This is a genomic window from Psychroserpens ponticola (assembly GCF_023556315.2).
GTDB classification, from domain to species: domain Bacteria; phylum Bacteroidota; class Bacteroidia; order Flavobacteriales; family Flavobacteriaceae; genus Psychroserpens; species Psychroserpens ponticola.
In genome coordinates this window covers 1,641,715-1,757,057 of sequence record NZ_CP116221.1, presented here as the reverse complement: position 1 = coordinate 1,757,057, position 115,343 = coordinate 1,641,715, and the positions used below count along the sequence as shown (strand labels likewise).

Below are 115,343 nucleotides of genomic sequence, written 5' to 3'. Positions count from 1 at the left end.
GAAACTAATACAAAAGCGATTATTAAAGGCGTTACTTCTGATGATATTAGGTACAATTTCATTGGAAGCAGATAGTCAGGCACTTGATGAAATTGTTATTGAAGGAGAAGTGTCTAAAACGGTATTTAAGCTTGATAAGCCTGTGTTTAATGTTGGAAAAGATATTAGTAGCACAGGAGTTAGTACGTTAGAAGTACTAAATAATGTGCCTTCAGTAAATGTTAATATTGAAGCAGAGGTTAGCTTACGCGGAAGTTCTGGTGTGCAAATTCTTATTAATAGAAAACCGTCTGTATTGGCAGATGAATCTAGTAATACACTAGAACAATTACTGCTGATATGATTGAAAGTATTGAAGTGATTTATAGTGATGAAACCTACAGTTTTGATCAACGTGGTCGTTTTATAACTTTAGGAATTAGTTATGGTTTCGGAAAAGGAGAAGCGATGACGTATTCTGGTGGTAGAAGACGATAATTTTTACTAGATAAAATCTTGCTTTTAGCAAAACAAGACTTTAGCTTGCACTAAAGTCTCGTATAAGTTTTAATTATATTTAAAATACACGTTACTTTTCATTTAAGTAATACTTTTTCCGCAGCCAAAACGACACTCGGACTAATAGAATTAAAGCTGGAACCTCTACTAAAGGCCCAATAACTCCAGCAAAAGCTTGCCCAGAATTCAATCCGAAAACAGCAATAGCAACAGCAATAGCGAGTTCAAAATTATTACCTGCAGCAGTAAATGCAACAGCAGTTGTTTTGTCATATTCGGCTCCTGTAGCTTTGGTAAAGAAAAAGCCAATGATAAACATTAACGTGAAATAGATCAATAACGGAATGGCAATAATGAGTACATCCATTGGAATCTCAACAATTAATTCACCTTTTAATGAAAACATAATTACAATTGTAAATAACAGCGCAATTAAGGTTAGTGGAGAAATGGTTGGAATGAATTTCTGAGTGTACCATTCTTCACCTTTCATTTTTACTAAAATGAGTCGACTTAAAATTCCTAGTAAAAAAGGAATTCCAAGATAAATGGCTACACTTTCTGCAATGGTTCCTATTGAAATATCAACAATAGCACCATCAAAACCAAAATAGGGTGGAAGTACTGTGATAAAAAGCCATGCGTAAAAACTGTATGCAAAGACTTGAAAAATACTATTTAAAGCGACTAAACCAGCTCCATATTCGCTGCTGCCTTCTGCGAGGTCATTCCATACCAAAACCATGGCTATACAACGTGCCAAACCAATTAAAATAAGTCCAACCATATATTCAGGATAGTCACTTAAAAATGTGATTGCTAAAATGAACATCAACACAGGACCAATGATCCAATTTAGGATCAAAGAAATAGATAATATTTTCGTGTTCTTAAATACTTTTGGTAAAAGCGCATAATTCACTTTAGCTAAAGGAGGATACATCATTAAGATCAATCCGATAGCAATAGGAATATTCGTTGTTCCACTATTAAATGAGTTAATAATATCAGGAAATGTTGGAATAAAATACCCAAGGCCTACGCCAATAGCCATAGCAACAAAGATCCAAAGTGTAAGATTTTTGTCCAGAAAACTTAATTTTTTTACTGCCATTTTTTAGGAGTTGATTTGTGAGAAAATGTAAAATAATTCAGTTGCAATTTGCAGACTTCTTTCATTATATTTTTCAGCCTGTAGAGGTGTATTGTCAAATGCTTTTGGATCTTCAAAAGTGATAGGAATACGTTTTTCTGCTCCAGCAATAAACGGACAACCACCATCTGCTTGAGAGCAGGTCATGATTGCTACAAATTCAGATTTCGGATTAAAATCATCATCTAGCTTTTTAGAAAACCCGATGATAGGATGTTCGTTATCAGCATATTTAATACTGTAAATCGGGTTCTTCCCTTCAGAAATTGTTCTGACTTCAAACCCAGAATTTTTTAGTGTTTCTGCCACCATTGGAAACAATGCAGTTGCTTCTGTTCCTCCTGAATAACAAAACACATTTTTTATATTAAAGTAATTTGCCATAGTTTGTGCCCAAACTTGAGACAAATGACTTCTACGAGAATTGTGTGTGCAAATGAAATTGATTCGAACCACTTGATTAGACGACACTTTCGTCTGTATAAAATTAGTTAGTGGTTGCAAAACAGCTTTGCGCTCTTCAGAAATAGACTGAGAATCTAATCCTTTAATTAGGTTTTCAATATCTGAAAAGAGCGTTGATTGTGTTGTGATCATTTATATTGATGTTTTAAAATTAGCAACAACCGTTTCCAGGTGCACAAGAGTTTTCGGCTTGTACTTCAGACAATTTTAATTTAGGTTTTTCAGCCGAAATTCCACAATTGTCTTTTGCTAAGCAGTCGGTTTGTTTGGTCGTTAGTAAGAAGTTTTTTCCATCAAAATCAAGTCCGAATTTTCCAATAGTTTCCGCTTGATATTCTACTTCAATTTCTAAATCTTCGATGCCTAAAACTTTTTCTGAAAGCTCAATAATATGCAATAGTTTCTCAGGATGTAATCTGTGGTCATAATCATTTGCATTCCAAAGCTGAAAGTTTACAACTTCTTCGTTTCTTATAGTTCCTCCACAATCGATAAAGTGTTTTGTTATTTTACCAACTTCTGTAACATGGAAGTGACTTGGAACTAATTCTCCGTTTGGCAATTGAAATGATATGGTTTCCAATTGGTTCAATTCGTTTTTAATCTCTGATAGTTTCATAAGTATATTTGTTTATTGCGATTATACGATTAATGTGATCAAATTTTTTTATTAGCAACAATTTCCTTTAGTTATGTCTTGGTCTAAAAATTGGAACATTATTTTTTTCATATTTGTCCAATTTTCTGCGTCGATGCAATAGCAAACACTTGTGCCTTCTACGTTTCCTTTTATTAAGCCTAATTGTTTGAGTTCTTTTAAATGCTGCGATATTGTAGGTTGTGCAAGTCCGATTTGATTGACTAAATCACCACAGACACAACTGTCAATATTAAATAGATGCTGTAAAATTGCTACTCTTGCTGGATGTCCAAAGACTTTAGCGAATAAAGAAATTTTGTTTTGTTCATCGGTAAACATTTCTGTTTTTGCTAATCCCATTTTGTTGCTTTATTTGTTTATTGCAATATTACGATTAATATTTGGATTACAATATTGTTTTTAGCATAATTTATCGTTATAGTAGAAAAACAACACTTAAGAAGTGGTCTTTTTTTGTGTTATATTTGTAGTTGCATTTGTTAATATTTTTATACATAATTTATGAATGACTAAATCAGTTACAGCAGCTAAATGAGTACAACAGAACAAGCATTACAAGAACGTATAAAGGAGTTGACTTGTCTTTACGAGGTGTCATCTTTTATTGTAAATGCTAATGTTGAACTTATTGAAGAGACTTTAAAAGCGATTGCATTTAGTGTAAAAAAAGCATTTCAGTTTCCTAAAAAAACAGAGGTTACTATAATTACTGCTACACATTCAATTACTACAAATGATAATCTAAAAAAAACAGTTATAATTGATTCTGAAATTCATTTGTTTAATGAATCTAAAGGAAACATTAGTGCGCATTTGAATGCTTCAGAATATACTGCCAGTGATTTTTTAGTAGAAGAGCAATCTTTATTAAATAATGTTGCATTGAAACTCGGAAGCCTATTAGAGCGTATTGAAATTCAGAAAAATGAAACCTCTTTAAAGCGTCAGATGGAACATGCTGATCGTTTGGGTATTTTAGGTGAAATTACTGCTGGTATTGCTCACGAGTTGAATACGCCTTTAGCCAATATTTTAGGTTTTGCTGAATTATTAAAAAGTGATCTAAAAGCAAATGATAAATCTTTAGAGGATGTCGATAAGATTATAAAAAACGCCATTTTTTCTAGAGAAGTTGTAAAGAAACTCATGTTTTTCGCTTGTGAAATGCCACAAGAAATGAAGCGTGTTAATCTCATTCCAAATATTAAAAATTCAATTAATTTATTAGATGCTACGTTTAGAAAAGAACAGGTGAAATATCTGGTTAAAGTTGAGGATGACGAATTATGGTTGCGTGCAGATCCAATTCAGTTAACGCAGATTATTTTCAATTTATTAATGAATGCCATCTATTTTTCACCTAAAAATGGTTTAGTTACAATTGAAGCTAAAACCACAGCAAAAGACGTAATTCTTAAAATTTCTGATGAAGGAAAAGGATTTACAACTGAAGATTTAGACAAAGTATTTCAGCCTTTTTATACAACAAAACCTTTAGGAGACGGTTCTGGCTTAGGCCTAAGTGTTGTGCATGGTATTGTCGCTTCTCATAAAGGAATTATTACAGCTAAAAACAACCCAAATAAAGGTGCTATATTTACAATAACACTTCCTAAAGAATAAATAATAACGATGCAATTACGTAAAGAAAATATACTTATTGTAGACGATGATGTTAATATATTAGAACTATTACAACGTCATTTACAGTCATGGAATTATCACGTATTTAAAGCAATTTCAGTAAAAGAAGCTGTCACAATTTTACGAGATACGTCTATAGATTTATTAATTACGGATTTAAAAATGCCTGAAGTTGACGGTTTTGAACTCATTAAATTTGTATCAGAACATTATCCGAAATTACCAAAATTGGTTGTCACTGGTTATCCTTCCGTTCAAGATTCATTAGCAGCTATAAAATCTGGTGTAGTCGATTATTTAACGAAGCCTTTTACGAAAGAAGAATTAAAATCGGCTTTAGGGAAATCTTTAGTTATTTCTGAAGTAAAAATGCAACAATCAAAAGTGCTTTCCCAAAGAAAAAATAAAACCTATGGAGACATTATTGGAAACTCTGAAAAAATTAATGATGTTATTCAGATCATTGAACGTGTAAAAGATAATAAAGCAACAGTTTTTATTAAAGGAGAAAGTGGTACAGGAAAGGAATTAGTGGCTCGAGCAATTCATTATCAAGGCCAGTTTTCTAGAGCACCTTTTATTGCGGTAAACTGTGGTGCAATTCCAGAAAATCTTTTAGAAGCAGAATTGTTTGGTTATGTGAAAGGTGCATTTACTGGAGCAGAAACTAATAGAGAAGGATTTTTTCAAGCAGCAAATGGAGGTACTATTTTTTTAGATGAAATTGGAAATGCGTCACTTGCAGTGCAATCTCGATTATTGCGTGTTTTACAAGAAAAGGAAGTCGTTAAAGTAGGTACAACTAAGTCTGAAAAAATTGATGTGCGTATTGTTGCTGCTACAAATAGTGATTTGAAAGCTATGATTCAAAAACAAAGCTTTAGAGAAGATTTGTTTTATCGCTTGACTGTTGTAGAAATTGACATTCCGCCTTTACGAGAACGTAAAGATGATATTCAATTATTAGTCGATAAATTCCTCTTTAAATATGGTGTAGAATACAAAGATCGATTTATAAAAATTACACCTGAAGCTTTGACTGTTTTAAATCGTTATGATTGGCCAGGAAATATCAGAGAATTAGAAAACATCATACAGCGTGCAGTTATTATGTGCGATAAAGAAATTAATGTTGAGCATTTACCTGAGCATATAAAATACAATTTAAATTTCTCTTCAGAAAGCTTACAACCGTTAAAGGTTATTGAAAAACAATACATTGAGAAAGTATTAAGAGCAACTGGAAACAATAAAACAAAAGCTGCTGAAATCCTTCAAATAGATCGAAAAACCATTCGTCAAAAACTTTCGGAATAATTGCATAAAAACTGATACTTTTTTACTCGACTGGGTGATTTTGTCTCAGTTAATACATCTTCAACTTTCATGTTAATATAAACAAATCCCTTTGTTTAAAAGGGCTTTCTCGTTTTGGGATAATTTCAAAAAATGTTTTGGCATAAGCATTGCCTTTTGGTATGCGTAAGTAATACTAATTTTTTGAATATGAATCAATTTAATATTTGTCCGAGTTGCATGCATCGCAACAATTGCGTGTTAACTGCTCAAAAAGATAAGGTATGGTCTTGTAGCGAGTTCGATGAAGCTATACCAAATACACGCGATTTAGAACCAATACAAGAACAAACTTTAGAATTAGTTTAATAATTTAAGATTAACAATTATGATTTTTAGCACATTAATAGCAACAGTTTCAAATCGAAATTCCTCAGGAATAAAAATTAAAAACAAAAGTCCTAGAAGTAAATACATTAGTGATAAGTATCATGAAAGATCGATCATTAATCGTTATTTCAAATAAGAATTTTAAATACATACAAAATGGCAATAGCAACAGCAAAATTGAAAAAAGTAACCAAAAAAGTACCTGTTAGAGGTATGATGGATAATGTAATGGAGCAGTTTAATACAGCTGCAGACCAAATTAATTTACACCCAAATATTAGAAAAATATTAAGTATAACAAATAATGAGATTATTATAAATTTCCCAGTAAAAATGGATAATGGAGATGTAGAGATATTTACAGGATATAGAGTGCAACATAATAATGCATTAGGACCTTATAAAGGTGGATTGCGTTACCATCCAACCGTAGATATTGATGCAGCAAGAGCTTTAGCAATGTGGATGACTTGGAAAACATCTTTGGCAGGCTTGCCTTATGGAGGAGGAAAAGGAGGTATTAAAATAGATCCTTCAAAATATTCACATTCAGAACTAGAACGTATTACCAGACGTTTCACATTCGCCTTAGCAGATAATATTGGACCAGAACACGATATTCCTGCTCCAGACGTCAACACGAATAGTCAGACTATGGCTTGGATTGCTGATACTTACATGAGTACGCGTCCACCAGCAGAACGTACTGCCAATCAACATGTCGTTACTGGCAAGCCTGATGGAAGTGGAGGGTTAGAAGGTCGTGATAGAGCAACAGGATATGGTGTGTATTTGTCGATTAAGTTTTGGGCAGAAAAAAAGAGCGTGAGTTTAAAAGGTAAAAAGTTTATTGTTCAAGGCTTTGGAAATGTTGGCTATTGGGCTGCACATTTTTTAGAAAAAGATGGTGCAAAATTAGTTGCTGTTCAGGATGCTTTTGGAAGTATTCAAAATCAAAAAGGAATCACTGTTGAAGACTTATTTAAATACAGTCAAATCAATGATGGTAGTATTGTTGATTTTCCAAATGCGATGTCTGTTAAAAAGGAAGAATTCTTCACTTTAGATTGTGATATCTGTATTCCAGCAGCTTTAGGAAATCAGATTACTAAAAAGAACGCTTCAAAAATTAAAGCAAAACTTATTGCTGAAGGCGCAAATGGACCAACAAACGTTGAAGGAGAGAAGATTCTTCTAGAAAGAGGAATAAGTATTATTCCAGACATTTTATGCAATTCAGGAGGCGTTGTAGCTAGCTATTTTGAATGGTTGCAAAACCGAAATGGAGAGCTTTGGCAATTAGATGAAGTCATGACAAAACTAGACAAGAAATTAAAAGAATCTTTTGATAAAGTCTATGCGTATTCTGAACGTGAAGCCATGGATATGCGAACTGCCGCTTTTTGTATTGCTATTGAGCGTATAGAAAAAGCCTATGTACAAAGAGGAATTTTTCCATAAATTTTAAAATCGATGCAAATGAAGTACGGAAGTTTAATATTAGAAAAAAAAGAATATGTGTATTTAAAACGCATATTAAATATTTCAGGTTATGCTGAAGATCATGAAGTTCAAAAATCACTTATGAAATTAGTTGAAGAGCTAAAAAGTGCTCATATAGTTGATGAAGAAGACATGCCAAGCGACATTATAAGATTTAATAGTGAAGTGACAATAACTTTTGAAAGTGGATTAGTTAAAACATTACAAGTCGTTATTCCATTAGATAAGGATTTAAACAAAAATAAAATTTCTGTTCTAACACCAATGGGTTCTGCATTAATTGGGTATTCAAAAGATGATACAATTATATGGGATTTCCCAGGAGGAAAACAGCAGTTAAAAATAACCAATGTTACTCAAGAAGAAACCTTAAGTGGAATAAATATATAGCATAAATGAAATGATTATGACAAATTTAAATACAGAAATATTTACTCATGATTCTGATGTTGATGTGACACATAAAATCAACACCATGGAACTTGATAATTGGACGAACCATTTAAAATACATCAAAAAAGAATTGATCAACCTTATAAGCATTTGTAATAAGGATTTAAAAAGCAAAATTGGTGATGATAGTGTCGCTGAACGTTTAAAGAAAAAAGAAGTTGAAAATGAAGCCTTATTAAATGCACTTCGTAAATATGCTAATTCTAGGTCTAATATTGTAGAGTGTGAAGATACACAATGCGATATGGCTTATATCACTGAGCATGAAAGCTATCGCAAAAGTTATTTATATCACTTAGATAAATATAGAAGACTTAAAGATGAATTTTTTAATAAAGTACAAGGGAAATTAACGCTTTTAAAAACAAATTAATTATGCCTTTTTAATCTTTTGAATACTCTTTCAATATATAAAATCGATATGCATAGGAGACTGTGTATACAAAAAGACTTGAGCGAATTATGCTTATGGATTGACATGCTAGAGTATGTTAATACCGAACTAAATCATTTTAATAGTGTTGAAAAACAACTGATTCATAATACTTCAATATCAACAGCAATTCAAGCCATACGTAGAAAGAATGTTTTAAACATGGCAACGTTATGTAAGTATGAACAAGAACTTAAAAAAGAGTATGAATACGGAAAAGTAGAATATGATTTGACAAGATCTAAAATACATGAACAAAAACGCGACAACTATTTGAAATATATAAAAGAATTTAACGCGTTTAAGAATCAATTCTATGCCATACTAAAAAAGTATCGAAGAAAATAATAAGTATCTTTCTATAAGTATTGCCCTAAACAAAGTATGAAGTAGCATAGAATTATTACTCTATCAAATAGCATTTTAAAATTATATTTGGAAGCTTTTTGCTTATATAATTTGAAGAAATCACTAACTATTATTGTATCATTTTTTTGTTCCTTTTACACTTACTCTCAAGTAGGTATAGGAACAGTTGCACCTGATGATTCTGCAATATTAGAAGTTTCATCAACAAACAAAGGACTTTTGCTACCACGTATGAATGAGGTACAACGCGATGCAATTTCTAACCCAGCCATCGGATTACTTATTTATCTGATAGAAGGAACTCAGCAATGTTTGCAAGTGTACAATGGAACCAGTTGGGAAAATATTTATTGTCCAACCACTAATACAGCTCCAACAGCTATAAATCTTGCCGTTAGCGGAACATTAAATGTAGCAGCAAATTTAACAGCGTCTTATACGTATCAAGATGCAGATTCAGATGCAGAAGACACTTCAATATATCAATGGTATCGTGCTGATGATGCTTCTGGAACAAATGAAATTGCTATTTCTGGAGCAACGAGTTTAAATTATACATTAACAACTACTGATGAAAGCAAATATATAAGTTTTGGTGTAACTCCTATAGCTGTAACAGGTGCTTTAACTGGATTAGAAGTTAAAAGTAATTATGTTGGAGCAATTGGACCCGAAAATACTAGTACTGTTCGAATTAACGAATTTCATTACGACAACATTAACACTGATGTTAATGAGTTTGTTGAAATTAGAATCACTGGAAATTCAGGAAGTCAACCAGTTGATTTAACACAATATACAGTGACGCTTTACAATGGTTCTAATGGAATGTCTTATGACACGGAAACTTTTGATAACCTTATACAAACTTGTGATGCCTCAAATTGTTATTATGTATGGGATGCTATAACAATTCAAAATGGAGATCCCGATGGAATAGCCATTAGTGGACCTTCTGGACTTATCGAGTTTTTAAGTTATGAAGGGGTTTTTACTGCAGTAGATGGTATTGCAACTGGTGTAACAAGTGTTAATATAGGTGTTAATGAAACAAATTCAACAGACGAAAATGCTGCGCTTGAAAGAGCAATAGATGGTACTTGGAGCCTAAGTGCTAGTTCAAACACAAAAGGAACAGTAAATAGTTTATGAGAAAAATATGCGTTTTACTTTTAGTACTATTATTATCTACTTCAGTTTTTTGTCAAGTAGGTATTGGAACAGAAACTCCTGACGATTCCGCAGCGCTTCATATGGAAAGTACAACGCAAGGCTTTCTTCCTCCACGAATGAATTCGGAAGAACGTGATGCAATTTTAGTAACCAGCACATCTAAAGGACTTATTATTTTTAATACAGACTCTAATGTGCTCAATATTTTTGATGGTGTAACTTGGCATGCTATTGTACAAACGGAACAGATTTGTAACACAGCTACTACATTTACTGAGTTTTTAACTTGTTTGCAAACTAATTTTACGCCAAATCAAACTATAGGATATAGTAATGCAAGAGATGTTTTGTACAGCGCAGTAGACATGGATCAAGCTACTCAAGAATTGAAAGGGATTTATTCAAATTATACCATTGTGATGGATTACTCTACAGATCCAGATCCTTCAATTCATGCGTTTAATTTAGGTATCAATGCTGAACATGTTTTTCCACAAAGTATGGGAGCAGGTGATGAGCCAGCTAGAAGTGATATGTTTAATATTTTTCCGTCAAGAATACAAGTGAATTCATCTCGAGGTAATTGTCCGTTTAATGAGATTATAGATAGCGACACAGAATCGTGGTTTTATTTAAATCAACAATTAAATACCATACCAACTTCCAATATAAATCTTCATACCGAAGTTGATCAAGATCATTCATATCCTTTGCTTTCTGGAACTCAACAATGCTCAATTGAACCACAAGAGAATAAAAAAGGTGATATAGCTAGAGTCATATTCTATTTTTATACAATTTACAACGCTACAAATGTAAATTCTTATACCTCATATGCTAATGAAGATTTTTTTAATTATATGAAAGATGTATTGTTAATTTGGAATATAAATGATCCAATTGATCAAATAGAAATTGATAGGAATACTAAAATTGAGACGTATCAAGGGAATAGTAACCCATTTGTTTTAGATAGTACATTAGCGCAACGAATGTTTAATTAGTTTGTATATCTGAAACGAATATATTTGTATGTGTCTATGTTTCATGTAAATTACCAGTTAAACAACTTTTAAAATGATTACACTTAAACAATTAGCAGAACAATTAAACGTATCAATTTCTACTGTTTCAAAAGCATTGCACAATAGTGAAGAAATAAGTCCAGATACTATTGTACGTGTTAAGGCACTTGCAAAACACCTTAATTATAAACCTAATAAGGTCGCTATTAGTCTTAAAAACAGTAAAACAAATACAATAGGAGTAATTATACCTGATATTCTGAATCACTTTTTTGCAAAAGCACTTTTAGCAATCGAAAAGGAAGCATCTAAACAAGGTTATAACATTATTACATGTTTGTCTAACGAAAAAAAGACTAAAGAAATTAATAGCCTTAATTTATTATCAAATGGAAGTGTAGATGGTTTTATAATGTCTATTGCTGAAGAAACTCAGGTTGCAAACAATGTAGACCATATTAATGCCATTCTTCTTCAAAATATACCAGTTGTTTTATTTGATCGCGTTTCAGATAATATTGCATGTGATAAAGTAATTATTGATGATTTCGGAGCCGCTTATGAAGCCACCAAACATTTACTTTCTGAAGGTAGAAAACATATTGTTTTAATTGGTGATATTCAAGATTTAAGCGTTGGTAAACTAAGGGTTAACGGTTATGCTGAAGCTTTAAAAGAAACATCAAATTATATAAACGAACCTGTTGTTGTTTCAATAAATAAAGACAATTTGATTGATGAAACGATTCAAGATGTCTTTAAAAAACACCCTTCAGTAGATGGCATTATTTCAATTGATAATACGTCTGGTGTTGTTGCACTTCAAAAGGCTCAAAAATTGAATTACAATATTCCTAAAGACCTATCTATAATTGGTTTTTCTGATGAGAATGTACTTCAGTTTACCGATCCAAAATTGACTACTATTTCTCAGCATACTTTAGATATTGGTAAAGCATCTGTAAAACTTCTTCTTGATCGATTAAATAATAAAAAACAAATAGCATCTAAAACTAAAACAATTAAAACCAAGTTGGTATTAAGAGGTACAACAAAATAAAGCTATTTTACGACCTTCAATTGTATTCTTTACTAATTACAATCAATAATAGACTTTTCTAAGCTTTTTAAATGCCTTATATTTAAGCATAAATTGATTTTATGTTAGAAGAATTAAAGACAAATTACGGCTATTTATTTGAAGATGAATTACTTAAAGAGATAAGCAATGTAGGTGCATATAAAGAAATACCTGAAGGATTTCAACTGATCTCAATTGGAGATTATATTAAATCTATGCCACTTTTACTAAGTGGAGCAATTAAAATTTTAAGAGAAGATTCTAAAGGAGAAGAACTTATTTTATATTTTATTGAGCAAGGAGACACGTGTGCCATGACCTTATCTTGTTGTTTAGGAAATTCTAAAAGTGAAATTATGGCTGTTGCTGAAACAGATGCCAAACTTATTATGATTCCTGTTCAAAAAATGGAGCAGTGGTTAGGTAAATATAAAAGCTGGCAAAAATTTATTTTGCAGAGTTATCATGATCGTATGACAGAATTACTTCAAGCTATCGATACCATTGCTTTTTTAAAACTAGATGAACGTTTATTTTTATATTTAAAAGATAAAGCAATGGTTAATCATAATGATGTCATACATGTAACTCATCAAGAAATTGCTCAAGATCTTCATACGTCACGTGTCGTAATATCGAGATTACTAAAAAAATTAGCGATTAATGGTAAAATCGAGCTACAGAGAAATAACATTAAAATTATAGATCTATAAAAGCTACTTTTGTTACTAAACACTATATAAATTCGGTTTAGCTTTGCAAGAAATGATTACTACATGGATATACAACAATTGTTAGGATATTTTGGAGCACTTTTAATTGGTGTTGTTTTAGGCCTTGTTGGAGGTGGAGGCTCTATTTTAACCGTTCCGATTTTAGTGTATTTAATGTTTATTAATCCAGTAACTGCTACTGCTTATTCTTTATTTATTGTTGGAGTTTCTGCTTTTGTTGGTGCCATTAGAAATATACAAAAAGGATTAGTAGATTTTAAAACGGCAATTGTATTTGCAATTCCTGCTTTTATCGCAGTTTATACTACACGTAGATATTTAATGCCAGCTATTCCCGAAGAATTGTTTTCAATTGATTCATTTATTATGACCAAAAACATTGCAATCATGCTGTTTTTCGCTTTAATAATGTTAGTCGCTTCTATTTCAATGATTAGAAACAAACGAAGCGATTTAGATGAAGAAACAGTAATTACATATAACTTTCCATTAATAATAATTGAAGGTATCGTTGTAGGTGTTTTAACTGGAATTGTTGGTGCTGGTGGCGGATTTTTAATTATTCCAGCTTTAGTATTACTAGCAAAATTACCAATGAAAAAAGCCGTTGCAACATCACTATTAATAATTGCAATTAAATCACTTATTGGCTTTATTGGTGACGTTGAGAATTTAGAAATCGATTGGTCGTTTTTATTAACTTTTACGGGTTTATCTATTATTGGTATTTTTCTAGGAATCTATTTATCAAAGTTTATAGAGGGAAAAAAATTAAAGAAAGGTTTCGGTTGGTTTGTTTTGTTAATGGCTGTTTACATTCTTTGGAAAGAACTATCATAAGATGAAAATATTCAATGAATCATATTGGGACAATCGCTATAAATCTCAAGATATAGGTTGGGATTTAGGCGAAATTTCAAAGCCATTAAAAGCTTACATAGATCAACTCAATAATAAGTCTATTAAGATCTTAATTCCTGGAGGTGGCAATTCTTATGAAGCTGAATACATATTCAAAAAAGGGTTTGAAAACGTTTTTGTGGTAGACCTCTCAAAAACGGCTTTAGATAACGTATTAAACAGAGTTCCAGAGTTTCCAAAACACCAATTAATTCAAGGTAACTTTTTTGATTTAGAACAGACTTTCGATTTAATTATAGAACAAACCTTTTTTTGTGCGTTACATCCTAGTTTGAGATTCAAATATGTGGCAAAAATGAACAATATATTGTCTGATAAGGGCAAACTAGTTGGTTTATTATTTAATATGCCATTATGCAATGATCATCCTCCATTTGGTGGTTCTAAACAAGAATATCTTGAATATTTTGTCAGTTGTTTTAACATACGATTAATGGATAAAGCTTTCAATTCACATAGGTCAAGAGCAAATAAAGAATTGTTTTTTATTTTGGAAAAAAAAACAAATGACAATTAATTCTATTTGTAGTTAGAATACAATATTTTTCTTATTTGCTGACATATATCATAGTAGATATCTATGAACTGATATATTTTTATAGCATAAAACAATAACCAAATTTTAATATTATGATATCACAAAGCATTGCATTATACAATTGGAATAACGGCGTTATAATGATCGCAATTTTCGGAATAGTGTGTCTGGTTCTTATTGGATTATTGGTGAAATTTATGACGACTAGCGATAGAGATAAGGAAGATCCTAAAGAAAGATGATTTGAGTTTTCTTATCTTACAATATGTATCTTATAATCGATTTTATTATCCATTCGAATAAATTATTTTCTAGATACAAATAATCAACTTATATTTAAGTTGATTATTAGCACATTTGATTCCAACCAACTAAAGTGTCAATTATGTTATGCTATAATCGTATTCTAAATTTTAAGATTCTCTTTTTTATTGGTCTTTTTTCACTTTCATTTTTAAATGCTTTTGGACAATTACCACTTGGATATACAGCTTCCGAAGTTCAAAATAATTACAACACTATTATGGGTGTTGTTTTTAATGAAGATGGTACAAAAATGTTTGTTTGGGAAAAAAGAGGTCACGTATATGTCTCCAATTGGAACGGAACTCAATATATAAAGCAAGCCACTCCTGTTCTTGATATTTCTGATGAAGTTGGAGATTGGAGAGATTTTGGATATCAAAGCTTTTGCCTTGATCCAGATTTTGAAACCAACGGTTTAGTTTATATGTATTATATGGTTGACAGAGAGCATCTAATGAATTTTGGAACTCCGAGTTATGATGCCAATGACAATGATTATTATGAAGCTACAATTAGCCGAGTTACACGCTACCAATTAAACATAGGTAGTAATCCATTGACTACAAATTACAATTCAAGAGCTGTTCTTTTAGGAGAATCTGTTTCAACAGGAGTGCCTTTAACTCACGAATCTCATGCTGGTGGAACTGTAATATTTGCCAATGATGGCACATTACTAGTGTCTACAGGTGATAATGCCAGTTACAATTCTGTCGATACAGGAAGTGCTAATGAAACGTATTGGCAACAAGCTATTAACGATGGCATTTTGCGACCTGAGGAAAATGTTGGTGCATTTAGAGCTCAAATGATTACATCGCTTTGTGGTAAAGTATTACGCTTAGATCCTAATACAGGTGATGGTGTACCTTCAAATCCGCATTATAATGTATCAGATCCGCGTTTACCAGAATCTAGAATGTGGGCAATGGGTTTACGTCATCCATTTAGAATGTCAATTCAACCTAATAGTGGAAGTACTAATCCTGCCGATGGAAATCCTGGTATTATTCAAGTGGCTGATGTAGGTTGGGGAACTTGGGAAGATTTACACATTTTTGATAAAGGTGGACTAAATGGTGGTTGGCCTTTGTATGAAGGTTTAACGAAACATAATGGCTATTATAATAGTGGAACAACAAATCCAGATGAAGGAAATATACTCTTTGTAAATAATTGTCCGCAGCCAACAAATTTTACCGATAATGCAAATCCTGCTTTAAGACGTTTTGTTCACGACAGACCAGAAGTCGCTTGGAAACATGGCGGAAGTAATGAAGCTCGTGTGCCTTGGTTTAATGGTACAGCACCAACAGATCCTCGAGTAGGTACTGCAAGCTCACCAACTACTGGAATTCAGTTTAGAGGAAATACTGCCATAGCAGGAATTTATATCGATGGAAATGCGTTAGGTAGTAGTATGAATGGGAAGTATTTATTTACAGATTATGTGCGTAATTGGATAAATGTGGCAACACTAACAGATGGAACACTCAATTGGATAAGTGATATTTCTGAATTGGCTCCAATAAACTTTGGTGATGGAATTGTGCATATGATGCAAAATCCGCTAGATGGGTTTATCTATTATGTTAATATTTTTAATGGAACTTTATATAAGATATCTTTTGAAGGACCAACATGGACAGTCGAACCTACTGATTTAACTTTAGAATGTGATACAGTTTCTAATCCTTCAGAGGAATTTAATAATTGGTTAGCTAGCTTTTCAGGTACTGTTTTATGTGGAAATGTATCGCTTACAAATGATAATTCAGGGCTAAATATTTTATGTGGTTCATCGGCTTCAGAAACTGTAACTTTTACTTTAGCTGATGACTGCGGAAATGAAATCACAAAACAAGCTACATTTACTATAGAAGACACTAGTAATCCAACGTTTATTGAAGCTTTACCATCAAACGTAACTGTAGAGTGTGATAACATTTCAACAGCTGTAATACTAACTGCAAGTGATACTTGTGGAACAGCCTCAGTGTCTTTTTCAGAAAGTACTGCAGAAGGAACATGTTCAGGAGCATATACAATCACAAGAACCTGGATAGCAACAGACGAATGTCTTAATGCAACTACTCACGTACAAACGTTAACGGTTGAAGATAATACAGATCCTATTTGGAATCAAATACCAACAGATATGACAGTGCTTTGTTCTGCTAATAATCAAATTGAATACGACAATTGGCTTAATAGTTTTTCAGGAACTGATAGTTGTGGAACTGTACTAGTATTTAGTGATGCACCAGCAATTATTTCATGTCCAGATTCTGTGTTGGTAACATTTGTGTTAACAGATAACTGCTCAAACACATCTATTGGTTCAGCAACATTTACAGTTGAAGACACACTAGACATTCCAATCATTGAGGATGCAAATATTATTATGTACCCTAATCCAACTGAAAAGTATGTTTTTATAACAGGGTTAAAAGGAGAGAGCATACTTGAGGTTTATAATATCACTGGTCAAAAGGTAATGACAAGTAAAATAATTAATGGAAGGCAAATTGAATTTGATTTGAATTCAGGCCTTTATTTGGTGAAAATAATATCGGGAACCAAAACAGATATAAAGAAATTAATTGTTAAATAAATTCTGCTGTAACATTTTATATGTTTTGACGTCAAATAGGTGTAATCAATCAAAAAAAATCATGAGACAAGATAATCAACTTATAGTTTTAACACATTTAAGCCAATTACTAACCTTTATTACAGGTTTTGGTGGATTGTTAGTACCATTAGTTATTTGGCTTACTCAAAAAGAAAATGTATACAAAATGGATGAACAAGGAAAACATATTTTAAACTTCCAGATTAGTATGCTAGTTTATAGCTTAATATGTATCCCATTAATATTGGCATTGGGATTAGGTATTGTAGGATTATTAATCTTATGCTTTTTGTCATTTATCTATCCAATTATAAATGCTATTAAAGCAAGCCATGGAGAAACACCAAAATATCCTTTATCTCTTAATTTTATTAGTTAGTTATATTTTATATAGAGATAAATTAAAACGCTCACTTATTAAAGTGAGCGTTTTTACATTATAAGATATAAGTTGATCTTAGTTATTTAACATTACTGGCATTACCAACATCGTTACTTGTTCACCTTCATCTAAACCGTCAACAGGAGTTAAAATCCCTGCTCTGTTTGGTAAACTCATTTCTAATTGTACTTGATCTGCATTTAAGTTGTTTAACATTTCAGTTAAGAAACGAGAGTTAAAACCAATCTGCATATCATCACCTTGATAATCACAAGTTAAACGTTCTTCTGCTTTGTTCGAGTAATCAATATCTTCAGCAGAAATATTTAATTCTGAACCAGCAATTTTTAAACGAATTTGATGCGTTGTTTTATTTGAAAAAATACTCACACGACGTACGGAATTTAAAAACTGAGTTCTATCAATAGTTAGCATATTTGGATTCTCCTTAGGAATGACCGCTTCATAATTTGGATACTTTCCATCAATTAAGCGACAAACCAATACCGAATTTTCAAAAGTGAATTTAGCATTAGAATCATTATACTCAATTGTTAAAGCGTCATCATTAGTTGCTAAAATTCCTTTTAAAAGATTTAAAGGTTTTTTAGGCATAATGAATTCTGCAACTTGATCTGCTTTTATATCTTCACGTGTATATTTGACAAGTTTATGTGCATCTGTGGCAACAAAAGTTAACCCTTCTGTAGAAAACTGAAAAAACACACCACTCATTACTGGACGTAAATCGTCGTTTCCTGCAGCAAAAATAGTTTTGCTTATAGCAGTTGCTAAAATGTCTCCTGCAATAGTCGTTGTACTAGGATTGTCAAGCTCAATAGCCTTTGGAAACTCATTTCCATCAGCATAAGCTAATGCATACTTACCATGATTTGAACTGATTTCAACAGTATTGTTGTCTTCAACAACAAAAGTTAAAGGTTGCTCAGGAAAGGTCTTTAATGTATCTAAAAGTAATCGGGCTGGCAATGCAATACTTCCATCTTGATCGCTTTCTACATCTAAAGTAGATGACATTGTGGTTTCAAGATCACTAGCAGATACTGTAAGTTTTGACTCTTTAAGTTCAAAAAGAAAGTTATCTAAAATAGGAAGTGTATTAGAATTATTAATAACACCACCTAATACTTGTAGTTGTTTTAGTAAATATGTACTGGATACAATAAATTTCATGAGCAAATTATATAATAGAATTGAACAACAAATATATTTTAATAAACTGATAATATTAAGTCTTATTTATACAATTTTATTAACACTTAGTCTTTAAGCATTTATATCGCATTTATTACCGTTTTGAATTTTAGATTTTATGAATAATTAACAGTTGTTAGTTTTTTACTTCTAAATGATTTATTTTTATAAAAAAATTTAATTTTATGAAAAAAAGTACATTAAAAATACATGTCGTACTTGCACTATGTTTGTGTATTTCTTCAAATTTATTTGCGCAAACACCTGTACAAAAAAAAGCAATTGCAGATTCTTATGATCAAGAATTATTAGCTGATCTTGCTATTAAATATTCAAGAACTTTTAAAGAAGATTTTGAAGCCGCTAAGGCATATGCTGCCGCAAATAATATTCCAGTTTATATTCATAAAGAAAATGGAGGAATATCAGTATTGCATAAAGTATTAGAAGATGGTACCTTGCTTTATACATCTACAACTAATCAAGGTGCTGCAAGAACAATAAAAACAAATAAGTTGTATCCTGGTCCAAGTCCTTTAGATTTAGAAATTGAAGGAGATGGTATTGTTATGGGAATTTGGGATGGTGGATTGGTATTATCTACTCACGAAATGCTTGAAGGTAGAGTCGTACAAATTGATGATGCAATTACACTTAGTGAGCATGCAACACATGTGTCTGGTACTATGATTAGTTCAGGAGTTCAACAATCGTCTGCAAAAGGTATGGCGCCTAAAGCAACGTTGCTTGCTAGTGATTTTGGGAATGCCTTTTCAGAAATGATAGATCAAGCTGCTGCAGGACTTATTTTATCTAATCATTCCTATGGTACAAATATTAATGCTGTTCCTGTACAACATTTAGGAGCTTATACTAATCAATCTAGAACTTTAGATCAGCTACTATTTAACACACCTTATTATACAACGGTTTGGTCTGCAGGTAATGATAGAAATGATGGTTTTAATCCAGGTGACAATGGGTATGATCTTTTAACCGATACTGCTAATTCAAAAAACAATATCGTTGTTGCTGCTGTTAATCAAGTTAATAATTATACTGGTCCAGAAAGTGTGGTGATGTCAAACTTTAGTAGTTGGGGACCAACAGATGATGGAAGAATTAAGCCAGATATTTCTGCAAAGGGAGTTGATACCTATTCTTCAATCTCTAGTGCAAATGATGCTTATGGTTTTTTAAGTGGTACCTCTATGGCTGCTCCAAGTGTTACTGGTACTTTAGCTTTATTACAAGAACTTTATAGTGATATTCATGGTGATTTTATGAAATCTGCGACAGTAAGAGCGTTAATTATTCAAACTGCTTTAGAAGCAGGTTTAGAGCCAGGACCAGATTTTAGATTTGGTTGGGGTTTATTAAATGCTGAAGCTGCTGCTCAAGCACTATTAGACGAAGGCTTTGAATCACTAATCAATGAACGTACATTGTCGAATTCTGATACTTACACTAAAACTGTTACATCTAATGGTGTTGATCCTTTAGTCGTAACAATTGCATGGACAGATCCTCCCGCAATTACTACAACTATTGAAGATGATCCAAATCCAAGATTAATAAACGATTTAAATCTAGAGTTAGAAGATGCAGGCGGAATCCTACATTATCCTTGGAAATTTGTTCCAGGTTTTACTTCAAGCCCACCTTTTAAAGGTGTTAATAATATTGATAATGTTGAAAAAGTTGAGATTGATGTTCCTGCTGGAGATTATATCATTAGAGTATCTCATGTTGGTACTTTACTTAATGGCTCTCAAGATTATTCTCTGATTGCTACTGGTATTTTAGAATCTGATTTCACATACACACCAGATAATATTAGTAAAGAAATATGTTCGGACCAAGTTGCACAATATGAATTTAACTATGAATCAAGTGATACTTATACTGGACCAACAACTTTAACTGCTAGTGGTTTACCTGCTGGAGCTGTTGCTACTTTTACACCTTCAGTAATTACTGCTGATGAAGATTTTATACTTGAAATTTCTGGTTTAGGTGCTGTAAGTGGTGGAAACTATCCTTTTACAGTAATAGCAACTGGACCATCATTTGTAAAAGAAACTGATTTGGAATTAGAAGTTTTAAGCGCTATTCCTTTAAATAATGCTGTTTTAGAATATCCAAATAATGGAGATACTAATGTTTATATTTATCCTACATTAACTTGGGATGGAGATGTGAATGCTACAGAATATTTCGTTGAAGTGTCTTCTGCATCTGATTTTTCTACAATTGTTTTTGAATCTACAACAACTGAAACTAATATAGCTGCTTCTGGATTAGTCGATAACACACAGTATTATTGGAGAGTTAAACCGGCATCTGAGTGTCTTGAAGGCAGCTATACTAATGCATCTTTTACTACTGAAAACTTAAGTTGTTCTTCTATAGTTTCTGCTCAAGATACACCATTAGCTATAACTCTTGTACCTAATGAAATTCAATCTGTTGTCACGATACCTCCAAGTGAGAATGTTTTAATAGGAGATATTAATGTTACTGTTCTTATGAACCATTCATATTTAGCAGATTTAACAATAAGTTTAATCAGTCCTGAAGGAACTGAAGTGATTTTAATGAATGGAGCTTGTGGTGAAGAACAAAATATAAATGTAATTTTTGACGATAGCGGAATTGAATTTGAATGTGCTGATGCAACTCCATCTATATCTGGTGTGATGAGAGGTCAAAATTTAATGTCACCTTTTATTAATGAAAATTCAGAAGGAGATTGGACTTTAAAAATTGTGGATAGCTATGATGGTGATGGTGGTGTTTTAGCCAATTTTGCAATTGAATTTTGCGAAACTGCAGGACCTCTAAGTATTGCAGATAACACATTAGAAGGATTTGAATTATTTCCAAATCCAGCAAAAGATTATTTCGAATTCTCGTTACAAAATCAATTTAGTAATGTAAGACTCGGTGTATATGATATTAATGGTAGAGCGTTAATTTCTAAATCGTTTAATAGTCAGGAAAGAAAAATTGTTGATACGACAAGTTTATCTGCTGGAATTTATTTAGTAGAAATCAATAGTGGTAATCAAAAAGGAGTAAAGAAGTTAATTATTAAATAATATTCAATCCATCTCATTTATAAAAAAGACCACATGTATTGTGGTCTTTTTTTATATGAGGTAAATTAATTAGTCGTAAATACTGAAAAGTTTAAATATAGATACCTAACGATTAGTTACGAGTAAGATTAGCATGACTAAAGGTTTAAAACACTTATATTGAATATAAAATTAAGAAGTATACTTTCTTTTTCTTATATAACTAAATACAAACCCAAATAGCGCTAGAATCATTAATGGCAAAGCAATATTAACAATTTGCCATTTGCTTTTTTCTTTTTCAATTTTTATTGGATCTAAAAACTGTAGAGCAACTTCCTTTGTTCTAATTTGTATCAATCCGTCGTTATTCAATAAATAATTGACTGCATTTTCAAGAAATTCAGAATTCCCAAAACGTCGACCAGTCATTCGATCAAAACCTAATTCTTGTGGTTTATTTTTAATGACTTCATTTTTAATAACATCACCATCAGCAATTACAATCATTTTTGTCGAAACACTATTCACCTTGTCATTATCTAATTGAAATGGTTTTACTCTATTTTTATAAACAGATGTAAAATTACCTTCTAACAAAACGGCTAATGATTGATACGGATTTATATAAGCTTTTGGGTCTGGTTCTTGAGTCACGATTTCTAAATCAACTTCACTAGGTACTCCAACTAGCCTAGTTAATTTAGAACTTCTTAATAAAATGGTTTTTTCTACCGAATTCTTCAAGGTGTCAATCTGACTCGAGAAATCAAAACGAACAGGATTGATATTCGTTGTAATTGGGTGATTTGGATTATTTGCTGCTAATGGAGAGTATGGCCATTGTACTGGTTGAAACTGTGCATTACTGCCTTCACCAATAGCCAGTGTAATTGGAGCAGAGTAGAGGTCGTTAACCATTACAGGATTCACACGAACACCATATTTAAAAAAGAAATCATTGAGGTTCAAATCTTTCATTATAGCGACTGCCTTTCCAGAATTATTATACAAACTATCTTGATCCATGATAACAGCTTCGGTCAGCCAAAGGCTTTTTCCGCCATTCATTGTATATTGATCTAATACATATTTCTCGGCTTCAGTAAAAGGCTCCATTGGTTTGGCCGAAATAATCAAATCATAAGTTTTGATATCGTTTAATGTCTTCTGCGGATTACTAGCAACACTATCTAATGTAAAAGGCGCCAAAAAATAATGCTCACCAAGTTTTCTAAGAAAGTCTGCAACATAAGCATCTTGTAATTGAGTATTACCTCTTAATATAGCTATTTTTTTATTTTTTGGAGTGACTAACTTTTTAAAAGCTTCTGCGAAAACATATTCTAAATTTTGAATAGAACCATTAACCAGTTCTTGATCTGTAGCTCCAATTTTGTTTTTTATTAAAGGAACTATAACCGTTTGCTCATTATAGCTTGCCAAAGCCCAAGGAATAACAACTTCTTGTGAGGTTTTACCATTTTCTTGAACCGAAATCTGAAAAGGTTGCATGCCACGTTGTGCTAACTGTTCAATTCTTTGCTGACGCGTAGATTCGTCATCTAAAGCGTTAATAAAATTGAACTTTAGATTGTCATTTGAAACAGCAAATTCTTCAAGAATCTGTTGTGTTTCATTTCTAAGTCGTCTAAACTCTGAAGGAAAATCACCTTCCAAAAACACATCAACAATGATTGGTGCATCTACGGATTCGATGGTTTTTTTAGCGGCTTCAGAAAGCGTATAACGCTTATCTTGAGTTAAATCAAAACGCTTATATACTTGACTAGAAATTAGATTAATCACAATAATTGCGACCAATGTAACTCCAATGATTATGATATGTTTCTTATTCTTTATCATTAAATTTTATAGGTTCTTTGAAAGTGTTTATCATATCAACTTTATCGTTTATAAAAACGATTTCAATGCATTCTTTTTCTGTATTAAAAGCTCCAGGTTCAATTCCTAAACTGTAATTCCATTTATTTGCATCATGATCTTTTGTTGCATCGTCCCAACTTAACCATTCATACATTCCTAAACGTGTACTTATTTCAGTTTTAGATTCACCAATTAAAGCTTTAGAATACATCATATCATCAAAAATCTCATAACGTAAAGCTGGTTTTTCAATCCATAATTCTGAAGTAAAATACTTCTGATGATGGTAATTACTAAATATATTAATCATTGGATACACCATGTAAAAATAGATAAAAGGTGTACTAATTAAACTGACCAAAAATGTTAACCATTTACGCTTGTCTATTGTGTTAACAAACAGAAAAACGAGTACAAATACAATGCACATTAAAATCACTAAGGATGCCGTAATTATCATTGATTGGCACGTTTAACATTCAATGTTGTTGCTACTACAAATAAAGCGGTTATACTTAAAAAGTATATGATGTCTCGTGTATCTAAAACACCTCTACTCATGCTTTTAAAGTGCGACTCCATTCCTAATCTTTCAATATAAAGAACATCTCCAAATATTTTATAATCTGATAAACCTTCAAATCCGAAATAGAAAAAAAAGCAAATAAATACAGCGATTATGAATGCCACAATTTGATTATCTGAAAGACTTGAAGCAAATACACCAATGGCAGTATATGCAGCAACTAAAAACAGCAATCCAAAATAAGAACCTAAAACACTTCCTATATCTAAGTTCCCTTCTGGATTACCCAATTTGGAAATGGTATACACATATAATAAGGTTGGAATTAACGCAATAATAATCAAGATCAATGCACCTAAGTATTTGCCAAGAACGATATTAAAATGACTAATAGGTTTAGTCAATAATAACTCTAGTGTACCTTGCTTTTTCTCATCTGCAAAACTTCTCATTGTAACTGCTGGAACTAAAAAAACAAGAATCCATGGCGCTAATAAAAAGAAGCTTGATAAATCGGCAAAACCATTATCAAGAATATTAAATTGGCCTTTAAACAACCAAAGAAACAAACCGTTTAGCAATAAAAAAACAGCAATAACTAAATAGCCAATTGGCGAAGCGAAAAATGTGTTGATTTCTTTTTTTAGGATGGCAAACATTTAATTGTCGTTTAACTGTTTTATATAGGTTCTTAATTTAATGATTTTAACACTATAAAAGAAAACAAGTGTTACACTATACACTGAGGCAATAAGACTAATTATTTGAGGAATTGGCTTTTTGCTTCCAAGTCGGTTATAAAGCACTGATATAATTAATAATACAATCCAAATCGCAAATGATCGTATTATTTTATTCCATGTATTTTTTAATTCGTTTTCAGTCATTTAATAATCAGTTTAAACTCACAACCTTATCCACACTCCAAGCTTCTGGTTTCATATTAAACAAAGGTTTTGTTTTAGCCCAAACGCCTTTAAACAAATCGGAATGTCTATAGTTTTCTAAATCAGCTTCAGTATTCCAATAACTATACGTAAAAAAAATGTTTGTATTGTGTTTGTCACGATAGAGTTCTAAAAACTCACAACCTTCAAAAGCTCTTATTTTATGTTTAACAACTTCAAAATCAGATAGAAATTCATCAATTTTTAAAGGGTCAAATCCCATTTTTACAATTCTAACAAACATAAGTTTATCGTTCTAATACTTCTTTTCCTTTATGAGTAACTGGAGTTGCAATAAAATTAATAGTTACTGTATCTCTTAGCTTTAAACCCATTAAACTAGAGGCACTTCCAACCGTGTTACAATCACTTTTATAAACTGCAATTTCTAAATATTCTGAAGAATTAAAAACCACTAAACCTTTACCTGCATCATAACGCTTTTCTTCAGGAATATCAAAATTGATAGCATCGCTATACTTATCATAAATCTTTTTAAACTTATAACTACGCGCCGAAATTTCATAATTGCGAGTCTTCTGAATAGATTCAAAAAAATTACGCTTAATATTGGTGACAACATTGCCATAGTTGTCAATATAAATCACACTACCAATAATTTGATTCTTTTCATCGTTAACAAACGGAATCAAATTCTTAATAGGCTTTATCGTTTCAATAACTTTTCCAATCACTTCTAGAGTTCCACCACGAGCAATATGACAAGCGACGTTAACAAAAACATCTAAAACAGGGAAACTAGTAGCAACGCGATCATGAATATTAATTTCAACAATTTTCTGCGGAGAAATGTCGCTGCATATCATACTCATAATGCCATTATTGGCGCAAATAAAATAGTGATCGTCTAATTGTACAGCAATGTGTTTGTTTTCAGGATTGAGTTCAGAATCGATCCCAATCATATGAATCGTTCCTCTAGGAAAACTGCTATAGGCGTTTTGAATGATATAAGCGGCTTCTGGAACATTAAATGGAGCGACCGAATGAGAGATATCAACAATTCTAACTTCAGGCAATTCACTATAAATAGCACCTTTTATAGCACCAGCAAAGTGGTCTTTTTCGCCAAAATCGGTTGTTAATGTGATGATTGCCATAGGTAAACTGCAAAAAATATTTAATAGCTTTAAGCTCTTATTTAACATGAATCAAAACTGTTAAAAACTAATACTATTTTAATCTTAGCATAACCTAATGAATAAAATAGTTTAATTATTTTTGGTAGAGATGTTATTAAATGAACTTCATTTTCTTTCATCACAAAACTAATAAAAGAAAACAGATTAATTAATAAATCGAATAGCTTTTGAACGAACTTATTTTAGAATTAGAAGAAATTACTCCTAAAGAATTTTTTGGAGCTCAAAATGCCAATATTAAAATACTAAAAGAATACTTTCCTAAACTTAAAATTGTTGCTAGAGGTAACAAAATAAAAGCCTATGGCGACGCAGATTTACTTGAAGAATTTGATCGTCGCATGAACATGCTAATGGAGCATTTTGGCAAATACAACAAACTTGACGAAAATGTTATTGAGCGTGTATTAACAAGTCAAAGTAGCGATGATTATACAACATCAAATAAAAGTGGAGAAGCTATTATACATGGTGTTAACGGAAAAATCATCAAAGCACAAACGGTAAACCAACGTAAATTGGTGGAGAGTGTGAATAAAAATGATATGGTGTTCGCCATTGGTCCTGCAGGAACTGGAAAAACCTATACTGGAGTTGCTTTGGCAGTAAGAGCGTTAAAAAACAAAGAAGTTAAACGAATAATTTTAACACGTCCTGCTGTTGAAGCTGGTGAGAATTTAGGATTCCTACCTGGTGATTTAAAAGAAAAATTAGATCCATACATGCAACCGTTATATGATGCGCTTCGAGATATGATTCCTGCAGAAAAATTAGCTAGTTTTATCGAAAATGGAACCATACAAATTGCACCTTTAGCGTTTATGCGTGGTCGAACATTAGACAATGCTTTTGTAATTTTAGATGAAGGCCAAAATACAACGCATGCTCAAATGAAGATGTTTTTAACGCGTATGGGTAAAAGTGCTAAATTTTTATTAACTGGTGATCCTGGTCAAGTAGATTTGCCTAGACGTTCCATTTCTGGACTGAAAGAAGCCTTGCTTGTGCTTAAAAATGTTGAAGGCATTGGCATGATTTATTTGGATGATAAAGATGTTATTCGTCACAAATTAGTCAAGAAAGTGATTGAAGCTTATAAAAGTATTGAAAATAGAGATTAATCTATAATTTTGATGTCACACTGAGCGCAGTCGAAGTGTCTTTTTAGTGAACATTATAATTTGAAGCTTTTTCCAGCTTTCCGCTATATCTTTTTTGCTTTTAATGGCAAAAAAGGATGCCGCTTCAATCTGGGCTAGGACTTAATCAATCATTATAAAGTAAATAGTTGGCAAGCCACTAAACGTAAACACAAATCAATACACAAACGTCTAAACCGTAATGAGTAACACAATAATCGATACCAATTTCAATTTTCCAAACCAAAAAAGCCTGTATAAAGGAAAAGTAAGAGCTGTTTATAATATTAATGATGAAGCATTAGTCATGATTGCTACAGATCGTTTGTCAGCTTTTGATGTCGTGATGCCAAAAGGAATTCCGTATAAAGGTCAGATTTTAAACCAGATTGCAACAAGCATGATGAAAGCTACTGAAGATTTAGTACCTAATTGGCTAACAGCAACTCCAGATCCAAATGTGGCTGTCGGACATTTATGTGAGCCGTTTAAAGTAGAAATGGTCATTCGTGGTTATATGTCTGGTCATGCTGCTCGAGAATATAAAGCTGGTCGTCGACTATTGTGTGGTGTTGAAATGCCTGAAGGAATGAAAGAAAACGATAAGTTTCCTAATCCAATTATTACACCAGCAACTAAAGCTGAAATGGGAGATCATGATGAGGATATTTCTAGAGAAGATATTTTAAAAAGAGGTGTTGTTTCTGAAGACGATTATATCGTTTTGGAAGATTATACACGTAAACTTTTCCAAAGAGGAACTGAAATAGCAGCCTCTAGAGGATTAATTTTAGTGGACACAAAGTATGAATTCGGAAAAACAAAAGAAGGCAAAATTGTATTGATTGATGAAATTCACACACCAGATTCGTCACGATATTTTTATGCTGATGGTTATCAAGAACGACAAGATAATAATGAAACTCAAAAGCAATTGTCGAAAGAGTTTGTGCGTCAGTGGTTAATCTCTAATAACTTTCAAGGTCTCGACGGACAAACAGTTCCCGAAATGAGTGATGCGTATATCAAAACCGTTAGTGAGCGTTATATCGAACTCTATGAGAATATTATGGGAGAACCCTTTGTAAAAGCTGATGTTTCAAATATTCAAAGTAGGATAGAGGCTAATGTTTTAAAATATTTAAATCAATAGTTTATTACAAAATTTCCGTTTGATACGTTCACAGGAGAAATATTATCAGGATTTGGAAGTATTTCTCCAAGAAAATTAAATACTCCTTTAATTTGTTGACCATTATCAGATTCTATTGTACAAGATCCTATGGGCTGCTGATTAGCAATACTGACAATATAGTATTGATCTTCACTTGAGTTATAGTATGAAGCAGACATAATGTATACTGATCCAAAGGCATATGTGTCAGCACCTTCATAATCTACTAAGGTCATATATATAGCATCTCCATTAGCACTCATTGCACTAATTACCATTTCATCTGAAACGTTGTACTCTGTCAATTCAGCAGAAAAACTCTCTACAACAAAATTCTCTTGGTTGACTTTTACAGTTAAAAATTCGGAAGAAATTTTGTCTTTAGAAGAACTATCATCACTTGATGAACATGAACATAATAATACGATGATTGCAAATTGAAGGTACTTAAATTTTAACTTCATAATAATGAATTTTAGTATTTGATATATAATACCATCACTAAAAAGTTAAATTGTCATCAATTTTTTTTGAAACAATAATAATTCTTCAATATTCAATAACATTATTAGCGTTCTTCAAAATTGAATTTATGAATGTATCCAAAGCTCATTTCTGTAAAATCGGCTTGACCAAAATTTGAATTTATAAAGGTACCAACATAAAAATCATAATTTGATTTTTTCTCTGAACCAATAAAATAGTACTTCAAACCAAATCGCGCAGAAACTAAACGTTTTAATTGATAATAAGCATCTAATTCACCTAAAGCAAATTCACCTCCATGATCTTCATTAATTGTTGTAGGAACAACACCATAGCCTTGGTTTAGCGTCCAATCAACTCTATAAGCAGGTTTATGAATGTTAAATCCAAATTGCACATCAATACCAATATGGTTTAATAGTATTTCACCATTTACTGTAAGTCCGAAATTTGTAGCATTCCAAAAAGGATTCTTTTTTAGGTAATCGTATTCACGACCTTCCTGAACTAAAGACTCATTGTTGTTAATATAATCGTAATAATTTTGATAAAATCTATAATAAAATCCGACTCCCAATTTAAAGGTATTATTTATAATTTTTCCGTATTCACCAGAAATAGTATACACTTCTGTTTTATCGCTAAAGGTTTCGGAAAGTGAGTTTATACCTGCTCCTAAATGTATCAAATAGTAATCAGAAATACTCTTTTTAAGCGCAATAGGTTCTAGATTGTTTATGTTTTTAATTTTTGAAGCTGATTTTATATCAGCAGAAAAACTAACTAAAAATGAATTATAACCTTGATTTGGTAAACGTGTATGACCATTTGAATGATGTGCATAACCAGCTCCAATTCTCCAATCTATAGTTTCAGAAGGAAATAAGTTATAATAGGCGAAAAGTCTGAATGACCAAGTTAAATCTGTTGACGTTGCTCGGTTAAAAAAATTGTCTGTAAAATCATATTTTTTATTAAAATAAGAAAGACCAGTACCAACATGAACTTTAAACCGTTCTTTTTTAAACCCATTAAATTCCATAAATGGTAATAACGAAAATGCATGTCCTAAAAACCGTTTATTTCCAAAATCTGTATAACCAATACTTAGTCCTGTTCTTGGATATTTAAGTCGCTTAGCCCATTCTTGAGTAGTGTTTAAATGGTTCCATCCAAAATTTATGAGATACTGTGTTTGCAAGGTTCTATAGGGAAAATCTGTATTTGACTCGCCAGTTATTCCAATCAATACTTCAGGAGTTAAAATAAACGCATTAGAAGGTTCTGATGTTGCATTAGGTTCTTGTCCGTAAATAATGATTGTAAAAAAAAGGAATATTAAAGTAGATGTTTTATTCATAAAAAGAAATATATAAAATTCAGTAATTTATCTTAATCGCTGAAAAACTTGTCTTAGTTTACTGTAAATAAAGGCATTGGTTTTAACGTAATGAAATGATATAATACAAACCAAAACCATAAAAATAATGGCACCAAAAAGGACTTCAATTGGTGTAAGTGATTTTGAAAAGAAATGTTTTAAACCCATTCCTGTAAAGCTTCCAAAAATAATAATGAAATGAATGACATATATCGACAATGTTTTTTGTCCAATTTTACCAATAATTGAACCTTTAAGTAACGGTTCCGAAGCATAAAAAATACCAAATAACAAAAGTACATTTCCGAATCTTGTAAACAAGTAATTGTAATAAGCTGAAGCCTTGAAAAGCTCAACGTCTGTCCAATAGTATAGCTTCATTAAAAACCAAGACGAATATTCAATGAGTAGGCTTCCGAAAATAAAAAAAGAAAAAATTGTAATTAATCTAAATCTATTTTTATGTGCATGTGAAAAGAAAACTGTTGCCAAAAATCCGCCAAAAGCAGTAAAGCCAAACCAAGGTAAAATAGTAAAAATCGAACCATTTTTTTTAGTCATATAATTTGCAAATACATCTGGAATATGACTTAAATTTAAGCTGCGATACAAAGGTTCTGTCAAAAAACATAAACATCCTAAAACTAAAAGCAAAACAGATAGCAAGCGCACGTACTTTCTAAGCAATACATAACAACCAATAAGAATTATTAGTGATAAGCCAATGCATTGTAATACATCAATAATTAATAGCGTATTACTAAGTTCTCCATTTAGCCAACTAAAAATATTAATACGCAATCCGTACCCAATAATAATCAGTAATAAACTTCTATAGAGTCCTTTTTTTATCCTTGGATAATCATCTCCTTTTTCTTTAGCTCTTAATAGCAGAAATAAAAATACCAATCCAGAAATTGTAAAAAATGTTGGTGCAGTAATACCTCGAAAATAGGACCAAATTTGAAATGCTAAATTAGATGTATTTCTGTAAATGGGATTTAAAAGTGTATCAATAAAATGACCTTGCAACATCATTAAAATTGCAAATGCACGTACTGCATCTATGAAGAAAAGTCGGTTGGATATCAATAAAATATTTTTAAAAAAATTAAAGATACTTTATTTTTTAAGGAATGCTAGATCTAAAATAATATCTTAGAGGAGTATTAATTTATTCATGGAACAACTTAATCTATTATCTGAAAAATTTTCTTCCCTTGCTTGGGGAATTCCCTTGATCGTTTTACTCATTGGAGGCGGACTTTATCTACTTTTAATTTCTAGGTTTTTGCCATTTCGCTTTTTTGGGCATGCTATTCAAGTATTGAGAGGACTATATGATGATCCAAATGATCCAGGAGAAATTAGTCATTTTAAAGCGTTAACAACCGCATTGTCTTCTACAATTGGTATGGGAAATATTGCTGGAGTTGCACTTGCAATTTCTGTTGGTGGACCAGGAGCAATGTTTTGGATGTGGATTAGCGCAATTGTAGGAATGAGTACCAAATTTTTTACTTCAACTTTAGCCATTATGTATCGAGGCAAAGATAGCAATGGTGATTTACAAGGTGGACCAATGTATTTTATTCGTGAAGGATTAGTGAAAAACTGGAAATTTTTGGCAATTATGTTTTCCGTTTTTGGAATGTTAGGAGCTTTACCTGTTGTAAATGTCAATCAGTTGAAACAAGCTATAAATGATATTATATTAATTCCCAATGGTGTAGAAGTAAGTACATCTACAAATTTGATAATTGCTGGTGTTTTAGTGATTATAACGTCTATTGTAATTTTAGGAGGACTAAAACGAATTAGTAATATCGCTTCTAAACTAGTACCATCAATGGTCATTTTATACTTTATCTTGGTATTAATAATTTTAGCCTTAAACTATACTGAAGTCCCAAAATATTTTCTAATGATTTTCACAGATGCTTTTGAAGCGAATAGTTTAGATACTGAAAGTCATAAAGATGTTATTGGAGGAGTTCTAGGCGCACTTATTCTATTAGGAATAAAACGTGGTGCTTTTTCAAATGAAGCAGGTATTGGTACAGCACCAATGGCACATGGAGCAGCAAAGACTAATGAACCTGTTCGAGAAGGTTTAGTCGCTATGTTAGGTCCTGTAATTGATACTCTTATTGTTTGTACTTTAACTGCTATGGCAATTTTAGTAACAGGTGTTTGGGAAACAACATCTGGAAATGGTGTGACATTAACAGCTTCAGCTTTTCAAGATGCAATGCCAGGATATGGACAGTATTTATTGATGATTTGTGTATTTATATTCAGTATTTCTTCTTTGTTTTCCTATGCATATTATGGCACAAAATGCATGTCATTTTTAATTGGAGCAGATAAAAAACACTATTATAATTACATCTATATTTTAAGTATTGTATTAGCAGCAACTGTTCCTTTTAATACAGTAATTAATTTTATTGATGGCATTTTTGCATTTATGGCAATTCCAACCATGTTAGCGACAATTTTACTTGCACCAAGAGTTGTGAAAGAAATAAAAGCATACAGAACACGTCTTAAAAACACTTAATATTTAGAGATTGAAGATTTAAATTGTTGAGGTGTCATAAGTTCCATTTTTTTGAATTGTCTATTGAAGTAACTCGTATTATTGAATCCAGATTTAAAAGCAATTTCAGACATTCTAAAATCTTTAGATTCTTTAATGAGCTTTTTAGAAAACTTTATTTTTTCAGAATTTATATAATCAATAGGTGAGACTCCTAAAGTGTTTTTAAATTGTTTGTGAAAATGAGACGTACTCATGTGAGCTTTTTTCGCTAAGAGATCAACAGAAATATCTTTATTAGTTAAATTATCTTTGATAAATTTAATAACAGAACCGATTCTAGTATCATTAAAAACCTGATTCGGATCGTTTAGAATTAAAGACTTCGCTTTGGTCTGCAATAATCTAACGACTAATTCTTGAATCATTAAATCTAATAAGACGTCTTTAGATTTGTTATTATTAGTAAAAGTATACGTTAGCCGTTCAATTAAATGATTTACATCTGTATTGTTAATTAAATGAGAAGCAGTTTGGTCTAAATTCCAATTATTGTTTTCGTTTTCAATAGCGACGTGATGGTTAAATTTTTCAACAACTTCATCAATTTTGAAAGCATCAATACCTAAGGCTAAACATTGGGTTGGACGATCTTTTGTGGCTATAGGAAAATCTATAACCATTTCCTTATTCGTTGGCATTACTACAGATTCACCAGGATAAAAATCAAAAGCTTCAAAACCATCAATGTGCATGATTTTCTTTCCTGTAAGCATACTTGCTATAATTGGAAAGTCAAAGGTTAGCGACACTTTTTCAGCAAGAGCATGAGTTTCATAAATATTAAGTTCTGCATAATCAGCATTATACGTTGTTCTATTTTCCACTAAAGTGGTCAGTTTTCTATTGTTTTTATGCTGATTTAATAAAGGTTTCATACTCAATATTACAAAATTTTAATGCATAAATAAGGCAAATAAGAGATATGTTCAAGAATATAATAAATATGTTCAAGATAATTAGAATATGATAAAATAACTTTATCAAAATTAAATATAAACCATTTTTTGGACTAAAATTTTTACTAATTACTAATTAAACAAGAAATTATATGAGTTATTCAAAACCAAAATTTAAAGAAAAATACGGCAATTTTATCAATGGAAAATTTGTAGATCCTATTGATGGTCAATATTTCGAAAACACATCTCCAATTGATAATAGTTTTATTGCAAAGTACCCTCGCTCACAAAAAGAAGATGTTGAGTTAGCTTTAGATGCAGCTAATGCCGCAAAAGAAGCTTGGGGAAATACATCTGCAACAGAAAGAGCAACCTTGCTAAATAAAGTAGCAGACATTATTGAAGCTAATTTGGAAGCGTTTGCATTAGTAGAAACTTGCGATAATGGAAAGCCAATTCGTGAAACCTTAAATGCAGATGTACCATTGGCAGTAGATCATTGGAGGTATTTTGCAGCTTGTATTCGTTCTGAAGAAGGCAGTGCAACTGAACTAGATCAGAATACCTTATCCATGAATATTAAAGAACCATTAGGTGTTGTTGGTCAAATTATCCCTTGGAATTTTCCACTTTTAATGCTATCCTGGAAATTACCTCCAGCTCTTGTAACTGGAAACTGCGTGGTTTTAAAACCTGCTGAACAAACACCTTCATCTGCAACCTTACTAATGGAGAAAATTGCTGAAGTGTTTCCGCCAGGTGTTGTAAACGTAGTACATGGCTTTGGTCCAGAAGCAGGAAAACCATTAGCGTCTAGTGCTAGAGTAGACAAAGTTGCTTTTACTGGAGAAACCACTACAGGACAACTAATTATGCAGTATGCATCTAAAAATCTAAATCCAGTAACTATGGAGTTAGGTGGAAAATCTCCTAACATTTTCTTTAATTCTGTAATGGATGCTGACGATGCCTATTTAGATAAAGCTATTGAAGGTGCAGTTTTATTTGCGTTCAATCAAGGTGAAGTATGTACATGTCCTTCCAGGATTTTAGTTCAAGAAGATATTTACGATGCGTTTATTGAACGTGTTATTGAACGTACAAATGCTATAATTCAAGATAATCCTTATGATGTAAAGACTATGGTTGGTGCTCAAGCATCTAATGATCAATATGAAAAAATCCAATCCTATTTTAAAATAGGAAAAGATGAAGGTGCAAAAGTATTAACAGGAGGAACAGCAAATAAATTAAGTGGTGATTTAGCAAACGGGTTTTACATTAAACCAACACTATTAGAAGGTCATAATAAAATGAGAGTTTTTCAGGAAGAAATTTTCGGACCTGTTGCTTGTGTGACAACCTTTAAAGATGAAGCTGAAGCTTTAGAGATAGCAAACGATACACTTTACGGATTAGGAGCAGGTGTTTGGACGCGAGATGCACATCAATTATATCAAATACCAAGAGCCATAAAAGCTGGTCGTGTTTGGGTAAACTGTTACCATGCTTACCCTGCGCATGCTCCTTTTGGAGGCTATAAAAAATCTGGGTTTGGTAGAGAAAATCATGTGATGATGCTTAATTATTATCGTCAAACTAAAAACATGTTAATCTCATACGATAAAAATAAATTAGGATTCTTTTAGTAGAATCGATTAATAGCTATAAAGGCTGATTTTTTTTTTTAAAATTCAGCCTTTTTAATATTATAAACTATGGAAAGAGTAGCAATTACAGAAAAAGCGTCAAAAACATTGGAGCTGTTAAAAACAAAACATGGTGAGTTAATTTTTCATCAAAGTGGTGGTTGTTGTGATGGTTCTGCACCAATGGTTTTTGAAAAAGGAGATTTGTATTTAGATGACAGTGATATTCTTTTAGGAATATTAAACGGTGTTAATTTTTATATGAACCAAGATCAGTTCGAATACTGGAAACACACACACTTAACAATTGACATTACTGAAGGTCGAGGCGCAAGTTTTTCTTTGGAAATACCTTTAGGTCTTCGTTTTTTTATTCATTCTAGATTGTTAACTAAAGAAGAAGACGCATTTTTTAATTTAAAATAGATACATTAACTTGCTAAAACAAAATACACTATAATGAGCAACTATCATATTAAGCATTTAGAAGAATATTATCAGGTGTACCGTAAATCGGTAAGAAATCCAGAAGTATTTTGGGAAGAAATTGCTGAAGAACATTTTATGTGGCGAAAAAAATGGAATAATGTCCTAAGTTGGGATTTCACGAAGCCAGAAATTAAATGGTTTGAAGGCGCACAACTTAATATAACTGAAAACTGTATCGATAGGCATTTACCAACTAGAGGTGATAAAACAGCCATTATTTTTGAGCCAAACAGTCCAGATGAAGCGGCTCAGCATATCACATACAATCAATTGCATGAGAAAGTTTGTCGATTTGCAAATGTTTTAAAAGATAAAGGGATTACTAAAGGTGATCGCGTTTGTATTTATTTACCAATGATTCCTGAACTAGCAATTTCAGTATTGGCTTGTGCGAGAATTGGTGCTATACACTCTGTAGTTTTTGCTGGGTTTTCATCAAATGCATTGGCTACTAGAATCAATGATTCAGATTGTAAAATGGTCATTACCAGTGATGGATCTTATAGAGGATCTAAAACCATTGATCTAAAAGGAATTGTAGATGAAGCGCTAGAAGATTGTGCTTGTGTTGAATCTGTATTAGTAGCAAAACGTATTAATTCTGATATTAAAATGAACGCTAATCGAGACCATTGGTTACAACCCTTATTGGATCATGCTGATGCAAATTGTCCTGCAGAAACGATGAATGCTGAAGACCCATTATTCATTTTATATACTTCAGGTTCAACAGGAAAACCTAAAGGTATGGTTCATACAACTGCTGGCTATATGGTATATACAGCATATACGTTTAAGAATGTTTTTCAATATAGAGAAGAAGATGTGTATTGGTGTACAGCTGATATTGGCTGGATTACTGGTCATAGTTATATTGTTTATGGTCCATTGTGTAATGGAGCAACTACAGTAATGTTTGAGGGTGTGCCAAGCTATCCAGATTTTGGAAGATTTTGGGACATTGTTGAAAAACATAAAATAAATCAATTTTATACTGCACCAACTGCCATTAGAGCTTTAGCCAAAGAAGGTGTTGAGCATTTAGAAAATCGAGACTTATCATCAATTAAAGTTTTAGGAACTGTTGGTGAACCAATCAACGAAGAAGCTTGGCATTGGTATGACGATAACGTCGGAAAGAAAAAAGCGCCTATTGTTGATACTTGGTGGCAAACAGAAACAGGAGGAATAATGATTACTCCAATTGCGTTTGCTACACCAACTAAACCAACGTATGCAACGTTGCCTTTTATAGGGATTCAACCTGCATTAATGGATGAGAATGGTCAAGAAATTAAAGGGAATCAGGTCGATGGTCGTTTGTGTGTTAAATTTCCTTGGCCAAGTATTGCACGTACCATTTGGGGAAATCATCAACGTTATAAAGACACGTATTTTTCGGCATATAAAAACATGTATTTTACAGGTGATGGCGCTTTACGTGATGAAGTTGGCTATTACAGAATCACTGGTAGAGTAGATGATGTGATTATTGTGTCTGGTCATAATTTAGGAACAGCACCAATTGAAGATGCCATAAATGAACATCCTGCTGTTGCAGAAAGTGCTATCGTAGGTTTTCCTCATGATATTAAAGGTAATGCTCTTTATGGTTATGTTACATTAAAAGAAACTGGCGAAACTCGTAATCATGATAATTTACGAAAAGAAATCAATCAAATCATTACTGAACAAATAGGTCCTATTGCGAAACTCGATAAGATTCAATTTACAAGTGCTTTGCCAAAAACACGAAGTGGTAAAATCATGCGTCGTATTTTACGTAAAATCGCTGGAAAAGACACAAGTAATTTAGGTGATACAAGTACACTCTTAAATCCTGAAGTCGTACAAGATATTATGGATAACGCTCTATAAGCATAGTGAAATGACAAAAAAACTCGGCTTAATAATTTTTGCATCGCTGTGTATTATAATTGGTTTATATCCATTATTGTATTTCATAATTGATTCAAATATTGGAATACTGACTTCAAAAAGCGCACACTTATTAAATGATGGTTTATGGAATATTGGGTTTTATATGCATATTTCACTTGGAGGACTTGCGCTATTAGTTGGTTGGACTCAGTTTAGAGAAAAACTTAGAAAAAAGAATAAAATCTTACACCGTAATTTAGGTAGAATCTATTTAATTTCTGTACTAATTAGTGGACTCTCTGCATTGTATATTGCTTACTTTGCTACTGGTGGAATTGTATCCATATTAGGTTTTTCTTGCCTAGCTATTGTTTGGTTGTATACTACTGTTAGAGCGTATTTAGAAATTATAAATAGAAGCATTAGCAAACACCAAAAATTTATGACTTATAGTTATGCTGCTTGCTTTGCTGCTGTTACTTTAAGAATTTGGTTGCCAATATTAATCGCTTTTTTAAATGATTTTATTATAGCGTATAGAATTGTAGCGTGGTTATGTTGGGTCCCAAATATTATTTTTGCTTATTATATGGTAAAGCAACAAAAAATGAAAAGACACAGATAAGCATTATAATTTTTTCAAAAGTACCTTTTCATTAGTAAATTGATTTGCTTCATCTAAGAAAACAATCATTTTTGACCAATCACTATTTAATTCATAGTAATTTTTATAACGCTTAGATGTTGTTATAATTAATTGATCGTCTTCAATTTTTGCAGTACTTATAAAAGCTCCAGTAGAATTGTCTACGTTTTTATTTAGTTTGTCTAAACCAGCAACCGTATAGCCTTCAGGGATATTTAATTTTATGGTATAATTAAACACTCTTGGATGTGGCAAATGCACATTTTCTGTACGCTGACGCTCTTTTTCATCTAAATCTATTTGGCCACCAATTAGTTTTCCAATTTCTACAATATAATTTGGACCAGCTTTCTTAATCAATGCATTTTTGGCTGTGAAATTTTCAGTAAATGTAAAATAACTGTCAAGAGCATAACGTCCATTATCATTTATGATAAAGTTATAATCTTCAATGTCTTCAATTCCATATTCACCTTGGGCACTGGCTTCAAATTTTTCCTTTTGATTATTTTTTAATTTCTCAATGAGAGCATCCATCTCTTTTTGAAATTTGATTTTATTTTTCTTTCCACGAGTAACTTCAATCCAAGACTCAGTATCATACTTCTTGTAATCTTCAAATACATAATCACTAAAAAGTAATCTATCATATTGTTGTTCTCCTTTATTATGGCCTTTAAAACTATTTACAGCTGTCATCGATAATCCAGAAAAATCATCATTAAAATTAAGTATCATCTCTTTTTTAGTTTCATTATCTTCATAACTTGATGTAGGTAAAGTTCCACGATCAATTTTATCAATAATACGCTTGTTTTTTTTAGATGACAACAATAGAACATCAGTACCTTCCATAAGAGGAGAGAACTCATTAATATTAGTATGTGGACTAAAAAACTCAGCGTACAATGGTTCGGCAGTATTAATTTTCACCATAACATTTACGTTACGTTCAATCAAGAGTTCATCTATAGAACCATCATATCGTTTCTTGCCAACTACAATACTATAATCTATTTTTTGTCGCTTAAGGAATTCTGTAAAATGTCTTATAAATTGTTTTTGATTTTGAATGAAGACCACATTATTTCCATACACCATAAATGGATATGCCGAAATACTAGCTTCTCGTGCATAAAACGCTTCTAAGTAACGTGTTAAATAAAAATGCCTCATGTAATAGTAAGCAGCAACTACTTTTTCAGAATCGTTTTTAAATTCTTTTCCTTTAAAAAAGGATTTTACGTCTCCTACATCGCCATCTGGCTTAAATCTATTGTCGTATAAGTCTAAAACTTCGTCTTGAGAAACTGTGGTTTTTATGATGGTTTCCTTTTCAGGAAGAAAGGCTAAAGCACGATCTTCAAACTTTCCCGAACGTGCAAAATAGACTTGAAATTTATAAGAAGGTAATTCAACTAAAGGATAAAACCAACGTGTATATTCACGTTTTGCAATATTAGTTTCAGTAAGTTCATAACGTCTCATGTTCTTTTTATCAGTAGCTATTTCTTGTAAATCTGGAGCACCATTAAACGACTTGAAATTGATAAAAAAATCATTTTCTGTTTCAAAGAATAATTTGAAATCCATAATTGGATATTCTTCATTCAAACTTGTTTCAACAGGTTCAAACCCGAAAGCATAAGTGCTTTTGAAAGGTTCATTTTTATAAGAATAGTAATCGATTATATCTCCAACTTCAAGGTTTGAGATCGCTAATTTTGTTTCGCCATCAACTTCAACAGCATCTTTTTCTACATCTATTTCTGTAATACTTCCATCTGGTTTAATTATTTTAACACCAACATAAGTGTCACCTTTTACTTTCCATGAATAACGCCCTTTAGAGGATCTAAATCGTCTTGTAAACGCAAATTCGGAAAACTCTTCAACAGCAGCTTTATCTAATAATTTAATACGTTTTCTAACTGAAGTTGTATACGTTACATTTTTACCATACTTATGGAAATCGTAGTTTTCATTTTTATAAATGATAACTGCAGATTCATTTGATAATTCAGCAGGAATATCATTTGCATTTTTGTATTGATCGTTATCTCCCCAAAAAAAATCTTTAGCAGCTAATTCTTCTTTTGATTGTGAAAACGCAGTAGAAGTAAGTGCGAATATGAATAATAGTAAATATTTAGATGTCATATGTTAGTCTTTATTTAATATAATTTGTTCGTTGTATAAGGCGTCAAGTTTTTTGATGAAACCGTTCCATTCTTCAAAATCGGTAGTTTCAATTTTAGCGTTTTTAATACGGAATTGTTTTTTGTAGACAATCACATTGTTTTCTTTTGAAAAGTTGACACTCATATCAAAATTATCACTTGTGATAGAAATGTTTTCTGGTAAATGCGAAATATTATAACCTTGAGGTATTTCTAATCGTGTGATTGATTCCATGTCTTTTTTAGAACTAAAAATATAATCTGTTTTACGTTCTTCCATCACAAAATTTGATAGTTGTTTGTCGAAATCAAGATCGATATAAACCTGATTATCAAAAGAAGATACAGCATTTTTTATATCAACATTGTAAGCGATATTGATGTTACTATCACGATTTTGCAAATTTGAAGTTTCAATATTTGAGACTTTAATATTGCTATTCCCTTTATTAAGATAATACTCTAAAAATTCATCCTTTTTATCATTTTTCAAGCTATTAAAATAATAGAGTAGTCCAGAACGACTTTCTCCATTATATGTTTTATCGACTTTACCAATCATATTATCTTCTGAAAGTTTTAAACTATAAGCGAATTGTTCTTTATTAAATTCAGCTTCAGAAGTTGGCACATATTCTAAAATAAATTCGTCTCCATTTTCTATTAATACTTGCTTGCCTTGAATGCGATCTGCATATTCGCCATAAGCGTTGAACTTTTCTGTTCCATCTAGAAATATGGTTTTTCCGTCTTTAAAAAGTGTACAAATCATATGATTATCTACAGAAAGATTAGGAGTAGAGTAGTCATAAGCAATTCGTTTTGTGCCAATCCAAGTTAATCGAGCATCAAAACCAGCTTCAATCAACATTTGTTTCGTTAGGTTAGCCATACCTTTACAATCACCATAGCGTTTTGTAAACACATTGGCAGCTTCATCTGGTTTGAAACCAGCAATACCATCTTCAAAAGCGATGTATCTAATATTGTCTTGAACCCAATAGTAGATGTTTTTTATTTTTTCTTCATCTGAAGTCGCATTTGCTGTCAGTTCTATTACCTTATCTGTAATTGGCGCATTATCATTTTCTAAACTATTAACTAACGATTTGTACCAATTATAAAGGTCCTGAGTTTCTTTAAAAATGTTAACTGTTTTTCCATTAAGTGTATACGATTTAGGCAAAACAAGCACATGAGGATAAATATAAGTTGGTCCTGGTGCTGAATTATCTTTATACATTCCTGGAGTATCTTTTAAAGTGTATGTATGAATTTTTCCGTTGCCTTTTTGATTGGGATGTACACTTTTTTCAATCGCATAACCATCAAAATTCAACTCTCTGAGTTCAATATCTAACCAATTTGGAATTTCAATACGAATTGTTTTCTTAACCGTTGGATATTCACCATTAAAATATAGCTTGGTAAAATATTTTATGTCTTTATATTCCTTTTTAATTGAAGTCAAGTAACGATACCCTTTTAAAGGAAAATCTATATTTGCATATTGTACGCGACTATCATTGTGAAATAAATCATCACTTGTATAGGCTTCGTCTTTTACAAAAAAGTTGGCTTCCTTTTTATTTTTATATCGAATTTGAAATTCTTCAATAGTAGATTCTCCATCATAAAAATTATAAACTTGAATATCTGCTCTAGAATCAATATTTATCATGTTCTCACTAACATGATGCATCACAGTTACTTTTCCATCGCGCTTATTTAAACCAAAAGTAACTTGATCTTTACTGCTAACTAATGCTACATTATCATCTGGATATTGCTCTTTTAAACTCGTTGCTAATGTGATATCTTGAGTCGCTGGTTCTATTCTTTTTTGTGAAAAAGCAGAACATGTTAGTGTTAAACAGATGATAACACTTAAAGTATATTTAATCATATATAAATGGTTAAGAATGCGAATATATTGTTTCAAAAGACAATGTAAAATTAAAAATAAGGCTTTTTTTATTATTAAACTGAAACTTTAAAAATTATGCGTGCATAGTATTTTTCATATCTTTACAAAAATGGTATAGAATGACATCTACAAAACTCACAAAGCTTTTAAATATTAAATATCCTATTATACAAGCACCAATGTTTTTGGTTTCTAATGTATCTATGGTCGTTGAAGCGATGAATGCTGGAATTGCTGGCTGTATTCCTGCACTAAATTATAGAACACTTGACGAATTACGTACTGCTATTAAAACGTTAAAAGCGGCTAAAGTTGAGGGTGGTTCTTTCGGATTTAATTTAATTGTTAATAAATCTAATATCAAGTATAAAGGGCAATTAGAAGTGTTGTGCGAAGAAGGTTGCGACTTTATAATTACATCTTTGGGTAGTCCTGAAGAGACCATAAATCAAGCTCGTAAAGCTGGTATTAAAGTATTTTGTGATGTAACCGATTTAAAATTTGCCAAAAAAGTGGAACAATTAGGAGCTGATGCAGCCATTGCAGTAAACAATGAAGCTGGTGGTCATAGAGGAAATCTCTCTCCTGAACAACTTACCAATTTATTAAGTAAAGAATTAACTATTCCTGTAATTTCTGCAGGTGGTGTTGGTTGCAAAACTGATATTGAAAACATGTTAAGTTATGGCGCTGAAGGCGTCTCAGTTGGAAGCCCGTTTATTGCTTCAATCGAAGCTGGTGTAACTGATGATTACAAACAAGCGTGTGTCGATTATGGAGCTGATGATATTATCATGACCGAACGTATTTCTGGAACGCCATGCACAGTGATTAATACTCCATATGTTCAAAAAATTGGCACGAAAGCCACTTGGATAGAGAACCTATTGAATAAGAACAAAAAACTCAAAAAATGGGTCAAAATGGTTCGATTTTCAATTGGTATGAAAGCGACTGAAAAAGCAGCTACAAAAGCCACATATAAAACCGTTTGGGTTGCTGGACCTAGTATTGAACATACTAAAGCTATTTTACCTGTTAAAACTATCGTTGCAAACTTGGTCAATTAGTAATAATAGCAAATGGTTTCTAAAACTGTAACATTCTTATAGATGCGTTATCTTTATCATAACCATCAATTTGAAATCTATGAAAACAAAATTAAGTTTACTCTTCACCTTATTGCTATTTTTAAATTGTAAAGACGATACTAAAGTTCTTCAAAACGAGACATTAAATCCCATTGAGTATTTAATGGTAAATAATGCAAACCTCATGCTTGAATATCCAGAAATTAATTCAATTTCAATAGGAGTTTATAAAGATGGTAAAACATATAATGGGTATTATGGTGAAATTGATAAAGGCAGAAACAACTTACCTAATGATAGTTCACTTTTTGAAATAGCTTCAGTTACTAAATCATTTACAGGAATAATAACTGCTCAAGCCGTTTTAGATGGAAAAATTAAACTTGAAGATGATATAAGAATTTATTTTGATGGTTCATTTCCTAATTTAGAATTCGAAAATCGACCAATTCAAATTCGAGATTTATTAACGCATACAAGTGGAATAAGAAGAGATTTTTCTGAAGTATTAGCAAAAATGTTTTCACCAAATGCCACTTGGAAAGATAAAAAAGAGATCCAAAACTACAATCGAGACACATTACTCAAAGATTTAATGACTTATAAATTAGATACAATTCCAGGTGTGAAATATGAGTATTCACCATTTATTGGTCCTGAGCTTTTAGTACTTATTCTTGAGAAAGTATATGATAAATCGTATATAGAATTAATAGATGAGCAAATTTTGTATAAAGCAAATATGTCTGAAACAACAATGTCATTAACATCTTTAGAAGGAGAAAGATTTATAAGAAGTTACACTGATGAAGGACAAATTGTTGAGCCTATGACTGTTATTATGTCTGGCGCTGGAGGAGGCTTAAAATCTACAATTCCGAATATGACTAATTACATAAAATACCTTCTTGAAACTGATAATCCTGTGATTAAAGAAATGCAAAAACCGTTATTTAAAGATGAAGAAGACGATATGTTTGGGTATTTCTGGCAAGTTAATACCGATGGCGAATTTATGCATAATGGAGGTACTAACGGAAGTACAAATTGGGTAATTGTTATGCCAGAACTAAATGCAGGATTTACAGTAGCGTTTAATTCAAATGGAGATACATCTGGAACATTAATTAATAGAATTGCTAATAACATTATAAATGATTTAGAAAGATTTCCTAAAAAGAATGTGTATTTCCTTTTACAAAATAAAATTTTTGAAAACACAGATAAAGGAATAGCATTTTATAAAACTTCAAAAGCAGAAAAAGCCAATGAGTTTGATTTTAAAGATTCTTCTGCACTTAATACAATTGGCTATGACCTTCTTGGATACAAACAAAATGAAGCAGCAATTAAAGTATTTCAACTGTTAGTTTCAGAATTTCCTAATGAAGGAAACCCTTACGATAGTCTTGGTGAAGCTTACTTTATAAATGAGCAATATGATTTATCTTTAGAAAATTATAAAAAAGCATTTGAACTAAACTCAAATAATGGCAATGCAAAAACAATGATTGATGAGATAAATACAATCATTTCTCAGAGTTAAAAATTCTACTATCTTTTACAAAATTCATATATTGAACAAAAACTTTATTTAAAATTGTCCCCTTTTTTAATTTAAGATACGTCTTAACTGTATAAACAATTAAATTTTAAAGATTATGAAAAATTTTATGATGATTTTTATCGGAGCAGATTATGCTGCTTTAGGACTTTCGCCTGAGGAACTTCAAACCAGAATGGGAAAATGGTTTGCTTGGGGAAACAAAATGGAACAGGCAGGAATCCTTAGAGGAGGAGAAGCTTTAACACCACAAGTAAGACGAATTGTTGGAGAAAACAGAACAGTTTCTGATTTAGCTTCTGCTGAGATTAAAGAAATTGTTGGAGGATATTATACTGTTGAGGCAAAAGATTTTGATGCTGTACAAGCTATTGCTCAGGATTTTCCTGATTATGATTTAGGCGGAACTGTAGAGATTCGTGAAATTATGGTATTTGATAGATAATGGATACTAAAAACATGGACCATCTTTTTCGCCATCACAGTGGAAAGATGGTCTCTGTTTTAACGCGTATTTTCGGATTAAAACATCTTGATATTATTGAAGATGCCGTTCAAGACACTTTTATAAAAGCCAGTATCAGCTGGAGAAAAGAACAGCCTCAAAATCCTGAAGCTTGGCTCACACAAGCAGCTAAGAATAGAGTCATTGATATTTTTAGAAAACTAAAGTCCCAACGAAATCACTTGCCAAGTCTTTCATTAGGAACAGATACAATTGCAATTAATGAATTGTTTTTGGATACCGAAATTGAAGATGCTCAGCTTCGTATGATTTTCACTGCATGTCATCCAAAACTTGACCCAAGAGATCGCATTTCATTTGCTCTAAAAACAGTTTCCGGATTTAGTATAAAAGAAATAGCTTCAGCATTATTAACCAAGGAAGACACAATTAAAAAGCGTTTATCTAGAGCACGAAAAGCAATTCAAAAAAACGATTTAAAATTTAGTATTCCTAACGGAAAGCTGTTACACAACCGTTTAGAGAGTGTTATGGAAGTGCTCTATCTTATTTTTAATGAAGGTTTTCATTCCAATACTAAAACTCAATTAATTCGTTCAGATTTATGTGGAGAAGCCATGCGTTTATGCCAGTTATTACTAAGGCGTGTCGCAATTCGAACTCCAGAAGTGTATGCTTTGTTTGCCTTGATGTGTTTTCACTCAGCTAGGCTAGAAGCAAAGATTAATTCTGATAATGAATTATTAGATTTAAAGAATCAGGATCGAAGTTTATGGCATTTCCCCTTAATTCAATTAGGAAATACAATGATGAATAAAGCTGTTGAGATTGATAGTTTATCATGTTATCATTATGAAGCTGCTATTGCTGCCGAACATTTAAGAGCAAAAACTTTTGAAGACACAAACTGGAAGAAACTATTATATTGGTACGAACAACTTAATCATTTGCAACCAATGCCAATACATCAACTAACAATGGCTGTTATTTCAATGCAAAATAATGAGTATTCAAAAGCACATGCTTTTTTTAATCTTCTCAAACCAAACGATTTTGAACAAAGAGCTTATTTGTTTTATGCCGCAAAAGCTGATTATTTTTTTGAAACAGATAATTTTAATAATGCACTCATATATATTGATAAAGCTCTAAAAACGGTCACTAATACTTTAGAAAAAAACTACCTTGAGAAAAAGAAATCAAATTGGTTGAGTTAAATAAATTTCATACAATAAGTGGTTGATTTATAGTTTGTTTGTAACAAAAAGAGGCGTTTTACGACGAATAAATTAAACAAGTCTAATTAAAAGAAAAAATATGATTCATAAAGGAGCAATTGTACTAGGAGTATTAATTGGAGCAGCAGCTGGAGTTTTACTAGCGCCAGAAAAAGGAAGTGCGACTAGAAGTCAACTAAAGAAAGAAGGGAAGGACATAAAAAACCAGTTGTCGAGTGATTTGATAGAAGTTAAAGACGATTTATCAAAAGTAGCTAGTTCTGGTAAAGAAACTCTAAAACAAGAAATTAAAGATATGGCCTCTAAAACAAGTTATAAAACGGAACAAGCCATTACATTTTTAGAAAAGCAGTTAGCTATTTTAAAAGAAAAAAATAAAACACTTCAGCAAACAAGCTAAACTGTTTTAAAAATAGAAGTTTTAATTGCTGGCCATTCGTCTTTTAAAATTCCATAACAACAGGTACTACGTCTAAATCCATCATTCATTAAGGTGTCTTTTATTAAGATGCCTTCTAATGAAGCACCCAATTTTTCAACAGCTTTTCTTGATTTTTGGTTGCGTTCATCTATTCTAAATTCTACCTTTTCAAATTCAAGAGTTTCAAAAGCATAACTAAGCATTACATCTTTCATGTGTTTGTTTAATCCTGTACCTTGAAACTCATGACCAATCCAAGTCCATCCAATATGCAAAACTTTATTTTTCCAATTTATTAAACCAAACCTAGAACTTCCTGCATATTGTTGTTTTACTTTGTCATAAATTATAAATGGCATGACAGTTTTATTCTGAATGCCTTCAAGTGCAACTTCGACATAGTTTCTAAGTTTTTCTGAAGTTGTAATATCACTTGGTGAATAATAAATCAATTTATCTTCTTGAGCAATTGTAATCAAATGGTGGTAATTATCAAGTGATAAAGGTGATAATCTAACGCGTTCGTTTTCTAAGGTTGGCATATTCATTCATATATTTTTTGTTATTCCATGAAAGTGGAATCTCTATTTTAAACCAATTTATTTATCAATTCTAGATTAACAACATGTTTGCCATCAAACGGTAGAATATTCAAATTATTGCCAAATAATGATGTCGCTCTTTCAGTTTCATAAGCAATACGTTCATCATTTAAATATTCATCTTGAGTACCATAAATAAGTGTCGTTTTAGTGTTTAAAAATTCAAAATCATGAGGCACTAATTCTTTAGGAATACCTCCAGAATGCAATACAAGTTGGCTACATTGTAATTTCCGTTTCACAAGATATCGCATGGCCACACTTACACCTTGAGAATAGCCAAATACAATCAATTTTTTATCTTTAGGAATGGACTCCTTTTCAAATATAGCATCAAAATAGGTCATGACATTTTCCGTTTCTACAAACGTATTTTCCTTTGTTAACCAACTTGCACCAACATGTCTAAATTTTGGAGCTTGGTAATATTTACTTTGTGCTTGAGGTGCTATTATATAATTATCATCTGGATCAAGTCCTTTAAAATACTGAATAAAATAACGACTCAAATACCCCATACCATGACAAACAAACCATACATTTTTTGTGTTTTTGGTGAGTTCATTTAACGTAGAATAACTGTTGTTAATGCTGTAATAAATTTCTTTTTCAGTAGAATTCATTTTGTACTTTTGTTATCGACTTTAAAAATACAGTAATTCTATGCAATTATCTAAAGAAGATATATTGGCCCAAGCCAAATTGGTAAGTAAAAATACTTTAATGGAAACACTTTCTATTGAAATGATAGATTATGGTGAAGATTTCTTGGTCGCTCGTATGCCAGTCACACCAAGAGTTCATCAGCCAGATGGTGTTTTACATGGAGGAGCTACAGCTGCTTTAGCTGAAAGCGTTGGTAGTTTTGCTGCTCATATTTTTATAGATATAGAACAATTTTTTGTTCGTGGAATTGAAATTACTGCGAATCATTTAAAAAGTGTAAAAGAGGGTTTTATTTATGCTAAAGCAACATTTATTCACAAAGGAAGAACAACACAATTGTTAGATATTAGGATAACAGATGAACATGATAATTTGGTGTCTGTTTGTAAATTAACGACCATTGCACTCCCAAAACAGAAATAATAAATGTTTCTAGAAGATTTCTTTTCACATATTAAAAATCAGTACACTAATAATTTACCTTTTGTAGCCTATAGAAAACCTAACGATTCAAGAGTTAAAGCTATGCTTCAGAATACTGATGCCTTATACTCAACTCAAGGTTTTGAGGACAAAGGGTTTGTATTTGCACCTTTTGAGGATTCAAGTCAAACGGTTTTAATTCCTTTAGAACATTCTGAAACTAAATGCTGTGATTTTAATAGTTTATTATTGAATAATTCATCACAAAATCAAATAAAAACTGATGAGACAGACAAACGCACACATGTCAATTTAGTACAAAAAGGAATCGAATCTATAGGAATGAAGCACTTGCAAAAAGTTGTGCTATCAAGATGTGAAGCTATTCCTTTTTCTGAAAATCAATTCCTTTCAGCTTTTAAAAAATTACTACAAAACTATCCAAATGCCTTTGTGTATTGTTGGTATCATCCAAAAGTTGGATTATGGTTGGGTGCAACTCCTGAAACATTAATTCACATGTCAGGAAATCGTTTTAAAACAATGGCTTTAGCAGGAACACAATCTTATAAGGATTCTTTAGAGGTGACTTGGAATACGAAAGAAAAAGATGAGCAACAATTTGTTACAGATTATATAGAATCTTGCTTAAAACCTTATGTGAATCATTTGTCTGTTACCGAAGCTAAAACTGTAAAAGCTGGTCATATTTTGCATTTGCAATCTAATGTTAGTGGAGTTTTGAATGCTAGTTTACACACCATTTTAAAAAAATTGCATCCAACTCCTGCGGTTTGTGGATTACCAGTAAACGAAGCCAAAGCGTTTATTCTAGAGAATGAATCTTATAATCGTGAATATTATACAGGATTTTTAGGTGAGTTAAATGTAATGGAAACAACCTCTAGAAACACAAACAGGCGAAATGTTGAGAATAATGCTTACCATTCTGTTAAAACAGTGACTAACTTATTCGTCAACCTACGTTGCATGCAAATTAAAAATAATCAAGCGCTTATTTATGTTGGAGGCGGAATTACTAAAGATTCTATTCCAGAACATGAATGGGATGAAACCGTTTCAAAAGCCGAAACCATGAAGCAGGTTTTGATGTCTTAAGCAAGCTATTTTTTTCTTAATTTTGTCGTTATGGTTTACTCAAAAATTCCTTTGGCACAAACTGTTGTTCAGTTATGCAAACTCAAAAATATTAAGCATATTGTTATTTCTCCTGGAAGCAGAAATGCACCTTTAACGATTGGCTTTACTAATGATGATTATTTTTCATGTTATAGCATTGTAGATGAGCGCTGTGCTGCTTTTTTTGCATTAGGAATGGCGCAACAAACTAAAGAAACAGTTGCTGTAGTTTGTACTTCTGGAAGTGCTTTGCTCAATTATTATCCTGCAATTGCTGAAGCATTTTATAGCGATATTCCTTTAGTTGTATTGTCTGCAGATCGACCAAAACACTTGATTAATATTGGTGATGGACAAACAATTAATCAGAAAAATGTTTTTGAAAATCATATTTTATATGCTGCGAATTTAAAGTTAGATCTTAAAGACGAAAGTAACCTACCTAAAAAAGACGAATTACCTATTTTCAAAAATTTAGAAAACAAATTAGAACGTATATTAGGTTTGCAACAAGGCATTCAATCGTTTAATGAAACTGAAATTAATACAGCTTTGAATTTAGCCAAGCTAAAAAAAGGACCAGTTCATATTAATATTCCTTTTGACGAGCCTCTTTATGGACTTACTGAGACCTTAACAGTGAAACCAAAAATTGATTTATTAGAGCGTATTGTTTCTAAAATTGATGAATCTGAATTAGATGATTGTGTTGATGAATGGTTTGTAGCTAAACGGAAACTAATTTTAGTTGGTGTTTTAGAACCCAATTCAATTGAACAAAAACTATTAGAAGAACTCGCAGATGATGATGGCGTTTTGGTCTTTACAGAAACAACGTCTAATTTACATCATCCTAATTTTTTTCCGAGTATCGATAAAATGATTGCGCCTTTATCTGAAGCGGAAATAAAAACACTTCAACCAGATATTTTAGTCACATTTGGAGGCATGATTGTGTCTAAAAAAATTAAAGCTTTTTTACGAACTCATAAACCAAAACAGCATTGGCATATTGATGAGAAGAGAGCCAATGACACATTTTTCTGTCTAACAAAACATCTTGAAGTTACTCCAAATCAATTTTTTTCTGAGTTTTTGTCAAAAATAACTCATGTAGCAAAAAGCCCATATTTTGATAGTTGGACTTTAGTTAAAAAGCACAGACGTAAAAAACATATGGAATACATGAAAGAGATTCCATTTTCAGATTTTAAAGTGTTTAACGACTTACTTAAAGCGATTCCTAATAAAACCATACTTCAGCTTGGTAATAGTTCTGCCATACGATACACTCAACTATTCAAATTAAATTCGTCATTAGAAGTATTTTGTAATCGAGGAACTAGTGGCATAGATGGCAGTACATCTACAGCAATTGGTTGTGCAGTTGCTGCAAATAAACAAACTACGTTTATTACAGGAGACTTAAGTTTCTTTTATGATAGCAATGCATTATGGAATAATTACATTCCGAATACCTTCAGAATAATAGTCATTAATAATCAAGGAGGCGGTATTTTCAGGATTTTGCCTGGACATAAAAACACAGATAATTTTGATCACTATTTTGAAACAACACATCAATTAACAGCAAAGCATTTATGCAAAATGTACGATTTTGAATACAGCAAAGCTTCTAATGAAGCAGAGTTAACAATTTGCCTTAATGAATTCTATAAATCTTCAAATTCGCCAAAACTACTTGAAGTGTTTACACCTAGAACTGAAAATGATAATATTCTTTTAGACTATTTCAATTATATTAAATAAATGTTATTTGTGACATTTCCATAATTTATGTGTCTTAAAATTGACTATCTTTAAGGTAGCTTTTTAAAACACAAAAAATTATAACATGAGTAAAAGAGACGAATTAATCGTAAAGTATGCTGCAGACTTAAAAGATAAATGTGGCGTAAATCCTGATATGGATTTATTAACTAAAGTAACTATAGGTTGTGGACCATCAATATATAATGCTGATTCTGCTACAGTTTCAGGATCTGATGATTCAGAACTTGCTACAGTAAAAAACAACTTCTTAATCAAGAAACTTGGTTTAAATGATAGTGCAGATTTAGACAAAGGGATTGCTTCTGTTATGGAAATTTACGGGAAGTCTAATAGAAACAAATACAGAGCTGTAGTTTATTATTTATTGACTAAACACTTTAAAAAAGAGTCTGCATATTAATTGCTAACTTTTATAAGTATAAAAAGCGTTGTGATTCACTTAGAATTCTAACGCTTTTTTTAGTTCTAATATGTAATATCTGTATCTTTGTCACATGATAAAAGTTGGAGAATACAATACGCTAGAAATACTTCGAGAAAGTGAACAAGGATTATACCTTGCAGATGCCGATGGAAATGAAGTATTATTACCAAACAGATATGTTCCTGAAGAATTTAAAATCTGGGAACCTATAGAAGTTTTTGTATATCTAGACAATGAAGAAAGACCAGTTGCTGTAACCGATGAACCTTTTGTTACTGTTAATAATTTTGCGGTTTTACGTTGTAATCAAGTCACAGATCATGGCGCTTTTTTAGATTGGGGAATGGTTAAAGAATTATTTTGCCCCTTTAGAGAACAAGCATTTAAAATGAAAGCTGGAGGCTGGTACTTAATTTTTTGTTATTTAGATGAAGAATCAGGTCGATTAGTTGCTTCAAGCAAAACCAACAGCTTTTTAGATAATAAAGATCTTACTGTACAGCAATTTGATGAAGTAGATTTGATTGTTTCGCATCCTTCAGAACTTGGTATGAACGTTATCGTTAATAAACTTCATCAAGGATTGATTTTTAAAGATGATATTTACAAAGAACTAAGTGTTGGCGACAAACTAAAAGGTATTGTGAAAAAAGTACGTCATGATAACAAACTAGATATTAAATTAGGCCAGATTGGATATAGAAATATTGAACCTAATGCTGAAAAAATCCTACATATATTAGAAGATAGTGATGGCTTTTTGGCTTTAACAGATAAATCCAATCCAGATCAGATTAAAGATGAATTGGAAATGAGTAAAAAGAATTTCAAAAAAGCTATTGGATCACTTTATAGACAGCGATTAATTGAAATCAAGAACGATGGTATTTATCTCAATTAAACTTCCTCGTTAGTTTTTTTCATATTGTCTTTAATCCAATGAATAGCATCATCTAAATTATTGAAATTACGTCTATTAAACTTAAAAAAATGGTTTTCCATAACAAATATTTTGCTAGCAAAAGAAGTATAAGTTACAGTAGCATAAGCTTTTAAATTCTTGAATGTAGAATTGAATTGTGGTGCATCTGTAATTACTATTGAATAAGAGTTTTTTCTATTTGCAATAAAACCAAACTCTGAATCTCCAAAATGGGTTTCAATTAGGATTCTAACAGAATCAAAATTTTCAAAAGTAATATTTATACCTTCATTAAATTCAGCAATGAAAAAGTGCTTGAAAAAATACAATTCACCTAAGGCTACAGTTTCTTGATGAATAAGTTGATCATGGTATGGGGAATCAATAATCGACATAATTTATGTTATATAGGGATTACAAATATATCTCACTTAAGCAGTATATTCAAGATTAATTTTTCGTGAATTTCATTATTATTTACTTCTTATTATAAGCATGATATATATACAAATTGAACATCAATTTGTGAGAATTATTGAGCAGAAATAACCAGATAGAGCAAATTAATAAGAAATTTTTGATATTAAAATTAGTTCAAATAAGTGTTTAATTTGTTTATCACTCTTAAATAAACAGCATCTAATCCTTCATATAAATTGTCAAAACTAATACCATTAGATGAGCAAAAACTGCTTTCAATTATAGCATTCATTCGTCCTGCTTCATTATGACTTACAACACCATAAGCAACCATATTTGGAAAAATGGATTTTACTTCAGTTGTATCTAATAATGAAATAGAATAAGAATTAACTCGGTTTGCTATTAAGCCAAATGGTTTAGTAGTTCCGAAATAATTCATTAAATCATTGATTGTTTGTCTACCAGAATTTAAATCAACATGCAAGCCTTCGTAAAACTCAACCACTGCAATGTGATTAAAAAAGTGAAGCGTTCCTGCTTCAGATTGTTCTTGCTTTAAAATTTGTGAACCAACGTTTGAATCTACAATAGTCATATCCCTAAATATCTTTTTGTTTTACTAATTTTTAATGATACTTAAATCAGTACCAATACTTTAGACACAGATTTTATAAACTAGTCACATAAAAATTAAATATGAGAATGTTATACGTTTATATATCTTGTTTTGGGTGTTTTGTTCATGCATATTATATATAAAAGCAGTATTTTTGTGCTAAACAGATTACAATATGAATACTACAGAATGGGTTACAGTAAAAACCTATGAAGATATCACCTATAAAAAACGCAATGGAGTAGCCAGAATTGCATTTAATCGCCCAGATATTAGAAATGCTTTTAGACCAAAAACGACTAGTGAACTTTACGACGCGTTTTATGATGCAAATGAAGATGTAAATATTGGTGTTGTATTATTATCAGCTGAAGGTCCATCGACCAAAGATGGGATTTGGAGTTTTTGTTCTGGAGGCGATCAAAAAGCTAGAGGTCATCAAGGTTATGTTGGTGAAGATGGTTATCATCGTTTAAACATTCTTGAGGTTCAACGTTTAATTAGATTCATGCCAAAAGCAGTTATCGCTGTGGTACCTGGTTGGGCTGTTGGTGGAGGTCATAGCTTGCATGTGGTTTGTGATTTAACTTTAGCAAGTAAAGAACATGCCATTTTTAAGCAGACAGATGCAGATGTTACCAGTTTTGATGGTGGCTATGGTTCTGCGTATTTAGCTAAAATGGTCGGACAAAAGAGGGCTCGTGAGATCTTTTTCCTCGGAAGAAATTATTCAGCTCAAGAAGCTTACGATATGGGAATGGTTAATGCTGTAATTCCTCATAACGAATTAGAAGATACAGCTTATGAATGGGCTCAAGAAATATTAGCCAAATCACCTACATCAATTAAGATGCTAAAATTTGCAATGAATTTAACAGATGATGGCATGGTTGGCCAACAAGTATTTGCAGGTGAAGCTACACGTTTGGCATATATGACAGAGGAAGCTAAAGAAGGTCGTGATGCATTTTTAGAAAAGCGTAAGCCAAACTTCGATAAAAAATGGATTCCATAAATAGATCTCTATTGTATGTTTAAAAAAATTAAACCTTGGATTTCTGCATTTCGGTTGCGAACCTTACCCTTATCAGTTTCAGGAATTATTATAGGAGCTTGTTTAGCGGAACACAATGGCGCTTTTAATATCTATGTATTTATTATTGCTATTTTGCTAACGATTAGTTTACAAATTCTTTCTAATCTTGCAAATGATTATGGTGATGGTGTAAAAGGCACAGATAACGAAAATAGAGTAGGACCAGAACGCGCAATTCAAAGTGGAGCAATAAGTGAACATGAAATGATGCTTGGTATTAAGAACAATATCTTAATTGTTGTTGGTTTATCTGTCGCACTTATTTATACATCATTTGGAGTAAGTCATTTATTTTTATCACTATTATTCTTTTTACTTGCAGGTTTATCAATTTATGCTGCAATTACTTATACAGTTGGTGATTCGGCTTATGGTTATAGAGGTTTAGGAGATATTTTCGTTTTTATATTCTTTGGTTTTGTTAGTGTTGGTGGTAGTTATTTGTTATTTGTACAACATTTAGATCATCATATATTTTTACCTGCTATAGCACTTGGTTTATTAAGTGCTGGTGTTTTAAATCTCAATAATATGCGAGATATTGATTCCGATAAATCTTCTAATAAAATGACATTAGCCGTTAAATTAGGAAAAACAAGAGCAAAGCAATACCATTTGCTTTTAATCAGCTCTGCTATTATTGTGTCTGTTATTTTTGCTGTGCTTTACTTTTCTTCGTTTTATAATTTATTATTCTTTATAGCTTATGTTCCTTTAACAATTCATATCATAAAAATTAGTAAAGCTAAGGAACCTAATGATTACGATTCACAACTAAAAGTGCTGGCTTTAACTACTTTTTTGTTTTCAATACTTTTGGGTGTTGGATATATTTTATAAAAAATTTAACATAATTGTTTGGTTTTCAAATAATTAATCCTTATATTTAATATTGAAATTTTGTAGGTCGGCATTGTTTGCTATTATGTTGACAATAAAATTTGGGGCTTTAAAACTCAGACACATTATCTTTAATCTGTCTGAGTTTTTTCGTATTTTAGAATGCTATATAAATAGCCATCAAAAAACGTTTTCTCATGCAAATTACATTTTATGGACACGCAAGCTTAGGTATAAAAATTGCTGATATCAATATTCTTGTCGATCCGTTTATCTCTGCTAATCCAAAAGCTTCTGAAATTAATATCGAACAACTTGAAGCCGATTTTATTTTAGTAACTCATGCACATCAAGATCATATTTTAGATGTAGAAGCCATAGCAAAGCGAACAAGCGCTGTCATAGTATCCAATTTTGAAATAGCTACGTATTTTGATAAATTAGGTTTAGAAAACCATCCAATGAATCATGGTGGTCAATGGGAATTTGAATTCGGAACCGTAAAATATGTGAATGCTATTCATACATCTTCATTTCCTGATGGTAGTTATGGTGGACAACCAGGAGGTTTCGTAATTGAAGGCGAACACAAAAATATTTACATTGCTGGAGATACAGCATTAACCATGGATATGAAATTAATTCCGTTGCATACTAAACTAGATTTAGCCATTTTACCAATTGGAGACAACTTTACAATGGGAATTGATGATGCAATCATAGCAAGTGATTTTGTAGCGTGTGATAAAGTCTTAGGCTATCATTTTGATACCTTTGGTTATATAGAAATTGACCATGAGACAGCTAAACGAAAATTCTTCGATAAGGATAAAGATTTGATGTTATTGGAGATTGGTGAGAGTATTGAGTTATAAAAAAATATTTTAATATGTCTTTTTATTAATGGAATTGTTACCTATGAAAAATTATGGCAATAGATAAAGAGGAAATTCTAGTTATGGAAAGATTTATTCAAAATACAATGATGAGGAGTAATTTATACACAAATTTACATCTGAAGGAAGAAGCAATTATTGCTACTTCAGTATCTGATAGTATATGTCGCTCTTTTGGCGATTTTTATAATGAAAGGACTAAACTAACTTAGGCTATTTCTTTTCTAACCATTCTTCTCTCAAATCATTGCTAACCTTACCAGTACCATCATGTTTCCAACCAGGAGATTTAATCATATACAGCAATCTGTTTTTTAAAGATTTTCGTCCTAAAAATGCATCTTTAAACATGTTTAGCCATTCAATAAACGCAATTTTTATTGGATTATATGTATTGATGTTTGTAACCAATCCATATACTACTTTTTCTTCGTCTAACTCTGGTTGAAATGTTCCGAAGAATTTATCCCAAATAATTAAAATACCAGCATGATTTCTATCTAAGTACAACGGATTACTTCCATGATGTACACGATGATGAGAAGGTGTATTGAAAAAAGCTTCAAACCAACGAGGCAATTTGTTTATGGCCTCAGTATGAATCCAAAATTGGTATAATAAGCTAATAGACATCTGAAGCATAATCATTGCAGGATGAAATCCTAATAAAGGCAACCACAGCCAAAAAATAAACGAATAAAATCCACCAGACCAAGTCTGACGCAATGCAGTACTCAAGTTATAATGTTGAGACGAATGATGCACCACGTGAGAAGCCCAAAATAAACGACATTCATGAGACACACGATGAAACCAATAATATGCAAAATCATCTACAAAGAAAATTAAAACAAAACTCCACCATGTTACTGGAATTGTAAATAATCTGAAATTTTCATAGATATAAAAAAAAGAGAGCAGTACCAAAGCTTTACTAAAAAAACCTAAAAACACATTTCCTAAACCCATTGCTATTGAAGAAAAAGCATCTTTAGATTTGTATGATTTAATCCCTTGTTTTATGGTTACAATTAATTCTAATAACATAGCCAATATAAAAAAAGGGATGGCGTATAAAATGATATTTGGAAAATTTGGATCTTGCATTTAGGATAAATTACTAAACGAATTTACAAAAATATAATTCGTCCAATCGAATGAATATCATTCTATGTTTAAAAGAAAATCTCTATCGATATTATAGTTGAAATTGTACTACAGTTCTCAAGCTAATTTTCTTAAAAAAAAAGAAAATCACTCGAACTGACAAGCCTAAATATATTTGCTTAGTAATTTAAATTGTTATTATACTAGTTAACTTTAGAAGCCTTATTTTTGCAGAGCAATGACAGCTACATTTCAAAAATACATACTTCATTTTAAGCAAGCTAGTGGTACATCTCGTGGTATTCTAAAAACGAAGGAAACTTGGTTTATTATTTTAAAAGACAACACTAATATTGGTATTGGTGAGTGTGGTTTGTTTAAAGGACTTAGCATAGACGATTTACCTGATTATGAACAGAAGTTACAATGGACTTGCGATCATATTCATTTAGGTTTAGAGACATTACTAGAAGAGTTAATTGAATTTCCTAGCATCCAATTTGGTTTAGAGCAAGCGTTTTATTCTTTTAATAGTGAATCACCTTTTGAATTATTCCCGTCAGAATTTACAGCAGGACATGATGCCATTGATATTAATGGATTGATTTGGATGGGAAATGAAGATTTCATGAAAGACCAAATAAAAGAAAAACTTAGCACAGGTTTTAATTGTATTAAAATGAAAATTGGTGCTATCGATTTTGATACTGAGTTGGCACTTCTGAAATCAATTAGACAAGAGTTTTCTTCTAGTGATATTGAATTGAGAGTTGATGCAAATGGAGCTTTTTTACCTGAAAATGCACTAGAAAAACTAAATCGCTTATCTGATTACGATTTACATTCGATAGAACAACCAATACAGCAAGGGCAACTTGAATCGATGACAAGACTTTGTGAACAAACACCTTTACCAATCGCTTTAGATGAAGAATTAATTGGTGTGTTTTCTGTAACAAAAAGAAAAGAGTTACTACAAATGATTAATCCGCAATACATTATTTTAAAACCAAGTTTGGTAGGAGGATGGAGTGGAAGTCAGCAATGGATTGATCTAGCTGAAGACAATAGAATTGGATGGTGGATTACAAGTGCACTTGAAAGTAATGTTGGTTTAAATGCAATTGCACAATGGACATATACTCTTAAAAGTAAATTACCACAGGGTTTAGGCACTGGGAGTTTATTTACAAACAATGTTGAAAGTCCGTTACAAGTTAAAAATGGTACATTGCGACATGAAATTAATCAAGATTGGAATGTAACCAATCTAAATATATGAAATTGATAGTATGTTTATAACACAAGCATTTAAAGTAAAGCATGATTTTTGGAGATATATTATAGGGTCTTTAATGGTACTTATCGCTTCAATTATTGGACAGTTTCCATTATTAATTGCAATGGTTTGGAAATCATTACAAGATGGAGGTATTGGAGTTGAAAACATAACAGAAGAATCAATGTACACCATGTTTGATTCTAATGTATTTCTATTTTTAATGTTACTCTCTTTTGCTGCTGGATTTGTAGGTTTGTTTTTAGCTGTTAAATATTTGCATAAGCAAACAATGACCTCTATTGCGACTTCAAGACCTAAATTAGATTGGAAACGAATTTGGTTTGCCTTTATATTTTGGGGAACGCTTTCATCTGGATTAGTTTTGCTAGACTATTTTTATTTGGCTCCAGAAAACTATATGTATAATTTTGAATTAAAACGATTTGCTATACTCGTAGTCATTGCTGTAGCTCTGATTCCAATTCAAACGAGTTTAGAGGAATACATTTTTAGAGGGTATTTAATGCAAGGATTTGGTACTGTAACAAAACATCAACATTTTCCATTTGCTTTCATTGTTTCAACAGTATTAATTCCGTTAATAGTCATATTAAATGTTAACTATACGATTGATGCTCTATTGAATTTAGCATTGATTTTTGGTGCTTTTATATTCGTTCTTTTAGTGTTCCAAGTCTTAAAAAAAATCAACTTTTTTGAGTCTAAAACAAATGATAGTTTACGAAATGTATGTCAACGAAATTGGACACCAATACTTATTACGTCAGTTATTTTTGGTGGTCTACATCTCGCAAATCCTGAAGTTGGTAAATTAGGTTATTTTATCATGATATATTATATCGGAACAGGCTTGTTTTGGGGAATCATGACAGTTATGGATGAAGGTATGGAATTGGCTTTAGGTTTTCATGCAGCAAACAACTTATTTACAGCATTATTAGTGACTACAGACTGGACAGCAATGCAGACACATTCTATTTTGAAAGACATTGCAGAACCCGAATTAGGAATGATAGATTTGGTTGTTCCTGTATTTATTATGTATCCTGTATTACTTTTTATCTTTTCAAAAAAATACAAATGGACCAATTGGAAAGACAAGTTATTTGGTAAAATAGAAGAACCACCAAAAGAAGATTATAAAATTATTGAATAATAAAAAAAGCGACTATTAAAGTCGCTTTTTTTATTATACTTATTTTGCAAATTTTTATTCTGCTGCCTTAAATAAAATGGCCGCTTTATTAAAATCTGAAGCCGCATTAATTACTTCTCTAAATTCTTCATATTTGTTTAAATCAAATTCATGAGTTTTATAAAACTCTTCAATAGTAATTATAATCTTATTATTTTCTAGTTTGTAATTAGATTCAAATTTTGCAGTTTCTTTTCCATTACTTGCAATATATCTTTTATCAATAATTAAAGATTCTAAACCTTCAACTGCATATCCTTCAGGAATATTTACAATAATCTCATAGTTATAACGGTTAGGATAAATCATTTCAATTGGGTTGATGCGCTCTGTTTCTTGATACAACTCACTTTGTGTACCAATGACCAAGCCTATTTGAAAAATATAACTATCACCTACATCTTCTAATAGAACTTCAGAAGCGATTGTTGTTTTTACTTTAAAAGGAATGTTATATTCTAATTGATTCATATCTGTATTAAACGTCTCATAGCTAACAATCTCTTTATCTTCAATACCAGAACCTGTTAAATAATCTTTATATTCTGCAATACCTTGTTCTGTAGAAAGGCTTAAAACAGCTCGACTAGTTTCAGACCAATGGCCATAATAATCCTGATCTTGATCAATAGTTACACTTTCAAAATCATTTTTAAAAGTGATGTTCATATCTCTTCTAATTCTGCTATAATCAGGATCTTCTTGAATGATTTTTGAAAAATAATGTTTAAAATCTGAAGCAATAAATAAACCATAATTTCCTAAGATATTAAATGGAGCTTCGCCAATTCTTCCTTCAAAACGATCTGGTGCAATATACTTTCTTTCAGAAGGAATATAGATTAAGAAATCTTGAAGCATACCTGGAACAAAAAACTCTGGATCAAATTTGGTTAAAAAACGATTGGCTGTGATCACAATTTCAAATTCAACTTCTAAAGCGGTTAAATACTGTGCATAGACTTTTAAAATGCCATAATCACTAGCAGACCGATTTGTTAAAATGTAATTTAAATCGGATAGTTCTTGATTATTATTCTTAACAATGGTATAATTTGTTTTTATGAAAATATCTACAAGAGCTGCCTTCTTGAAATTATTAAGTTCTGTTTTACCCTCTACAATAGCATTCACATCATCTTTGGCTTGACTAGCAATAGTTTCAGGAAAAAACTGTCGACCTATATTATTAGAAACGTTAGTCCAAAACATATTTTGTGTGATGTTTTGACCTTCAGGAAAACATTGATAAACAACTGCAATATTATTGGCTTTAGGCGTTGCATATTCTTCTTCAATCATTGCAGGAATATCTGTTATGGTTAAAAGTTCTCCTTTATTTCCATCTATTTTAACAGCCTCAAAAGTTTCAAGTGTTCTATATGCTTTTACATTAGATTGCAGTTTTCCTGTAATGAATAAAAACTGAGCTTCCTTTATTTTATAATTTGCTTGAACCGTCTCAGAACCATAGATATCAAATTCTTTTTCAACAGTATACAGTACTTCGATTTCAGAGTTCATTTCAGCACCTTCAATCGCAAAAATTTTAAAATCTCCATATTCTTCAACATTACTAACTTCTTTTATATTGTCTTTATTGAGAAGTATAACTTTTCCCGTCGGACTAATAGTTCTAGCCTTGACATCTATAAGCTGTTTCACATTATGCATAGAAATATAAACCGTATTATGCTGAGAAATTCCATTATCGTCATTAACTCTAATTATGGTATGTTTGGTCTCATAAAGCTTAGGTTGCAATGAATTTTCTTCAGAATTATACTCTACAATAACCTTCTTCAAGATGGCCACTGAAGACTCCATTTTCTCATCATCAGTTAATTTATGTAGTTTTGGTTTTTTCTCCCAATCATAAGAAAGATGATATTGAGCAAAACCTGTTGTAGTGCTTATTAATAAAGCAATTAATGCAATTTTCTTAATCATTATATGTGTTCTAATATTATACTTTTTTTATAGGCTTTTAATAAACTTTTTATGAAGTGATTCCAGTTTTCAAAATCATCAGTTTTTACACTTAACGTTTTTATATACATAGATTTAGTTTGCGTTATGACATTTTCATGCATCTCATAACTAATTTTAAAACCGTAATTTGAATCTTCAAAAAAGATATCTTCTGGAATATAACTCGCTTTATAACCCTCTGGAATTTCAAAATTTGTTGTAAAATGTTTTTCAAATTGATAGTCTATTTTTTTGCTATACTTTCTGTCTTTAATTTCAACATTACTATTAGAAAGCGAACGATCAATATTTAAATTGATATAAATTTTATTTCCAATGTTTCTTGTGTAGCTATCAATATCTAAATCATATTCTAAAACTAGCGGAATGTCTTTATTATCAAAATTTGCTTTTGTTATATTGGTATATTTTGTTTTATTGTTTCCTAAAGCTAGTGTGGTGTTAAGATACTCTTCATCAGTTTTACTATCTTTTCTAAATGTATAATTAGAAATGAACTCTACTTTATCATAGCCAATTAGTGACCGTTTTTCAGAAACTTTTAGTGTGCCATTTTCCAATCGCATATTAGATGTGATATTAGTAACGCTTTTATTGGCATTTTGTATAGGAACCTTAATGATTTTAAAATTGTCTTTATTTATACCCATAAGTGCTTCTTTGTTTTGAATAAATGCAGTAGGCATTCCAAAAGGCACATAACTATTTGTTGCATCTAAGAAAATAGTATCATTTTCTATAATTGTGGTTGTAATGAAATGATCATCCACATAGACTGAAGGTAGATCGAAATAGGAGTACGGTTTATTTCTAGAACCAATCCAAGTTCTATAGGCTTCAACATCAACATGATTAAGCATTTCATATAGTAAAACAGACATGGCTTTACAATCTCCATAACGAGTTTCAAAGGTAGAACCTGCTCCAGCAGGAATAAATCCACCATAACCGTCTGAAAATGCGACGTATTTAATATTGTCTTGAACCCAATTAAAAATAGCTTTTGCTTTATCTCTTTTTGAGTCTATTCCCTTAGTAATCTCTTCTGCTATATCATAAACATTATCTAAGTTACTTTCATCTATTTTTTCTATCAAGCTAAAATAGAATTTGTACAAATTATCTAAAGTTCCTGAAACGCCTATTTTTTCATTTTTGTACTCATAGGTTTTAATATAAAATATAATATGAGGTAAATAATAAGCAATGGCTTCACTATCATCTTCGCCCTCAAAACCAGCTGTATTATTTGCAGTCCAAGTATATATGAAGCTTGAATCTGTTTCTTCTTTTTTAAATTCTAGATCTATTGTTTCCGTATTAAACTCTGTATAACCTAAGTCTACAGTTTTTGGAAATTCTATAGAAATTTTGGCGCTTTTTGTAGGAACATAACTTGCAAATTGAAAATCACCTAGAAAATGAGGTTCTACGATAACGCGTTCATAATTTAAATACGTTTCAGCACCTTCTTTAACTGCAGGAAAAATGAAACTTTTATATTTATCATCACTATAAAAAACCATATTATCAAATTGCTGTTGTGTTTCTATATAATCAACTTCAATCTTTTGGTCTGTTTCTGGAAGATAGGTATAGGCTTCTATGTTTCTAACTTGCACAAAATTATCATCATATGGAATAGTTTCATTAGCGTATAACAAGATTTTTGAAGTCAAAAACTGTGCTTGTTTTGTTATGTTTTGAACAATATCAAAGGTATCGTCTTTAAGACTTATTTTAATGTGTTCATGTCGCTTAAGAAAAATGTAATCTTCATCTGAAAAATCTTGTGACCAGCAAAAAATAGGCACAAGAAAGAAAAAGAAAAAATATTTAGGCATTGTTTAGGGTTTTAATTCAAATATAGACTATTTATCTTTAACTTTATTGAGTTAAAAATAGTATATAACCGTATAGCTAATATCATACCAAAATGACTCCTACATTTGATAAAATAAACTTAAAATTTAAGTTAAATGGAAGACCTTATAATCATAGTGAACTCAAAGAAGTCGCTTATAACCTCATAAAAGAAGGTGTAGCACATGAAAAAGCTGTAGGTGATTTTCTTTTAGATTGGTTAGATAATAACGACTATGTTTTGGTAAAAACTTCGGGTACTACTGGAACGCAAAAAGAAATAAAACTCGATAAAAGTGGGATGGTCAACTCAGCCATTATGACAGGTGACTATTTTGGCTTAAAACCAGGAGATAAAGCCTTGCATTGTTTGCCAAGTCGCTACATTTCAGGAAAAATGATGTTAGTTCGTGCGATGATTTTAGGCCTAGAATTAGATATGATTGCGCCTACATTATATCCTGCTTTTGATGACCAAAAGCAATATGATTTTGGAGCTATGATTCCTTTACAACTTAAAAATTCTTTAAAGAGATTAGACAATTTTAAAACGATTATTATTGGAGGAGCAAGGGTTTCAAAATCTTTAATTGAGGCAGTAGAACTTTTGAATCCAGAGATATACGAAACCTTTGGTATGACAGAAACGATTAGTCATATTGCTGTTAAAAAGCTTAATCATACCAAGTCTGTAACTGAAGTTTTTAAAACACTTCCAGATGTTAGTATTTCAAAAAATAAAAAAAACTGCCTAATTATTGATGCTCCAAAACTGAATGCCAAAACAATTATTACTAATGATGTTATTGATTTGATTTCTGAAAATCAATTTGAACTTATAGGTCGCTATGATAATATGATAAATTCTGGAGGTGTCAAGTTATTTCCAGAGCATATAGAATTCAAACTACATGGTTTGATAAAACAACGGTTCTTTATTGCTTCAGAAGAGGATATTGATTTAGGTCAGAAAGTAATTCTCATTATTGAAGCTGAAAAATCTGATTTTGACAATGCTATCTTTTCTAAATTGCAAAAACATGAAGTGCCAAAAGCAATTTATTATATTCCGAAATTTCTCGAAACTGAAACAGGGAAAGTTCAACGAAAAAAGATGCTAGAAGGTGTTTTGAGTTCGTTTACCCATTGAAATATTCACACAACTAATTGTGTTAATTGCAATTAATTTGAATGAGGATGGAAAAATTTGAGAGTGTGATTTTCTTTTTCTAAAGATTTTTTCCCATCTCGATGTTGTCTTTCAAAGGTTTTTAAATCTGTTCCTTTACATATTCCATAAGAATAGTGATATTTTAAGAGCTCTAAATCAAATGGCATCATTTTTTTATTTTCAGAATAACAATCTGAAAAGATACTTTCACAATCAAATTCTTCAATAAACAGAAAGTGACCTAAAGATTTGATAAATAAAGATTTCATTTTTTGAATTCTTAGTCTATCACTAAAATTTGTTTTATCATCTAGTTTCAAAGAACCACGATAAATTTGATTACCACCATTCCAGCTAATAACATAATTTGAAAATTTATTATTTGTCATACTTGGGTTGTATTCATAATCTCCAAAATAATAAATAACATAATTTGAGTCTTCTATTTTTTTTACTTGATAAATATTTAAAGAATCTATGTTTTTAGAAATAGAATTTGTAAACGATAAGAATTCTTTTTTTACTGATTTCGAGATACTTTTTGAAAAGAAAATTTTAATATCATTTTTCCAATATTTCATAGTAGCAGGATCAGATGCTCGATTATCTTTTTCATTAAATGCAATTTTTTTATAATAAGTTAGAAAGGTAGAATCCTTATATTCATAAGTCACATAACTTCCTTTTTCATGTGCAGTTTCTATTAAAACTAAAGTATCATTAGCGCGAATTACAAAATTCATCGAATCTTTTTTTGTTAAAGGAAGCTTTTCCAAAAGATTGTAGTTTTGTAAGGTTATATAACTTTTTCCTATTTGCATTTTATTGCTTTGGCCTTCAGAATAGAAGTAAAAAAGTATGATTGCTATAAAAATTAATTGTTTTTTCATAGATTAATTTACCAAATGATACAAATCGATTAATGTTTGTTTTTCAACCTTACAATTATAAATTTCTGCGTAATGTATTTTGAGTAGATTTAAATCGAAGTCGGATATTACATCATTATTTTTATATCTAGTACTTAAAAAACTATTGTCATTTTCTAAAAAATGATCAGGATAAAAATGACAGAAACTTAGAAAAAGAGCTTGTTTAATATTACTCAACAAGAGTTCCTTGTCTTTAAGTAATTTATCATTTACTTCTAATATGCAACTTATGACGTTATTATTTGAATCAGGTATTAAACTATATTTACAATTGTTGAATATAAATTTTTCTTCATTTTTAATATTATCAAAAGAAAAACAAACACTCTTTTTTTTCAAGATTTCACTTGTTAATTTAATACGGTAATTTGCTTCATTAATGTCTTTAGTGAAAATGATATTAAAATTTTTTATCGATGAAATATCTTTATAAAACGCCTTGATGTCTTTAATAGTTTCTTTTGGAATGTCTTTGTCAAAATAAATAACAATAGAAGATGTCCATTGATTTAAATGGCTAATTTCAATGCAGCTTTTACTTTTAAATGGAAAAACTGAATTCAAATACGAATTCATTGTGTTTACGTCATAAGCTCCAGATTTGAGATGATTTAAATTTTTAATTACTTTTGATTTAGCATAGAAAGTATCTTTCGATGTAACGACATAATTCATTTTATCAGCATCATTTATATCTTTTGTATAGAGCACTCTTATAGGTAAAACTGAACTTACATCAATTTGCGAATGGCAATTAAATGTAAAACACAAAACAAATAATATGACGATCTGTTTATTAAACATATTACACCTGTAAAACTCCCATATTAAATGGTTTTTCAATAGGAGTGTGGTTAGCAGCTTCAATTCCCATACTAATCCAAGTTCTTGTGTCTAACGGATTGATAACTGCATCTGTCCAAATACGAGCAGCAGCATAATAAGGTGACACTTGATTATCGTATCTGTTTTTAATTTTATCGAATAATTCTTTCTCTTTGGCTTCAGTGATTTTCTCGCCTTTTTTAAGAAGTGACGCTTTTTCAATCTGAAGCAACACTTTAGCAGCAGAATTCCCACTCATAACTGCAAGTTCTGCACTTGGCCATGCAGCAATTAACCTTGGATCATACGCTTTTCCACACATGGCATAGTTTCCTGCTCCATAACTGTTACCAATTACAATAGTGAATTTTGGCACTACCGAATTACTAACGGCATTCACCATTTTTGCGCCATCTTTAATTATACCTCCATGTTCAGATTTACTTCCAACCATAAAGCCTGTTACATCTTGTAAAAAGACTAACGGAATTTTCTTCTGATTACAATTGGCTATAAATCGAGTAGCTTTGTCTGCACTATCATTATAAATTACACCACCAAACTGCATTTCGCCACTTTTAGTTTTAACGAGTTTACGTTGATTAGCAACAATACCAACAGCCCAACCATCAATTCTGGCATATGCTGTGATGATTGTTTTTCCGTAACCTTCTTTATATTCATCAAATTCACTATCATCTACTAAACGTTTGATAATTTCTTTCATATCATATTGATCTGCTCTCGAACGCGGTAATATTCCAAACATATCATCCGGATTCTCTTTTGGCTTTTTAGCTGTGACTTTATTAAATCCAGCTTTATCATAATCACCAATTTTATCAATTAAACGCTGAATAGTTTCTAGAGCATCTTTATCGTCTTTCGCTTTGTAATCTGTAACTCCTGAGATTTCACAATGTGTTGTTGCTCCACCTAAAGTTTCATTATCAATCGTTTCTCCAATAGCAGCTTTTACCAAATAACTTCCAGCAAGAAATATACTTCCAGTTTTATCAACTATTAAGGCCTCATCACTCATAATAGGTAAATAAGCACCACCAGCAACACAACTTCCCATTACAGCAGCAATTTGGGTTATTCCCATACTACTCATTACAGCATTATTTCTAAATATGCGTCCAAAATGTTCTTTATCTGGAAAGATTTCATCTTGCATTGGTAAATAAACTCCTGCAGAATCAACTAAATAGATAATTGGCAATTTGTTTTCTATAGCAATTTCTTGAGCACGCAAATTCTTTTTTCCAGTAATAGGAAACCAAGCACCTGCTTTAACAGTAGCATCATTAGCAACAACTATACATTGCTTGCCTTTTACATATCCCATTTTTACAACGACACCACCTGAAGGGCATCCACCATGTTCTTCATACATATTATCTCCAGCAAAAGCACCAATTTCTATACATGGTTTTTTAGAATCTAATAAATAATCTACACGCTCTCTTGCTGTCATTTTTCCTTTAGCATGGTGCTTTTCAATACGTTTTGCACCTCCACCAAGTTTGACTTTAGCTAGTCGTTTTTTTAAGTCGGAAAGGAGTAATTTATTATGATCTTCGTTTTTATTGAAGTTGATATCCATAGTGAGATTTTATTTTTACGAATTTACAAAACCATTAACGGATTAAAAAGTGAATAATTTGTTAAATTATTTACATGGAATTAATTTCCTAGGAATATATTAGATTTTTATTATATATTTGCATAATAAATATCAAAAACCAATAGACCATGAAACGAGATCGAATTATTTATTTTACTGCTACAGGTTTATTAACATTATTAATGTTCTTTTCAGTTAGCATGTATTTATTTAAGCATGAGGATGTATCAACAATGTTTACTAATTTTGGATATCCAACCTATATAATATATCCTTATGCTATAGCTAAGTTATTAGGGTTAATAGCCATTTGGAGTACAAAATTAAAAACTATTAAAGAATGGGCTTATGCTGGTTTCTTTTTTGCTTTTATATTAGCCTTTTTCGCACATTATATGATAGGTGACGGAGAACAAACTGGCGCATTAATTGCTATAATTTTATTAATTATATCATATATTTTTAACAAAAAACTAAAAAAACAATAATTATGAAACAGATTATAACATTCGCTGGAAGTAATAGTAAAAATTCAATTAACAAACAATTGGCTGTCTACACTTCTACTTTAGTTGAAGATGTAAATGTGACTATTTTAGATTTAAACGATTTTGATTTACCTATTTATGGGATTGATTACGAAATAGAACATGGCATTCCAGATAATGCACATAAGTTTTTAGAACATATCAAATCTACTAATGGTATCATTTTATCTTTAGCAGAACATAATGGCGCTTATGCCACTGTATTTAAAAACATATTTGATTGGATGTCACGAATTGATGGAAAATTATGGAGCGATAAACCAATGTTATTAATGGCAACTTCGCCAGGAGGTAGAGGAGGAACAACTGCTTTAGAAATTGCTAAAGGTCGTTTTCCTTTTATGGGAGGAAATATAGTTGCTGAGTTTTCATTACCTTCATTCAACCAGAATTTCTCTGAAGGAATAATGATAAATCAAGAATTAAATTCACAATTAAAAGAAGCTGTTAATCAATTTCAACAGCAATTATAAAATGGGAGATCTTTCTAAAGATATAAATTCGACGTTTCCAAATAGTAAAATTAAAGCATTGCTAAACATTATTTATACAGCAAATTGGATAAATAGCCATCAAAATGCTTTTTTTAAACCTTTTGGAATTTCGCCACAGCAATTTAATATTCTCAGAATACTTCGTGGTGCAGGAGAAGCTATAAAAGTACAAACCATAAAAGAACGCATGCTAGAACGTGCTCCTAATGCGACTCGATTAATGGATAAACTATGTGATAAGCAATTGATTGAAAGATTACCTTGTCCTGAAGATAGACGAGTTGTACATATTCAAATAACGAATAAAGGACTCAATTTAATTGATCAAATTTCAAAAGAATTTAATGAAGATTTATTAGAGAATTTATCAGAAAAAGAAGCAACACAGCTAAGTGATTTGCTTGATAAAATACGTTAGCGTGTTTTTTTAACCAAATAGTTTCCATGGAAACTATTGTAATAAAAATATAATGAAACTAAATACAATAAAGAGAGCAGGACGAAGTCATTTTATAAATATGGGACCAATCCGATTGAGACAACCTTTTCCTACAAAACATATTGAAATGATAGATCCTTTCATCTTATTACACCATTATGGACCTTATGAAATTTCAGCGGCTAATAACCCATTCGATTTAGGTCCACATCCACATAGAGGTTTTGAACCGATTACATTTTTAGTGCAAGGTGAACAATTACATCGTGATTCATTAGGAAACGAAAGTATTGTAAAAGCTGGTGATGTACAATGGACTACTGCTGGACGCGGAATTATTCACGCTGAAGGTCCAACTAAAGATTTAGTAAAACAAGGAGGAACTATTGAAGGCATTCAATTATGGCTCAATTTACCTTCGGAAAAGAAAATGATCGAAGCTAATTATCAACATGCAAAATATGAAGAATTTAAAGTGATTACTTCAGAGGATGGAAAGGTTGAGACGAGAATTATTGCTGGTGAGCTAGAAAACACATTTGGAAGAATAGGTACGCAAACAGCTGTTAATGCGTTTATGATTGATGCAAAAGCAGGTGGAGAACAGTTTATATCGTATTCTAACTCGCATCATGGACTATTATATCTCTTAAAAGGAAAAGTTATGGTAAATGGCGTTGAGGCCTTAGAATTAGATAAAAACCAACTTATGGAATTCAATCAAGATGGAGAAGGTTTTTCTATAAAAGCAGAAACTGGTAGCACATTGTTATTTATTTCTGGTGAGCCAATTAATGAACCTATAGCAACATATGGACCTTATGTAATGAACTCACAAACAGAACTTTTAGAAGCTATGAGAGACTTTCAAATGGGAAAAATGGGATTCCTTCCAACAAATTAGAATATCCTGCAAGGTTTCAAAAACCTTGTAGGTATTATTAAAATAAGTTTAATTAAATAGCCACTACATTATTTTGTAGGCAGTAAACATGAAAACAATAATTCACAAATCAAATACACGAGGATTCGCTAACCATGGTTGGCTAAAATCATTTCATACCTTTAGTTTTGCAAGTTACCAAAATGCAGAACGCATGAATTTTGGAGCATTACGAGTATTAAATGATGATTTAGTACAACCAAAAATGGGTTTTGGGACGCATCCTCATCAAAACATGGAAATTATTTCAATTCCGTTAAAAGGCGCATTATCTCATAAAGACAATATGGGAAATAAACGTGCTATTGAAGTTGGAGAAGTACAAGTCATGAGTGCTGGAACTGGATTAACACATTCAGAATTTAACGACAGTAAAACAGATGAAGTGAATTTTCTTCAACTATGGATTCTTCCTCAAGAATTAAATGTTGTACCAAATTATGAGCAACGTCAATTTCCTATAGCAGGCAAACATAATCAATTACAAACTGTTGTTGCTCCAAAAGACAAAATAGAAGGTAATGCATTACCAATTAGTCAGCAGGCATACATTTATAGAACTCTTTTAAATTCAGATAATTCTATAGAATTAATCGCAAAATCTAAACAGAACGGATTCTATGTTTTTGTAGTTGATGGCAAAATAGAAGTGGCAAGTAATTCTCTGGAAAGAAGAGATGCTATTGGTGTTTCTGAAACTGAAAATATTGAAATAAAAGCGAATCAAAATTCGGAATTGATAATCATTGAAGTACCGATGGACTAAACATTATAATTGTTTAATAGCAAAAAGGCATTCAAATTTGGATGCTTTTTTAGTTTTAAAATACGATATTTGTGTTTCCCTTAAAATAATAAAGAAATGGCAATGAATAAAAACACAGTGTTAGCTTGGGCTACCACGATTATGATAATAGTAGGATTAGGATTAATAGCATTAGGTGCATTTAGATATGATGATGTAGCTGGATGGGGATTTGCAGCTGTTGGTATCGGCTTTTTCGCTATTGCTTGGGTGTTTAATGCTTTAAAAGGTAGAGTGTAATGAGTGATGATAAAAAAGTGATTTTCTCAATGTCTGGTTTAACCAAGACATTTCAAGGTGCAAATACACCTGTATTAAAGAATATATATTTAAGTTTTTTCTATGGTGCAAAAATTGGAATTTTGGGACTCAATGGTTCTGGAAAATCCACATTGCTAAAAATAATCGCAGGTGTAGATAAGAATTACCAAGGTGATGTTACCTTTTTGCAAGATTATTCTGTTGGATATTTGGAACAGGAACCAAAATTGGATGATGACAAAACCGTTATGGAGATTGTTCGAGAAGGTGCTGCTGAAACTGTAGCTATTCTTGACGAATATAACAGCATCAATGATCAATTTGGGTTAGAGGAAGTTTATAGCAATCCTGATAAAATGGAAAAACTCATGAATCGTCAAGCTGAACTTCAAGATCAAATTGATGCTTCTAATGCTTGGGAATTAGATACCAAATTAGAAATTGCCATGGATGCGCTTCGTACACCTGATGGTGATAAAAAAATTAGCGTATTATCTGGTGGTGAAAGACGTCGAGTAGCACTTTGTCGTTTATTACTTCAAGAACCAGATGTGTTATTATTAGATGAGCCTACCAACCACTTAGATGCAGAATCTGTACATTGGTTAGAACATCATTTAGCACAATATAAAGGAACTGTAATTGCTGTTACTCACGATAGATACTTTTTAGATAATGTTGCTGGTTGGATTTTAGAACTTGATAGAGGAGAAGGGATTCCTTGGAAAGGAAATTACTCATCTTGGCTAGATCAGAAATCTAAACGTATGGCTCAAGAGAGTAAAACGGCGTCTAAACGTCAAAAAACATTAGAACGAGAGTTAGAATGGGTTCGTCAAGGTGCTAAAGGCAGACAAACAAAGCAGAAAGCGCGTTTAAAGAATTACGATAAGTTAATGAGTCAAGATCAAAAACAATTAGATGAAAAACTTGAAATTTATATTCCAAATGGTCCGCGTTTAGGAACTAATGTTATCGAAAGTCTTGGTGTTAGTAAAGGTTATGATGATAAGTTACTATATGAAGACTTAAATTTTAATCTACCTCAAGCTGGAATAGTTGGTGTTATTGGACCAAATGGTGCTGGTAAAACAACCATTTTTAGAATGATAATGGGAGAAGAAACTCCTGATAAAGGTGAGTTTAAAGTAGGTGAAACTGCAAAATTAGCTTATGTAGACCAGAAGCATTCCAATATCGATCCAGAAAAATCTATTTGGCAAAACTTTAGTGACGAACAAGAGTTAGTCATGATGGGAGGAAAACAAGTCAATTCTAGAGCCTATTTAAGTCGTTTTAATTTTTCTGGAAGCGAACAAAATAAAGCAGTAAAATTACTATCTGGAGGTGAACGTAACCGTTTGCATTTGGCAATGACACTCAAAGAAGAAGGTAATGTATTACTTTTAGATGAGCCTACCAATGACCTTGATATCAACACATTAAGAGCTCTAGAGGAAGGTTTGGAAAATTTTGCAGGTTGCGCTGTTGTTATTAGTCACGACAGGTGGTTCTTAGATCGCATCTGTACACATATTTTAGCTTTTGAAGGCGATAGTCAAGTGTATTTCTTCGAAGGTAGTTTCTCAGATTATGAAGAAAATAAAAAGAAGCGTTTAGGTGGTGATTTAGTCCCTAAACGTATCAAATATAAAAAGTTAGTGAGATAGTTTTATCAAAGAAGTATTGATACAAAAAAAAGCCAGCTAATTGCTGGTTTTTTTATTTAGTATATATGACATTCACCTAAATTATAAGAATTTGAGATATCATTTTTTTTTAGTGTCTCAAAATTTGAATTAAATTCATCTAAGGCTTTTTTCCATTGCGTTTCAGGAGGAACTGTATATAATAAAAATTGTGTTTTTATACCTATAAAAAGCACAATCAAATTAAACAGAACAAGTGATGTAAGTATAATCAAGTGCTTATTATTTATGCTCAATTTGCTTTTTGAGTAAACTATTTTCCTTTTTTAATTGATAAACTTTAATAAGATTAAGAACTAAAAGAATTAGTAGTGTTACAAAAGCGATTGATAGTATTGCTACCAACTTTGATTCATCTTGCATGACAATGAAAATTAATTGTTAGTATCGTACAAATGACCATCTGTAAAGTCAGTATATTCCTTATCAATATTAGCTTTGTATTTATTCTTATCCATCAAACGTTTGTTTTCAGCTTTAAGTTTATACATTTTAATGACAGCTATGCCAATAAATACCGCAAAAATCACTGCAGTTATTATGAGTACAATAGTGAGCTGAGTAGTGCTTACGAGGGAATGAGTCCTGACGAAGTGAGCTAACATATTTTATAAGTTTAATTAGATTTGGTTAATCAAATATACAACTTTATTCCAAACGCCAACTGTTTAGTTATAAAAAAGTTACATTTTAACATTTACACTTCGTCGGGTTTTTCATACCATTCATCTTGTATCACTTCTATAGCGCTATTTTTATCATTTACAATGGCTTTAAACTTTTTCACATCACTAAAACCATTTGTGCCACGATAATGATATGGATACACTTTTTTAGGCTTAAATTCTAAAACGGCATCTGCAGCACTTTCAACGGTCATTGTATATGGCAAATTCATACAAACAAACGCGATATCTATATTTTTTAATTGACGCATTTCTGGAATATCTTCAGTATCACCTGAAATATAAACACGTTCATTACCTAAAGTTAAGACATAACCATTACCTCGATTTTTTGGATGAAATTTAAGGGCTTCTTCTCTAAGATTGTACATTGGTATTGCCTCAATAGATAGTTTAGCTTTACCAATGGTATAATTTTTACTTAGAAAATTAGATAGAACAGATGTTTTACTTCGTAGCTCTGATGGCAATTTATCAGCAACAGCTAATGGAGCAATTATTTTAGAACCATTTGTTGAAATTGCCTCTAAAGTTTCAATATTTAGATGATCACCATGAATATCTGTGATCAAAATCAGAGATGGTGGCTTTTGATCTTTGAATGCTTCGGCTCCTCCTACAGGATCAATGTACAGCACAACATTTTCATACTCCAAGACTAAAGTTCCATGAAATATGGGATTAATTGTCACTGAACTAGCTGAAGTTTCAGTCACTGTGATTACTTTTTCAATGTCTTCTTGCTTCTTCTCAGAACCGACTTCAGTTTTATGAGATTCATTATTAATAGTCTCTACTTCAGAAACCTCCTCTTTTTCAATAGTTTCATTAAAATTACTATTGGATTCTTTTTTATCCGATTTACACGAAAACACAGTGATGCAAATCAGTACGACTAGAGGTTTTAAATAGTTCATTCGATATAGTTTTAAGAATTTAAAGATAATCACAAATCATGAGTGTAGAAAGTTTGTAACAAAGTATTCAAATTCACTACTTATAATTTAGAGCATTATGTTTTTAAAATCATATTTTTTTAACGAAATTGCTTATCCGAAACTTTGTTCAACTTAAAACACTACATATACTATGTCTGACGATTTTGATTTATTAGAAACGAATACTAACGAGAAAAGCGAGAAAGTAGATGTTAATTGGGGAAAAGCCATTGACACTATGAAATCTAAATTGGCTCAAGAAGATGATCCTGAAAGCCGTCAGAAGATATTAAATGCAACTCTCGATGATGTCGTTCATATGGCAGAACAAGATAGATCAACGCTTTTAGACGCTATAAAAGATCTTACTGATTATCAAGATGAAGTGGGTATTATTTTTGAAAAATTTTCTGCGCTAAATCCAGCCGAACAAAAAATCATTGATGATGCAATTAAACGTTTAGAACGTGCTAAAGTAGAATTAGAAGATGCAGAAGCTAAACCAGATACCTGGTGGAACAATCTTTGGGGAAGAAAAAGTAAAATTAAAGATGCTCAAAATGAGTTGAATATTGCTCAAAAAGATAGAGATGCTGCAGATAACAAAGCGAAAGCAATGTTTCAAACGCGTATTGAAAGTGCTGATATTCAAACCTTATTAAGCGAATTAAGCTATAAGTCTCAAGCTGCAGTGACTCGACTTAAAAATCGTGAAATAGAAATTAAAGAGGTTGAAGATAAATTGCAAACTGCAATTGTAGAAGCAACTAAAAACCATACCAAAGCCTTAGAGAAAAAGAAAGAAGTAGAAGCCAAACTTGAAGAAAAGTATGCTGCTTTAAAACAAGCACGTCAAGCTTTAGAAGAAATCGTAGATAAACAATCTGCTGAGTATGCACAAGCCATTGGTGATGTAACAACGCTGGAGCAAGCTGTTGAAGAATTAGAGGGCCTTAAAAATGCCTACACAACATTAGCAGCTTCTAAAGATAGTTTCGTTCACAAGCATAATCTAACCATTAAAGTATTAACCTCTTTACGTAGTAATTTACAAACGCATCGCGCGAAATTAAAGAGTGACACCGAAGAGCGTTTGAAGTATTATGATGGTTATGTTGTGGCTTTAAAAGCTAGAACAGATCAAGAGTTTGCTGCTATTTTAGAACATTTAGGTGTAAAAACTGATGAACATATTGGTGAAACCTTAGCGTCTATGCATACTGCAAGTGCGAAAGCGCGTCAAGAGATGATGGATAATATTCCTGTTCACGAAAAAGTAATGCAAGGTGTTTATAGTAGCTATGCAGAGGCTTTACAAGAAATTCGCGCTAAGGATGTCGATATTCAAAAGAATTTCGCTGAACGTTATGGTATCGATATGAAAGAGATTTTCGAAGATTATTATAAAGCAGATCCAAATGCACCAAAAGGTGATGATGGTAAACCTGAAGGAACTCCTAAGCCTGAAGGTGGAAATGATGATTTGTTGAGCTAAACTAATAATGATGGCGTTACCAATTTTTGCTTTTAATGGCAAAAGTTGGTCAGGCTTTTATTACTCGCTCTCTTTGAGGAGCTCAAACATGCCATTCAATCCTTAACGCAAACGTCCAAACAAACTCATGTCTAAATAGATTATGATAGTTACTCCATTAGATTCCGCAGTATTAGATTCTAAAGAACAATACATCTTTTATCATAAAAAAGTAGATTTCGTTCTTAAAGAACTCATTGTAAGTGTCCAAAAGGAAAATTTGTGTACTTCTAAAGAACTCATCTTCTTTAAACAGTATTGCGATTTACTAATGTATTCCATTGAAGCCATGCGTGTGAAATACATGTATGATGAAGAGGATAACATGAAAGTGGATTTAACCGATTCAGGATTTCCAAATTATTTAGAATTTCGATATCTTTTCAACGATTTATCTTTGAGACATAATTATATCGCAAAACTGAAAGACGTTAGTGAATTGCAAGAAGAATTCCTAAATCAATTATTACACAAGAAACAGCCTGTTCGAAAAGACAAGTTATTTCAAGCATCGTCAATTGTGTATTATACATCTGTAGAGCAGAAATATATTTTTAATCGTTTTGTTCAAGGCAAAATTATTGAAGCTCCAGAAACTGCTTCAGCGCAATTCATGATAAGTTGGAGCTTTTATGATGTATCTCACAACCGACCATTTATTTGCTTTATGTATTTTGATTATGATGGCAAAAATGTAGAGTCATGTAAAAATGACATTTACGACGTCTTAAAAAGCACTGCAGATCGCGATATGAATTTAGACACCATGGCATACGGAATTGATAGAAAATTACCAGATGTTAGACCAAAACATATTAAGCGCATCGATTTGGGACCTTTTCATAATGTGTTTGCTAAAGATGAGAATGAAATCACACATGCGATTTTAAAAAGTATCGCTTCTAAAGAAATTCCTTTAGAGTCTTATGCATTGTCATTTAAAATTCATGAAGTGTTTTCTGGTAGCGAATTTGAAGAAGGTGGTTATTTTAGTAAACAAGTATTTCAAAAATGGAGTGATATCATAAAACAAGATTATGTATTCGCACCACACAGAATCATACAATTACTATATAATAAAACACCTGAGATTATGAATAAGCTGGCTAAACCACCAATAGAAGTTGCGAATTTAAAAATGAATTAAATTAAGTTTGATTTGTCATTCTGAGCTACGACACAGAATCCATTTTAATCAAAGGGACAATTACTAAAAAAACATTAATACTATCTAACTGCCTACTGCAGACTGATTACTGAAGACCAAAAACATGGAACACAACTCAACATTTCCCATAAAACAAAATGAACTGGATATGCTTCGTGACGAAGCAACATCCTATATTAAAAGTATTCAATGGGAACAGGGTCAGCGTGCGAAAAACAAAGATAAAGATGCTAAAGACGAATCGATTCTTTTGTATTTGTCACGTGCTAATGGAAATGGTGGAGCAGCAGCAACTTCAGTTTCGAAAACGATTTTAGAACTTAAAAAGCGCTTGTTACCTGAGTCTATCGCAATTCCTATATATTTAAACCAAACCCTTTATGCTGTTCAAGAAGGCATCACTTTAGGAGCTTGGATTAAAGACAGTTACTACGATGCGTCTGGTTTATCTAGTTTATCTGAAAACAAATCTGCATTAGACAATTCAGGTAAACGTGAGTATGAAAGTAAAATGCAAACTGCAACTGCATTTATGTTATTTTCTACAGCATATAAGATTTTACACGATTTGCAAACTGTTGCTTCAGATGATTTAAGTGTGATGAAGAATAAATTTGCAGGTATTCCTGAAGTGTCTCTAATGTCTCCATTAAAAGGAATTTCTTGTGCTTTGTTTTATTATGATAAATATTTAGGGCATCCTGAAATCGTAAAGACAGATAAAGATGTGGTCGATTTTACAGTCGTATATTTTGAAGCTTTGATTGCCGAAATTCAAATGCGTAAAAGCAGTTTAGAATATACTGAGACTATAACTGATAGAACTTACAAACTCGAAAACTCAGAGTTTGCTGTTTCAGGTTGGGACAATGTATTTCAAGGCACAGCAAAAAGTATAGAGTTTAATAAAATTCAGTTTGAACAAATTGTAGGAAACAGAGATGCGAAACACTTTGCAAGACGTTTAACAGAACGTATGTTGAGCTACGATTTTACAGCTAAGAAGAATCCGTTTCAGGAACTTGGAGGTTTTATGCCTGTGTTTATGGGTTACGGAATCCCTGGAACTGGAAAAAGTATGTTGATTGCTGCTATTGCAACACGACTAAAAGAACATTGTGATAATCTAGACATTCCGTTTTTGTTTCATCCAATGCCAGACACACTAATTTCTACCTTTCAAGGTGGTTCAGCAGAAAAAATGGTCGAATGGATGAAACCTATGCAAGATCCTTCGAAATTAATTTTTGCGCCTATTGATGATGCCGAAAATAATTTACAAGAACGTACAGCTCAAGGTGTATCTGCTGGTGTAAAAGAAGTCATAGGTGTGTTTTTAAGATATACTGAAGGTGCTTATGCAGTAAATTATGGAAATAGTTCTATCGGTTTATTTACAAACCTTCCAGAGATGTTAGATAAAGCTGTGATTTCTCGTGTGCAAGGTCGTTTTAAAATTGATGGCGCAAGAACAGAACATGATTTCTTAGATCAAGATCATCTGTGGTGGAGAAAATTGGATGATACAATGCCAGATTTTGTAAATATGCAAGGCCCAGAAAATTACAGTTATCTGCAAGATCAAGGATTAGCTAAAAATATGGGGGAAATTTTCAAGGTTTCAGATAAACCAACTGAAGCGCGTGTTTTAGAAGCTTATGATAAAATTGAAAACCATTTTAAAACGAATCAACATTTGTTTTATGCCAATTTATATAAAGAAATTCAAAAGATATTTCCATTTTTCTCATCTCGTGATGTCAGAAACATTCAGAGTGCTGTGTCGTTACGTTTAACAGATTTTGATTTGGAAGAAGATTGGTTTGAAAACCCTGAGTTGTATTTCAAAAAGGATTACGAAACCAAGTTTAATATGCTACAAGAACTGATGCGTTCCAATATGAAAGGCTTAGACTTTTCTGAAATTCGTCGTCAAGAAGTGGTGCGATATTTAGATAATGTAGCAACAATTGCTGACACAGACTTTAAGCGCAAAGTAGATGCACGAGTAAATCAATTAAATATTGATATGGAAGCTAGAGAGCAATTTGGGAATAAAAACTAAATGCAAAACATTAAAAACATAACACATAACATTCTATCTAAAGCTTGGGCAACACTCCATAGAATTGATTATGACTTTCAATTTAAAGATGGACGAATAAAACGTTTGTCTAGAGAATGTTACAATCGAGGAGATGGAGCAGCAGTTTTATTGTACAATATTGAAAAATCAACCGTAATATTGACAAAACAGTTTAGAATGCCTATCTATGAAAATGATATAAATAAAGGCATGTCTATTGAAGTTTGTGCTGGTGCAATTGATAAAAACGAATCACCTGAAAGCACCATGTTAAGAGAAATAGAAGAAGAGGTTGGCTATAACATTGAAAATATACAATCTGCTTTAAATGCATATATGTCTCCAGGAGCACTAACAGAAAAATTATATCTTTTTGTCGCTGAATATTCTGAAGACAATAAAATTAGTGAAGGAGGAGGATTAGATTCTGAAGATGAAGAGATTGAAGTATTAGAGCTTCCATTTATTATAGCTCTAGATATGATTAAAAAGAAAATAATAATTGATGCAAAAACAATTATGTTATTGCAATATGCTCAGATTAATAACTTATTGCAATGCAAAAACTAAAAGCAGCAAATCTTTATAGAAGTGAACTCATTCCAATTTCAGGAAAATTAGTTGAACGTTATAACCAATGCTTAAAAAAACTAGGGTTTACAGAAACTAAACTGATTAAATTCTCTATTGATGGTATAGGTTGGAGTCCTGAAATTGCTGAAGAAAAAAAGGAACAACATTATTTGAGTAATGGTGAGTCTAATTCTCATGGCATCATAATTTCTCCTTTACAAAATAACAAACCTGTCTATTTACCAAATCATACTTTTGATAGAGAGATGATGCAATTGGTATTTAAAACTCATGGAGATAAAATAAACGATATCACTAGAGACTCAGCCATTTGTTTAGATTTTGATCAAGGTTTAGATACATTTTACGAACCATTAGATCTTTTGAGGTATCAAATTATTACTATAAAATTTCACCTTATTAATAATCTGGATACAATTAAAGAAGAACAATTAGAACTTATAGAGAAATTTAAATTTGGTAATAATTTTATAGATGAAAGTATACACAATCAATTGCTTGAATCTGCTATAAAATATGGTGATTTAAGAGAACGTGATTTGAATCTTAGGTCTGTAAGCTACGTGACAGATTCTTTTTATACTAGATCTTTTGGAGGTGTTTATGTGCTTAGAGATTTCATTTCTCCAATTGTAGTTTTTGAAGATAAGAAATGGTATAAAGAAGCTATTAAGGATACAATTCATGAGGTGATCATTTTTCATATCTCACAACCAGAACTTATGGAAAAACTTCGTGACCATATTATTATTGCTTACGACCTAGAAGAAGTTGTGAGTACAAAACGTTATGATCGAATTAAAAAATTTGAATTTGCTCAACATTTAAAAAACACTCAACACCCAATTAATAATATATTAAGCGACTCCTTATTGTTTAAAAGTTATTTGAATAAAATTGATATTGAAGCTCGTAAAAAAGTAATGAGTGTTGAACGTTACTTGGAAAAATTAGAAACTAGTAATCAATATAAAATTTCCGATATCGTAGATGAAGATTTATTTAAAGCCATGCATGAACCTCATTCTAGTTTGCATCCAAAACATCAAGATTTAATTTGGAAATTATTAGTCAACATCTCTCCTAAAGATGTCTTGTTTATATATTGGTATGATAAACAAGAATTTTATAGGCTTTATGAGACATTAGACCCGTCGTTACAAGACTGGGTAATTGAAACAATTAGTAACAATATTTAATAAAATTAGACTAACTTTATAAAGGTATCTAACTAAAAATCAAAAACTATGGGATTAGAACTCGTCATATTTATTGCAGCAATACTATTTGGAATATTCTTGTATTGGAGAGAATCTAATGGCAATGGCATATATCGATTTTTAAATAAAATAGTGAATAGTAAAGAATTACAAATGGCTTCTGATAGTAGAAAAGGGTTCATTTATCAACAAACATTTATTCCTAGACTAATTTTTGTCGTAGCATTATTTCTAATTATTGCTGTTGCAGTACAATTTTTTACCCCATTTGAAATATTTGGAAGCTATAATGGTATTTCAGCATTTTCGTCTGTAATTGTAGGAACTATAGTTGGTACTTATGTCGCTAATTTTGTGATAAAATCTAGTAAAGTCATTGAAGAACAAAGTGATACTTTAGAAGATAAATTTGATAGTGTTGTCGAAAAAGGTAAAGACCTTATTGAAGACTTTAAAAACAAAGATAATAAGGTCGTAGAAGACATAAAAGAAGATATTAAAACAGAGGCAGATCCAAATAAAAAATCAGCGAGAGAACGTTTGAAAGATAAAGGATTAATGTAGTGCTTAACTTTGAGGCCATCCTGAAATTATTTTAGGATCTCATTATTTAATAATAAGTTACTTCAGCAACACTCAAAACTAAAAGAATGATAAAATCATACTGGAATAAAGGAAACAAACAAAAAGTCATAACTATAATTGGATGTCTTATTTTACTCATTGTACTTTTTGTATTGCGCGATGACTATCAACCAGCATTATTATTTGTTAGAAAATATATTTTTATCATCATTTTGAGTTTAATGGTATTACTCTTCGGACTTAGAAAATTCAGAAACTCTGCCAGCACTGGTAAGCGAATGGGAATTCTAGTTGCTTTAATTGCATTTTTCGGGTTGATATATCTCGTTGGTTGGCATTTGAAATTGTATGATTATATGAAAACATATAATGTATTCAATGATTTAAATAAAGTAGAAATTAATGAATTGCCATTAACGAGAAATGAACGTATTCAACCTTTACGAAACATTTTCTCTATGGCTAACGAAAGTGTAGGTGAGACCAAAGATGTATCATTACCACATTTAGTTCGTGTTGATGACGAAAACAAATGGACAATGGCTATACAGCCTTCCGAAAATTATACCTTTCAGCAAATTAGTGATAATACCGAAGAAGTATTTTCAGTGTCAAGTACAACACCTTTTCCGCGTTTTTCAGCTGAAAATAGAATTCCTGTAACATTTTCAATTGGTGAATCTTTAAAATTCAGTCGAAATACATACAATGCAGTTGTTCAACGTTTTAATCCATGGATGCTCGTTAACTACGAACCAAGTGACACCTTTTACATGAAAGATGATAATGGTCAATGGGTTCAGGTTGTCAGTTTAATTAAATGGAAAGGTTTTTTCTTCCCTTACCCAAGTTTTGGAGGTGTTATGGTTGTTGAAAATGGAGAACATGATTTTAATGATTATATAGAACGAATAGCTATAGGTAAAGGAACGTATATTGCTCCAGATGAAATGAAAAATTACCCATACCTCAATAAACAAAATACATTAGCCGAAAAAGTGTCTCGTTTACAAGCTGAATCTTTAAAATTCTTAGGAGGATTTAGTGACCCTTTACCTTGGAATATGCTAACAGCAGTAAAAATTCCAACAATGCTAGAAGATCAAAATCAGCAACCATTTGTAACCGATTTTGATTTTGCAGGTTCAGAAAGTGATGCGTATAGCGGATTGTATCATTGGTTTGGATTAGAACCAGTAGGTGAAGAGCGAACGAGTTTGACTTATAGTGTTTTTGTTCCTGCAGATGGAACAGACAAGTTCTATTACTATGATCATGCTACAAAAAAGCAAGGTTATGCTGGTGTATCAGCAATGCCATTAAAAATGATTGAGTCTCGAAAAGAATTTGATTGGGACGCTAATAAACCTGTTGAATTTAGACCTTACATAAAAGATATTGCTGGTCGAAAACGTTTATTCTTTCTAGGAACTGTTTCAGCAAAAAATAAAGAAGGTCAATTTGATGGTTCTGCAACTCCAGATTTAGCTTTAATTGACAGTGAGTATCGCGATGTAGTTTGGATAGATGTAAAACACCCAAGCACTTGGGATAAAGAAGTTTATGACCAATTAGGAGAAGCCTGGAGATCAAGTGAAGGTATTGGCTATTTCTATCAAGAAGAAATCGTTGATGAAGACCTTATCATTCAGAAAGCTGTAGATTCAATTATGGCTCTGCCTAAAGTAGATGAAAAAACAAAAGAAATTGAAGCGCTTCAACGTAAAATTGACTCCTTGAAAGCAACAGATAAGAATTAGTTGTTATGAAGAAAAAATCATTTTGGGATACTATTTTAACGTATTATAAATTTCAAATTATTGCAGCGATTATAGTTCTGCTAATTGTTTTAATAACTGTAATTTTTAAACCTTTATTTGAGTAATTTTTTGTCATTCTGATAAAAGTAGGAATCTTATTAAGATTAAATAATTAAAACTAGCAACAAAGTAACAAATCTGCTAATAATCAGACCTATAAGTAAAGTATATTATGGGCTATATGGGATTTGGCATGATGAGTTGGACGTACAAACAACGTGCAAGAAAACCTTTTTCAAAACGTAAAGGCAAACCTGTTTATTCCACATTAACAAAATATAGTTCTTCATTAGTTGAAGTTGTTATTGTTTGTGTTTTTTTAGTAGCATTTTATGTTATGATTCCACGAATTGCTGACAAAGGAAATGATAGAAGACAGCAGGAACAATCAACTAGAGAGTATCAAGATCATAGAGCATTTAAATTTTTAATGAATTCAGGAAAACAAAGACTAAAGCGTAATCGAGTAGAAGAGGCATATTCCGATTTAAAATTAGCTCATGATATAAAACCAAATGATGAAAAGATAAATCAATTGCTAATTGAAACGTTAAGCATACTTTGTGTTAATGATAACAATTATTGTAAAGCATTAGATAGGATGTTAAATTGTTCGTTATAATGTCAACTCCATTTTTATGTCGCATCTTATATACGGACAATTTGTTTCAACAGGCACTTCTATAAAACCATATTTCCTATAGATATAAATCGCATTTTCTAGTTTTCTACTAGAATATAAAATGAGTTTTGCTAGGTGGTTTGATTTAGCAAAATCAATGCAGTATTGAAGCAATTGCTGACCAATTTTTTGTCCACGTAAATGAGGTGAAACAGCCATTTTAGTTAATTCTAAGACCAAAGAATTGTTAGTAGGCATAAGTGCAACTGTTCCTAAAATTTGATCATTTTGTTTAACAAAAAAAACATGACCACCTTTGTTAATGATGTAAGTTTTAGGTTTGCTTAAAACCTCCTCATCAAATGGCTCAACATAGAAATATGTTTGTAACCATTCTATATTTAATTGATAGAAATCATTTGCATATTGGTTGTCAAAAGGAATAATTTCAAAGGCGTTCATGAGCTCTAATAAAATCGGTTATGAGGTAAGAAATTAATTTACCAACTTGAGTTTCTGTTTGATGAGTAGGAGCAGCTTCACAAATATGCAAATAAGTAACATTATTATTTGAACCAAAATAATGTACAAATTGTCTAGCTTGGTTTACTGAAAATCCACTTGGAGACATTGCACTACTAGGTGTATTTATTATGGCATCGCAATCTATTTCTAATCCGAAATTAGAATTTGAAACATGATTTAAAGCACGTTGCATTTCGGACTTAAACTTTAATTTTTTACGCACTAAAATTGCTTCATACGTATTGAATTGTATAGATTTTAGTTTGCTAATAGTTTTTGAAATCTGTTCAGAAATATAATTTTCGTGTAAGCCAAAAATGAAATAGTTTTTGAGAAATCCTTCTGCATAAGCATAGCTAAATCCATTTCCACTATGTCTTCCTTCTTCAGCTCTAAAATCGTGATGCGCATCAAAATTAACAACATTAATAGGCGTTTTAAGTGCTAAAGAAGCTCCTTTTATGTTTCCATAAGCATTGTTATGACCTCCTCCAATAATGATTGGAATTTTTCCAGCACAAATAATTTGTGATATGATGAACGTTACTTTTTCATCTATCTTAGACACCAATTTTCTAGCTTTATGAATGTCTTTTTTTTTGTTTTGATCAAGTTTGTTTAATTTAGCTTGATATTTATCAAAGTCCAAACAACCTAAAATCGCAACCTTTTTCGCACATGTAAACACATTACTTTGTGTATTTAACAAAACTTTTATTGTGCTATCCCAAGCCTGATAAGCTCCTGTTTTTCCGTGATTTGCGAATACTCCTACATCTTCTTTTATTCCAAAAACGACATAGTTAACGTCCATTTTTAACAATTGCTCGTATATATTTTCAAAGCTCGGAAGTAACATCACATGTTCTCCAAATTTTGTTTCGTTAGGACGTTTTTTCAGAATGGTTGATAATTCTGAACTTGTAAAAGGTTTTAAGTGTTCCATCAACAAAATTGATTAATTTTAACGAATTAAAAGTACTATTTTTTATGTTCAGCTTTGCAAAAAAATAAAAGAATTAACGATTAAAATAACTAAAAACAAAAGTAAATTATGGAAAATTCAAACAGTAAGGGTATTGGGTTAAAAATTGCTTTAGGTATATTATTAGCACTATTTTTAGGTACTGCATTTTACACATCTAAATTGTATAATGAAAAAAAAGAAAATGAAGCGACCTTAACCAGTGAGAAAAATCAGGTTATGGCAGATTTAAGTTCAATGGCTAAACAATATGATATTGTTATTGGTGAAAATGAAGTTGCAAATCAGAACCTTGTAGAAGCTAGAGGGCGTATTCAGGGTTTAATGGATTCTTTAAAAATTTCTCAAAATAGTGTAAATAGTTTATGGAGATATAAAAAGAAATTCATGGCACTTCAAGAGGAAATGGATGTCTTATTAACAGAAAATGACAAACTAAAGATAGAGAATCAATTATTAGCAACCTCTCTAGATAGTACAAATATGCAATTGGAAGAACGCGCTGTTTTTACAGATTCATTATTAGTGCAAAACACACAATTGTCTGAGGTGGTAGAAAATGCTTCTGTTTTACAAACTGTAGGTTTAAATGGTTATGGTGTAATTGAACGAAGTTCGGGGAAACTAATTCCTACAGAAAGAGCAAAGCGTAGCGATAAGATTAGAGTGTGCTATACCGTTGCAAAAAATGCGTTAGTTGGCGCAGGAGATAAAGAATTATATGTTCAAATTTTAGATCCTGTAAACAATGTATTAGGAGCTAATGAACAAATTCAATTTGAACAAACCATATTAAATTATAGTCTAGTAAGTAAGTTTAATTACGAGAACAAAAATTTAGATATTTGTGAGTTTGTAGCTCCAAATGATGATTTTACTGCAGGACGTTACGTTGTGAATGTCTTTAATGAAAATGAATTAATATCAACTTCAGAGTTTACTTTGAGATAGATTGAAATAAATAAAATAATGAATCCGAAAGCTCCATGAGTTTTCGGATTTTTTTGTTTTTAGAATAAGGAGATACTAGTATTTTTGACCGTTAATAATTACAGTATCTATATGATTGTCTCCAAAAGCATATGCTAAATAATGATAACTCGGAATAGCTTTAGTGATTATGATATTTGCTTTTTTTCCTCGACAAATACTGCCATACATATTAGAAACATTCATAGCATAAGCACCATTAATAGTCGCTGCATTAATAGCTTCTTCTGGAGTCATTTTCATTTTTACACATGCAGCAGAAACTACAAAATTCATATTTCCGCTAGGAGTAGAGCCAGGATTATAATCGGTTGCTAATGCCAAAGGCAATCCAGCATCTATTAGTTGCCTTGCAGGTGTATAAGGTATGCTTAAAAAGTAGGAGCAACCTGGTAAAGCAACTGGAATCGTTTGAGATTGTTTTAATACATCAATATCTTCAGGATGGAGTTCTTCAAGATGGTCTACAGATAAAGCATTATGTTTGACTCCCAAACCAACACCTCCAAAAGCATTAAATTGATTAACATGTATTTTTGGTATTAATCCATGTTTAGTTCCAGCTTCAAGAACACGTTGGGTATCATCTAAATCAAAATATCCTTTTTCGCAAAACACATCAATATAGTCTGCCAAATGTTCTTTTGCAACAGCAGGAATTAATTCATTAACCACTAGATCAATAAATCCGCTTTTATTATTTTTAAATTCCTTAGGAATTGCATGAGCAGCTAATAATGTTGGTTTCACTTTAATAGGGAAGTCTTTTTTTAATCGTTTGATAACACGAAGCATTTTTAATTCTGCGGCAACAGTTAAGCCATAACCCGATTTAATTTCGATTGCTCCTGTACCAAGCTTTATTACTTCAGTTAAACGTTTTACAGCTTGATTATAAAGTTCATCTTCGGAAGCGTTTTGTAAGTTTTCAGCTGAATTTAAAATACCTCCACCACGATTGGCAATATCTTCATACGATAAACCATTAATTCTGTCAACAAACTCTTGTGTTCTGTCTCCTGCATAAACTATATGTGTATGAGAATCACACCAAGTTGGCAATACGGTTTTGCCATAAGCATCTATGGTTTCATCGGCTTCAAGACCAGCCAAATCTTCCATTTTTCCATATTCAACAATAGTATCATGATCTATAAAAAGATAGGCGTTTTTAATCGTTGGTAACCATTTCATGTCTTCACCTTTTACAATGGTAACATTGGTATCTCTTACTTGAACGAGTTCTTTGATATTGATAATTAATAATGACATAGGATAAGATAAAAGTCTAAATTTAACAAAATTTAATCCTCATGACTAAACATAAACGCAATAAAATATTCAAAATATAAAAGCGCTAACAAAATGCTAACGCTTAAAACTATAGAAGTTGAAATTTTAATTATTCTTTTACAAATTTGATAATGGTATCATAATTTTTAAATTTCAAAATGTATGTGCCATTTTCTAGATTTGATACATCTAGTGATGATGAAGAATCAATTTTAGTTGATACTATTTCTTTTCCTAAAATATCAAAAACAGAAACTTCTGTAGCATCAGAAAATAAACCCTTAAAATTCAATTTTGAAGATGTTGGGTTAGGATAAAAGCTGATAGACTCCTCAGTTTGATCATTAAGACTTAACGTAATTAATTCATTTTCAAACCAATTTAAGTCATCATCATTATAGGCAATATTTGTAATGTCAATATCACCATCATTATCTAAATCGTTTAGAGTAAATGCATAAGTTTGACTTTGCGTATTATCAATAATTATTTCGGATCCAAAGGTACCAGAAGCAGTACTTCTAAACCATACAATATCAGTTCCTGCACCATTGGCACCTGAACTTAAAACGATATCATTATAACCATCATTGTCCATATCTTCAACCATAGCAGTTGCAGGAGCAGTGATGGTTGTCGTCAAAATAGTTTCAGAAAACGTACCATCTATTTCTTTTTTATACCAACCTAAACCAGAAGTACCTCCATAAAGATCAACCACCACGATATCTAAATTAGTATCGTCATCTACATCACCAAAACTTGCATCAAAAGGGTAGACTTCACCAGAAGTTACTGTATTTACATCCTTAGTAAAGCTGACTGTTCCACTAGGAATTAAATTATTATAATACAATTCTACAGTTCCAATTCCTGAATTCATCAGTACGATATCATTATCTCCATCACCATCAAAATCGGCAAGGTCTAAATTACCTGGACCACTACCAGGAATAGACTCTATGGTATTTGGACCAGAAAAGGTGCCAAAACCATCATTAGAAAACCAAACAGTATCTCCGGAATTAAATCCAACAACAGCAACGTCAATCGTTGTACCAGCATCAATAAAACCTGTGACAATTCCGCTAGAACCATCAATTCCAGTTGAAATTATTTGTTCTGTTGCAAAATTACCAAAACCATCATTTTCAAACCAAACTAACTCATCATCACCAAAATTTGAAGCTAAGATATCATTAAATCCATCATTATTAAGGTCTGCAATAGTGACACCACCACATTCTATAATATCATTTGCTATCAATGGTTGCATAGTAAATGTTCCATCGCCATTATTTTTATACCATTCTACAGTATCTCCTAAATTAGTTCCTATAACTATATCTGCAAATGCATCAGCGTCTAAATTGCCTGAATCAATTACAAAAGGTGCATCACCTGTAGCTATGTTAATAGGTTGTTTTGCGCTAAAAGTTGTTTGAGAATAAGCAACAGTATTTATACTTACTCCAATAAGTATCGCTAGTAAAAATTTTTCCATGATATCTAAATTTAGTTAATATTTATTTTAAAGAACCTACCATTTCTTCTGGCTTAACCCATTCATCATATTCTTCTGCTGTAACATAACCAAGATTAATAGCTTCTATTTTTAAAGTGGTCCCATTTTTGTGAGCTGTATTGGCTATTTCAGCTGCTTTATAATATCCTATTTTTGTATTTAACGCAGTAACCAACATTAATGAGTTGTTTAAAAGTTGTTTAATAACATCATGATTGGGTTCAATTCCAGAAGCACAATGCTCATCAAAACTAACACAAGCATCACCAATTAATTGAGCAGAATGTAATACGTTAGCAGCCATCATTGGTTTAAAAACATTTAACTCGTAATGACCTTGAGTTCCTCCAACAGTAACAGCTACGTCATTACCCATTACTTGAGCACAAACCATAGTTAAAGCTTCGCATTGTGTTGGATTTACTTTTCCAGGCATAATAGAACTTCCAGGTTCGTTTGCAGGAATAATAATTTCACCAATACCACTTCTAGGTCCAGAAGCCATCATACGAATATCATTAGCAATTTTATTAAGAGATACAGCCAATTGTTTTAAAGCTCCATGAGTTTCAACTAAAGCATCGTGAGCTGCAAGTGCTTCAAATTTATTTTCAGCAGAAACAAAAGGTAATCCAGTAAACTTAGCAATATATTCAGCCACAAGCTCACTATAGCCATTTGGAGTATTAAGTCCTGTGCCAACAGCTGTACCACCAAGTGCTAATTCAGCTAAGTGAGGCAGTGTATTTTCTAAGGCTATTATGCCATGATCTAATTGAGAAACGTAACCCGAAAATTCTTGTCCGAGTGTTAGTGGAGTGGCATCCATTAAATGTGTACGTCCAATTTTCACAACATCATTAAACGCCATAGATTTCTTATGTAACGTATTTCTTAATTGTATAACTCCAGAAATCGTTGTCTCAACTACTTTTTTATAAATAGCGATATGCATTCCTGTTGGAAATGTATCATTAGAAGATTGAGATTTATTGACATCATCGTTAGGTTGAATGGTTTTATCACCTTCACCAATTACTTTTCCTGCAATTTGATGTGCTCTATTTGCAATAACCTCGTTGACATTCATGTTACTTTGCGTACCAGAACCTGTTTGCCAAATCACCAATGGGAACTGGTCGTCGTGCTTACCTTGTAATATTTCATCACAAACTTTTTCTATTAAATCCCGTTTATTATTATCTAAAACACCCAATTCAGCATTTGTGTAAGCAGCTGCCTTTTTAAGATAAGCAAAACCATAAACAATCTCAAGAGGCATTGATGCTGAAGCACCTATTTTAAAATTATTACGAGAGCGTTCTGTTTGAGCTCCCCAAAGTTTATCAGCAGGAACATTAACGTTACCCATTGTATCTTTTTCTATTCTGAATTTCATAATATTTAGTGTAATTGTGTTGTATTACAAAGTTAGGATTTTGATGAGTAAATGTTTCATAATTATCGTTTTAATTTTCATTATAGCATAAATAAAACTTTGTAGATTTATCAGTTATATTTTGTTAAATAAGTAGACTATTGAACCTATTAATATCCTGTTAATAAAACCTAAATTAACTATTGCAAAACAAATCGGATTATTATATCTTTGTGACAACAAAAAAAAACCACATGTTTGACTTTGACCAATATTTAGGATTTTTAGCATTTTTAACCATTTTAACCATCGGTTTTTGGTTAATGATATTTTTAATCACCTTTGTGATTCCATATTGGATTGGTGGTTCGTTAATTGAGCGCTTAAAAGAAATAAAAGAAGAAAAGAAAGCTAAACGTACAGCTAATAGCTAATTTTTAGTTTTAATTGATATAAAAAAAGGAAACCAAAATGGTTTCCTTTTTTTATATATAAGATGTATTCAAATTTTATTTTATCCTTCAAAATCAAAGTTATTACCATCGCCTCTTTCTGAACGTTCACGCTTTTTCTTTTGATTAAAGCGGTATGTGAATGATAAATTAAAAGAACGTTCTCTCCATTGAAATTCACTTTCACTTGTAAAAGTTGGTGTCGTAGTCGTTTGATTTCGTTTTCGGCTATTAAAAACATCACTAACGTTAAAGGCAATAGACGCTTTATCTTTAAATAAATCTTTACTAAAGGCTAATGTAGCACTAAACAATGCATCTCTATCATTTTGTGAATCTTCGCTTCTTGGACCAGTATAAAACAATCGTGTTTGCCAATCTATGTTTCCAGGTAATGTGTATTTATTATTTAGACGTACAAACCAGCTAGAATTTTTATTACCTAGATCTAAACCATTAGGTGTTACTCCTTCTGTTTCTGATTGAAAAAAATTAAAATTCGTATTTATATTCCATTTTTTTGAACCTCTATAAGCCAACGTGAATTCAAATCCAACACGATCTTGAGTTGCTAAATTTATTGGTGTTCGGTTTATTACATTTTCTTCAATGCCATTGACAAGAACGGTTTCACCAGTATCAATTTGAATAAAATTAAAAACATCTGTAGCATGTGAATAATATAGAGACGTGTCAAATGTAAATTTACCAAAACGCTTTAAATATCCAATATCATACTGTCCAGAATAACTTGGATCTAAATCTGGATTTCCTTGAAATACACTAGTTACACTAGATCTTGAAGGAAATGGATTAATAAAATAAGATCGTGGTCTACGTAAACGTCGACTATAGGCTAAAGTTAAATTTTCACTTTCACTTAATTCATAATTTAAATTAATTGTAGGGAATAAACCTGTATAGTTTTTCCTTTTAAATTCTCCAGTTGTTGGTTGGTCTAAAGTGATTTGAGTATTCTCTAAACGCAATCCTAAAAGGTATGAGAACTTTCCTATTTTACTTCCATATTGAGTATAAACAGCTGATATATATTCTTTATAATTAAAAAGATTTGTTAAGTTATCATCGACAACAAATTGGTTTGTGTTATCGTCTAAAATTTCAACAATATAATCTGTGCTTTGTTTGTTGAAATTACCACGATATCCAATTTCAAACTGACTCTTGTCACCAATTGGTAACACATAATCTGTTTGTAATAAAACACGTGTTTGATCTTCTAATGTCACAACTTTTTCTCGGTTTACACCATTGATATTTACTAATGAATTTTCATCTTCATTACTATCTTCATATTGAAAATCGAATGTTAATTTATGACCACTTGTTTCAAATTGTTTATCAAAATTTAAAGCATATTGCAATGTTTTGTCATCTTCTAATTCAGGGTCCAAACGCAAACTACTTGATAATAAGTTTCTATTTGAATCAAATTGATCAACAATATTAGTTGTGTTTCTTTCATTATCACTATTTCTGTAAAAAACAGAAGTCGTTATTGATGCAGAATTAGTGACATACCATTCTACTCCTAAATTAGTATTAAACCCTTTTCTTACACGATCATATTCACTAGACTCATCAATAAATGTATCTGGATTATCAATAATTAAATTACCAGAAGCATCGTAGTCTTTATTAAAATTTTGTCGTGAGGAATAAGAATGTCCAGGAGATTCTCTGTAACTATAACCAGAAGTATTGAATATGTTTACATTTCCTGTTCTATAATTTATGTTTCCTGAAATTCCAGCTGAAGGATTATAACCAACATTTGTCGTAATTGCTCCATTTAAACCTTGCAACTTACTTCGTCTTAAAATAATATTTAAAATACCTGCAGTTCCTTCAGAATCATACCTTGCAGAAGGAGAGGTGATAACTTCAACTTTCTCTATAGATTCTGCTGGTAATTGACGTAATGCATCTGTTGAATTTAAACCAACTAAACCTGATGGCTTTCCGTTAATTAAAATGCGAACATTTTCTTGCCCTCTCAATGACACATTTCCTTCAACATCGACTGAAACAGAAGGTACATTGTCTAGAACATCACTTACAGTACCTCCACGAACCGTAAGATCTTTCCCAACATTATATATTTTTTTGTCTAATTTAATTTCTACAGTCGTACGTTCGGCTATTACTTCTACAGCGTCGAGTGCTTCCATATTTAATGATAAGCTAACGGTTCCTAAATCCATACTTTTATCTAGAACCTTATCAGAATATGTTTTCGTTTTATAGGATAAATATTCAATTTTAACGTCATAAGTTCCTGATGGAATATCAATTTCAAATTTACCGTCAATATCAGTTATTCCTCCAGTAACAACCTTATTTTCTAATTTATCAATAAAAGAAATAGTTGCGTATTCTAAAGGGAAATTCTCGTCTGCATCAATTACATTACCAGTTATGGTAATTTCTTTTTGAGCAAAGCTAATTGTAGTAATTAGTAAAAGGAGGAAAGTTAGTTTTAAATTCATATTCAAGTAAAATAGTTTCGCTGTTTATAGTTAGCAAAAATAAATTACTTGCGATTGGATACGGTTAATCTTTTGTTAAACAAAAATTAAAAAAAACTAAAGAATAAATGTAAATTATCGTAAAAGGTATCCTATTTGTTTTTCTTTTTTTTCTTACGTTTCTTCTTTTTTTGGTCTTTTTTCCAATCTCCTCTAAGCTGATTAATAATATAATCAATTTGTTCTTGATCTAAAATGGTATTTAAATCATTAAAATGTTTTATTTCAAATTGAGTGATTAAGTCTTGTTTTTCAAAAGCTGGAAGATCAAACATATAAATTTTTGTAACTTCTTCAAAATAAGAGTGTATTGACAGTGACACAATATGTTCTTCAAATTCACCTACCTTAAGGCCTTTAATGATATCACTAACAAGTTGTTCTTTTAATTCATTTGCTCTATTTTCAAAACGCTCTTTATCATATTTTATTTGTGCTTCTGTCTGTGAAAACACTTGAAAACTAATCAAAAAAAGCAATGCCATTAGCATACTATTTTTACTTCTCATAATATTGAGTAACATATTTATATAATTTCAATTATTAATGATGGTGGTCTACCAATTGTAGCTTTTCCATTATTAACAACAATTGGTCGTTCAATAAGTTTTGGATTATTTATCATAGTAGATATGATTTCATCATCTGTTAATTTTTTTCCTTTATAATCTGATTTCCAAATCGCCTCATTTTTTCTGACCAAGTTTATAGGCTTAATACCCAATAAACTTATAATCTCTTTTAGTTTCGCTTCGGAAATTGGTTCGTCAAGATATTTAATGACTTCAAAATCCTTGCCAGAATTTTCTAAAATTTGAAGACCTTCTCTAGATTTAGTGCAACGTGGATTGTGATATATTGTAATCATAGTTTATAATTGGTTAGGGTTTTCTTCTTTTTGACCCATCATCATTAAATAGGCTTTTAAAAATGGTTCCAAATCTCCATCCATAACCGCATCAACATTTCCCGTTTCATGAGCAGATCTCACATCTTTTACTAATTTGTAAGGGTGCATTACATAGTTCCGTATTTGACTTCCCCATTCTATTTTCATTTTCCCTGCTTCAATATCATCACGTTGTGCCATTTGCTTTTGTAATTCAATTTCATATAATTGAGATTTCAACATTTGCATTGCACGTGATCTATTATCATGTTGAGAACGTGTTTCAGAACATGAAATCTGAATACCTGATGGATTATGTGTTAACTGAACTTTAGTTTCTACTTTATTTACATTTTGTCCACCAGCACCACTTGATCGTGCTGTAGTGATTTCAATATCTGCTGGATTAATATCAATTTCTATGGTGTCATCAACTAAAGGATACACATATACTGAAGCAAAGCTTGTGTGTCGTTTAGCATTACTATCAAAAGGAGATATTCTAACCAAACGATGTACACCATTTTCGCCTTTTAACCAACCAAAAGCATAATCACCTTCAATCTCTAGAGTAACCGTTTTGATTCCTGCAACATCACCTTCTTGAAAGTTGAGTTCTTTGACTTTAAATCCGCTTTTTTCCGCATACATTAAATACATACGCATAAGCATACTAGCCCAATCACAAGATTCTGTTCCTCCAGCTCCAGCAGTAATTTGAAGTACAGCGCTCAAACTATCACCTTCATCAGACAGCATATTTTTGAACTCTAATTTTTCAATAAGACCTAATGCTTTTTGAAATCTATTTTCTACATCTTCCGCTGTAGATTCTTCCTCCTTAAAAAACTCATAAATAACCTCTAGATCTTCTAATAAGGTGATCCCTGAATTATAATCTTCAACCCAACTTTTCTTCTCTCGAAGTGATTTCATTATCAATTCGGCTTGCTTAGAATCATTCCAGAAATTAGGGTCAAAAGTTTGCTCTTCTTCGTTAGAAATTTCTATTAATTTGGCATCTATGTCAAAGATAGTGCCTTAGTTTATCAAGGCGTGTATTGAGATCTTTAATTTGATCTGAAGTAATCATAGTCTAAAATTTTAAACGAAAATAAGATATAAATCATTCAGAAAAAACTAAAACCAATTATGTTTTAAATCAAGTTTATAAAAATGCTTTTAAATGCTTTTTTTGAAGTTTCTCTGACATTTGAACTAAAGTTACTTTTCTTCTAAACAGAAACCAAACTTCTTTCCTTATCATATAAGGCAAAAAACCTATTCTATAAAAACCTTTAAGACTTGCTTTATTACTTTCTTCAACAAAAGCAATCACTCTTTTTATATTTTTATACTGTTGCTGCTGAATTATTTTTGACATTGCATCAGACATGATGCGTAATCCTCTATAGTCAGGATGTGTAAATACACCTTCAATAATTGCCTCGTTTATACTAATTTTCGGAAAAATAGGACCAAAGTAATCTATAACTTGTTGTTGATATTTATGAGTAAATAACCATTGTCTATAAATTGTTCTATTTTCATTGGTAGTAGCAACGTAACATTTTGGGATTTGCTCTTCAACTAAACGTGAATGCCTAACCCCTTCATTTAATGAATTTAGATCTGAAGTTTCAAAAGGTCTAATGACAATATCAATATTTGAATGTATTGAGCCTAACTTATAAGGTATCGCTTCTAAACCAATAAAATTAGTTTTTGAATACAAACGTTTGAAAAAACCATCAAGAATGGGTTTGAAATTTCCATTTTTAAATAGCTTAAAAATTATTATTAATCTCTGATATAGGGTTCTCAGGTTAATTTAAATTAATACAGCAACAAATTCATTCTTGCAACTATAAGTTTCTTAATAGTTTAGACGCATGTTATTTATATAAGTCACATTTATCAATTCGTTTAAATTATGTAATTTTATAGACTAATTATTCAATAATGAAAAAACAGATATTATACTTCGTACTATTTCTTTCAATTTTACCAGCTTTTTCTCAGGTATTAGATAATAAAGACCTTGAAAATTATAACGGTTTTTTTGATTTTCACTATGATGAAGGTCAAGACAAAATTTATTTAGAAGTTAAAAATTTAGATCAAGAATTTCTATATGTAAATTCACTTGCTACTGGAGTTGGTTCTAACGATATTGGATTAGACAGAGGTCTATTAGGAAGAGAACGCATAGTGAAATTCCAAAAAGCAGGTAATAAATTATTATTAATTCAACCCAACCAAAATTATAGAGCTATTACAGATAATGTGCTTGAAAAGAAAAGTATCGAGCAAGCTTTTGCTAAATCCGTCTTATATGGATTTAAAATTGAAGAAGAAAAAAATGGAACCTACATCATTGACATAACACCATTTTTAATGGAAGATGTAAATGGTGTGGCTTCAACTTTTAAAAGAAGTAAGGAGGGAAACTATAAATTAGATGCGTCAAAAAGTGCATTATCACTTAACAGAACTAAAGCATTTCCTAAAAATGTAGAGTTTGAAGCTTTACTAACATTTAAAGGCCAACCTACAGGAAAAAATATTAGAACTGTAGCTCCTACAGCATCATTAGTTAGTGTAATTCAACATCATAGCTTTATTGAATTACCAGATAATGAATATAAAATGCGTGAATTTGATGTGAGAAGTGGAGCTATTTCAATATCTTATTTAGATTATGCCACTCCAATACAAGAGCAAATTAGAAAACGCTATATCATTAGACATCGCTTAGAAAAGAAAAATCCTAATGCTGAACTTAGTGAAGCTAAAGAACCAATTATCTATTATCTAGATCCAGGAACTCCAGAACCTGTACGTTCTGCGCTTTTAGATGGAGCTCGTTGGTGGAATCAAGCTTATGAGTCTATCGGATTTAAAGATGCATTTCAAGTAAAAATGTTACCTGCAGATGCAGATCCAATGGATTGTAGATATAATGTGATTCAATGGGTACATCGTTCAACTAGAGGATGGAGTTATGGAGGAAGTGTTATCGATCCTAGAACTGGAGAAATTATTAAAGGTCATGTGAGTTTAGGTAGTTTACGAATTCGTCAGGATTTTATGATTGCTCAAGCGTTATTAGATAAACCATTTGCAGAGCGTGACGATAATTATCAACCTATGTTAGATATGGCTTTAGCGAGAATTCGTCAGTTGAGCGCTCACGAAATTGGGCACACTATTGGGTTTGCACATAATTTTGCTGCAAGTCCAAACCAAAGGTCATCAGTTATGGATTACCCACATCCTTTAGTAAAATTAACTAACGGACATATAGATTTAAGTGATGCGTATGCTGTAGGAATTGGAGATTGGGACAAAGTTACTGTGGCATATAGCTATTCTGAATTTGATAAAAATTCAAACGAAACTGAAGACTTAAATAAAATTTTAAAAGCTGCAACTTTAGCTGGTCATCGTTTTATTTCAGATCGTGATGCAAGAGCAAAAGGAGGAGCACATGCTTCTGCTCACCTTTGGGATAATGGCAAATCTGCTTCTGAAGAATTGGACAATCTTTTAGCAGTTAGAGAAAAAGCTATTTCAAATTTCTCAATAGACAATATTCGAAAAGGCGAACCGCTTTCAGTATTAGAAGATGTATTTGTGCCGCTCTATTTCTTCCATCGTTTTCAAACTGAAGCTGCAGCTAAAGTGATTGGAGGTTTAGATTATAATTATGCTGTGAAAGGTGATGGACAAACGGTTGTGAAGTCTGTAGATGCTAAAATGCAACGAGATGCTTTAAATTCTATTCTTAAAACATTATCTGCTGAAGCATTAGCGATTCCAAAGGATAAATTGGAATTATTTCCACCAAGAGCTTTTGAATATTATAGAAGTCGTGAATCCTTTTCTAGTCAAGCTGGAGTTGCTTTCGACCCAATGAGTGCTGCTGCTACTGCAAGTGATATGACATTAAGTTTATTATTACATCCAGAGCGAGCAAATCGTTTAGTTTATCAACATAGTTTAGATAGTAGTCAATTAAATTTAGATGAATTATTAAAAATTGTAATTGAAAATTCATTTAAAAAGCAATATAATGATCCCTATTTAAATGAAATTCAACAAATAATCAATACTAATGTTCTCAAACATATTATGAATTTAGCTGTAAATGACAAAGCTTACTTTCAAGTCAATGCTATTGCAAATCAATATATTGACAAAATAAAAAGTGTGCCAAATACTATTAATATGCCTGTTAGTAAAACGCCTAATTCATTACCTATGCTTTTACCAAATTATTATAGCAAACAATATAAAAAACTAATAGAGCAATTTAATGAGGATCCAGAAGAATTTATATTGAAAAATTCACCGAAAATTCCTGATGGTTCTCCAATTGGAAGTGATAAATGCAATTACAATACTAACTAATTTATGACAATAGATTTAAGAAGCGATACAGTAACAAAGCCCACAAAAGGCATGTTAAATGCTATGATGTCTGCCGAAGTTGGTGACGACGTATTCAAAGAAGACCCAACTGTAAATGCTTTAGAAGAGCGTTTAGCAAACATGTTTGGAAAGGAGAAAGCTTTGTTTTTTCCATCTGGAAGTATGGCTAATCAGACTGCTATCAAATTACACACGCAACCTGGAGAGCAAGTCATTTGTGATAAATATGCACACATTTATAATTATGAAGCTGGAGGAGCAGCATTTAATAGTGGTGTATCTTGTCATTTAATTGATGGTGAAAGAGGCATGTTTAATGCTCAACAAGTGATTCAGGCTATAAATCCAGATGCCTTTTATTATAGTCAAACCAGTTTAGTAGAAGTTGAAAACACAACCAATAAAGGAGGAGGAGCTTGTTGGGATTTTGAAGAACTTAAAAAAATCAGAACCGTTTGTGATACACATGATTTAGGGTATCATTTAGATGGAGCACGATTATGGAATGCTTTGATTGCTAAAAATGAAACGCCAAAACAATACGGACAAATCTTTGATACGATTTCTGTCTGCCTAAGCAAAGGGCTTGGCTGTCCTATTGGTTCAGTGCTGATTGGTGATGAATCTATTATGAAAAAATCTATTCATTTAAGAAAAGTTTTCGGAGGTAATATGCGACAAGTTGGTTATCTGGCTGCTGCTGGATTGTATGCATTAGATCATAACATGGATAGATTAGCAGAAGATCATAAAAAAGCTAAAGATATTGGACAAGCTTTATTTGATTTATCAATTATAAAGGTTGTAGAACCTATAGAAACCAACATCGTTATTTTTGAATTGGAGTCTCATGTTGATGAAGCAGAATTTCTTCAGCAATTAACAGACAAAAACATTCATATCATAAGCATGGGAAGCAATAAACTTCGCATGGTAACGCATTTAGATTATACAGATCAAATGCATGAACGCCTTTTGGATGTGTTGAATGAATTTTAAAAAATTCATGGTTAAATTCAACAAGGTTATAAAAACCTTTCTGGACAACAGATTACTTAAACATATCCATTCCGGGAATATTTGGCATTCCAGCTTTTGCTACAGCTGCAACTTCAGTTTCATGAACTGTTGAAGCGCGTTCAATTGCTTTGTTTATCGTAAGAATTAAATAATCTTCAAGCATGTCCTTATCTTGAAGTAATTCGTCGTCTATTGCAATTGATTTTAAAGTTCTATTTGCGGTAATAGTAACTTTTAGTTTATTATCATTACTCTTTTCGTCAATTAAAACAGTATGAAGGCGTTCTTTTGTTTCTTCAACTTTTTTCTGGGCTTCTTTAAGTTTCCCCATCATATCTCCAAACATATTGTTAAGTTTTAAATTATAAGTTGCAAAATTACTAAATTGCTTGACTTTTAAAAAGAAAAATGAAGACGACTATTGAAGCTCCTATTGCAAGACAAATTCCTAAAGAATTAGAAATCCATAATGATCTTAGAATTGATAACTATTTCTGGCTAAACCAACGAGAAGATCAAAATGTGTTGGATTACCTAAATGCTGAAAACGATTATTACGAGCAAGAAACTGCTCATACTAATAGTTTTGAAAAGCAATTGTTTGAAGAAATGAAAGCAAGAATCAAGGAAGATGATTCTTCAGTTCCCTATAAATACAATGGTTATTGGTACATCGTTCGGTATGAAAAAGGTAAAGATTATCCGATTTACACACGCAAAAAAGAAAGTTTAGAAGCCAAAGAAGAGTTGATTTTTGATTGCAACGACATGGCAAAAGGTCATGGTTATTTTAGATTAGTAGGATTAAGTGTGAGTCCAGATAATACGATGATTTCTTTTGGATTGGATACTGTTGGCAGACGACAATACAATCTTCAAATTAAGAGTTTAATTACTAATGAGATATTTTCAGACGTAATAAAAAACACAACTGGCTCGTCAACTTGGGCAAATGATAATTGTACCATTTTTTACACAAAAAAAGACGAACAAACGCTTCGAGCAAATGAAATTTACAAACATAAAATAGGTGATTCTGAAGACGAAGATATTATCGTATTCACCGAAAATGATGATACTTTTGGAGTTGCTGTTTACAAATCTAAATCAAGAAAATATATCATCATTGCCTGTTATAGTACGCTCACAAATGAGTTTCATATCCTCAATGCAGATGCTCCAGATAACGAATTTAAAGTCTTTCAAAAAAGAGTTCGAGGTTTAGAGTATAGCATGTCTCATTTTGAAAACCATTTTTATGTGGTTACTAATAAAGATGAAGCAACCAACTTCAAACTTATGAAAACACCAGAAAATGCTACCAAACTTGAAAATTGGGTTGAAGTCATTCCTCATAGAAAAGATGTTTTGATTGAAGATATTGAGATATTCAAAGATTATATAGTCATTAGTGAACGAACTAATGGATTAAATGAAATAAGAATAAAACGTTGGGATAATACTGAAGATTATTATTTGCCATTTGATAATGAAACTTACACTGTAAATGTAGGAACAAACGTCGATTTTGATACTGAAATTTTAAGATATGCATATAATTCACTGACTACTCCAGCGTCTGTAATAGATTTCAATATGCGAACAAAAGCTAAAGAAATCAAAAAAGAACAGCAAGTTTTAGATCCTAAGTTTGACAAAAACAACTATACTTCTGAACGCATATGGGCAACTGCACAAGATGGCACTAAAATCCCAATGTCTGTCGTTAGAAGAAAAGACTCCAAACTTGATGGGAACACTCCAGTATTGCAATACGCTTATGGAAGTTATGGTTCTACCGTTGATCCATATTTTTCAACAATCCGATTAAGTTTGTTAGACAGAGGGTTTATTTATGTAATTGCACATGTTAGAGGAGGAGAGTATTTAGGAAGACAGTGGTATGAAGATGGAAAACTTCTTAAAAAGAAAAACACGTTTACAGATTTTATAGATTGTTCAAAACATTTAATTGCTGAAGGTTATACGTCAAAATCTCATTTATACGCAATGGGTGGAAGTGCTGGTGGTTTATTGATGGGAGTTATAATAAATGAAGCACCAGAACTCTATAACGGAGTTATTGCAGCCGTTCCTTTTGTTGACGTAGTAACAACAATGCTAGACCATACAATTCCGCTTACTACAGGAGAATATGATGAATGGGGAAACCCTAATAATAAAGACTATTACAAATATATCAAAAGTTACTCACCATATGATAATTTGAAAAAGCAAAATTATCCAAATCTATTGGTAACCACAGGTTTACACGATTCGCAAGTGCAGTATTGGGAACCTGCAAAGTGGGTTTCTAAGCTCAGAACTTATAAACAAGATACTAACAAATTATATCTTCTAACCAATATGAAAGCTGGTCATGGTGGAGCTTCCGGACGATTTGAAGCTCTAAAAGAAGATGCTCAAGAATACGCTTTTTTACTAGACTTAGAAGGAATTACTAGCTAGTTTAAAAAAAAATAGTAATTTTGCAAGGTTTTACGTTTCAATGTTAAATGATGTTGAAACTGATAAATAGCGTTTATGAAACAAGACAAACATGTATTTGATAATGTTTTACAATTAATAGGTAAAACACCACTTATCAAATTAAATAAAATGACAAAAGGCTTTGAAGGTGATTTCTTCGCAAAAGTAGAAGCTTTTAATCCAGGTCATTCATCAAAAGATAGAATAGCACTTCATATTATAGAAGAAGCAGAACGACAAGGAATTCTAACTCCAGGTGATACTATTATTGAAACAACTTCAGGTAATACAGGTTTTAGTATTGCTATGGTTAGCATCATTAAAGGTTATGAGTGTATTTTAGCTGTGAGTTCTAAATCTTCAGCAGATAAAATTGATATGCTAAAATCTATGGGAGCACAAGTGTATGTGTGTCCTGCTAATGTTAGTGCTAACGATCCGCGTTCTTATTACGAAGTTGCTAAGCGTTTACATAATGAGATTAAAGGTTCTATCTATATCAATCAGTATTTTAATCAATTAAATATTGATGCACATTATAATTCTACTGGTCCTGAAATTTGGAATCAAACTGAAGGTAAAATCACTCATTTAGTTGCTTGTAGTGGAACAGGTGGAACTATTTCTGGGATATCTAAATACTTAAAAGAACAAAATCCTGATGTTAAAATCATTGGTGTTGATGCATTTGGTTCAGTATTAAAGAAATATCATGAAACACGTGAATTTGATGATAAAGAAATTTATCCTTATCGAATTGAAGGCTTAGGTAAGAATTTAATTCCTACAGCAACAGACTTCGATTTAATTGATAAATTTATCAAAGTTACGGATGAGGAAAGTGCACATACAGCTCGAGAGATTTCTAGATCTGAAGGCTTATTTGTAGGTTATACAAGTGGAGCAGCAATGCAAGCATTAAAGCAACTTAGTGAAGATGGAGAATTTAAGAAAGGTGATAAAGTTGTTGTGATATTTCCAGATCATGGATCTCGCTATATGAGTAAGATTTATAGTGATAAATGGATGGAAGAGCAAGGTTTCTTTGATAGTAAAACAGAAGTCTCTGAAAGCATTCAGTATATAAAATAAAATTACAAAAAGTAGTGTGAAGTCCTATTGCATTTTTATGTGATAGGATTTTATGTATAAGGGCTTATAAACATTGGTCTTAAAATATTATGCAGTCATAATATAATTGATTAATTTTGTCCCGATTATATCTTAATTTTTCGCTTAAAAATGATTGAGATAAAGTCTACTAACTAATTTGACTAAATTAATAGCTTTAAATGAAGGATTTATTTGAAAAGATTTATAAAGATAAAGGACCGTTAGGAAAATGGGCTTCTCACGCAGAAGGTTATTTTGTTTTCCCTAAGTTAGAAGGTAAGATATCTAATAGAATGAAGTTTCAAGGTAAAGACGTAATTACATGGAGTATTAACGATTATCTTGGTCTTGCTAACCATCCTGAGGTTAGAAAGGTTGATGCCGAAGCTGCAGCAGAATATGGATCAGCTTACCCAATGGGAGCTCGAATGATGTCTGGTCATACAGATCTTCACGAAAAATTACAAGATGAGCTTGCTGAATTTGTAAATAAACAAGCAGCATATTTATTGAACTTTGGTTACCAAGGCATGGTATCTACAATTGATGCTTTGGTGTCAAAAGATGATATTATTGTTTATGATGTTGATGCACACGCTTGTATTATTGATGGTGTTCGTTTGCATATGGGAAAACGATTCACCTATAAGCATAATGATGTTGAAAGTCTTGAGAAAAACTTAGAAAGAGCCACTAAAATGGCTGAACATACTGGAGGAGGAATTTTAGTAATTTCTGAAGGTGTATTTGGAATGCGAGGTGAGCAAGGACGTTTGAAAGAAATAGTTGAACTTAAAAAGAAATTTAATTTCAGATTATTTGTCGATGATGCACATGGTTTTGGAACTTTAGGTAAAACTGGAGCTGGAGCTGGTGAAGAACAAGGCGTACAGGATGATATTGACGTGTATTTTGCTACGTTTGCTAAATCTATGGCAAGTACTGGTGCATTTATAGCTGCAGATCAAGAAATTATAGACTACTTAAAATATAATTTACGTTCGCAAATGTTTGCAAAGTCACTACAAATGCAACTTGTAGTTGGTGCTCGTAAGCGTTTACAAATGCTCAAAACAATGCCAGAGCTTAAAGAAAACCTTTGGACAATTGTTGATGCATTACAATCTGGATTAAAAAAACGTGGATTTGATATCGGAACTACACAAAGTTGTGTAACTCCTGTATATCTAAAAGGAAGTATTCCTGAAGCCATGGCTTTAGTTCGTGATTTACGTGAAAACTACGGGATTTTTTGTTCTATTGTTGTATATCCAGTAATACCTAAAGGATTAATTCTTTTAAGAATGATTCCTACAGCAACTCATACATTAGAAGATGTTACTGAAACTCTTGATGCTTTTGATGCTATTAGAGAACGCTTAGAAAACGGAACATATAAACGTTTATCTGCTGCAGTCATTGCTGCGATGGGTGAATAATTCATATATCATATTTAACAAAAAAATCCAATGAGAATTCATTGGATTTTTTTGTTTATTAACATATGATATACAGGTATTTAATATCTCTTACTCAAAGTGATTATTCATTAACAAAAGCAACAGAATGACAAGCAACAATTGCAGCAGTTTCAGTACGTAATCTTGTATCTCCTAATGTAACTGGAATATAATCGGACTGTATCGCTAAATCAATTTCTTTTATGCTAAAATCACCTTCAGGACCAATCAAAATTATGACATTTTGTTTGGGTTTTAATTCTTGTTTTAAGGATTTTCTATTCGATTCTTCGCAATGCGCAACATATAATAAACCATCATGTTTTTGAGCAATAAAATTTTTATAATTAATTGGGTCATTTAATATTGGCAAATAACAGTTTAATGATTGTTTCATCGCAGATAAAAGTATTTTTTCATAACGCTCTGTTTTAATAATGCGACGTTCACTATTTTCACAAAAAATAGGAGTGATACTATCTATACCTATCTCTGTAGCTTTTTCAAGAAACCATTCAAAACGATCATTCATTTTAGTTGGAGCAACAGCTAAATGCAAATTGTAGTTTCTTTTCGGCTTAATTTCGGAAGATGTAATTTTAGAAACACATTTTTTTTGATCTGCAATTATTATCTCAGATGTAAACAAAACACCTTTTCCATTAGTGATATGAAGTATATCACCAATTGACTTCCTCAAAACTTTTATGATGTGTTTACTTTCTTCTTTTGAAAATTGAATTTGATCTTTATCTTGTGATAATTCCGAATTAAAAAATAACTGCATTATTTAACAGGTTCAGTTACTTTAAGCACTTTTATTTCTTCAATAAACTTAGTGCCTTCTGTTTTAAGAATGACGTAATACCATTGCTGTTTAGGTATGTCAACAGTAAAAATATCATTTACCTCATGAGAATTATCTAATACATGAGCTTCAAAATCAGGATGTAAATCTCCTTGTGTTACCCATCCTAAATCACCACCACGTTTTGCATTAGTATCCATAGAGTAAAGCTTTGCTAAATCTTCAAAACGAAAGCCATTTCTGTATTTTGCTATAATATTATGTCTAAGTATATTAATTTCTTCCATCGACTTCTCTTTTCCATCTAAATAGATATAACTCAGTTTTTGATATGGGATTTCATTTTTGTCAACTACTTTATAGTATGTCTTTTCCATATCCGTTTTATACACTTTTTTTGAGCCTTTTGCCAAACGAAAAAGTTCATCAGCTATTTGTGTATGGTGCTTTTCTTTATTAAACGTAATTACTTTTCCTTTTAAAGATTTATTTTTTTTAACGTAAATTTTGGCTTCATCAAGGGTTTGTATCGAATCTAACTCACTTTCAAAATTGTTTTGAGAAAAACAGATAGATGTCGTTACAAAAACGAGTAGCAATAGGATGTTTTTTAGCATTGTTTGGGTTTTTAATGTTATAGCCAAATTTAAAGCGAAAGACAAACCCTTATACAGAAAATTAATGAAGTTTTTAAGAATTAATTGTTTATAACTTAAAATTAGAGCTTAATACGACCATCAACCATCGTTAATTTTCGGTCTGCCATATCTGCTAATTCTTGATTATGAGTCACAATTACGAAAGTTTGTCCAAACTCGTCTCGAAGTCTAAAAAACAGATTGTGAAGATTTTCGGCAGATTCGCTATCTAAATTCCCTGAAGGTTCATCTGCAAAAATTAGTTCAGGATCATTAATAAGTGCTCTAGCTACTGCAACACGTTGCTGTTCTCCTCCAGAAAGTTCATTTGGTTTATGATGATAACGTTCTTTGAGCCCAAGAAAATCTAAAAGCTCCATTGCTCTCTTTTCTGATTCTGCTTGATTTTTTCCATTTATAAAAGCTGGAATACATACGTTTTCTAAAGCAGTAAATTCTGGTAGTAACTGATGAAACTGAAAAACAAAACCAATATGGTCGTTTCTAAACTTTGCTAAAGACTTATCATTGAGTATAGAAACATTAGTTTCATTAATCAATAATGAATCACCTGTATTTTTATCAATCTTATCTAAAGTGCCTAAAATATGTAATAGTGTTGTTTTCCCTGCTCCAGAAGCACCAACGATGGAAACAATTTCACCTTTTTTAATTTCAAGATTTACACCTTTTAATACGTGTAAATCTCCATAGTATTTATGTATGTTTTGAGCTTTAATCATTGAAACAAAATGTGCTTCGAAAATACTACATTAAAATGAATAATGATAATTATAGAAGCTGTGAATTTTGTTTCATATTTGCAGACAGTCTACTTAATTTCTCAATGTTCTTATTTTTCTTTTTAAAGATGCTTCGAATGCCTCCAAAATCAATAAAATACTGTAATCGAATAGACAAAATATGTTGCATATCTTGATTCAACAAAGTATCTAAACTATTAAAGAAATCTTCGTCTGCCATTGAATTAGAATTGAATAACTGATTTCTGTATAATACGGTTAAAAAGCTACCTGGAGCAAATTGGCACGAATAACTTAAATCAACATTCCACGTACTAAAATTAACATCAGAAGAATCTAAAGCAAGTTCATCAAAAGTATCTGTTGACTTTGTTAAACGACCATTTTCTTGTAAAAAGTATGGGTTATCTTCATAATTCACAGTGGTCCAATAATTTCTAAATGTTAGATTTAAAGAGTTAAACGGATTAAAATTATAACCAGCAGAAACACTATTAACAATGGTTTTTTGATCTCGTTGTCCAAATATAATTTCATCGTCTAAATCATTCGAATCATTTGCATAACCTCTATCTTTTAATTCATTTTCAAAATAGAAGTTGTAGGATATTAAAAACTTATCACTTAACTGTATTCTGGGAGTGAATCCAAACCATAATTGAGAATTATCACGTCCATCTTCAAATAAGAGCGCTCCACCAATATTGGTGTCTAAAGCAAAAGTGTTATTATAATTTGTTGAAATCCATACATTAGCATTTACACGATCTTCATAAATAAAAAAGCGTTTGTTTTCAAAATCACGAGGTTCAAAATAGTCAAATTGTTTACCCATTTGATAATTGATATTTCCCCCAAAATCCATTAGTTCTTTTTTTGTTTTCCCATAGATACTAACACCAGCATTTTGAGCTGTAAATGTACTAGGTTTGTATAATCGATTGTAATTGTACCAAGCATTAATACTGAAATTATTCAATTTTTCTGTAGGTTCAAAAATTCGATACGAAACATCAACACCAAAACTATTAAAATTGTTTCTATAGTTGAGTCCTAAATCATTAATGTCATAATTTTCATTTGCGAAACTATGATCAAAACTGTATCTAAATTTACCATGAGCTTTTCGAATATATAAGAATGAACTTAACCCAGTTTCTATACCAGTATCTAAATTGCGATTACTCATTTTTAAATCACCTTGTATATTATAAGTATTGCGTTTATTAAAAATATTTGCAACTAATGCAGTTACATTTGCATCTCTAAAATGACCTTCTCGTGTTACATTAGTATTGACAACTGCAAGAGACGAGTTTCCATTAAATTGCTGATCCAATACAAGAATGTTATAGTTGCTAAAAGGTTCAACAGTTTCTTTTCTATACGTTCCTGTTTCTGTATTATGAATTTTAACATCCGTTTTTTGAGTAATGGCATTAAAAAAGCCAATACCCAATCCTTTTTTAGTTCGCCCAGAAATTTTTAATGCATTTAACACTTTAACTTCAGGATCTTCAGTTATTTCTTCATTCTCGTCTAAATCAACATCGCGAGAAGGACGACCACCAACGCGTCTTGAGAAAAACAAATTCCCTTTACTAAAAAGGTCAACGCCTTCAGTAAAAAACTGACGTTGATCACTAAATGTTTGCTCAAAAGGCCCAAGGTTAAGACTCAAATTATCAAAACCAGTTTGACTAAAGTCTGGAATTAGCGTTGCGTCTAATGTCATATTTTCCGTAATTCCATATTTAACATCCATCCCTAGATTAAAATCTGGTTTGTCCATATTATTAAAAACTGTTGAAGCAAATGGATACAAATTTAATCTTACAGGAGGCTCAATATCTTTAAAACCATTTAATTCACCATGATACAAACCAGAATTACCTTTAGTATTGTCAATTGGATTCCAGGTGTATTGTGAATTATCACGTTTAATTCGTCTGTGAAATTGTAATCCCCAAGTTTCTATATCTGGAGAAAAACGTAAAGCACGATAAGGAATTTTCATTTCAACAACCCATCCATCATCATTAATTTGAACAGCACTATCCCAAACTGCATTCCATCCAAAGTCTTCACCATTGCTTGGATTGGCTACAGCATCAGCTTGAGTTCCTGATGGAAATACAAAAAATTCGGTATCATTTTGAGCATCATTATTCGGATTTAATACAACTAAGAAAAAATCGGCTTGCCCAAAATTATCTCGGCTTGCAAATTGTTTTAAAATTAATTCTGGATTATCATACATGTAAGCGGCAACATAAATACCTGTATCATCATATGCCATCTTAACAACAGTCTTAATATCTTCAGTAGCAGTTTTCCCCATGTCTGGTCTAAATTGCGTAAAATCTGTTGCTATATCTGCATTTTGCCATATAGTATCATCTAAAATACCATCTATTTTTGGAGATAGAGATGTTCGTTCTATTTGTAGTTGTTTCTTATTTAAAAAGTCTTGAATGCTATCTATCACTTGAGCATAAGCGGAAATACTCGATAACAGAAATATGATGAATATTAAACGAAAATTCATTTTCATTTGATTGATTGTTAGTGACTACTACAAACAAAGACATCATTTTCTTAGAATTGTTACAGTTGTCTTTAACAAATCTAATAATGCATGATGTTCAATTGTCATAAGCAAACGTTAAAAACGATGGTTTTGTGTTAATCTTTTGATAAGGTTAGTTGTTGTTTCGAGTAATAATTTTTACTTACTTTTATTGAAATTTAATATATAATACAATGCCATATAACAAATTTGAAGAATATAATATTCAAGTAACCGATGATGTAAAAGCGCGTTATAAAAGTATAATTGAGGATTTAGGTGAAGACACGAATCGTGACGGACTCATAAAAACTCCTGAAAGAGCATCTAAAGCGATGCAGTTTTTGACTCAAGGTTATAATCAGGATGCTGCAGAAATTTTGAAAAGCGCCATGTTTAAAGAGTCTTATAATGAAATGGTAATTGTAAAAGATATTGAATTGTATTCGCTTTGTGAGCATCATATTTTGCCTTTTTTCGGAAAAGCACATATTGCATACATCCCAAATGGACATATTGTTGGCTTGAGTAAAATACCAAGAATTGTTGATGTATTTGCTAGACGACTTCAAGTGCAAGAGCGTTTAACTGAACAAATTTTAGAATGCATCAATAACACATTAAAACCTGAAGGCGTTGCTGTTGTCATTGAAGCATCTCACATGTGTATGATGATGCGAGGTGTTCAAAAACAAAATTCTACAACAACAACCTCTGGATTTAGAGGTGCTTTTAAAAATATTGAAACAAGAACAGAGTTTCTAAAACTGATTAGTGAAAATTTGTCGTAGACATTGTTTTGGAATGCTATTTGCTTATCATTAAGTAAATTACAATTTATATGAATTTACAAAACCTGTCTAAAAACAAAAAGCTCCTCGTAGGATTACTATTTGATGCTTTTGGCTATATCTCTTTTATTTTTCCACCTTTTGATTTTGTTTGGGCTCCAGCTTCTGCTTGGTTAATGACAAAATTATATCAAGGAAAAAAAGGTAAAATAGCAGCTGCAATTTCGTTTGCTGAAGAGGCATTGCCTTTTTTAGATGTGATACCAACATTTACTTTAATGTGGCTTTATACGTTTGTATTTTCTACGAAAAAGAAAGAAGGTCAGATTATCGATATCGATTAAATAAAAAAGGCTACTAAACATATAGTAGCCTTTTTTTATGGTATTTATATTTATTATTGAATTTCTACATCTGTAAATGAAATGTTTATATCAGTAGAACCACCTGTTTGTGTTCCTAATTCATTATCATCATTAACAGATTCAGATTCATGGAACAATTGGATTGTAATATCTCCTGTACCAGCAGCATTGGCTGTCCAAGTAGTTTCATAACCAAGTTTATTACCATCTGCTCTAACAACATCATTTGCAGATCTTGCAAAAGTCATATCTAAGCCGTTAATTGCATAAATGAAGAAATGCTCATCTGGCTCTTCATCTGTAATTTCTACAGTAATATCTTCATCTTCAATAGAATTATAGACATCTAGTGTAGCTGTATATGTTGCACCAACAGAAAAATCACCTGTAACAGTTTTATTTGGAACTAATGGACCATCATCACCATCAGCATCAACGCTTTTTAATTCTACTATATCAGTAGCATCTGCATCATTTACAAAAGTTAATGTAACATCTGTTATGACTTCTTCTTCGTTGGGTTCACCAATGTTACCATCATCATCTGAACATGATACCAAAACGGTAAGACATAAAATAGCTGTTAAAAAATATTTAGTTGTTTTCATAAAATTTAAATAATTGATTTTCACTGTTTTAAAGTTTAATTTATTTGTATTCATTTTTTTGTTTTTAATAATTAAGTTTTAATTGTAAAGTAATATTTCTTCCTAGGTCATCAGCAAAATAACGCAGTCGGTTTAAGTAATTTCTGTACGATGTATTGAATAAATTATTAATAGCGAAAGCAATATTCAACTTAGTTTTATCTGTTAAATTAAATATAGCGTCACTATAAAAGTGAAATAAATTATAAGCAGTAGGTGGAGTACTGATATCTAATAACTCAGGATCACCTGTTGTAGGATTATCTACTATGAAATTAAAATCTGGAAATTCGTTTTGTTCAAAAACCCATTCAGATTCTAAACTTGCAGAAAAATTATGCCATTTTGGAATACTAAATTCAATTCTGTTAATTGTGCTAAAAGCTGGCATATCAATTAAAGGCAAGTCGTTTTCATCATAACCTTTAATTATAGAGGTTTTATTTAGCCAATTAAATTGATTTGTAAAATCATAGCTCATAGTTAAGTCTGCTCCAAATAATGTTGCGTTTGTCTGCTCATATTCCCAAACAGGAAATGCGCCTCTGTTACTTTGAAGTACACCAGTAGGCCTTAGATACATAAAATTATTTATTGAACTATAAAATACATTTGCAGTTAAATCGAACTTAGACGTATCATAATCATAGGTCATTGAAATACGATTTGCTATTTCCGGATCTAACCTTAAATCACCTAATTCTATTCGAGCTGCAGAATGGTGCAAACCATCACTAAACAATTCAGCAGGATTAGGAGGTCGACTAGACATACTATAGTTTGCTAACAAATTCGTTTTATCATTAATTTTATATCGAGTACCAATTGATGCAGAGATATTATTAAAATCAAAAACAGGGTTTGTAAATATATTTCCAGACGAAATATCATCTCGAGGCACTTCAAATTCAGGAAAATCTACATCATAACCACGCTCTAGCCATCGAGAAAGACGATAAAATTTAAAAGCATCTATTCTTGTAAAATCATATCGAACACCAGCATCAACTAGCACAACATCATTAATTTTCCATTCAGAAGTTAAGTATGCTCCAAAATCATATTTTTCATAATTTGGAATGAGTCTTCTAAGTCCAGTATCAGGAGCATAATTATCTTGATAACGCGCTAAAAGACCAAAGTTTAATTTTCGTTCTAAATTAGAATCCATATTAATATCTGCAAGTAGTGTGTGTGTTTGCAATGTTAAGTCTAAAGCAGCATCGTTTCTGAGTTCACCACGTCTAATGTCAAATTCTAAACGGTTATTATTCTGATAATCATACTGTAAACTAACTTTTCCGAAGTTTTTAAAACGTTTAAAATATTGTGCCTTTAACAAATGGTGAACGACTTCTTGTTTTGGGCTATCAATATCATAACTAAAATCTCTAATTATTTCAGGTTGTTTAGAGTTTATGGCATTGATTAAGTCATTAACACTTCCAATGTGTGATGAGCTTAAAATTCCAATTTCATTATTCAAATAACTATAAAAAATCTCGAAACCGCTTTCAAATCGTTTCTTACCAACTCGAAATGATAATCCTTGAGACTTCGATCCTGTATTAGTTAACACATAATCAGGAGTTTCAAAATCTCCATTTTGTTTTACACTTGCCTGGATGTTTG

114 protein-coding genes (2 of these 114 only partly in view) are annotated in these 115,343 nt (G+C 31.5%); 68 read left to right on the top strand and 46 right to left on the bottom strand.

Annotated elements, in window-relative coordinates:
* The 3 genes in view from MUN68_RS07835 to MUN68_RS07825 are tightly spaced (each overlapping or abutting the next) and all read left to right on the top strand, a layout consistent with a single transcriptional unit that may run on beyond the window.
* On the top strand, positions 1-75 hold the final stretch of the coding sequence (locus MUN68_RS07835; RefSeq protein ID WP_249994768.1) for a hypothetical protein. 153 nt of this gene lie to the left of the window's left edge; the window shows 75 of its 228 coding nt (coding positions 154-228); the start codon falls outside the window, past its left edge; its stop codon occupies positions 73-75.
* A complete protein-coding gene (locus MUN68_RS07830; protein WP_249994767.1) occupies positions 41-343 on the top strand; it encodes a hypothetical protein in 303 nt (100 codons plus the stop codon). Before MUN68_RS07835 ends, MUN68_RS07830 begins: the two co-directional genes overlap by 35 nt.
* A complete protein-coding gene (locus tag MUN68_RS07825) occupies positions 340-477 on the top strand; it encodes a hypothetical protein (protein ID WP_249994766.1) in 138 nt (45 codons plus the stop codon). The genes MUN68_RS07830 and MUN68_RS07825 overlap by 4 nt, the downstream gene beginning before the upstream one ends.
* Before the next feature lie 91 nt (positions 478-568).
* Here MUN68_RS07825 and arsB read toward each other — a convergent pair whose 3' ends face one another.
* From arsB to MUN68_RS07805, 4 genes are read right to left on the bottom strand one after another with little or no spacing between them, the layout of a single operon-like run.
* Positions 569-1,612, bottom strand: coding sequence for an ACR3 family arsenite efflux transporter (gene arsB, locus MUN68_RS07820; RefSeq protein ID WP_249994765.1), 1,044 nt, complete (start codon positions 1,610-1,612; stop codon positions 569-571).
* Positions 1,613-1,615: 3 nt separating this feature from the next.
* The gene (locus MUN68_RS07815) at positions 1,616-2,248 is read right to left on the bottom strand and encodes an arsenate-mycothiol transferase ArsC (protein ID WP_249994763.1); all 633 of its coding nucleotides are present in this window, start codon (positions 2,246-2,248) and stop codon (positions 1,616-1,618) included.
* A 19-nt stretch (positions 2,249-2,267) separates the two neighbouring features.
* Positions 2,268-2,735, bottom strand: a complete 468-nt coding sequence (locus MUN68_RS07810) for a DUF6428 family protein (protein ID WP_249994762.1) — start codon at positions 2,733-2,735, stop codon at positions 2,268-2,270.
* Positions 2,736-2,786: 51 nt separating this feature from the next.
* The gene (locus tag MUN68_RS07805) at positions 2,787-3,116 is read right to left on the bottom strand and encodes an ArsR/SmtB family transcription factor (protein ID WP_249994761.1); all 330 of its coding nucleotides are present in this window, start codon (positions 3,114-3,116) and stop codon (positions 2,787-2,789) included.
* Positions 3,117-3,308: 192 nt separating this feature from the next.
* Between MUN68_RS07805 and MUN68_RS07800 the strand changes: the two genes are divergently transcribed.
* The 16 genes from MUN68_RS07800 to MUN68_RS07725 all read left to right on the top strand — a co-directional run bounded on the left by MUN68_RS07800 (position 3,309) and on the right by MUN68_RS07725 (position 17,657).
* A complete protein-coding gene (locus MUN68_RS07800; RefSeq protein ID WP_249994760.1) occupies positions 3,309-4,400 on the top strand; it encodes a sensor histidine kinase in 1,092 nt (363 codons plus the stop codon).
* A 9-nt stretch (positions 4,401-4,409) separates the two neighbouring features.
* Positions 4,410-5,738, top strand: a complete 1,329-nt coding sequence (locus tag MUN68_RS07795; RefSeq protein WP_249994758.1) for a sigma-54-dependent transcriptional regulator — start codon at positions 4,410-4,412, stop codon at positions 5,736-5,738.
* 189 nt (positions 5,739-5,927) lie between these two features.
* The gene (locus MUN68_RS07790; RefSeq protein ID WP_249994757.1) at positions 5,928-6,086 is read left to right on the top strand and encodes a hypothetical protein; all 159 of its coding nucleotides are present in this window, start codon (positions 5,928-5,930) and stop codon (positions 6,084-6,086) included.
* 177 nt (positions 6,087-6,263) lie between these two features.
* Positions 6,264-7,568 (top strand): Glu/Leu/Phe/Val family dehydrogenase, encoded by a 1,305-nt coding sequence (locus MUN68_RS07785; protein WP_249994755.1) that lies wholly within the window; start codon positions 6,264-6,266, stop codon positions 7,566-7,568.
* A gap of 18 nt (positions 7,569-7,586) precedes the next feature.
* Positions 7,587-8,000, top strand: coding sequence for a GreA/GreB family elongation factor (locus tag MUN68_RS07780; protein WP_249994752.1), 414 nt, complete (start codon positions 7,587-7,589; stop codon positions 7,998-8,000).
* 16 nt (positions 8,001-8,016) lie between these two features.
* The gene (locus MUN68_RS07775; protein WP_249994750.1) at positions 8,017-8,436 is read left to right on the top strand and encodes a hypothetical protein; all 420 of its coding nucleotides are present in this window, start codon (positions 8,017-8,019) and stop codon (positions 8,434-8,436) included.
* A 78-nt stretch (positions 8,437-8,514) separates the two neighbouring features.
* Positions 8,515-8,844, top strand: coding sequence for a hypothetical protein (locus MUN68_RS07770; RefSeq protein WP_249994747.1), 330 nt, complete (start codon positions 8,515-8,517; stop codon positions 8,842-8,844).
* Positions 8,845-8,955: 111 nt separating this feature from the next.
* A complete protein-coding gene (locus MUN68_RS07765; protein ID WP_249994744.1) occupies positions 8,956-10,017 on the top strand; it encodes a lamin tail domain-containing protein in 1,062 nt (353 codons plus the stop codon).
* A complete protein-coding gene (locus MUN68_RS07760) occupies positions 10,014-11,042 on the top strand; it encodes an endonuclease (protein ID WP_249994741.1) in 1,029 nt (342 codons plus the stop codon). Before MUN68_RS07765 ends, MUN68_RS07760 begins: the two co-directional genes overlap by 4 nt.
* Positions 11,043-11,115: 73 nt before the next feature.
* Positions 11,116-12,123: a LacI family DNA-binding transcriptional regulator gene (locus tag MUN68_RS07755; protein ID WP_249994737.1), complete on the top strand. Its 1,008-nt coding sequence runs from the start codon at positions 11,116-11,118 to the stop codon at positions 12,121-12,123.
* A gap of 101 nt (positions 12,124-12,224) precedes the next feature.
* Positions 12,225-12,857, top strand: a complete 633-nt coding sequence (locus tag MUN68_RS07750; protein ID WP_249994734.1) for a Crp/Fnr family transcriptional regulator — start codon at positions 12,225-12,227, stop codon at positions 12,855-12,857.
* Between the two features lie 63 nt (positions 12,858-12,920).
* A complete protein-coding gene (locus tag MUN68_RS07745; protein WP_249994732.1) occupies positions 12,921-13,718 on the top strand; it encodes a sulfite exporter TauE/SafE family protein in 798 nt (265 codons plus the stop codon).
* A gap of 1 nt (position 13,719) precedes the next feature.
* On the top strand, positions 13,720-14,316 hold the full coding sequence (locus MUN68_RS07740) for a TPMT family class I SAM-dependent methyltransferase (protein ID WP_249994729.1): 597 nt from the start codon (positions 13,720-13,722) through the stop codon (positions 14,314-14,316).
* A 113-nt stretch (positions 14,317-14,429) separates the two neighbouring features.
* The gene (locus tag MUN68_RS07735; protein WP_249994727.1) at positions 14,430-14,579 is read left to right on the top strand and encodes a hypothetical protein; all 150 of its coding nucleotides are present in this window, start codon (positions 14,430-14,432) and stop codon (positions 14,577-14,579) included.
* A gap of 143 nt (positions 14,580-14,722) precedes the next feature.
* A complete protein-coding gene (locus MUN68_RS07730; protein ID WP_249994724.1) occupies positions 14,723-17,257 on the top strand; it encodes a PQQ-dependent sugar dehydrogenase in 2,535 nt (844 codons plus the stop codon).
* 61 nt (positions 17,258-17,318) lie between these two features.
* Complete coding sequence (locus tag MUN68_RS07725; protein WP_249994722.1) at positions 17,319-17,657, top strand: DUF4870 domain-containing protein; 339 nt, start codon at positions 17,319-17,321, stop codon at positions 17,655-17,657.
* Positions 17,658-17,735: 78 nt separating this feature from the next.
* Here the strand turns inward: MUN68_RS07725 and dnaN are convergent, their stop codons facing one another.
* Positions 17,736-18,854, bottom strand: a complete 1,119-nt coding sequence (dnaN, locus tag MUN68_RS07720; RefSeq protein WP_249994719.1) for a DNA polymerase III subunit beta — start codon at positions 18,852-18,854, stop codon at positions 17,736-17,738.
* A gap of 206 nt (positions 18,855-19,060) precedes the next feature.
* Here dnaN and MUN68_RS07715 point away from each other — a divergent pair, with 206 nt between their 5' ends.
* A complete protein-coding gene (locus tag MUN68_RS07715; protein ID WP_272792429.1) occupies positions 19,061-21,976 on the top strand; it encodes a S8 family serine peptidase in 2,916 nt (971 codons plus the stop codon).
* Positions 21,977-22,147: 171 nt separating this feature from the next.
* On the opposite strand, the gene gldG is transcribed toward MUN68_RS07715, so the two are convergent.
* Genes gldG through MUN68_RS07685 form a run of 6 tightly spaced genes read right to left on the bottom strand, consistent with a single transcriptional unit; the run spans position 22,148 to position 26,436 of the window.
* A complete protein-coding gene (gene gldG / locus MUN68_RS07710; RefSeq protein WP_249994717.1) occupies positions 22,148-23,821 on the bottom strand; it encodes a gliding motility-associated ABC transporter substrate-binding protein GldG in 1,674 nt (557 codons plus the stop codon).
* On the bottom strand, positions 23,808-24,302 hold the full coding sequence (locus MUN68_RS07705) for a hypothetical protein (RefSeq protein WP_249994714.1): 495 nt from the start codon (positions 24,300-24,302) through the stop codon (positions 23,808-23,810). Before MUN68_RS07705 ends, gldG begins: the two co-directional genes overlap by 14 nt.
* Positions 24,299-25,027 carry a gliding motility-associated ABC transporter permease subunit GldF gene (gene gldF, locus MUN68_RS07700; protein WP_249994712.1) on the bottom strand — a complete coding sequence of 243 codons (729 nt, stop codon included), beginning with the start codon at positions 25,025-25,027 and terminating at the stop codon, positions 24,299-24,301. Before gldF ends, MUN68_RS07705 begins: the two co-directional genes overlap by 4 nt.
* Positions 25,028-25,255 carry a hypothetical protein gene (locus MUN68_RS07695; protein WP_249994710.1) on the bottom strand — a complete coding sequence of 76 codons (228 nt, stop codon included), beginning with the start codon at positions 25,253-25,255 and terminating at the stop codon, positions 25,028-25,030.
* 7 nt (positions 25,256-25,262) lie between these two features.
* Positions 25,263-25,559, bottom strand: a complete 297-nt coding sequence (locus MUN68_RS07690; RefSeq protein WP_249994707.1) for a putative quinol monooxygenase — start codon at positions 25,557-25,559, stop codon at positions 25,263-25,265.
* Positions 25,560-25,563: 4 nt separating this feature from the next.
* Positions 25,564-26,436, bottom strand: coding sequence for an SAM hydrolase/SAM-dependent halogenase family protein (locus tag MUN68_RS07685; protein WP_249994704.1), 873 nt, complete (start codon positions 26,434-26,436; stop codon positions 25,564-25,566).
* Between the two features lie 209 nt (positions 26,437-26,645).
* Between MUN68_RS07685 and MUN68_RS07680 the strand changes: the two genes are divergently transcribed.
* Positions 26,646-27,599, top strand: a complete 954-nt coding sequence (locus MUN68_RS07680; RefSeq protein ID WP_249994701.1) for a PhoH family protein — start codon at positions 26,646-26,648, stop codon at positions 27,597-27,599.
* Between the two features lie 220 nt (positions 27,600-27,819).
* Positions 27,820-28,770 carry a phosphoribosylaminoimidazolesuccinocarboxamide synthase gene (locus tag MUN68_RS07675; RefSeq protein WP_249994698.1) on the top strand — a complete coding sequence of 317 codons (951 nt, stop codon included), beginning with the start codon at positions 27,820-27,822 and terminating at the stop codon, positions 28,768-28,770.
* Here MUN68_RS07675 and MUN68_RS07670 read toward each other — a convergent pair.
* From MUN68_RS07670 to MUN68_RS07660, 3 genes are all read right to left on the bottom strand, one after another.
* Positions 28,764-29,255 (bottom strand): DUF6252 family protein, encoded by a 492-nt coding sequence (locus tag MUN68_RS07670; RefSeq protein WP_249994696.1) that lies wholly within the window; start codon positions 29,253-29,255, stop codon positions 28,764-28,766. The genes MUN68_RS07675 and MUN68_RS07670 overlap by 7 nt on opposite strands.
* 104 nt (positions 29,256-29,359) lie before the next feature.
* Complete coding sequence (locus tag MUN68_RS07665) at positions 29,360-30,637, bottom strand: acyloxyacyl hydrolase (protein WP_249994693.1); 1,278 nt, start codon at positions 30,635-30,637, stop codon at positions 29,360-29,362.
* 27 nt (positions 30,638-30,664) lie between these two features.
* The gene (locus tag MUN68_RS07660; protein ID WP_249994691.1) at positions 30,665-31,750 is read right to left on the bottom strand and encodes a heparan-alpha-glucosaminide N-acetyltransferase domain-containing protein; all 1,086 of its coding nucleotides are present in this window, start codon (positions 31,748-31,750) and stop codon (positions 30,665-30,667) included.
* A gap of 88 nt (positions 31,751-31,838) precedes the next feature.
* Here MUN68_RS07660 and MUN68_RS07655 point away from each other — a divergent pair, with 88 nt between their 5' ends.
* Positions 31,839-33,221 carry an alanine/glycine:cation symporter family protein gene (locus MUN68_RS07655; RefSeq protein WP_249994688.1) on the top strand — a complete coding sequence of 461 codons (1,383 nt, stop codon included), beginning with the start codon at positions 31,839-31,841 and terminating at the stop codon, positions 33,219-33,221.
* On the opposite strand, the gene MUN68_RS07650 is transcribed toward MUN68_RS07655, so the two are convergent.
* Positions 33,218-34,138, bottom strand: a complete 921-nt coding sequence (locus MUN68_RS07650; RefSeq protein ID WP_249994686.1) for an AraC family transcriptional regulator — start codon at positions 34,136-34,138, stop codon at positions 33,218-33,220. The genes MUN68_RS07655 and MUN68_RS07650 overlap by 4 nt on opposite strands.
* Before the next feature lie 173 nt (positions 34,139-34,311).
* Between MUN68_RS07650 and MUN68_RS07645 the strand changes: the two genes are divergently transcribed.
* The 4 genes from MUN68_RS07645 to MUN68_RS07630 all read left to right on the top strand — a co-directional run bounded on the left by MUN68_RS07645 (position 34,312) and on the right by MUN68_RS07630 (position 38,806).
* The gene (locus tag MUN68_RS07645) at positions 34,312-35,811 is read left to right on the top strand and encodes an aldehyde dehydrogenase family protein (protein WP_249994684.1); all 1,500 of its coding nucleotides are present in this window, start codon (positions 34,312-34,314) and stop codon (positions 35,809-35,811) included.
* A gap of 69 nt (positions 35,812-35,880) precedes the next feature.
* Positions 35,881-36,237, top strand: a complete 357-nt coding sequence (locus MUN68_RS07640; RefSeq protein ID WP_249994682.1) for a DUF779 domain-containing protein — start codon at positions 35,881-35,883, stop codon at positions 36,235-36,237.
* Positions 36,238-36,270: 33 nt separating this feature from the next.
* The gene (acs, locus tag MUN68_RS07635) at positions 36,271-38,178 is read left to right on the top strand and encodes an acetate--CoA ligase (protein ID WP_249994680.1); all 1,908 of its coding nucleotides are present in this window, start codon (positions 36,271-36,273) and stop codon (positions 38,176-38,178) included.
* A 10-nt stretch (positions 38,179-38,188) separates the two neighbouring features.
* Entirely contained in the window at positions 38,189-38,806 is a 618-nt protein-coding gene (locus MUN68_RS07630; RefSeq protein ID WP_249994677.1) for a DUF2306 domain-containing protein, read from the top strand.
* 3 nt (positions 38,807-38,809) lie between these two features.
* Here the strand turns inward: MUN68_RS07630 and MUN68_RS07625 are convergent, their stop codons facing one another.
* Positions 38,810-40,987 carry a DUF3857 domain-containing protein gene (locus MUN68_RS07625; RefSeq protein ID WP_249994675.1) on the bottom strand — a complete coding sequence of 726 codons (2,178 nt, stop codon included), beginning with the start codon at positions 40,985-40,987 and terminating at the stop codon, positions 38,810-38,812.
* 3 nt (positions 40,988-40,990) lie between these two features.
* A complete protein-coding gene (locus MUN68_RS07620; protein ID WP_249994672.1) occupies positions 40,991-42,913 on the bottom strand; it encodes a transglutaminase-like domain-containing protein in 1,923 nt (640 codons plus the stop codon).
* 140 nt (positions 42,914-43,053) lie between these two features.
* On the opposite strand from MUN68_RS07620, the gene MUN68_RS07615 reads away from it, so the two are divergent.
* From MUN68_RS07615 to MUN68_RS07595, 5 genes are all read left to right on the top strand, one after another.
* Positions 43,054-44,004 carry an NAD(P)H-dependent flavin oxidoreductase gene (locus MUN68_RS07615; RefSeq protein WP_249994670.1) on the top strand — a complete coding sequence of 317 codons (951 nt, stop codon included), beginning with the start codon at positions 43,054-43,056 and terminating at the stop codon, positions 44,002-44,004.
* Positions 44,005-44,083: 79 nt separating this feature from the next.
* Positions 44,084-45,571 (top strand): serine hydrolase, encoded by a 1,488-nt coding sequence (locus MUN68_RS07610; protein ID WP_249994667.1) that lies wholly within the window; start codon positions 44,084-44,086, stop codon positions 45,569-45,571.
* 127 nt (positions 45,572-45,698) lie between these two features.
* Complete coding sequence (locus tag MUN68_RS07605; protein WP_249994665.1) at positions 45,699-46,034, top strand: YciI family protein; 336 nt, start codon at positions 45,699-45,701, stop codon at positions 46,032-46,034.
* A 14-nt stretch (positions 46,035-46,048) separates the two neighbouring features.
* A complete protein-coding gene (locus tag MUN68_RS07600) occupies positions 46,049-47,272 on the top strand; it encodes an RNA polymerase sigma factor (protein ID WP_249994663.1) in 1,224 nt (407 codons plus the stop codon).
* A gap of 100 nt (positions 47,273-47,372) precedes the next feature.
* Positions 47,373-47,693, top strand: a complete 321-nt coding sequence (locus tag MUN68_RS07595) for a YtxH domain-containing protein (protein WP_249994661.1) — start codon at positions 47,373-47,375, stop codon at positions 47,691-47,693.
* Here MUN68_RS07595 and MUN68_RS07590 read toward each other — a convergent pair.
* Both MUN68_RS07590 and MUN68_RS07585 read right to left on the bottom strand, forming a co-directional pair.
* A complete protein-coding gene (locus tag MUN68_RS07590) occupies positions 47,690-48,262 on the bottom strand; it encodes a GNAT family N-acetyltransferase (protein WP_249994657.1) in 573 nt (190 codons plus the stop codon). The two genes, MUN68_RS07595 and MUN68_RS07590, sit on opposite strands and share 4 nt — an antisense overlap.
* A 41-nt stretch (positions 48,263-48,303) precedes the next feature.
* A complete protein-coding gene (locus MUN68_RS07585) occupies positions 48,304-48,939 on the bottom strand; it encodes an alpha/beta hydrolase (protein WP_249994655.1) in 636 nt (211 codons plus the stop codon).
* 40 nt (positions 48,940-48,979) lie between these two features.
* Here MUN68_RS07585 and MUN68_RS07580 point away from each other — a divergent pair, with 40 nt between their 5' ends.
* The 5 genes from MUN68_RS07580 (at position 48,980) to MUN68_RS07560 (ending at position 53,664) form a co-directional block, all read left to right on the top strand.
* Positions 48,980-49,405 carry a PaaI family thioesterase gene (locus MUN68_RS07580; RefSeq protein WP_249994653.1) on the top strand — a complete coding sequence of 142 codons (426 nt, stop codon included), beginning with the start codon at positions 48,980-48,982 and terminating at the stop codon, positions 49,403-49,405.
* Between the two features lie 3 nt (positions 49,406-49,408).
* Positions 49,409-50,524 (top strand): chorismate-binding protein, encoded by a 1,116-nt coding sequence (locus MUN68_RS07575; RefSeq protein ID WP_249994651.1) that lies wholly within the window; start codon positions 49,409-49,411, stop codon positions 50,522-50,524.
* Positions 50,525-50,554: 30 nt separating this feature from the next.
* Positions 50,555-52,315 carry a 2-succinyl-5-enolpyruvyl-6-hydroxy-3-cyclohexene-1-carboxylate synthase gene (gene menD / locus MUN68_RS07570; RefSeq protein WP_249994648.1) on the top strand — a complete coding sequence of 587 codons (1,761 nt, stop codon included), beginning with the start codon at positions 50,555-50,557 and terminating at the stop codon, positions 52,313-52,315.
* A gap of 85 nt (positions 52,316-52,400) precedes the next feature.
* Positions 52,401-52,739, top strand: a complete 339-nt coding sequence (locus MUN68_RS07565; protein WP_249994645.1) for a DUF2853 family protein — start codon at positions 52,401-52,403, stop codon at positions 52,737-52,739.
* Between the two features lie 94 nt (positions 52,740-52,833).
* Positions 52,834-53,664, top strand: a complete 831-nt coding sequence (locus MUN68_RS07560) for a CvfB family protein (RefSeq protein ID WP_249994643.1) — start codon at positions 52,834-52,836, stop codon at positions 53,662-53,664.
* On the opposite strand, the gene MUN68_RS07555 is transcribed toward MUN68_RS07560, so the two are convergent.
* Both MUN68_RS07555 and MUN68_RS07550 read right to left on the bottom strand, forming a co-directional pair.
* Complete coding sequence (locus MUN68_RS07555; protein ID WP_249994640.1) at positions 53,661-54,080, bottom strand: hypothetical protein; 420 nt, start codon at positions 54,078-54,080, stop codon at positions 53,661-53,663. The genes MUN68_RS07560 and MUN68_RS07555 overlap by 4 nt on opposite strands.
* A 194-nt stretch (positions 54,081-54,274) precedes the next feature.
* Complete coding sequence (locus MUN68_RS07550; RefSeq protein ID WP_249994638.1) at positions 54,275-54,703, bottom strand: hypothetical protein; 429 nt, start codon at positions 54,701-54,703, stop codon at positions 54,275-54,277.
* Between the two features lie 196 nt (positions 54,704-54,899).
* On the opposite strand from MUN68_RS07550, the gene MUN68_RS07545 reads away from it, so the two are divergent.
* From MUN68_RS07545 to MUN68_RS07530, 4 genes are all read left to right on the top strand, one after another.
* On the top strand, positions 54,900-55,739 hold the full coding sequence (locus tag MUN68_RS07545) for a 1,4-dihydroxy-2-naphthoyl-CoA synthase (protein ID WP_249994636.1): 840 nt from the start codon (positions 54,900-54,902) through the stop codon (positions 55,737-55,739).
* Between the two features lie 15 nt (positions 55,740-55,754).
* On the top strand, positions 55,755-56,660 hold the full coding sequence (gene menA, locus MUN68_RS07540) for a 1,4-dihydroxy-2-naphthoate octaprenyltransferase (RefSeq protein ID WP_249994633.1): 906 nt from the start codon (positions 55,755-55,757) through the stop codon (positions 56,658-56,660).
* Positions 56,661-56,857: 197 nt separating this feature from the next.
* Entirely contained in the window at positions 56,858-57,535 is a 678-nt protein-coding gene (locus tag MUN68_RS07535) for a metal-dependent hydrolase (protein ID WP_249994631.1), read from the top strand.
* An 83-nt stretch (positions 57,536-57,618) separates the two neighbouring features.
* A complete protein-coding gene (locus tag MUN68_RS07530) occupies positions 57,619-57,768 on the top strand; it encodes a hypothetical protein (RefSeq protein WP_249994628.1) in 150 nt (49 codons plus the stop codon).
* A 1-nt stretch (position 57,769) separates the two neighbouring features.
* Here MUN68_RS07530 and MUN68_RS07525 read toward each other — a convergent pair whose 3' ends face one another.
* Positions 57,770-58,663 (bottom strand): sterol desaturase family protein, encoded by an 894-nt coding sequence (locus MUN68_RS07525; protein WP_249994624.1) that lies wholly within the window; start codon positions 58,661-58,663, stop codon positions 57,770-57,772.
* A 238-nt stretch (positions 58,664-58,901) separates the two neighbouring features.
* On the opposite strand from MUN68_RS07525, the gene MUN68_RS07520 reads away from it, so the two are divergent.
* A complete protein-coding gene (locus MUN68_RS07520) occupies positions 58,902-59,945 on the top strand; it encodes an o-succinylbenzoate synthase (protein ID WP_249994621.1) in 1,044 nt (347 codons plus the stop codon).
* 10 nt (positions 59,946-59,955) lie between these two features.
* Positions 59,956-61,122, top strand: coding sequence for a CPBP family glutamic-type intramembrane protease (locus MUN68_RS07515; protein WP_249994618.1), 1,167 nt, complete (start codon positions 59,956-59,958; stop codon positions 61,120-61,122).
* Positions 61,123-61,176: 54 nt separating this feature from the next.
* Here MUN68_RS07515 and MUN68_RS07510 read toward each other — a convergent pair whose 3' ends face one another.
* Both MUN68_RS07510 and MUN68_RS07505 read right to left on the bottom strand, forming a co-directional pair.
* The gene (locus MUN68_RS07510) at positions 61,177-63,111 is read right to left on the bottom strand and encodes a DUF3857 domain-containing protein (protein WP_249994582.1); all 1,935 of its coding nucleotides are present in this window, start codon (positions 63,109-63,111) and stop codon (positions 61,177-61,179) included.
* Complete coding sequence (locus MUN68_RS07505; protein ID WP_249994579.1) at positions 63,111-64,997, bottom strand: DUF3857 domain-containing protein; 1,887 nt, start codon at positions 64,995-64,997, stop codon at positions 63,111-63,113. The genes MUN68_RS07510 and MUN68_RS07505 overlap by 1 nt, the downstream gene beginning before the upstream one ends.
* A gap of 92 nt (positions 64,998-65,089) precedes the next feature.
* On the opposite strand from MUN68_RS07505, the gene MUN68_RS07500 reads away from it, so the two are divergent.
* The gene (locus tag MUN68_RS07500; RefSeq protein ID WP_249994576.1) at positions 65,090-66,166 is read left to right on the top strand and encodes an AMP-binding protein; all 1,077 of its coding nucleotides are present in this window, start codon (positions 65,090-65,092) and stop codon (positions 66,164-66,166) included.
* A 32-nt stretch (positions 66,167-66,198) separates the two neighbouring features.
* On the opposite strand, the gene MUN68_RS07495 is transcribed toward MUN68_RS07500, so the two are convergent.
* The 3 genes from MUN68_RS07495 to MUN68_RS07485 are packed head-to-tail and all read right to left on the bottom strand — an operon-like array spanning position 66,199 to position 69,553.
* Positions 66,199-67,077, bottom strand: coding sequence for a hypothetical protein (locus MUN68_RS07495; protein WP_249994573.1), 879 nt, complete (start codon positions 67,075-67,077; stop codon positions 66,199-66,201).
* 3 nt (positions 67,078-67,080) lie between these two features.
* On the bottom strand, positions 67,081-67,923 hold the full coding sequence (locus MUN68_RS07490; RefSeq protein ID WP_249994570.1) for a hypothetical protein: 843 nt from the start codon (positions 67,921-67,923) through the stop codon (positions 67,081-67,083).
* A 1-nt stretch (position 67,924) separates the two neighbouring features.
* Complete coding sequence (locus MUN68_RS07485) at positions 67,925-69,553, bottom strand: acyl-CoA carboxylase subunit beta (protein WP_249994567.1); 1,629 nt, start codon at positions 69,551-69,553, stop codon at positions 67,925-67,927.
* Positions 69,554-69,702: 149 nt separating this feature from the next.
* Between MUN68_RS07485 and MUN68_RS07480 the strand changes: the two genes are divergently transcribed.
* The 7 genes from MUN68_RS07480 to ettA all read left to right on the top strand — a co-directional run bounded on the left by MUN68_RS07480 (position 69,703) and on the right by ettA (position 74,734).
* Positions 69,703-70,062, top strand: coding sequence for a DoxX family protein (locus MUN68_RS07480; protein ID WP_249994565.1), 360 nt, complete (start codon positions 69,703-69,705; stop codon positions 70,060-70,062).
* 2 nt (positions 70,063-70,064) lie between these two features.
* Positions 70,065-70,595, top strand: a complete 531-nt coding sequence (locus MUN68_RS07475) for an NADPH-dependent FMN reductase (protein ID WP_249994563.1) — start codon at positions 70,065-70,067, stop codon at positions 70,593-70,595.
* Between the two features lies 1 nt (position 70,596).
* Complete coding sequence (locus MUN68_RS07470; protein ID WP_249994560.1) at positions 70,597-71,034, top strand: MarR family winged helix-turn-helix transcriptional regulator; 438 nt, start codon at positions 70,597-70,599, stop codon at positions 71,032-71,034.
* Between the two features lie 52 nt (positions 71,035-71,086).
* Positions 71,087-71,959, top strand: coding sequence for a pirin family protein (locus tag MUN68_RS07465; protein ID WP_249994558.1), 873 nt, complete (start codon positions 71,087-71,089; stop codon positions 71,957-71,959).
* 88 nt (positions 71,960-72,047) lie between these two features.
* Positions 72,048-72,764: a pirin family protein gene (locus tag MUN68_RS07460; protein ID WP_249994556.1), complete on the top strand. Its 717-nt coding sequence runs from the start codon at positions 72,048-72,050 to the stop codon at positions 72,762-72,764.
* Positions 72,765-72,860: 96 nt separating this feature from the next.
* On the top strand, positions 72,861-73,043 hold the full coding sequence (locus MUN68_RS07455) for a CAL67264 family membrane protein (protein WP_040249340.1): 183 nt from the start codon (positions 72,861-72,863) through the stop codon (positions 73,041-73,043).
* Positions 73,043-74,734 (top strand): energy-dependent translational throttle protein EttA, encoded by a 1,692-nt coding sequence (ettA, locus tag MUN68_RS07450; RefSeq protein WP_249994554.1) that lies wholly within the window; start codon positions 73,043-73,045, stop codon positions 74,732-74,734. The genes MUN68_RS07455 and ettA overlap by 1 nt, the downstream gene beginning before the upstream one ends.
* A gap of 56 nt (positions 74,735-74,790) precedes the next feature.
* On the opposite strand, the gene MUN68_RS07445 is transcribed toward ettA, so the two are convergent.
* Positions 74,791-74,988: a hypothetical protein gene (locus MUN68_RS07445; protein ID WP_272792428.1), complete on the bottom strand. Its 198-nt coding sequence runs from the start codon at positions 74,986-74,988 to the stop codon at positions 74,791-74,793.
* A gap of 482 nt (positions 74,989-75,470) precedes the next feature.
* Positions 75,471-76,376 (bottom strand): MBL fold metallo-hydrolase, encoded by a 906-nt coding sequence (locus tag MUN68_RS07440; RefSeq protein ID WP_249994550.1) that lies wholly within the window; start codon positions 76,374-76,376, stop codon positions 75,471-75,473.
* Positions 76,377-76,548: 172 nt separating this feature from the next.
* Between MUN68_RS07440 and MUN68_RS07435 the strand changes: the two genes are divergently transcribed.
* The 8 genes from MUN68_RS07435 (at position 76,549) to MUN68_RS07400 (ending at position 86,026) form a co-directional block, all read left to right on the top strand.
* Entirely contained in the window at positions 76,549-77,892 is a 1,344-nt protein-coding gene (locus MUN68_RS07435) for a coiled-coil domain-containing protein (RefSeq protein WP_249994549.1), read from the top strand.
* 142 nt (positions 77,893-78,034) lie between these two features.
* Positions 78,035-79,078, top strand: coding sequence for a hypothetical protein (locus MUN68_RS07430; RefSeq protein ID WP_249994548.1), 1,044 nt, complete (start codon positions 78,035-78,037; stop codon positions 79,076-79,078).
* A gap of 124 nt (positions 79,079-79,202) precedes the next feature.
* Positions 79,203-81,164, top strand: coding sequence for an AAA family ATPase (locus tag MUN68_RS07425; protein WP_249994547.1), 1,962 nt, complete (start codon positions 79,203-79,205; stop codon positions 81,162-81,164).
* Positions 81,165-81,755, top strand: a complete 591-nt coding sequence (locus MUN68_RS07420) for an NUDIX domain-containing protein (RefSeq protein WP_249994545.1) — start codon at positions 81,165-81,167, stop codon at positions 81,753-81,755.
* Complete coding sequence (locus MUN68_RS07415) at positions 81,743-82,978, top strand: DUF6638 family protein (RefSeq protein WP_249994543.1); 1,236 nt, start codon at positions 81,743-81,745, stop codon at positions 82,976-82,978. Before MUN68_RS07420 ends, MUN68_RS07415 begins: the two co-directional genes overlap by 13 nt.
* Before the next feature lie 48 nt (positions 82,979-83,026).
* Positions 83,027-83,563, top strand: coding sequence for a hypothetical protein (locus MUN68_RS07410; protein ID WP_249994541.1), 537 nt, complete (start codon positions 83,027-83,029; stop codon positions 83,561-83,563).
* Positions 83,564-83,649: 86 nt separating this feature from the next.
* Complete coding sequence (locus MUN68_RS07405) at positions 83,650-85,344, top strand: hypothetical protein (RefSeq protein WP_249994539.1); 1,695 nt, start codon at positions 83,650-83,652, stop codon at positions 85,342-85,344.
* 232 nt (positions 85,345-85,576) lie between these two features.
* On the top strand, positions 85,577-86,026 hold the full coding sequence (locus tag MUN68_RS07400; RefSeq protein WP_249994538.1) for a hypothetical protein: 450 nt from the start codon (positions 85,577-85,579) through the stop codon (positions 86,024-86,026).
* Here MUN68_RS07400 and MUN68_RS07395 read toward each other — a convergent pair.
* On the bottom strand, positions 86,021-86,488 hold the full coding sequence (locus MUN68_RS07395) for a GNAT family N-acetyltransferase (protein WP_249994536.1): 468 nt from the start codon (positions 86,486-86,488) through the stop codon (positions 86,021-86,023). The two genes, MUN68_RS07400 and MUN68_RS07395, sit on opposite strands and share 6 nt — an antisense overlap.
* Entirely contained in the window at positions 86,475-87,497 is a 1,023-nt protein-coding gene (locus tag MUN68_RS07390; RefSeq protein WP_249994534.1) for a formimidoylglutamase, read from the bottom strand. The genes MUN68_RS07395 and MUN68_RS07390 overlap by 14 nt, the downstream gene beginning before the upstream one ends.
* 108 nt (positions 87,498-87,605) lie before the next feature.
* Here MUN68_RS07390 and MUN68_RS07385 point away from each other — a divergent pair, with 108 nt between their 5' ends.
* Complete coding sequence (locus MUN68_RS07385; protein ID WP_249994532.1) at positions 87,606-88,487, top strand: chromosome partitioning protein ParA; 882 nt, start codon at positions 87,606-87,608, stop codon at positions 88,485-88,487.
* Between the two features lie 75 nt (positions 88,488-88,562).
* On the opposite strand, the gene hutI is transcribed toward MUN68_RS07385, so the two are convergent.
* The 3 genes from hutI to fumC all read right to left on the bottom strand — a co-directional run bounded on the left by hutI (position 88,563) and on the right by fumC (position 92,743).
* Entirely contained in the window at positions 88,563-89,798 is a 1,236-nt protein-coding gene (gene hutI / locus MUN68_RS07380; RefSeq protein WP_249994530.1) for an imidazolonepropionase, read from the bottom strand.
* Positions 89,799-89,928: 130 nt separating this feature from the next.
* Positions 89,929-91,323, bottom strand: coding sequence for a T9SS type A sorting domain-containing protein (locus MUN68_RS07375; protein ID WP_249994528.1), 1,395 nt, complete (start codon positions 91,321-91,323; stop codon positions 89,929-89,931).
* Between the two features lie 22 nt (positions 91,324-91,345).
* On the bottom strand, positions 91,346-92,743 hold the full coding sequence (gene fumC / locus MUN68_RS07370) for a class II fumarate hydratase (RefSeq protein ID WP_249994518.1): 1,398 nt from the start codon (positions 92,741-92,743) through the stop codon (positions 91,346-91,348).
* Between the two features lie 233 nt (positions 92,744-92,976).
* Between fumC and MUN68_RS07365 the strand changes: the two genes are divergently transcribed.
* Positions 92,977-93,156: a hypothetical protein gene (locus MUN68_RS07365; protein ID WP_249994516.1), complete on the top strand. Its 180-nt coding sequence runs from the start codon at positions 92,977-92,979 to the stop codon at positions 93,154-93,156.
* Between the two features lie 80 nt (positions 93,157-93,236).
* On the opposite strand, the gene MUN68_RS07360 is transcribed toward MUN68_RS07365, so the two are convergent.
* From MUN68_RS07360 to MUN68_RS07340, 5 genes are all read right to left on the bottom strand, one after another.
* Entirely contained in the window at positions 93,237-95,684 is a 2,448-nt protein-coding gene (locus tag MUN68_RS07360; RefSeq protein ID WP_249994515.1) for a TonB-dependent receptor domain-containing protein, read from the bottom strand.
* Positions 95,685-95,815: 131 nt separating this feature from the next.
* Positions 95,816-96,232, bottom strand: coding sequence for a hypothetical protein (locus tag MUN68_RS07355; protein ID WP_272792427.1), 417 nt, complete (start codon positions 96,230-96,232; stop codon positions 95,816-95,818).
* Between the two features lie 17 nt (positions 96,233-96,249).
* A complete protein-coding gene (arsC, locus tag MUN68_RS07350) occupies positions 96,250-96,591 on the bottom strand; it encodes an arsenate reductase (glutaredoxin) (protein WP_249994503.1) in 342 nt (113 codons plus the stop codon).
* 3 nt (positions 96,592-96,594) lie between these two features.
* A protein-coding gene (gene prfB / locus MUN68_RS07345; protein WP_249994501.1) for a peptide chain release factor 2 occupies positions 96,595-97,705 on the bottom strand; the annotation gives its coding sequence in 2 pieces (ribosomal slippage) (positions 96,595-97,641 and positions 97,643-97,705; 1,110 coding nt in all).
* Positions 97,706-97,780: 75 nt separating this feature from the next.
* Entirely contained in the window at positions 97,781-98,347 is a 567-nt protein-coding gene (locus MUN68_RS07340) for a GNAT family N-acetyltransferase (RefSeq protein WP_249994499.1), read from the bottom strand.
* Between the two features lie 227 nt (positions 98,348-98,574).
* Here MUN68_RS07340 and MUN68_RS07335 point away from each other — a divergent pair, with 227 nt between their 5' ends.
* Both MUN68_RS07335 and MUN68_RS07330 read left to right on the top strand, forming a co-directional pair.
* The gene (locus MUN68_RS07335) at positions 98,575-101,025 is read left to right on the top strand and encodes a zinc-dependent metalloprotease (RefSeq protein ID WP_249994497.1); all 2,451 of its coding nucleotides are present in this window, start codon (positions 98,575-98,577) and stop codon (positions 101,023-101,025) included.
* A gap of 3 nt (positions 101,026-101,028) precedes the next feature.
* On the top strand, positions 101,029-102,045 hold the full coding sequence (locus MUN68_RS07330) for a threonine aldolase family protein (protein ID WP_249994495.1): 1,017 nt from the start codon (positions 101,029-101,031) through the stop codon (positions 102,043-102,045).
* 52 nt (positions 102,046-102,097) lie between these two features.
* Here MUN68_RS07330 and MUN68_RS07325 read toward each other — a convergent pair whose 3' ends face one another.
* Positions 102,098-102,412, bottom strand: coding sequence for a YbaB/EbfC family nucleoid-associated protein (locus tag MUN68_RS07325; RefSeq protein WP_249994493.1), 315 nt, complete (start codon positions 102,410-102,412; stop codon positions 102,098-102,100).
* A gap of 62 nt (positions 102,413-102,474) precedes the next feature.
* Between MUN68_RS07325 and MUN68_RS07320 the strand changes: the two genes are divergently transcribed.
* The 3 genes from MUN68_RS07320 (at position 102,475) to MUN68_RS07310 (ending at position 107,108) form a co-directional block, all read left to right on the top strand.
* Complete coding sequence (locus tag MUN68_RS07320) at positions 102,475-104,535, top strand: S9 family peptidase (RefSeq protein WP_249994491.1); 2,061 nt, start codon at positions 102,475-102,477, stop codon at positions 104,533-104,535.
* 75 nt (positions 104,536-104,610) lie between these two features.
* Positions 104,611-105,648: a PLP-dependent cysteine synthase family protein gene (locus MUN68_RS07315; RefSeq protein ID WP_249994489.1), complete on the top strand. Its 1,038-nt coding sequence runs from the start codon at positions 104,611-104,613 to the stop codon at positions 105,646-105,648.
* A 200-nt stretch (positions 105,649-105,848) separates the two neighbouring features.
* Positions 105,849-107,108, top strand: a complete 1,260-nt coding sequence (locus MUN68_RS07310) for an aminotransferase class I/II-fold pyridoxal phosphate-dependent enzyme (protein WP_249994487.1) — start codon at positions 105,849-105,851, stop codon at positions 107,106-107,108.
* Positions 107,109-107,211: 103 nt separating this feature from the next.
* On the opposite strand, the gene MUN68_RS07305 is transcribed toward MUN68_RS07310, so the two are convergent.
* From MUN68_RS07305 to MUN68_RS07290, 4 genes are all read right to left on the bottom strand, one after another.
* Positions 107,212-107,916: a 16S rRNA (uracil(1498)-N(3))-methyltransferase gene (locus MUN68_RS07305; RefSeq protein ID WP_249994485.1), complete on the bottom strand. Its 705-nt coding sequence runs from the start codon at positions 107,914-107,916 to the stop codon at positions 107,212-107,214.
* Positions 107,916-108,554: a peptidylprolyl isomerase gene (locus MUN68_RS07300; RefSeq protein WP_249994474.1), complete on the bottom strand. Its 639-nt coding sequence runs from the start codon at positions 108,552-108,554 to the stop codon at positions 107,916-107,918. The genes MUN68_RS07305 and MUN68_RS07300 overlap by 1 nt, the downstream gene beginning before the upstream one ends.
* A gap of 101 nt (positions 108,555-108,655) precedes the next feature.
* On the bottom strand, positions 108,656-109,318 hold the full coding sequence (locus tag MUN68_RS07295; RefSeq protein ID WP_249994472.1) for an ABC transporter ATP-binding protein: 663 nt from the start codon (positions 109,316-109,318) through the stop codon (positions 108,656-108,658).
* Positions 109,319-109,367: 49 nt separating this feature from the next.
* Entirely contained in the window at positions 109,368-111,887 is a 2,520-nt protein-coding gene (locus tag MUN68_RS07290; protein ID WP_249994471.1) for a DUF5916 domain-containing protein, read from the bottom strand.
* A gap of 215 nt (positions 111,888-112,102) precedes the next feature.
* Between MUN68_RS07290 and folE the strand changes: the two genes are divergently transcribed.
* Entirely contained in the window at positions 112,103-112,699 is a 597-nt protein-coding gene (gene folE / locus MUN68_RS07285) for a GTP cyclohydrolase I FolE (RefSeq protein ID WP_249994469.1), read from the top strand.
* Between the two features lie 50 nt (positions 112,700-112,749).
* Entirely contained in the window at positions 112,750-113,043 is a 294-nt protein-coding gene (locus tag MUN68_RS07280) for a hypothetical protein (RefSeq protein WP_249994466.1), read from the top strand.
* Positions 113,044-113,096: 53 nt separating this feature from the next.
* Here MUN68_RS07280 and MUN68_RS07275 read toward each other — a convergent pair whose 3' ends face one another.
* Together MUN68_RS07275 and MUN68_RS07270 are read right to left on the bottom strand one after the other, a co-directional pair.
* Positions 113,097-113,672 (bottom strand): type 1 periplasmic binding fold superfamily protein, encoded by a 576-nt coding sequence (locus tag MUN68_RS07275; protein WP_249994463.1) that lies wholly within the window; start codon positions 113,670-113,672, stop codon positions 113,097-113,099.
* Between the two features lie 64 nt (positions 113,673-113,736).
* On the bottom strand, positions 113,737-115,343 hold the 3' portion of the coding sequence (locus tag MUN68_RS07270) for a TonB-dependent receptor (RefSeq protein WP_249994461.1). Its footprint extends 796 nt past the window's final position; only the last 1,607 of its 2,403 coding nucleotides appear in the window; the start codon falls outside the window, past its right edge — the gene reads right to left on this strand; it ends in the stop codon at positions 113,737-113,739.

Coding starts and splice junctions, on each gene's coding strand:
- MUN68_RS07740 (WP_249994729.1), top strand. CDS start 13,720: ATGAAAATATTCAATGAATCATATTGGGACAATCGCTATAAATCTCAA.
- MUN68_RS07565 (WP_249994645.1), top strand. CDS start 52,401: ATGAGTAAAAGAGACGAATTAATCGTAAAGTATGCTGCAGACTTAAAA.
- MUN68_RS07475 (WP_249994563.1), top strand. CDS start 70,065: ATGAAACAGATTATAACATTCGCTGGAAGTAATAGTAAAAATTCAATT.
- arsC (WP_249994503.1), bottom strand. CDS start 96,591: ATGATTACAATATATCACAATCCACGTTGCACTAAATCTAGAGAAGGT.
- MUN68_RS07780 (WP_249994752.1), top strand. CDS start 7,587: ATGAAGTACGGAAGTTTAATATTAGAAAAAAAAGAATATGTGTATTTA.
- MUN68_RS07485 (WP_249994567.1), bottom strand. CDS start 69,553: ATGGATATCAACTTCAATAAAAACGAAGATCATAATAAATTACTCCTT.
- MUN68_RS07520 (WP_249994621.1), top strand. CDS start 58,902: ATGACAGCTACATTTCAAAAATACATACTTCATTTTAAGCAAGCTAGT.
- MUN68_RS07825 (WP_249994766.1), top strand. CDS start 340: ATGATTGAAAGTATTGAAGTGATTTATAGTGATGAAACCTACAGTTTT.
- MUN68_RS07375 (WP_249994528.1), bottom strand. CDS start 91,323: ATGGAAAAATTTTTACTAGCGATACTTATTGGAGTAAGTATAAATACT.
- MUN68_RS07320 (WP_249994491.1), top strand. CDS start 102,475: ATGAAGACGACTATTGAAGCTCCTATTGCAAGACAAATTCCTAAAGAA.
- MUN68_RS07745 (WP_249994732.1), top strand. CDS start 12,921: ATGGATATACAACAATTGTTAGGATATTTTGGAGCACTTTTAATTGGT.
- MUN68_RS07690 (WP_249994707.1), bottom strand. CDS start 25,559: ATGTTTGTTAGAATTGTAAAAATGGGATTTGACCCTTTAAAAATTGAT.
- arsB (WP_249994765.1), bottom strand. CDS start 1,612: ATGGCAGTAAAAAAATTAAGTTTTCTGGACAAAAATCTTACACTTTGG.
- MUN68_RS07810 (WP_249994762.1), bottom strand. CDS start 2,735: ATGAAACTATCAGAGATTAAAAACGAATTGAACCAATTGGAAACCATA.
- MUN68_RS07515 (WP_249994618.1), top strand. CDS start 59,956: ATGTTTATAACACAAGCATTTAAAGTAAAGCATGATTTTTGGAGATAT.
- MUN68_RS07575 (WP_249994651.1), top strand. CDS start 49,409: ATGTTTCTAGAAGATTTCTTTTCACATATTAAAAATCAGTACACTAAT.
- MUN68_RS07580 (WP_249994653.1), top strand. CDS start 48,980: ATGCAATTATCTAAAGAAGATATATTGGCCCAAGCCAAATTGGTAAGT.
- MUN68_RS07480 (WP_249994565.1), top strand. CDS start 69,703: ATGAAACGAGATCGAATTATTTATTTTACTGCTACAGGTTTATTAACA.
- MUN68_RS07730 (WP_249994724.1), top strand. CDS start 14,723: ATGTTATGCTATAATCGTATTCTAAATTTTAAGATTCTCTTTTTTATT.
- MUN68_RS07625 (WP_249994675.1), bottom strand. CDS start 40,987: ATGACATCTAAATATTTACTATTATTCATATTCGCACTTACTTCTACT.
- MUN68_RS07335 (WP_249994497.1), top strand. CDS start 98,575: ATGAAAAAACAGATATTATACTTCGTACTATTTCTTTCAATTTTACCA.
- MUN68_RS07490 (WP_249994570.1), bottom strand. CDS start 67,923: ATGTTTAATAAACAGATCGTCATATTATTTGTTTTGTGTTTTACATTT.
- menA (WP_249994633.1), top strand. CDS start 55,755: ATGTTTAAAAAAATTAAACCTTGGATTTCTGCATTTCGGTTGCGAACC.
- MUN68_RS07560 (WP_249994643.1), top strand. CDS start 52,834: ATGATAAAAGTTGGAGAATACAATACGCTAGAAATACTTCGAGAAAGT.
- MUN68_RS07590 (WP_249994657.1), bottom strand. CDS start 48,262: ATGAATATGCCAACCTTAGAAAACGAACGCGTTAGATTATCACCTTTA.
- acs (WP_249994680.1), top strand. CDS start 36,271: ATGAGCAACTATCATATTAAGCATTTAGAAGAATATTATCAGGTGTAC.
- MUN68_RS07760 (WP_249994741.1), top strand. CDS start 10,014: ATGAGAAAAATATGCGTTTTACTTTTAGTACTATTATTATCTACTTCA.
- MUN68_RS07650 (WP_249994686.1), bottom strand. CDS start 34,138: ATGAAACCTTTATTAAATCAGCATAAAAACAATAGAAAACTGACCACT.
- MUN68_RS07425 (WP_249994547.1), top strand. CDS start 79,203: ATGGAACACAACTCAACATTTCCCATAAAACAAAATGAACTGGATATG.
- MUN68_RS07330 (WP_249994495.1), top strand. CDS start 101,029: ATGACAATAGATTTAAGAAGCGATACAGTAACAAAGCCCACAAAAGGC.
- MUN68_RS07705 (WP_249994714.1), bottom strand. CDS start 24,302: ATGATAATTACGGCATCCTTAGTGATTTTAATGTGCATTGTATTTGTA.
- MUN68_RS07410 (WP_249994541.1), top strand. CDS start 83,027: ATGGGATTAGAACTCGTCATATTTATTGCAGCAATACTATTTGGAATA.
- MUN68_RS07550 (WP_249994638.1), bottom strand. CDS start 54,703: ATGACTATTGTAGATTCAAACGTTGGTTCACAAATTTTAAAGCAAGAA.
- MUN68_RS07750 (WP_249994734.1), top strand. CDS start 12,225: ATGTTAGAAGAATTAAAGACAAATTACGGCTATTTATTTGAAGATGAA.
- MUN68_RS07430 (WP_249994548.1), top strand. CDS start 78,035: ATGATAGTTACTCCATTAGATTCCGCAGTATTAGATTCTAAAGAACAA.
- MUN68_RS07630 (WP_249994677.1), top strand. CDS start 38,189: ATGACAAAAAAACTCGGCTTAATAATTTTTGCATCGCTGTGTATTATA.
- MUN68_RS07295 (WP_249994472.1), bottom strand. CDS start 109,318: ATGATTAAAGCTCAAAACATACATAAATACTATGGAGATTTACACGTA.
- MUN68_RS07310 (WP_249994487.1), top strand. CDS start 105,849: ATGAAGGATTTATTTGAAAAGATTTATAAAGATAAAGGACCGTTAGGA.
- MUN68_RS07280 (WP_249994466.1), top strand. CDS start 112,750: ATGAATTTACAAAACCTGTCTAAAAACAAAAAGCTCCTCGTAGGATTA.
- MUN68_RS07405 (WP_249994539.1), top strand. CDS start 83,650: ATGATAAAATCATACTGGAATAAAGGAAACAAACAAAAAGTCATAACT.
- MUN68_RS07300 (WP_249994474.1), bottom strand. CDS start 108,554: ATGCTAAAAAACATCCTATTGCTACTCGTTTTTGTAACGACATCTATC.
- MUN68_RS07460 (WP_249994556.1), top strand. CDS start 72,048: ATGAAAACAATAATTCACAAATCAAATACACGAGGATTCGCTAACCAT.
- MUN68_RS07440 (WP_249994550.1), bottom strand. CDS start 76,376: ATGAACTATTTAAAACCTCTAGTCGTACTGATTTGCATCACTGTGTTT.
- MUN68_RS07365 (WP_249994516.1), top strand. CDS start 92,977: ATGTTTGACTTTGACCAATATTTAGGATTTTTAGCATTTTTAACCATT.
- MUN68_RS07305 (WP_249994485.1), bottom strand. CDS start 107,916: ATGCAGTTATTTTTTAATTCGGAATTATCACAAGATAAAGATCAAATT.
- MUN68_RS07435 (WP_249994549.1), top strand. CDS start 76,549: ATGTCTGACGATTTTGATTTATTAGAAACGAATACTAACGAGAAAAGC.
- MUN68_RS07785 (WP_249994755.1), top strand. CDS start 6,264: ATGGCAATAGCAACAGCAAAATTGAAAAAAGTAACCAAAAAAGTACCT.
- MUN68_RS07415 (WP_249994543.1), top strand. CDS start 81,743: ATGCAAAAACTAAAAGCAGCAAATCTTTATAGAAGTGAACTCATTCCA.
- MUN68_RS07610 (WP_249994667.1), top strand. CDS start 44,084: ATGAAAACAAAATTAAGTTTACTCTTCACCTTATTGCTATTTTTAAAT.
- MUN68_RS07505 (WP_249994579.1), bottom strand. CDS start 64,997: ATGCCTAAATATTTTTTCTTTTTCTTTCTTGTGCCTATTTTTTGCTGG.
- MUN68_RS07735 (WP_249994727.1), top strand. CDS start 14,430: ATGATATCACAAAGCATTGCATTATACAATTGGAATAACGGCGTTATA.
- MUN68_RS07800 (WP_249994760.1), top strand. CDS start 3,309: ATGAGTACAACAGAACAAGCATTACAAGAACGTATAAAGGAGTTGACT.
- MUN68_RS07455 (WP_040249340.1), top strand. CDS start 72,861: ATGGCAATGAATAAAAACACAGTGTTAGCTTGGGCTACCACGATTATG.
- MUN68_RS07615 (WP_249994670.1), top strand. CDS start 43,054: ATGACATCTACAAAACTCACAAAGCTTTTAAATATTAAATATCCTATT.
- MUN68_RS07500 (WP_249994576.1), top strand. CDS start 65,090: ATGACTCCTACATTTGATAAAATAAACTTAAAATTTAAGTTAAATGGA.
- fumC (WP_249994518.1), bottom strand. CDS start 92,743: ATGAAATTCAGAATAGAAAAAGATACAATGGGTAACGTTAATGTTCCT.
- MUN68_RS07715 (WP_272792429.1), top strand. CDS start 19,061: ATGAAAAAAAGTACATTAAAAATACATGTCGTACTTGCACTATGTTTG.
- MUN68_RS07645 (WP_249994684.1), top strand. CDS start 34,312: ATGAGTTATTCAAAACCAAAATTTAAAGAAAAATACGGCAATTTTATC.
- MUN68_RS07555 (WP_249994640.1), bottom strand. CDS start 54,080: ATGTCGATTATTGATTCCCCATACCATGATCAACTTATTCATCAAGAA.
- gldF (WP_249994712.1), bottom strand. CDS start 25,027: ATGTTTGCCATCCTAAAAAAAGAAATCAACACATTTTTCGCTTCGCCA.
- MUN68_RS07385 (WP_249994532.1), top strand. CDS start 87,606: ATGGAAAATTCAAACAGTAAGGGTATTGGGTTAAAAATTGCTTTAGGT.
- MUN68_RS07530 (WP_249994628.1), top strand. CDS start 57,619: ATGGAAAGATTTATTCAAAATACAATGATGAGGAGTAATTTATACACA.
- MUN68_RS07600 (WP_249994663.1), top strand. CDS start 46,049: ATGGACCATCTTTTTCGCCATCACAGTGGAAAGATGGTCTCTGTTTTA.
- MUN68_RS07830 (WP_249994767.1), top strand. CDS start 41: ATGATATTAGGTACAATTTCATTGGAAGCAGATAGTCAGGCACTTGAT.
- MUN68_RS07395 (WP_249994536.1), bottom strand. CDS start 86,488: ATGAACGCCTTTGAAATTATTCCTTTTGACAACCAATATGCAAATGAT.
- MUN68_RS07315 (WP_249994489.1), top strand. CDS start 104,611: ATGAAACAAGACAAACATGTATTTGATAATGTTTTACAATTAATAGGT.
- MUN68_RS07360 (WP_249994515.1), bottom strand. CDS start 95,684: ATGAATTTAAAACTAACTTTCCTCCTTTTACTAATTACTACAATTAGC.
- MUN68_RS07355 (WP_272792427.1), bottom strand. CDS start 96,232: ATGAGAAGTAAAAATAGTATGCTAATGGCATTGCTTTTTTTGATTAGT.
- MUN68_RS07620 (WP_249994672.1), bottom strand. CDS start 42,913: ATGATTAAATATACTTTAAGTGTTATCATCTGTTTAACACTAACATGT.
- MUN68_RS07655 (WP_249994688.1), top strand. CDS start 31,839: ATGGAACAACTTAATCTATTATCTGAAAAATTTTCTTCCCTTGCTTGG.
- MUN68_RS07665 (WP_249994693.1), bottom strand. CDS start 30,637: ATGAATAAAACATCTACTTTAATATTCCTTTTTTTTACAATCATTATT.
- MUN68_RS07465 (WP_249994558.1), top strand. CDS start 71,087: ATGAAACTAAATACAATAAAGAGAGCAGGACGAAGTCATTTTATAAAT.
- hutI (WP_249994530.1), bottom strand. CDS start 89,798: ATGTCATTATTAATTATCAATATCAAAGAACTCGTTCAAGTAAGAGAT.
- MUN68_RS07725 (WP_249994722.1), top strand. CDS start 17,319: ATGAGACAAGATAATCAACTTATAGTTTTAACACATTTAAGCCAATTA.
- MUN68_RS07400 (WP_249994538.1), top strand. CDS start 85,577: ATGGGCTATATGGGATTTGGCATGATGAGTTGGACGTACAAACAACGT.
- MUN68_RS07290 (WP_249994471.1), bottom strand. CDS start 111,887: ATGAATTTTCGTTTAATATTCATCATATTTCTGTTATCGAGTATTTCC.
- MUN68_RS07525 (WP_249994624.1), bottom strand. CDS start 58,663: ATGCAAGATCCAAATTTTCCAAATATCATTTTATACGCCATCCCTTTT.
- MUN68_RS07640 (WP_249994682.1), top strand. CDS start 35,881: ATGGAAAGAGTAGCAATTACAGAAAAAGCGTCAAAAACATTGGAGCTG.
- MUN68_RS07815 (WP_249994763.1), bottom strand. CDS start 2,248: ATGATCACAACACAATCAACGCTCTTTTCAGATATTGAAAACCTAATT.
- MUN68_RS07585 (WP_249994655.1), bottom strand. CDS start 48,939: ATGAATTCTACTGAAAAAGAAATTTATTACAGCATTAACAACAGTTAT.
- MUN68_RS07790 (WP_249994757.1), top strand. CDS start 5,928: ATGAATCAATTTAATATTTGTCCGAGTTGCATGCATCGCAACAATTGC.
- MUN68_RS07675 (WP_249994698.1), top strand. CDS start 27,820: ATGAGTAACACAATAATCGATACCAATTTCAATTTTCCAAACCAAAAA.
- MUN68_RS07535 (WP_249994631.1), top strand. CDS start 56,858: ATGCAAATTACATTTTATGGACACGCAAGCTTAGGTATAAAAATTGCT.
- MUN68_RS07775 (WP_249994750.1), top strand. CDS start 8,017: ATGACAAATTTAAATACAGAAATATTTACTCATGATTCTGATGTTGAT.
- menD (WP_249994648.1), top strand. CDS start 50,555: ATGGTTTACTCAAAAATTCCTTTGGCACAAACTGTTGTTCAGTTATGC.
- dnaN (WP_249994719.1), bottom strand. CDS start 18,854: ATGAAATTTATTGTATCCAGTACATATTTACTAAAACAACTACAAGTA.
- MUN68_RS07510 (WP_249994582.1), bottom strand. CDS start 63,111: ATGATTAAGAAAATTGCATTAATTGCTTTATTAATAAGCACTACAACA.
- MUN68_RS07275 (WP_249994463.1), bottom strand. CDS start 113,672: ATGAAAACAACTAAATATTTTTTAACAGCTATTTTATGTCTTACCGTT.
- MUN68_RS07470 (WP_249994560.1), top strand. CDS start 70,597: ATGGGAGATCTTTCTAAAGATATAAATTCGACGTTTCCAAATAGTAAA.
- MUN68_RS07420 (WP_249994545.1), top strand. CDS start 81,165: ATGCAAAACATTAAAAACATAACACATAACATTCTATCTAAAGCTTGG.
- MUN68_RS07605 (WP_249994665.1), top strand. CDS start 45,699: ATGATGATTTTTATCGGAGCAGATTATGCTGCTTTAGGACTTTCGCCT.
- MUN68_RS07695 (WP_249994710.1), bottom strand. CDS start 25,255: ATGACTGAAAACGAATTAAAAAATACATGGAATAAAATAATACGATCA.
- MUN68_RS07670 (WP_249994696.1), bottom strand. CDS start 29,255: ATGAAGTTAAAATTTAAGTACCTTCAATTTGCAATCATCGTATTATTA.
- ettA (WP_249994554.1), top strand. CDS start 73,043: ATGAGTGATGATAAAAAAGTGATTTTCTCAATGTCTGGTTTAACCAAG.
- MUN68_RS07755 (WP_249994737.1), top strand. CDS start 11,116: ATGATTACACTTAAACAATTAGCAGAACAATTAAACGTATCAATTTCT.
- MUN68_RS07325 (WP_249994493.1), bottom strand. CDS start 102,412: ATGTTTGGAGATATGATGGGGAAACTTAAAGAAGCCCAGAAAAAAGTT.
- MUN68_RS07805 (WP_249994761.1), bottom strand. CDS start 3,116: ATGGGATTAGCAAAAACAGAAATGTTTACCGATGAACAAAACAAAATT.
- folE (WP_249994469.1), top strand. CDS start 112,103: ATGCCATATAACAAATTTGAAGAATATAATATTCAAGTAACCGATGAT.
- MUN68_RS07685 (WP_249994704.1), bottom strand. CDS start 26,436: ATGGCAATCATCACATTAACAACCGATTTTGGCGAAAAAGACCACTTT.
- MUN68_RS07795 (WP_249994758.1), top strand. CDS start 4,410: ATGCAATTACGTAAAGAAAATATACTTATTGTAGACGATGATGTTAAT.
- gldG (WP_249994717.1), bottom strand. CDS start 23,821: ATGATAAAGAATAAGAAACATATCATAATCATTGGAGTTACATTGGTC.
- MUN68_RS07495 (WP_249994573.1), bottom strand. CDS start 67,077: ATGAAAAAACAATTAATTTTTATAGCAATCATACTTTTTTACTTCTAT.
- MUN68_RS07595 (WP_249994661.1), top strand. CDS start 47,373: ATGATTCATAAAGGAGCAATTGTACTAGGAGTATTAATTGGAGCAGCA.
- MUN68_RS07390 (WP_249994534.1), bottom strand. CDS start 87,497: ATGGAACACTTAAAACCTTTTACAAGTTCAGAATTATCAACCATTCTG.
- MUN68_RS07545 (WP_249994636.1), top strand. CDS start 54,900: ATGAATACTACAGAATGGGTTACAGTAAAAACCTATGAAGATATCACC.